The sequence below is a fragment of the Apilactobacillus apinorum genome (assembly GCF_001281175.1).
GTDB lineage: Bacteria > Bacillota > Bacilli > Lactobacillales > Lactobacillaceae > Apilactobacillus > Apilactobacillus apinorum.
This window is the reverse complement of the sequence record NZ_KQ440396.1, coordinates 57,672-173,014: the sequence shown is the minus strand read 5'-3', so window position 1 is coordinate 173,014 and position 115,343 is coordinate 57,672. Positions and strand designations below refer to the sequence as shown.

Here is a 115,343-nt window from a genome sequence, read left to right as displayed (position 1 = left end):
ATGCTGAGTTTAAGAAAGTATATTTGGATGAAAAAAAGAAATTTTGTCAAAGAATAGTTGAAGATGATGATTTTGCTAAAAAATATGGTGATTTAGGTTTGGTATATGGAAGCCAATGGCGTAAGTGGAAAACCACTACCGGAGATACTATAGATCAAATTCAAAACGTAATCGATGAGATTAAGCGCAATCCAGATTCCAGAAGATTAATCGTTTCAGCGTGGAATCCTGAAGATATCCCATTTGTAGCACTACCACCATGTCATACAATGTTCCAATTTTATGTAACTGATGGTAAGTTGAGCTGTCAATTATACCAACGTTCAGGTGATATCTTCCTAGGTGTTCCATTTAATATTGCTAGTTATGCATTATTGACTTCATTAATTGCTAAAGAATGTGGATTAGAACCTGGTGAATTTATCCATACCCTAGGGGATGCACACATTTACTCTAACCACGTAAATCAAATTGAAGAACAATTACAAAGGGAACCATACGAATCACCAAAACTTTGGTTGAATCCTGATAAAAGTAGTATTTTTGATTATGATATGGACGATATTAAAGTAATTGATTACAATCATCACGATCCTATTAAAGCACCTGTTGCTGTATAAAATTAAAAAGGGGTAAAAATTATGATTTCTTTTCTTTGGGCTGAATCAAACAATCACATTATTGGGTTAAATGGGGATTTACCATGGCATTTGCCTGCAGATATGAAGTATTTTAAGGAAACTACTACCCATCAGATTATTATGGCTGGTAGAACCACTTATGAAAGTTTTAAAAGACCTTTACCTAATAGACTAAACACTGTATTAACAAGCCATGATAAGTCAGAATATCCTGATGATGTTGTAGTTTTTAATGAATTAAGTGAATTCTTAGAATTTGCTAAAAAATTTAGTGACAAAGAAATATTTGTCGTTGGTGGTGCTAAAATATTTAGTGAACTAACCGAATATGTTGATAGACTATATAAAACGGTAATTGATTATGATTTTGATGGCGATACAAAAATGTCAGAAATAAATTATAATGACTTTAATTTAGTTTCAACTAAAGAAGGAATCTTAGACGATAAAAATATTTATCCATACCGATTCGAAGTTTATGAACGAAAATAAAAAAGAGGTTACGGATTAGTCCTAACCTCTTTTTATGGGGGATTTTATTTTGAAAAGAATATTAAAAGGGTTACTCTTTTTATTACTAATAGTATGTGTTTTAGGAATTAGTTTTACTGTGATGTCAGAAAAACTCAACCCAAATAATTCGCACGTTAATTTATCTAAAAATGCAAAGGTTAATATTGTTGCATTGGGTGATTCTCTTACACAGGGAGTTGGAGATCCTAAAAAATCAGGTGGATATGTTTCTAGAATAAAGGAACAATTACAAAAACGTGGCTATAAGAATGTTGAAAGCTACAACTATGGTATAGCTGGTCAAAGAAGTGACCAGATAAATGCAAGAATTAAACAAAATAAAAATGGACTTACTAATAAACTTAGAAAAGCCAACGTGATTGTATTAACAGTTGGTGGCAATGATTTGCTTCAAAGTTTACAGAAAAATGCTTTAATTGGTAGTGAGTATCAATTTGAAAGAAATATGGATGGTGCCATTAAAAAATATCAAAATAACTTACAGACTTTTTTAAGTCACGTGAGAAGGATTAATGCCACCGCTCCAATTTATGTTTATGGGATTTATAATCCGGTATACGTTTATTTCCCAAATGTTACTAATATAAGTCAATATGTAGATAAATTTAATGTCATTACAAGTAATAAAGTTAAACAATATCGAAGAATGCATTTTGTTGATATTCATGAACTAACGTATGGTCAATTCAAAACAAAAGAACAAAGATTGAAACTAGAAAATAGCAATAAAAGTATCTCAATCAATCCATTTAACTTAATTGAATTAGATGGTTCTCAAGGAGAAATTAATAATTATATTTCTCCAACTGATCATTTTCATCCCAACGATAAAGGATATAATTTTATGACTAGTCAGTTGTTAAGGGCAATGGAAAAGAATAAGGATATTAAATAAGAGGTTATCTGTAATGGAAAAGAAGAAAGAAAAAAAGTTATTTAAATATTTATTTATTTTATTAGCTTTGTTAATCATTGGCAGCGCAGGTTATGTATGGGTTCAAATGCATAGTGCTGTGGTTAACCCACAAACAGGTAAGGTTAGCAAAAAAAATACTCCAATATCAGTTCAATTAAATAAAAAGCAAGTTAATGCACTTTCTAGTTATTACCTTAAAAAGTTTGAAAAGAAAAACAAGAACATGGATTATAAGTTCTGGTTGGGAAATCAAGCTTATGTCTACGGAAAAATAACTATCTTAGGCTCTAAGGTTGGATATTTATTGATCTTAGATCCACATTTATTAAGCAATGGGGATATTGAATTATCGGCAAGTAAATTAGAAGTGGGTAAGCTTGATATACCAGCTAATTTTGTGATTGGGTATGTTGGAAAGCATTACAAAATTCCTAAATGGGTTGAATTAGATAGTCATAATAGTAGAATCATATTACACGTGAATAAGCTTGGCGGTAAAAACGAATTATCTTATCAAGCACAAAAAATTGATATGAATGGTGATGGAGATTTTCATTTTAAAGTTTTAATTCCTAACCAATAAAAGGAGAAATAATGAATAGTTTTTATCATTTTTTAATGACAGAAAGAAATCCAAAAAGTACTGATGCAATTGCACAATTCGCCAACAATGCTTTTTATGATCAATCATTTCCTAAACAATCTAATGAGTATGAAGAAATATCTGAGTATTTAGAGGAAAATGCTTCTTACCTACCAAGTATGACAATATTTGATGAAGCATGGGAAAACTATAAAAACAACAAACATTAAAATGAACCTACATTTAGGTTCATTTTTTGGTTATTAATATAGTACAATTAAAATATATAGAATAGGAGCGGATATATATGATTCAATGGTTTCCAGGACATATGGCAAAAGCCATTAGACAATTTGAGGAAAATATACATTTAGTTGATATAGTTTTCGAATTGGTTGATGCAAGATGCCCATACAGTTCAATTAACCCTGAAGTAGCTAGAATTAGTCAAGATAAGCCTAGATTAATGATTTTAACAAAATCAGATTTAGCAAATCCTAATATTACAAATCAATGGTTATCATACTTTAGAGCACAAGGCTATGCTGCAATCGCAATTGACTCTAAGAAAAATACAACTGGAAAATATATTACTAAGGTTGTTAAAGAACTTTTGGCTGATAAGATTGATGAAGCACAAAAAAAGGGTTTTGATAAAAAGGTAATTCGAGCTATTTGTGTAGGTGTACCTAATGTTGGTAAATCAACTTTACTAAATCAAATTGTCAAAAGGCGTGCAGCCCAAGTTGGAAATAGAGCAGGTGTTACTAAGGGTCAACAATGGTTACGTTCAAGTGATGAACTGGAACTATTAGACACTCCAGGAATACTTTGGCCAAAATTTCAAAATGATGAAATCGCTAATAAGTTAGCTCTATCTGGTGCAATTAAAGATAGTATTTATCATAGTGATGATGTAGGATTATTTGCTCTTCACTTCTTTAGAGAATTTAATAGTGACGAATTGATTAATAGATACCATTTAAATGAAGATGATATGGAGTTATCAGATGTTGATTTATTGTTAAAGATAACTGAAAAATTAGGGATGCATGATGACTATGAACGAGCATCCATGAGAATAATTTTAGACGCTAGAAAAGGAAAAATTGGTAGATTTACCTTAGACACTGTTAGTGATTTAAATAACGAAGAGGTCGAATAGAAAAGATGACTGAATCAATTAATGAAATAAAAGAGCTGTTAAAGCAAGTTAACGATTTAAATTCAGATTTAATACTTAAATATAGTCAAGATAGTCGAATTGGTGTGCAAAAATTAATTACTCAAACTAAAAATAGAATTAAAAAGTTTGATGATCAAAAGACTGCATTTCAAGAAAGATTAAAATTTGAAAGAGACTTTTGGTCCAAAGGCATTGAAATTGTTGCTGGTGTTGATGAGGTTGGAAGAGGCCCGTTAGCTGGTCCTGTTGTAACATGTGCAGTTGTTTTACCTGAAGATTTTAGTATTTATGAAGTAAACGATTCTAAACAACTTTCTGAAAAAAAGAGATACGAACTTGCTAGCAAGATAAAAGACAAGGCTTTAGATTACAGTTACGGAATCGCAGATAATAAGTTAATAGATGATATTAATATTTACGAAGCAACAAGAGTAGCTATGAAACAAGCAGTAATGGGATTAAAGAAGACCCCAGATGAGCTTATAGTAGATGCTATGCAGATTCCTGTAGACATTGATCAGTTAAGATTGATAAAAGGGGATGCAAAAAGTGCAAGTGTTTCTGCTGCTAGTATTTTAGCTAAGACATATCGTGATGACTTGATGAAACAATATGACAAGGAATATCCCGAATATGATTTTGCTAACAATGCGGGGTATGGAACTAAAAAGCATTTAGATGCACTTTACAAATATGGTGCTACACCAATTCACCGAAGAACTTTTAAACCTGTAACAGACCTAATTAATTAAAATTTACGTATATACCTTTAGTTAATAGGAGGTATATATTGAAATGAATACAAGAATATTATTATTAAAGATTAAGTTATGTGCAGGGATTGGAATAAAATCTGAATATCGTTTCTATCAGTGGATGATTGACAGGTATAAAATTATTCCAGATAACATTAATATTTCAGCAGAAGAGATTGCGGAAATACTAATGTTAAATAAAAATAATTCAAAAACGTTTATTAATTCATATAATAGTGATAAATTAAATAGTGTACTGAATCATCATATTAATCATGTTAAGTGGCTTACCATTCTGGATGATATTTATCCGGAATGCTTAAAAGAATCATACATGCCACCAATCGTATTATTTTACTTTGGTGATTTAGAATTATTAAAAACTAAAAATTTAGCAATAGTTGGTTCCAGAAATAACACTGAGTATTCTGTCAGAATTATAAAATCAATAATGCCTGATTTAGTGAATCATCATATTACCATTATTTCTGGACTGGCCAAAGGTGTTGATAGGTTAGCACATCTAGCTGCAATTTCATGCGGCGGTCGAACTATTGCGGTAATTGGAACTGGATTGGATAAATATTATCCAAAGGAAAACGAAGAATTGCAACGGACTATCGCTAAAAAAGATTTATTGATTAGTGAATATCCGGTTGGAGTTACTCCAGCAAAACATCATTTTCCTGAAAGAAATCGAATTATTGCTGGATTGGCTAGTTCGATATTAGTAACAGAAGCTAAGTATCGATCGGGAAGCTTAATTACTGCGAATTTAGCGTTACAAAATAATAGAAATATATTGTCAGTTCCGGGAAGAATTGATAGTGTACTTTCGGTAGGTTGTAATGAACTAATTTCAGCTGGAGCTAAGCCAGTTTTAACTTCCAAGGATATTTTAGAAGAATATTATTATTAATATTTGCCTTTGGGAGAATCGAAAATAAATTTTAATGAGGGATGCAGATGGCGACTACTACAAAATCAACCACAAAAAAGAAGAAACAGTCGACTAAAAAGAAGTTAGTTATTGTCGAATCTCCAACAAAGGCAAAAACTATTCAAAAGTATTTAGGTAGAACATATCGTGTAATTGCAAGTAAGGGACATGTTAGAGATTTGCCTAAAAGTAAAATGGGAGTAGATGTGGAAAATGAATTCGAACCACACTACATCTCTATTCGTGGTAAGGGAGACACAATTAAGGAACTAAAGGCTGAAGCTAAAAAGGCCAAAAATGTTTACCTTGCATCTGACCCGGATAGAGAAGGAGAATCTATAGCATGGCACATATCTCATCTTCTTGGTTTAAAAGAAGATGATAAGAATAGAGTTGCTTTCCATGAAATCACTAAGGATGCCGTAAAAGAAGCATTTAAGAACCCTCGTGAAATTGATATGAACTTGGTTGATGCACAACAAGCTCGACGTGTCTTAGATAGACTTGTTGGTTATTCTATTTCACCATTACTATGGAAAAAAGTGAAAAAAGGTCTTAGTGCAGGAAGAGTTCAATCAATTGCTCTTTGGTTAATTATTCAAAGAGAACGTGAAATTAAAAAGTTTGTTCCAACAGAGTATTGGACAATCGATGCTGATATGAAGAAAGGTAAAGATGCCTTTAAAGCAAGTTTTTATGGAGTTGACGGCAAGAAAACTGAAATCAATAGTAATGATGAAGTGCAAGCTGTTTTAGCGAAGTTTGACAATAAGAAACCTTTTAACATTACAAGCGTTGTAAAGAAAGAACGTAAGAGACAACCACAACCACCTTTTACAACTAGTACAATGCAACAAGATGCCAATGTTAAGTTGAACTTTAAGACCGGAAAAACAATGATGGCCGCACAACAACTTTATGAAGGAATCAATATTGGTAAAGAGGGTAATCAAGGTTTGATTACTTATATGAGAACTGATTCCACAAGAATTTCAGCTTTAGCTAAACATGAAGCATCTGAATTTATACATGATGAGTATGGTGCAGAATATGCTGCAACCAAACCAGTAAAGGGTAAGTTGCCAGAAGGTGCTCAAGATGCCCATGAAGCCATCAGACCAACATCAGTTAAAAGAACGCCTGCTAAATTAAAGCCATTTTTAACCAACGATCAATACAAATTATATAATTTGATTTGGTCTAGATTTATGGCTAGTCAAATGACACCGGCTATTATGGATACTATGAATGTTGATATGGAACAAAACGGTGTTAATTTCAGAGCTAATGGTTCTAAGCTTAAATTTGATGGGTTCTTAAAGGTATATAACAAGGGAAAAGAAAAGGATAATATCTTGCCTGATCTTGTTAAGGGCGATTCAATTACTATGAGTAAGAATAACCCTGATCAACATTTTACCCAACCGCCTGCTAGATACAGTGAAGCTAAGTTAATTAGAACGCTGGAAGAAAATGGTGTTGGTAGACCTTCTACTTACGCACCAACATTGAGTACCATTCAAAAAAGATACTATGTAAAGCTCGTTGGTAGACGTTTTGAACCAACAGAACTTGGTGAAATCGTAAATAATATTATTGAAGAATATTTCCCAGATATTATTAATGTTGACTTTACTGCTGATTTAGAAAATAATTTGGATGAAATCGAAGAATCTAAGCAAAATTGGGTTAAGGTAGTTGATAAGTACTTCAGACCATTTGAAAAAGAAGTTAAAAACGCTGAAAAGAACATGGAAGATGTACAAATTAAAGACGAACCTGCAGGATACAATTGTGAAATTTGTGGTGCCCCAATGGTAATTAAGATGGGTAAATATGGTAAATTTTACGCTTGTTCCAGATTCCCAGATTGTCGTAATACTCAAGCCATTGTTAAGAAAATCGACGTTACTTGTCCTAAGTGTAAGAAAGGTGACGTTATTGAAAGAAAATCCAAGAAGAATCGTATATTCTATGGATGTTCTAGATATCCTGAATGTGACTTCGTTACATGGGATAAACCTGTCGGTAGGGATTGCCCTAAAGATGGTAACTTCTTAGTTGAAAAGAAAATTAAGGGTGGAACACAAGTTGTTTGTCCTAATGGAGACTATGAGGAAGCAGTTCAAAAATAAAACAATAGCCCCTAAAATATTTTGTATTTTAAGGGCTATTATTGTAATTATGATGAAGAGTGATAATAATGCAAAAGAATAATGACATTGAATTAATTAATTGGTTCATGGATTATCTGCTTGATGAAAGACAGTACTCTAGTAATACGGCGATGGCTTATAAATCAGATATTTTAGATTTTAAAGAGAGTTTGTCAGATGAAAATAGAAATTTGCATCAAGCTGATGATTTAGACGTTAGTAACTATTTAACAATTCTGAAAAAGAAAAACGAAAGTAGAAATACCATCATTAGAAAAATTTCGTCATTGAGATCTTTTTATAAGTTTTTGATCAGAAATAATGAATTAGAAGAAAATCCATTTGATGATGTGAATCTAAAAAAACATCCTAATCATTTACCAAGATTCTTTTATGAAAAAGAGTTGTATGAACTTTTTAAGTCCGCAAAGAGTGGTGAAAATAGTCAGTTAGCACTCCGCAATTACGCCATTATCGAATTATTATATGATACTGGGATGCGTGTTAGTGAATGCGTTAATCTTTCCTATAGGGATATTGATTTTGATAACAGAATCATAAATGTAATTGGTAAAGGTAACAAACAAAGATATTTACCTTTTGGGAAGTATTTAATTAAGGCGTTAGATGAGTATAAAAAGGGATGCCGAAACGAAATCATGAATAAATATCAAAAGACTCATGATTTTGTTTTTATTAATCAATATGGAGATCAGTTAACTAGTAGAGGAATTGAATATATTTTAGATGATATTGTTAAACGAACTTCTTTAACAACCAATATCCATCCTCATATGTTAAGACATACGTTTGCCACTCAAATGTTGAATAATGGAGCTGATTTAAGAACAGTTCAAGAATTGTTAGGACATAGTAGTTTATCAACAACACAAATTTATACTCACGTTACCAATGAGCATTTGTTAAGGGATTACAATAAATTTTTCCCACGTTCGTAGTATATTAGTTGATTTATGAAAGCGCTTTATTGTAGAATTAACTTATAAATTCGTTAGGGGTGATAACATGATAAAAACGATTAGTAATGACTATTTAACAGTTAACATTAATACACTTGGAGCAGAAGTTACTCGTGTTTTAAGTAATGAAGGTGTCGACTATATTTGGAATGGTGATGAAAAGTATTGGAAACGTCATGCACCCATTTTATTTCCAATTGTTGGTAGATTAATGAATGACGAATATACTTATAAAGGTAAAACGTATCATATGGGACAACATGGTTTCGCTCGTGACATGGAATTTAATGTAGTTGATGAAAAAACGTCATCCATTACATTTGAATTAAAAGCTAATAGTGAAACTAAAGAATTGTATCCTTTTGATTTTAGACTAGAAGTTAATTACGAATTAGTGGATCATAAGCTAAAGACTAATTTACATGTCTTTAATGAAGGACAAGAAGAAATGCTTTTCTCAATTGGTGCCCATCCTGCATTCAACGTTCCACTTAATGGTGCTGGAAATTATAATGATTATAAAGTTGAACTAGCAAATAAAAAATCATATGACGAAATTTTCTTTAAAGCACCTTATGCTGATTTTGATAGTATAAAGAGTATTAATCTAACAGAACCGGTTTATTTATCACATGAAATGTTTTATGATGACGCAAAAGTTTTAAAAATAAACGATGCGGAAATAACTAGTATGTTAAGTAGTGATAAAACTGAACATGGTGTTTCAATGACAGCTTATACCACTGAATACGGTGGTATCTGGTCTAGTAAAGATGCTCCATTTGTCTGTTTGGAACCGTGGTGGGGGATAACAGATAGCATTAATAGTGATGGCAAATTAGAAAATAAAGTCGGTATTAACCGAATTGACAAGAAAACTGATTTTGAAGCAAAATTTGATTTGTTATTTTTCTAAAAAAAAGAACCTTTGAATAAAATTCAAAGGTCTTTTTTTTATCTATTTTGTTTACCAGAGTTACGTTTTCTTAACTCTTCATGACTGACATTGTTTTCTTTAGATTTAATATCTTCATTACTTGATTCGATATCTTCTTCTTCAACCTCAGTTAGAATTTTCTTGTCTGCTTCCTCAGCTTGTTTAGCAGCTTGAGCTGCAATTTCAGCTTTCATCTTTGGACGGTAAAGATTAATAATAAATGTTTGTAGACATGCAAACAATCCACTAATAAAGAAGTAAATTCCTAATCCAGCAGGAGCAGAGAAGGTAAATGTTGCAATTAGGATTGGTGTGAAGTATGAAACCATCTTCATTTGTTTTTTCTGATCTTCTGGAAGACCTTTGGTCATTAAGTATCCTTGAACAACATATGCAAGGAAAGATAGAACTACAAGAATTAAGCTTCGATCACCAAGTTTAACACCTAAGAAAATAGTGTGTGAAACTTCTGGTGAGAAACGAATGCCGTTATATAAAGCAATGTAGACAGGCATTTGAATTAGTAAAGGAAGACAACCAATTCCACCAGCGACGTTGATGTCATTTTCTTTATATAAATTCATCATTTCTTGTTGAATTTTAACTTGTTCTTCTTGTGATGTAGCTTCTTTTTGTCTTTTTTGAATTTCTTTCATCTTTGGTTTGATGAAATTCATTTTTTCTTGCATTAATGTTGATTTCTTAGTTTGGTTAATCATAGCAGGAAGTAAAATCATTCTAACTATAATTGTTAGAATGATAATTGCTAATCCATATCCGCCAACAAACTTAGCGATGAAATCAAGGATGTGTTGTCCAGGTAAAGCTAAGTATTGATAAGTTAGCCCATATGGCTTTCCATTTGAGTCAACACGGACACATCCGGATAGGACAAGTGCCAATGCCCCAATTATTGATAAGGCACTAAACTTTTTAATTTTTTTCATTTTAAAAAACCTTTCATGTAAATTCACTTACAATAATAACAGAATTAAATATATTTAAAATATACAACTTAATTATTTTATCATAAAACCTTTTACTTTTAGATTATCGATATTTTTTATTTTAATATTATCGACACGACCATATGGCGTAGGTGAATTTTTAATGATACTAACAAATTCATCTATTATTGAATGGTTTCCAGAAACATTAATTAAAACATCTCCATTGATTAAATTAGTGACAAACCCATCTAAACTTAATTTATCTGCTTCTCTTTTAGTGGAATATCTGAATCCAACTCCTTGGACTTTACCACTCACAATTATTTCTATTGATTTGTTGTCATTCATAAGATTACCTCAATGTTTATTTATTAATGTATATAGTAACATATATGTTTTATTACTATATTATGCTAAAATAATAGTAAAGATAATTTTTTAAAGGGGCATTAAACCTGGAATGGAACAAATTATTTCTGCTAAAAATGAACGAGTAAAAAAATGGGCTAAACTTAAAACTAAAAAAGGAAGAACCACTTTCAATCAATATATATTAGAAAGTTGGCACCTTGTTTCAGAAGCTATTAATGCAAAACAACCAGTTGATGTTATCTTAACAACTGATAAACAATATGACCTACATCAAGAAGATATTGATACTTTTTCAGGTGAAGTAATTGAAATTAGCGAAGATGTTGCTAAGACATTAGGATCTACATCAACACCTCAAGGAATCTTTGGAATTGTTAATCTAGAGAGTAATTTAGAAGTATCTAATATTGATTATTCTGGTGCTTGGCTATTGTTGGATCAAATCCAGGATCCTGGTAATATTGGAACAATGGTTAGAACTGCTGATGCTGCTGGATTTAAAGGGGTTGTATTTGGAACAGGAACATCTAGTCAATTCAACCCAAAAGTATTGCGTTCTATGCAAGGAAGTCAATTCCATGTGAACATCTTCGAAGGTGATTTAAACGATTGGATTAGTAAATTTAAAGATAATCATGTCCCAGTCTATGGAACTGAACTAAATCCGAAAGCAGTTGGATATTTAGATGTTAATCCTACTGAGAACGTTGCACTCATAATGGGGAATGAAGGTAATGGAATGCAAGATGAATTACTTGACCAAACCGATAAAAATATATATATTCCTATCAAAGGAAGAGCCGAATCACTAAACGTTGCAATTGCAGCTGGAATTTTAATGTTTCACTTAAACAAATAACTAATACTGTTGATGAAAGGAGAGATATAAATGAAGAATGACGCATGGCAGCATGATAAAGAGTATTTAAGCTATGTATCTGATTTGCTAAACAATCCAGAAGTGAAAAGACTGGATAATTATATACAACACCATTCATCAACAAGACTACAACATTGTATCAACGTATCTTATGAAAGTTATTTAGTTGCAAAAAAAATGAACTTAGACGTAAAATCAATATCTCGTGGCGGATTATTACATGATTTGTTTTACTATAATTGGCGTACTAGTAAGTTTAATCTAGGTTCACATGCTTACATGCATCCTAGAATTGCACTAAGAAATGCTGAAAAGATAACCAATTTAAATGATAAAGAAAAAGACATTATTACCAAGCATATGTGGGGATTAACATTGAGTAAACCTAAATGTGCTGAAAGTGTAATCGTCGCCTTGGTAGATGATTATGATGCTGTACGTGAATACTTCAGTCCGAAGTATCGATCACTTAAGAACAAAATAAAAAGAAATGCTTTATAGGATTGGAGGTATATTTAAAAATGCAAAGAAGTTCAGATTTGAAAACAACTATTGATTTTCATTTGTGCCCTAAATTTGAAAGAACCTTTCAAATGTTAGGAAAAAAGTGGAATGGATTGATTATTGAAACACTATTAGTTAACGGTCCACAACGTTTTAAATGTATAGCTCAAGTCGTTTCAAAATGTAGTGATCGTGTATTGGTTGAAAGACTAAAAGAACTTGAAGAAAATGGAATCATTACTAGAAAAACATTCTGTGATTCCTCATTAATTCAATATGAATTAACAGAAAAAGGGATGGCATTGGGACCAATTATGGAACAAATTCATGAATGGTCTGATGAATGGACTGATTAGTTCAAATAAGCTTGACCAAAGGCTGAAATTAAGCTATTATTTAGTTAAATGTGTTGAAGAAAAAGTAGTAAGCTGATTCATTAGATTAACAGAAAGATTACATTATGTTGAGAGTAATCACACCATCAGCTGAATTCGTTTTCTGAACTGATATTGGGAGTTAATTAATAACGAAAAATAATCCGGTAGTCCACCGTTATGGAACTTAAGTGTATGAATAGTTGTATATTATTATTCATAAACTAGGGTGGTACCGCGAAGCTTCGTCCCTTTGGGATGAGGCTTTTTTTGTTGAAATGAGAGGAGAATTTTATGTCTTTAGAAGATGATTTAACAAAGTTGCGTGATGACGGAATTAAGCAAATTCAAGAAGCAACTGATGTTAACGAAATAACAAAAGAAATAAGAGTAAATCTACTTGGTAAAAAAGGACCTATTACTCAAGCGTTGAGAGGAATTAAGGACCTACCTGTAGAAAAAAGACCAGAAGTTGGTAGCTATGCAAACCAAATCAGAGATGATATTCAAAATGCATTAGATACTAAGCTTGTTGAATTAGAAGAAAAAGCTTTAGAAGCACAATTATCAGCTGAAAAAATTGACGTTACTTTACCAAGTACACCTGTAACCAAGGGACACCCTCATGTTATTCAATCAATTATTGATGATATTTGTGACATGTTCATTGGTATGGGATATGAAGTTAAGAGTGGTCCAGAAGTAGAAGAAGACAAGTATAACTTTGAAATGATGAATCTTCCTAAAGATCATCCCGCAAGAGATATGCAAGATACTTTCTACATTACAAAAGAAATTTTAATGAGAACGCAAACTTCTCCAATGCAAGCTAGAACTTTAGAAAAACACGATTTTTCTAAGGGCCCTCTAAAAATGATTTCACCAGGGGTCGTATATCGTAGAGATACTGATGACCCAACTCACTCACACCAATTCCATCAAGTTGAAGGAATTGTAATTGATAAAAATATTACAATGGGTGATTTAAAAGGAACACTTGAATATTTATTACATCAACTATTCGGTGATAAATATGATATTAGATTAAGACCAAGTTATTTCCCATTTACTGAACCTTCAGTTGAAGCTGATGTTACTTGTTTCAAATGTGATGGTAAGGGTTGTGACGTATGTAAGCACTCTGGTTGGATTGAAGTCTTAGGTGCTGGAATGGTTCACCCTAACGTATTAAAGATGGCTGGTGTTGATGCGGACGTTTATGGTGGATTCGCATTTGGATTAGGACCAGACCGTTTTGCAATGTTGAAATATGGCGTAGAAGACATTCGTGATTTTTATTTGAACGATGTAAGATTCTTATCGCAATTTAATTAAGGAGAGATACTAATGAAAATTTCATACGATTGGCTAAAGGAATATATCGATTTAGATGTATCAGCTGATGACTTAGCAGAAAAAATCGAACGTTCATCTGTAGAAGTTGATTCAGTAATCAAACCTAGCGAAGGACTTAAGAAAATCGTTGTAGGAAAGATTGTTGGAATGGAAGACCATCCTGACTCAGATCATTTACATGTCTGCCAAGTAGATGTTGGTGAAGATGAACCAGTTCAAATTGTTTGTGGAGCACCTAATGCACAAGTTGGTAAAAACGTAATTGCTGCTTTATCTGGAGCAAGAGTCGCAGACAATATGAAGATTAAGAAATCAAAAATGCGAGGAATTCAATCAAACGGAATGTTATGTGCATTGGACGAAATTGGATATCCTAAAGACGTTGTACCAAAAGAATGGGCAGATGGAATTTACTTCTTACCTGAAGATGCAACATTAGGTGATGATGTATTTAAATACTTAGGTATGGATGATGCCTTAATTGATTTAGATGTAACACCTAATCGTGGTGATATGTTAAGTATTTACGGAACTGTTAGAGATTTAGCTGCTATTTACAATAAACCATTTAAATTTGATATTGATAAAGTAACAGAAACTTCAGATAAAAAGACCAGTGATCAAATTAACAGCAAAATTGATAATGAGATTGCATGGAGTTATTTGAATCAAGTAGTGAATAATGTTGAAGTTAAGCCAAGTCCTATTTGGATGCAAGTAAGATTGTGGAATGCCGGAATTAAACCAGTAAACAACATTGTTGATATCACAAACTATAGCATGTTGAAATTTGGTCAACCTATGCATGCTTATGATTTAGATAAATTATCTGGAAGCATCGAAGTGCGCTATGCTCGTGATGATGAAAAGATTACTACTTTAGATGAAAATGAAGTGGAATTAGACAGCAATGATATCGTTGTTTCAGATGATAATGGTGCAATTGCAATGGCTGGTGTAATGGGAGGACTAGATTCTTCAATCACTACAGATACCAAAAATGTTGTTTTTGAATGTGCTATTTTTGATCCAATTAAGGTTAGAAAAATGGCTAGAAAGCATGTAATTCATACTGACGCTTCTCAACGTTTTGAAAGAGGCGTTGACCCAATGGGACTTGAAAATGTACTTTCATCAGCTTCAGAAATGGCAAGAATTATTGCTAACGGTGAAGTAGCAAGTGATACATTGGTAGGTAGCAAGTATGATGCTAAAAAAGTCGAAATCGATATTACTTCTGAAAGAATAAATCACGTTTTAGGAACTAGTCTTTCTATTGATGATATTACAGATATCTTTAAGAGACTTGGTTTCGAAGTAGAAGTATCAAATGATAATATGCACGTTGTTGTGCCAACAAGACGTGGTGACATTCATATTCAAGCAGACTTAATTGAAGAAGTAGCAAGAATTTATGGATATGATAATTTACCAAGTACTTTACCAACAACCACGATGACAACCGGTGGATTAAATGAAGAACAATCATTAATTAGAAAATCTGGAAAATTACTTGAAGGATTTGGATTAACTCATGCTATTTCATACGCATTAACAACTTCTGATAAAGCCAAAATGTTTATGATGGATTCATCTGAAGAAACAGATTTAAGTTATCCAATGAGTAGCGATCACACTACTTTAAGAATGAACTTAGTTTCTGGATTGTTAGATGATATCGCATATAATCAAGCTAGAAAAGTTGAAAACGTTGCACTTTATGAACAAGGTCGTGTATTCTACAAAAAGGATGACAAGCAAGTTAGACCAGACGAAATTGAACATATTGCTGGTGCAATTTCTGGTTCAATGAATGAAGTGTCATGGAATCAACCAGAACAAAAAGTTGATTTTTATCAAATTAAAGGAATTGTTGAAGAATACTTATCAACAATTGGTTTTGACGGACAAATTACCTATAAAGCAAATAGTGAATATGATGAAATGCATCCTGGAAGAACAGCTGATGTGTTTGTACATGGGCACTATGTTGGTTTTGTGGGACAAGTACATCCAAAGGTTGCAAAAGAATTTAAAATTAATGACACATATGTCTTTGATCTAAATCTTCAAACAATCATTGATTTACCAAAACAAGAACAAAGTTATGAACTAGTATCAAAATACCCATCAATCAAGAGAGATATCGCAATGTTAATCGACAAAGATATTGAAAATGACGATATTGTTGATGTCATCGTTAAACGTGGTGGAGCATATCTTACTGATGTTAAGCTATTTGATTTATATGAAGGTGAACATGTTCCTGATGATAAAAAATCATTAGCATATTCATTAACATTCCAAAACAAGCATGATACATTAGTTGACGAAGACGTTAATAGTGCTATGGAAAAAGTACAAAGAAATCTTGAAAAAGAATTCAATGTCGAAATTCGTTAGAATCTAGATGGGGGAATTATTTTGAGCGAAGATAAAAAGACAAATGATTTCGAAAAGAAGCATTCAAATCTAGGTAAAAAGATTTCACTAAGTATCATTGCGATTTTGGTTGTACTTGGTACATGTATTTTTATAGTAGGTCACCAGTACGTAAAAGAATCTTTAAAACCACTTAATCCTAAAAATAATGATTTGATTCAAGTGCAAATTCCTTTGGGTGCTTCTGATAAGAAAATTGGTTCAATATTACAAGATAGCAAGATTGTTAAAAGTGGATTGGTTTTCGATTATTTTGTTAATAGTCATAATTATGCTGACTTGAAAGCAGGATATTATGAACTATCTCCTTCAATGAGTTTACAAACAATTGCTGATAGATTAACCAAGGGTGGTTCTGATCAACCACTACAAGGAATATATGGACGCATGTTAGTTCGTGAAGGTGATACAATTAGCGAAATTGCTAAAACTGTTCAACAACGTAGTCGTTTCTCAAGTGATGATTTCTTGAAATTAATTAGCGATAAAACATACTTGAAAGAATTAAAAGCAAAGTACCCACAACTACTAGGATCTGCCTTTAAATCTAAAAATAAAAAGTATATTTTGGAAGGATATTTATATCCAGCCACTTATAATTCGCAAAATAATGTGTCATTAAAACAAATTGTTAATCAAATGATTGCAAAGACAAATCAAGAAGTAAGTCCATATTATAAAGAAATAAAGAAACAAAATTTAACAGTTGATGAAGCACTTACACTAGCTTCCTTCATTGAAGTTAATCATGTTGGAAAAATTGATAGACAAAAAATAGCCGGAGTATTGTATAATCGATTGAACAGTAATTTACCACTTGATGTAAAGTCAGCAGTTAAGTATGCTAATGGTAAATCATCGATTCAGGTGCTTACTAAAAAAGATTATGATAGTACTTCTGCTTATAATCTTTATCAATATACTGGGATGGGACCAGGTCCAATTAGTAATCCAACTACAAAATCTTTAGTAGCTGTTTTACATCCAAGAGATATGGTAAAGTCTTATTTTGCATATAGTGTAAATACTAGTAATAAAAAAGTTAAATATTATAATACTGATGTAAGTACTAATTTGTTGTTTGATAATGATAGTGTTATGAGATAAATCGTTTTATGGAGAGAATATTATGGTAGAAAAGAAAAAGCGTCCCGTTGTTATTGGAGTTACAGGTGGTTCAGGTAGTGGTAAGACCACAGTTAGTCGTGCCATTTTTAATCAATTATTAGGTCATTCAATTATGATTTTGCAACAAGATTCTTATTACAAGGATCAATCTCATAAGACTATGGCTGAAAGAGAAGAAACTAACTATGATCATCCATTAGCCTTTGATAGTGATTTATTGTTAGAACATTTGAATAAGCTTTTAAATTATGAATCAATCGAAAAACCTGTTTATGACTACACTCAATTGAATCGTAGCACTGAAACAGTGACACAAGAACCAAGAGATGTTATTATTCTTGAAGGAATTCTAATTTTAGATGATAAGCGTTTGAGAGACTTAATGGACATTAAAGTGTTCGTTGATACTGATGACGACATTAGAATCTTAAGAAGAATTCAAAGGGATACTAAGGAACGTGGTCGTACTTTGGATGAAGTTATACAACAATACCTTGAAACAGTTAGACCTATGTATAATCAATTCGTTGAACCAAGTAAACGATATGCTGATATTATCGTTCCTGAAGGTGGAAAGAACCAAGTTGCTATTGATTTATTAACTACAAAAATTCAATCAATTTTAGTAAAACATGGGAATAATAAAGTTATAGATAATATTGATACAACAATTTAGTTAAAAGGAGATTTACAAGATGGCAAAAGATGAAACATTTCCTATGACAGCTGAAGGTAAAAAGAACCTAGAAGCTGAATTAGAAGATTTAAGATTAAATCAACGTCCTCAAATCATTGAAAGAATTAAAATCGCTAGAAGTTATGGTGATTTATCAGAAAATTCTGAATATGAAGCAGCTAAAAACGAACAAAGTATGTTAGAAAGCGAAATTGCTAAAGTAGAGCATATGCTTCAATATGCTGATGTTGTAGATAGCAGCGAATTAGAAGATGATGTTGTTAACGTTGGTAAAGAAGTCACATTTAAAGAACTTCCAGATGAAGAACCTGAAACTTATCAAATTGTTGGATCTGCTGAATCAGACCCATTATCAGGTAAGATTTCAAACGACTCACCAATTGCTAAAGCTTTATTGGGACACAAAGTAAATGAAGAAGTTATCATTTCAATCCCAGCTGGTGATATGAAAGTTAAAATCATTGAAGTTAAATAAATAAAAAAGAGAATCGATTACGATTCTCTTTTTTTATGCATTAATATTGATATTATTATTAAAATAATGAGGGTGATTAAGCTGATGATAATGCCTAGGTTTAATCCATTAGGGTAGAATGATAATACTAATTTGTGTTTACCAGGCGTTAAATGGTCAACTCCTATAAATTGATTATTAATTTTTCTAATTTGATATTTTTTACCGTCAATACTTAAATGCCATCCATTGGAATATGGGATTGACGTTGAAATAGAATTATTATGTTTTGTAGTAGTTATTTCAGCCTTAAATGTATTATTTTTGAAGCTGATATGATTATTTTGACTTCTAATATATTTAGTCTGATTTAGATACTTTCTAAAATCAAGATTGACTAATTTGAAGTTGCCAGTATAAATTTGGTTGGTGTTAAGTTTAATCTTAATTTGATTACGTTTATTGTTAGGGAGACTTACCACAAAATTACTATCAAACTTATCCGGTAAATATAAATCTTCGTTATTTACTGTAATCGAAGCGTTAGTTTGGTTCATATTCGATGGAATCAAAAGATATGGAACTTTATTCTTTTGTTCTTTGTAATTAACAGTAATAGTAGCTTCTTTTAATAAGTTGTTCTTTTTGATTACTTGGTTATTAATTGAATTAACCTTATTTATGTTTTGTGAAGCAATAGAATAATTATTTATATCACTGAATACATCTTGATTGGTAGTTGATATATTTTTAACCATTTGATTTTGATAATCAATGGGATCAACTGCATTAATTTTGTTAAAGACTTTGCTACTAGTACTGTAAATAGTAGGTAAATTACTGTTGGATTTAAAGGTTTGAAAAACATCGATTCTTTGAAGCTCGTGCTTTAATATATCATTTCTATTACTGGTTTTTTGAATCATAGAGTATTGATGTTTAAGCGTTGATGTATTAATGAAATATTTAAAATTTAATATTGAGTCAGTAACTAACGTTCCGTTGGAATAATCAATTGATCCAGATGTATAAGCACTTCCAATATTGTTATTAAAATCAGTAGTATTTTTTTGAATAGTAGAAGAAAAAGCGGAGCCACCGAAGAAGTTTGTTTCAATAGTATCATCTCTGGTCCTGTAAAAGTCTTTGCTGATTCTATAAAATGATGAATCTGATTTCTGAATAGCTTCGACGTGTGAGTTTAACAAGGAAGTATATCTAATATAGTCATCATTTGAAACATAAGAAATACCATTTAATGATGTGAACATATTCATTCCCATATCACCAATCGTGATTATTAACAAACAAATAAAGTAATATATACTGCGCTTGTTTGATAGATGGATAATTAAGAAACTAATAGCGATAAAGGATAATGAAATGATATATTTGGTAATATTCATATAATTGAATTTATTAATTTCAATAGCTGTATATACAAATGCAGGGATGATTAATAATGCAGAAACTATAATTGTTTTTGATTTAATCTCATTGCCTAAATTATTTAAGCCAAGTGCAGCAATATAGATGATCCAAAAACAAAATATGAATGAGAATCTGTAAGGATACCAAATTGGAAACTGGAACGCATGCCATATTAAGTCAAGCGGTTGGAAAAACATCGATACTAATAAAAATACTGTTACTATTAGTACTGCAATTTTATGTTTTAACCTAATGCCTGAAATACCAAAAAAGGCTAAAAATCCGATAATTGCAATGGAACCTACGAATATATTAGGATATCCACTTGGCATTTGTGAGAAGTTAAAACTTCCATTAAATAGCTTTGTTACCATGAATAGTGGATTATATTCGATATTTGGTTTCATATTCAAAAGGGTATATGATGCTTTACCGCTTTTAAGCTCAATTAAATTAGGGATTAAGATAAATGATGATAATAATATAGAAATGATTACTGATACAGTAATTTTACTAAGTTTAATTAAGGTTACTTTAAAATTAATATGTTTTATATATAGAGAGAATATTACATAAACAGCAATAAATATACTAATCATGTAAGCAATATAATAATTAATGACGATAATGCCAAAATAGGAAATGATAAATAAAGATGGTTTTTGGTTATTTAATATTCGATCAATCCCCATTAGTATTAGTGGCAGTAGGATAACTCCGTCAAGCCACATGATATTAAGCTGGTTGGCAATCATCCATCCATTCATAGAATATGCGATAGATAAAGAAATAATTAAAAGATTGTTTTTAATTTTTTGATTTTTTAAGAAGATTGAAAACGTCAAACCACTTAGTGCATATTTAATTACTGTAATTAGTAAAATGGCAGCATTTATAAATTTAGCTGGAAAGATAAGCAGGATTAAATTGATAGTACTCATTAAATAGTATGCCCAAATTCCAATCATTTCACCGCCATATCCATTTGAAAATGAATAAAAAATATCACTAAAATTGTGATTTAATAGGGTTCTACGAAAATAAGCAAAAAAATCTATATACTGTTGTCCTAAATCTACCGTAAGAATACTACTATTACCGAAGGGAAACATATTGCGATATGCAAAGTAAAATGTAATAATTGTAAATGGTATAAAGAAGCTTAGGAGATATAAGTAGTGTTTTTGACAGAATAATTTTAATTTATTAATCATAATGAGCACATCCTTGTTTCGATACTAACTAACTAATAGTATACAATAAACATATTAAAATAACGTTAAACAGATAAGATATAAGGAGTTAGATTGTTTTGAATAGTTTTTTACAAAAAATATTCCATCATAGGGATCGTGGAGCTGATACGAAAGTTCCATTTAGATTAAATATAATATTAACTGTTGTTGGGGTATTATTTGCAATCCTAGTAATCCAATTGGCTTACTTGCAAGTAGTTAATGGAAACCAATATAAAGCAGAAGTTAGTCGTTCAGACAATTCAGTTAAACTTGGAAATGTTCAAAGAGGGATGATATACGACTCTACTGGGCGTGTCTTAGTTGGAAATAAAGCACACCAAGCTATTCAATACACTAAGGGATTGAGTGTTACTAGTGCTACTTTATATAAAATTGCCAACAAGTTAGGAGAATATTTAAGTGTTGATTACTCAACCTTAACGCCTAGACAAGAAGCAGAATTTTATTTATCTAATCCTGATAACTTGCAAAAAGTTATTGATAGTATGACATTTGCAAAAGGAACTTCTACCAGTGATCAATATATTCAAGAATTGGCAAAAGTAATAAAAGAAAAGCTATACAGTACTGATAAGAAAACTCGTAATGCAGCGGCAATTTTTCAAAAAATGAGTGGATCATATCAATTATCTACCACATATATTAAATCTTCAGGAGTCACTACAAAGGAATTAGCCGAAGTAGGTGAACATCTATCAGAAATGCCTGGAGTTCAAATTGGTGATAGTTGGACTAGAGAATATCCAAATGGGGATGCAATTCAAAGCATTGTTGGAACTGTTTCCTCAGAACGAGTTGGATTGCCAAGTGATCGTATCAATACACTGTTAGCGGAAGGCTATTCTAGAAATGACAGTGTTGGACAAAGTTATTTGGAAGCTAAATATGAATCAACTTTACGCGGTTCTAAATCACAAACTTTAATTAAAAGTGGTAGTCTTGATAAAGCTATTAAGCAATATGGTGGTCAAAAAGGTGATAACTTACAATTAACCATCAATTCTGAATTCGAGAAGAAAATTCAAAGCTTAGTGGAAAATGCTGATAGAAATACTGGTAATTCAACTGGAGCATATGCAGTCGTCATGAATCCTAATAATGGTGCTATTATTGGTTTAGCAGGTGTTAGTCGTAATCCTGAAACTGGTAAGTTGACACCAAATGCTTTAGGGACAATTAATAGTTCAATTGTAATGGGGTCAGTTGTAAAAGGTGCAATGGTATCCGGCGCGTTAATGGATAAGGTAATTACACCAACTAATTCTACTTTGACTGATAAGCCAATTATTACTGGTGGAATTAAAAAAGCATCATGGTTTAACCAAGATGGAAATCATGATATTTCTTTAGATGCATCTACAGCACTTGAAGTGTCATCAAACTCATATATGATGCAATTGGCAATGAAAGAAGCTAAGTTTAATTACTATTCTGGAGCCCCACTTACAATGAATCCTAATGTATTTAACATTATGCGTGGATACTTTAATCAATTTGGATTAGGAGTTTTAACTGGTATTGATTTACCGGGTGAAACAAAGGGGATTCAAGGTCCTGGTGGATCAGCTAACATTGGTAAAGCGCTTGATTTATCTTATGGAAATTATGATGCGTATACTCCAATTCAAGTAGCACAATATATTTCTACTATTGCGAATGGTGGATATAGAATTGAACCACATATTGTGCAAAGTATTCGTGAATCTAATAAAGATGGTAAATTAGGTAGAGTTAAATATACGGTTACACCAACAGTATTGAATAAAGTTGATATGACTGATGCTCAAAGAAAAGTTGTAACAGATGGTTTTTATAAAGTAGTTCATGGAACAAATGAATACAGAACTGGTATCACTTTAAATACTGTTAGACCATCAATTTCAGCAAAGACTGGTACTGCCCAAACTTTCTACTCTAGTGGTAAAAAGGGTTCAAAACCAGTGGAAACAGTTACTTTAAGTTTAGGTTCATTCTCACCATCAAAGAATCCACAAGTAGTTGTAGTTGTGGCAATTCCTAACTTACCAAGTAACGCAGAAAGTAATAATGTTAATTTGGCCGAACAAATTTATCAAGCATATTGGAAGTACGTTCAATCAGATAGCGGCTTAAAATAATGCTGTTAAGTAATTTTGCTTAACAATATTTATATAAACTCTGGTCAAATCAAATAAAAAATGATAATATATTAAGAGTTGAAAGTTGTTTATATAAAATTAAAATACAACTAACTTGGAGGTGTAACTAATATGCGAGTACACATTACTATGGAATGTACAGAATGTCACGAACGTAATTACTTATCAACTAAGAGTCGTCGTAACAACCCTGATCGTTTGGAACTAAAGAAATACTGTCCACGCGAAAGAAAAGTTACATTACATCGTGAAACAAAATAAGGATTCGGGTTTTATAAAAAAGGCCCAATCCTTTTTTTATACTCTGGGAAGTGTTTATATTGAATAAAAAAGATGTAAGAACACAAATTATAGAAGAAATTAGAAAATCAAGAACACAAGAAAATTATAAAGATTTATACAATAAACTGTTCGAGTCAGCAGAATGGCAAAAGGCTGGTTCAGTTGGAGTCACATTTAGTACAGAAATTGAAATTGATACAATGCCAATTATTGAAAGGGCTAAACTTGAGGCGAAAACAATATTTATGCCTAAGGTTATTTCTTCAACGGAAATGGAATTTAAATTGCTTAATGACTTAACCAAGATGAAGAAAAGTAAATTTGGTATAATGGAACCAGAAAATGGACTAGTTGGAAAGATTAATGATATTGATTTGTTGATTGTTCCAGGACTAGCTTTTGATGTATCAAGCGGTAATAGACTTGGCTTTGGTGGAGGATATTACGATAGGGTATTAAAAGATTATTCTGGTGATACTGTCTCTTTATCTGATAGTATAAGCACGTTTAAAAAATCAATATGGGAAGTAGATGATTTTGATCAAAAAATTGCAAGAATTATATACTGATTTACAAAACACAAGATTTTATAGAAAAATAGATGCGTCACCTTATATTTCAGAAATGTTGTTAGTTCTAATTGTGTTTGTATACATGTTTGGAATTCTCACTAACAGTAGTGATGCAATCATTAACGGTGGTGCAATGTACAAACCACTAGTTGTAATTTATAACCAGTGGTGGAGATTTATTACCCCAATTTTTATTCACTTATCTATCTTCCATATTTTGATGAATGGAATTAGTTTGTATTATATTGGAATTCAATTGGAAAAGATTTTTGGACATCTAAGATTTTTCGCGATTTTCATGATATCAGGAATTTTTGGTAATATTGCTAGCTTCGCTTTTTCAACATCAGCAAGTGCAGGTGCTAGTACAGCAATCTTTGGATTGATTGGAGCATTTTTGATGTTGGGTGAAACTTTTCATGATAATATGTATGTAAGAAGAATGTCGCAAAGCTTTTTATTCTTACTAGTTTTAAATATTGGATTTGACTTATTATCTCCAGATGTTGATTTATCAGGACATATTGGCGGTTTGATTGCAGGATTTTTGATTCCATATGTAGTTGGATTGCCATCAGGATATAAGGTACCAATGGTAAAACGATTGATAGCACTATTAGTTCTAATTATTTTTGCGATTATTTGTTTAAAAACTGTTTAAATTTTAAATTAATTAGTGCAATTTTCGTTAGGATGTGGGAAAATGAAGACGTTGTACGATGTTCAACAATTATTAAAAAAGTTTGGAATTTATGTTTATGTTGGAAAAAGAAAATGGGATATTGAAGTGATGGCACTTGAATTAGATCATTTACATGATGCTGGATTAGTATCTAAAGATGAATTCATTCAGGCTAAGATAGTCTTAAAACATGAACATGCTATTGAAGAAAATAAATAACAAACAATTTTTAGGAGGAAACTAAAATGGTACGTAAGTTAATCGGAATCGATTTAGGAGGTACAACAACTAAGTTGGCTTTCTTAACTGATAGCGGTGAAGTTTTAGACAAGTGGGCTATTACCACTGATGTAAGCGCTAACGGTGAAAAAATTGTTCCAAATATCATTAACTCTATCACTAAAAAGATGGAGGACTCTGATCATAAAATTGATGATTTTATCGGGATTGGAATGGGAACCCCAGGTTCTGTAAATAGAGAAGATGGAACAGTTATTGGTGCATACAACCTTAACTGGAAAACAACTCAACATATCAAAGATCAAATTGAAAAATCATTAGGATTACCATTTGCTCTAGATAACGATGCAAACGTTGCTTCACTTGGTGAATACTGGAAGGGTGCCGGAAGTAAGGACTCTGATGTTGTTTTTGTAACACTTGGAACGGGTGTTGGTGGTGGAGTTATCGTTAACGGTGAACTAGCACATGGTGTAAACGGTGGTGCTGGAGAAATCGGTCACATTACTGTAGAACCAGGTGGATTCGAATGTACTTGTGGAAAGAAAGGTTGTTTGGAACAATATGCTTCAGCTACTGGAGTTGTTAAAGTTGCAAAACATCTTTCAGCAGAATTCACTGGTCAATCAAGATTAAAAGAAATGATTAACAGTGGCGAAGAAGTTACTTCAAAAGTAGTTTTCTTCTTAGCTGATAATGGTGATATTTTTGCTAACCAAGTAGTAGATAAGGTATGTTACTATTTAGGTTTAGCTTTAGCCAATGTTGGTAACACATTAAATCCTGATAACATTGTTATCGGTGGTGGTGTTTCTAATGCAGGTAACACTTTACTACAACCAACTACTAAGTATTTCCAAGAAAATGCATTTAGACCTGTTAGAGATTCTACTAAGATTCGTTTAGCTCAACTAGGAAACGACGCTGGGGTAATTGGTGCAGGATCATTAGCATTAAGAAATATTAATAAATAATATAAATAGGGGCGTTGTTATAAATGTTTTCATCCATGATTTTAATCATTATCATATTGGCTGCTATTCTTGTATATAACTTAATTACAAGAATTAGAGCTAATAGAGTTGCTACCTTTGTTGATGAAGATCAATTCAAAGAAGGCGGTCATCGAGGTCAAATCGTTGATTTAAGAGAAAATCGAGATTTCGAATCTGGACATATTCTTGGTGCAAGAAGTATTCCTTATTCAACAATTAAGATGTTCTATAAAAACATTCGTAAAGATATGCCCGTATACCTATATGACCAAGGTAAAACTTTAAGTATAAGAACTGCTATTTTACTTGGTAAAAATGGTTACAAGGATATTTACATTTTGAAATCTGGTTTCAGAAATTGGAATGGAAGAACAAAGAAGTAAAATAAAAAACACTTTGCATTTAGCAAAGTGTTTTTTTGTTTCTAGTTTAAATGAGCAGAACGTTGTTTACGAACAACTCTTCTTCTGTTTTCTTCTAATTTGTCAGCATGACCTTCAACTGGGTCAACAACTTTTTTCTTGAATGAGAATAAAGCTCCCGCAACGGCACTTGATGTTGCTAAAGCACCAACGAAAAATCCTTTTGCAAACTTTTTCATTACAAAGCCTCCTATTGAATTATTGATATACATCTATATTATGCTTTTTTTTAGTGCAATTATCCAGTCTTTATTATATTTTAATTCAATATTTTATATGCTAAACTAAGATAAGCAGAAATGGTGGGATATAGAATGCATAAAGTATTAGTAATTGTTGGGCCAACAGCAGTTGGAAAAACCAGCTTATCAATTAAACTAGCTAAAAAATTAAATGGTGAAGTAATTTCTGGTGATTCAATGCAAGTTTATAGAAAACTTGATATTGGTACGGCAAAGATAACTAATGATGAAATGGATGGAATTCCACATCACTTAATCGATATTTTAGATGTCAATGAAGAATATTCTGCTGCTGAATTTGTTAAATCTGCCAATTCTTTGATAGAAGAAATTACTAAAAGGAATAAATTACCTATTATTGTTGGAGGTACGGGCTTTTATATTCAAGCTTTATTAGATGGCTTAGTGTTAGGCGGAGAATTTGATAGTGACCAAGCTTACCGAGATAAATTGCATCAATTTTCAATTGATAATGGTAGTAAAGTGTTGTGGGATAAATTAAATGATATTGATCCCAAAGCTGCTGATAAAATTCCCAAAAGTAATGAAAGGAGAATCATTAGAGCGCTTGAAGTCTATCATCACACAGGTGAATTGTTTTCTGAACAGAATAATAAAGAAGTTACATTGGACTCATATGTAATCGCACTGAATACTGATCGACAAGTTTTATATGATCGAATTAATCAAAGAGTTGATTTGATGATTGAAAATGGATTAATTGATGAGGCTAAATGGTTATGGAACCAACCTAATGATGATTTACCAGCGCTTAAAGGAATTGGCTACAGAGAATTTTCCGGATACTTTGATAATCAAAAAGATTTAAATAGCGTGGTGGATTCGATTAAGCAAGATTCGAGACACTATGCGAAAAGACAGCTAACGTGGTTTAGAAATAAAATGAATGTAACGTGGTATGACACAATTTCTAACATGGATAGTGAGAAAAAGATAGAAAAAGATGTTTCAAACTGGCTAAATAAATAAAAATATAAATAATATGTAAGAAGTTATGACATAACGTATTGACATTAGCTTAAATAATGTTATTATTATGTTGTTAGAAGGAGTTAGATATGAAAGAAAAAGATTTAAGACGTTCGCTTTCAGTTCTTCCGATTGGAACCGTTATGAAGTTAACGAGCTTGACCGCTAGACAAATTAGATATTACGAAGAACAAGGATTGGTTTTTCCTGAAAGAAATGACGGGAACCGTCGTATGTATTCTTTGAATGATATCGATGTAATTCTTGAAATTAAGGATTATTTAGATGAAGGTTTGAATATTTCTAAAATTCAAGATATATACAAAAAGCGTAAAGAAACTAACGAACAAAATGGTACTTCTAAGGAATTATCTGATCAAGAAGCGCGCAAGATTTTATCTGACGAACTTTTAAACATCGGAGGATTAAATTCCAAAGATGCTGAAAATAATTCTTTTTAACTAATTTAATGTTGAATACGTTAGGAGTAGGTATATATGGCTACAAAGCATGATTATTCAAAAGACGATATTCGTCGAATTGTTAAAGAACAAGATGTTAAGTTTTTACGTTTAATGTTCACTGATGTTTTAGGAACATTAAAAAATGTTGAAGTTCCAATTAGTCAACTAGATGATCTATTAAATGACAAGATTATGTTTGATGGATCTTCTATTGAAGGATTCGTAAGAATCGAAGAAAGTGATATGTATTTGCATCCTGATTTAACTACATGGATGATTTTCCCATGGAGTACTGAACGTGGAAGAATTGCTCGTGTGATTTGTGAAGTTTACAAACCAACTGGTGAACCTTTTGAAGGAGACCCTAGAAATAACTTAATTCGTGTTCTAAAAGACATGAAAGAAGCTGGTTTCACTTCATTTAATATTGGTCCTGAACCTGAATTTTTCCTATTTAAGATGGATGAAAACGGCAAACCAACAATTAACCTAAACGACCAAGGTAGCTATTTTGATATGGCACCACTTGATTTAGGTGGAAATTGTCGTCGCGAAATCGTTCTTACTCTTGAAGAAATGGGATTTGACGTAGAAGCAGCTCACCATGAAGTTGCTCCTGGTCAACATGAAATTGATTTCCAATACGCAGATGCATTAAATGCTGCTGACAATATTCAAACATTTAAATTAGTTGTTAAAACAATTGCTAGAAAATATGGACTATATGCTACTTTCATGCCAAAACCTTTAAGTGGTATCAATGGTTCGGGAATGCACTTAAACATGTCATTATTTAACGATGATGGTGATGTATTCTACGATGAAAATGGTGAATTAAAGTTATCTGAAACTGCTTACCATTTCCTTGGTGGATTAATTAGACATGCTAAGAGTTATACTGCAATTTGTAACCCACTAGTTAACTCATACAAACGTTTAGTTCCTGGTTACGAAGCTCCAGTATACGTTGCTTGGTCAGGTTCAAACAGATCTCCATTAATTCGAGTACCAAATGCTAGAGGTTTGGCTACTAGACTAGAGCTTCGTAGTGCAGATGCTTCTGCTAACCCATACTTAGCTATTGCTTCTGTTCTGGAAGCTGGACTAGATGGATTGAAAGATGGCATCGTTCCTCCTAAGAGTGTAGATAGAAATATTTACAGAATGGATGAAGATGAAAGAGAAGAAAATGAAATTGTTAACTTACCAGATGATTTATTAGACGCATTAGATGAATTATCATCTGATGAAACGATGAAGAAAGCATTGGGAACTAAGATCTTTAACAGTTACTTAGCTGCTAAACATCTTGAATATGATGCTTATAGAGCCCAAGTGTCTGATTGGGAACGTAACCAATACATGGAAAAATACTAATAACTAACGAAAAAAGTCGGAATTTTTAATTCCGGCTTTTTTGTTTTCAATAAGATATTGAAATGATAAAATCTTATAAGAGGTGTTGGAATTGTTAAACTTAGAAAAAATGATGCAACAATCAATAACTAGATTTAATTACATGGGACAAAAGCGAGAGTTGTTGATTAATGGTAATAACAAGAAGCAAAAAATATTTATTAAAATTGATACCGGTTTATCTAATTTAGCTACCGATTCAAAAAGATTTTCTGTTTATACATACGAGCAAGGTCAAATAGATCCTAATAGTTATAAGATTGCTTTACTTGATGATTTTGTGGAAATATTAAGTTTTACATTGCTATATGCCAATATTTGTAATTGGCCTGATGTAATTATCGATAGCCAAAAAGATATCGATAAGATTGCTAATTTGAAACCGGATTCTGATTTTAATCAGGTCTACTTATCAATCAAAAAAATGATGTTTAATGCTTTTTATAACCACTCAAAAAATGATTTTAAGTTCTTTTGGAAAATGCTTCTAAAGTTTATTTTAGTAGACTTTAATGCCAATGCAGATGAGTTAGTTAAAAGATTCGAAGAATTTACCGATATAAGATAGTTAATATTATTTTCTGAAAATCATATTGACACGTTGTTTATAATTAGATATAATATTTTTTGTTGATTATTGATGTCGCGATAGCTCAGCTGGATAGAGCAACGGTCTTCTAAACCGTAGGTCGAGAGTTCGAATCTCTCTCGCGACATTAGAATAAATTGTTGGAGGCATATCTTTTAGATATGTCTTTTTTCTTGACTAAAACTTTAAAACTATGTATACTTACTTTGTTGTATTTGTGGACTTTCACAGCTACAACCGCACGAAATGAGTATTAAGTCTCTATTGAGCGCTTACTTTCGGCGAGTCTAAGCATATTATTCAAGGAGGTGCACATTATGTACGCAATTATCGTAACAGGCGGAAAGCAATACAAAGTTGCTGAAGGTGAAGCAATCTACGTTGAAAAGCTAAACGCAAACGAAGGTGAAAAGGTTACTTTTGACCAAGTTGTTTTCGTTGGTGGTGACTCAGCTAAGGTTGGTACTCCACTTGTAGACGGTGCTTCAGTTGAAGGTACTGTTGAAAAGCAAGGCCGTGGTAAGAAGATTACTATTCTTCGTTACAAGCCTAAGAAGGGTTCTCGTTCTAAGAAGGGTCATAGACAACCATATACTAAGGTTATTATTGACTCAATCAAAGCTTAATAAGGGAAAATCAGATGATATTAGCAAGTATTAATCATGATAAGGATGATCGAATTACTGGATTCAGTATTACAGGTCATGCTGATTCAGGTGAGTACGGTAAAGATATTGTATGTGCTGCCGTTTCAGTTCTTTCCATTTCAACTGTAAATGGTATTGACGGTGTCGCACATGTCACTCCTATTATTAAGAGTAACGATGTCGACGGTGGTTACATGGAAGTGTCTATACCGGAAGCTAATTCAGATGAAGATGAAATTGCTGCACAAGCAATTTTACTAACATTTCAAAATGGAATGCTAGATATTTCTCAAAGTTATGCTGATTATATTAAATTAGATATTATTAAAGATTAAATTGTACGGAGGTGTAATTCCTATGTTAGAAATGAATTTACAATTCTTCTCTCACCATAAAGGGGGAGGTTCAACAGCCAATGGTCGTGACTCTGCTGGTCGTCGTCTAGGTACAAAGGCTGCTGATGGTTCAAAAGTTACTACTGGTTCAATCATTTACCGTCAACGTGGTACTCACATTTACCCAGGTAAAAACGTTAAGCGTGCCGGTGATGATACTTTATTTGCTCTAGTTGATGGTGTTGTACGTTTTGAACGTATGGGCCGTAGCAAGCGCCAAGTTTCAGTATACCCAGTATCTGAAGCAGTTGCTAAGTAATTAGTGAATAATGTATAAAAAGCCTGATTTAAATTCAGGCTTTTTTTATTACCAAAGACTTATTTAATTAAATTTTACATGATACAATATATATAACAGTTAGAATTGCAATCATATGATTGTGATTACAAGTAATTAATATTATTAGGAGGAGTTTTAATTATGGCAACTATTTCAACTGCCCAATTTAAAACAGGATTAACAATCGAAGTTGATAACGCTATCTGGCGTATCATTAACTTCCAACACGTAAAACCAGGTAAGGGTGGTGCGTTCGTTCGTACTAAACTTAAGAACCTAAGAACCGGTGCTGTTCAAGATAAGACATTCCGTGCTGGTGCTAAGATGGAACAAGCACAAATCGATACTAGCAACATGCAATACTTATATGAAGATGGTGCTGGTTACGTATTTATGGATATGGAATCATACGAACAAATTACTGTTCCTGGTGACAAGATCCAAGATGCATTGAACTACCTACAAGAAAACATGGATGTAAGTATCGTTCAATACCAAAATGAAGTTATCGGTATCGAAGTGCCAAACACTGTTACTTTAGAAGTTTCAGAAACAGAACCAAGTATTAAAGGTAACACAGCTTCTGGTGGAAGCAAACCTGCTACTATGACTACTGGTTTAATTGTACAAGTACCATTCTTCGTTAATGCTGGTGACAAACTAGTTATTAATACTAGTGATGCATCATACATTTCAAGAGCTTAATAGATAATTATTAATCTGTTTTTATCGATTGGAGGGAAATTCTATGGCAGAACAAACTGATGTTTCTTTAATTAAAGCTAGTTCCGAACTAGGAGATATTAAGATATCACCTAACGTATTAGAAATTATTGCTAGTATTGCATCCGTTCAAGTTAACGGTGTAAAACGTATGCGAGGTTCATTAGCAACTAGTGTCAACGAATTATTTGGACGTAAAGAATTTGGTAAAGGTATTAAATTAAACTTTAAGGATGATAAACTTATCGTTGATGTTTATGTGTACTTAAACTACGGAGTTTCCGTTCCTAAAGTTGCCTTAGAAATTCAAGAACAAGTTAAACAACAACTTCTATTTATGACAGAACTTGATTTAGGTGAAGTTAACGTTCATGTAGAAGGTATTGTTCCCGAAAGAATTGATAAAAAAACTGAATCTAATAATTTATTGAATAGCAACAGTAGCGATAAGGGTGAAAAATAGTGGAATTTACAAGACATAAAATAAGAGAGTATGCATTTCAAACATTGTTTGCTATTAATGCGAATGATACAACCGATAAAGAATTATTCTTCCATGCTATCTCAAGAACAAATGAAGATGAAAATATTCCTGAATACTACAATACGTTAGTTGATGGAGTCATTGAAAATAAGGATAGTTTGGATAATAGTATCATCTCATATCTTGTTTCCGGTTGGTCAATTAATAGAATCGCTAAAACTGATTTAGCTATTCTAAGACTTGCGTTTTTCGAAATTAATTACGTTGATGATGTTCCTGCTAAGGTAGCTATCAACGAAGCATTAGAATTAACAAAGAAATATAGTGATGATCACTCTAGAAAATTTGTTAATGGTGTTTTATCAAATACCATTGCATAAAAAAGGATTTGCAAATTTTGCAAATCCTTTTTTAATACATAAAGTCTTTTCAGTATGCTAAAATAAAGATGAAATTAATTCTTTGGAGGTTTTTTACGATGGACAACATTATTGATGGAAAAGCATTAGCAAAAAAAGTTAATCAAGAAACTGCATCTATGGTTGAAGAGTTACATAGTAAGGAAATTGATCCATGTTTAGCTGTAATACTAGTTGGTGATGACCAAGCTAGTCATAGATATGTTCGTAGCAAGCATAAAAAGGCACAACAACTAGGAATTAAGTCAATCGTAAAAGAATTGCCTAAAGAAACAACAGAGAAAGAACTATTAAACATTTTAGACGAATATAATAATAGTGAAGAAATTGATGCGATTTTAATCCAATCACCACTTCCAAAACATATTAATGAAAAATTCGTTATGAGCCAAATCAATCCGAATAAAGACGTTGATGGTTTTCAAGTTATTAATTCTGGAAAACTATTTTTAAATGATCAAAGCAATTATCCTGTTGCATGTACACCAAAGGGTGTTATGACAATGTTTGATGAATACAATATTGAACTAAAAGGGAAAAAAGCGGTTGTGATTGGTAGAAGTATAATTGTTGGTAGACCAATGGCCGCATTATTAATTAATGCCGGGGCAGAAGTCACAGTCCTTAATCATTATGTCGATAACATGAAAGAATATACATGTGATGCTGATATCGTTGTTTCAGCAACCGGGAAATTACATACATTAACCGCAGATGATGTTAAAGAAGGCGTTGTAGTAATTGATGTTGGTCAAAACGTTGATGAAAACAATAAATTAGTGGGTGATGTGGATTATGATTCAATTAAAGAAAAAGCATCATACATAACACCAGTACCAGGTGGAGTTGGTCCAATGACCATCGCTACTTTGATGAGACAAACAGTTGAGTTAGCTAAATGGAGTGATATTAATGGATAATGATTATCTTACGGTAACAGATTTAACAAATTATATAAAAAAGAAATTTGATCGAGATCCTTATCTAGGTAAGGTTTATTTGACTGGTGAAATTTCTAACTTCAGACTAAGACCAGTGCATCAATATTTTAGTTTGAAAGATGATAACGCTAAAATTAGCGCAATTATGTTTAAATCTGCTTTTAGTAAGATTAAATTCAAACCTGAAGAAGGAATGAAAGTCTTAGTAACCGGAAGAATATCACTATATGAAGCAACTGGGAATTATCAGATTTATATTGAAAGTATGGAACCAGATGGTGTTGGTGCATTATATCAAGCCTATGAACAATTAAAAAAGAAATTGTCAGCTGAAGGATTGTTTAATGCTCCTAAAAGAACTCTTGAAAAATATCCGAAGAAAATCGCTGTTGTAACCTCTCCTAGTGGAGCTGTTATTAGAGACATTATTACAACAGCTAGAAGAAGATATCCAATTGCTCAAATTGTATTGTATCCTGCGGTAGTTCAAGGAACCGCCGCCGCTGAAGATATTGTAAGACAAATCAAAAGAGTTAATCAAAAAGGCGATTATGACACTCTTATTATTGGTCGTGGTGGTGGATCTATTGAAGATTTATGGCCATTCAATGAAGAAATAGTTGCTAGAGAAATCGCAAATAGTAATATCCCAGTTATTTCATCAGTAGGTCACGAAACAGACACAACAATTGCTGATTTAGTTGCCGATGTTAGAGCGGCTACACCAACAGCAGCTGCTGAGTTAGCTGTTCCTGTTTTGACAGATGTTATTACTGATATCAAAAATAATGAAATTAGAATTGTTAATGCTTATAAAAATAAGATTATTCAGTTACAACAAAGATTAAACAAGATTACTAGTTCATATATTTTTAAACAACCAGAAAGATTGTATGATTCTTATGTTCAAAGAATTGATATGTTAAATGAGAGATTAAATAATGCTCTTCAACAAAGTATTAATTCTGCAGACAAGAGAATTAATGATTTAATTTATAACTTAAAAATCAATTCTCCTAAAAATAGGATTAATGAACAAAAACAGATTTTAAAAGTTGAACAAAAGCAATTATTAAGAAATATATCGTTGCTTTTGGAAAATAAGGATAATAAGGTTAAACAATTGATTAGTTCTTTAGATCACTTAAGTCCACTAAAAGTTATGTCTAGAGGATTCAGTTACACTACCGATAGTAATGGTAACGTCATTAAGAAGATTTCAGATGTAAAAAAAGATGATGAAATCCAACTTAAATTAATTGATGGAACTGCTAAAGCAACCGTAAATGAAATTACAAAGGAGAGTAAATAATGGCTGAAAAAGTAAGTTTTGAAGAAAATATGAAAAATCTAGAAATGATTGTTTCTGAATTAGAACAAGGAGATATTCCTTTAGAAAAAGCACTTAGTGAATTTCAAAAAGGGGTAAAACTAAGCGCTGAGCTACAAGATACTTTAAAGAATGCTGAAAAAACATTAGCAAAAGAAATAACTGACGATGATAAAGAAGTTGCTTTTGAAGAGTCAGAAAGTGACGAAAAGTAATGAACGATTCAGCTCTTTTGAATAATTTTGTTAATGAGTATAAAAATAGAATTGAATTAACAATTGAAAAGGAAGTTTTGAAGGATGTTAGCCAAAGTGACCTGTCAGAGTCAATGCTATATTCATTAAAAGCTGGTGGAAAGAGATTACGCCCGCTATTAACTTTAGCTGTTTTAAAAACTTTCAATCATAAGATAGGTGAAGATGAATTAAAAGTTTCCAGTGCACTGGAACTTCTCCATACATATTCTCTAATCCATGATGATTTACCCGCTATGGATAATGACGATTTAAGACGTGGAAAAGCAACTAATCACGTTGTATATGGTGAAGGGTTGGCTACTTTAGCTGGTGATGCTTTGCTTACTTTAGCATTTCAATGGTTAACTGATAATAATTTAACGGATGCCAAAAAAGTGCAATTAGTGTTAGAACTATCTAAAAAGGCAGGACCTGCAGGGATGGTTGCTGGACAAGCTATTGATATTCTTAATGAGAATAAACCATTAACACTTGATCAAATTAAGCACTTACATGAGCAAAAGACCGGTGATTTAATCAGATACGCTTTAATTGCCGGTGGAATTATGTCTGATTGTGAAAGTGAAGTTATTCATCTTTTGGATGATTTTGGTGCGGATTATGGACTAGCGTTCCAAATTTATGACGATATTTTAGATGTTACTTCTAACACAGAAGATTTAGGAAAGCCGGTCCACCAAGATAGCGTAAAAAACACTTATACTAACCAACTAGGTTTGGATAAGTCATATGAATATTTAGAAGACACATTAGATCATAGCAAAATGATTCTAAAGAAGATTAGTGATTTAAATGGTATTGATGTTTCATTGCTAATGTCTTTTCTAGATTATTTTAATATCGAAAAATAGGGGTAATTTAGCAATGCAAAAAGAAAGAGTAGATGTTCTACTGGTACAACAAGGCCTTTTTGATACTAGAGAAAAAGCTAAGAGAGCTGTAATGGCAGGTGAAGTACTAGGAAAAAATGAAGAACGTTTAGATAAACCAGGTGTTAAAATTCCAATTGATACAAAACTACATCTTAAAGGAAAACCAATGCCATACGTTAGTAGAGGTGGGTTAAAGCTTGAGAAAGCTCTAAAAGTTTTCAATTTGGATGTTAAAGGAAAAACAGTTCTTGATATTGGGTCATCAACTGGTGGATTTACTGACGTAATGTTGCAAAATGGAGCTAGGATTAGCTACGCTTTGGATGTTGGAAGTAACCAATTAGTATGGAAATTAAGAGAAGACCCAAGAGTCGTTGTAATGGAACATACTAATTTTAGATATTCCAAACTTGAAGATTTCAAAGATGGTCAACCAGAATTTGCGTCCATTGATGTATCATTTATTTCACTTCACTTGATTTTACCTGTCTTAAAAGATATTCTAATTGAAAATGGTCACGTAGCAGCACTAATAAAACCACAATTTGAAGCAGGCAGAGATAAGATTGGTAAGCATGGAATTGTTAGAGATCCTAAGGTACATGCAGAAGTATTAGATGATATTATCAAATTTGCTGTAAAGAGTGGTTATTCTGTTGAAGGACTTGATTTCTCACCTATTACTGGTGGAGAAGGAAATATCGAATTCTTAGTTGATTTAAAGTCTGTTGACAATCCATCAATTAATCCAGACATTTCAATTGAACAAACAATTAAAAATGCCGAAGAATTAAAGTAACGAAAGGGAGTCTTCTAATTGCTTGAACACTTATCAATTCATGATTTTGCGATTATCGACCATTTAGAAATTGATTTTTCAAATGGGATGACTGTTCTTACAGGGGAAACTGGTGCAGGTAAGTCAATCATTATTGACGCTGTCGGTTTATTAGCTGGTGGAAGAGGATCACAAAACTTTATTAGAACTGGAAGCAACAAGCTTCTTATACAAGGTCTTTTTGTATTTCCAGAAGATGGATTAACATATCAAGTTTTAGATGATATGGGAATCGAACACAGTGATAACAGTGTGATTTTACAACGTGAAATCTATCGCAATGGTCGAAATATTTGTCGTGTCAATGGAATGATTGTTAATACAGCGATGTTAAAAAAGGTTGGAGAGACCATTGTTGATATTCATGGTCAAAATGAACATCAAGAGTTAATGCAACCCGAAAAGCATGTTCACTTGCTGGATGAATTTGGTAAGAAAGAAATTAAAGACTTGTTGATCCAATACCAAGAAACGTTTGATCATTATCAAACGCTAAAAGCATCAATTAACGAAAAAAGAAGTAATGAAAAAGAATGGTCACAAAGACTAGATATGCTTGAATTTCAAGAAAACGAAATTAGTAATGCTAATTTGCAAATTGGTGAAGAAGAAGAACTTGTTAGTCAAAGAGATCATTTATTAAATTACCAAAAAATCGTAGATGCACTTAACTTAAGTTTTAGTGCAATCAACGGTGATGATAATATTAATCCATTAGATATTATTGGTGAAGCTAAGAACTCAATGGAATCAATTGAAGAAGTTGATCCTCAATTTAGAGAAATATCAGATAATATTAAGAATGCATTTTACTTATTACAAGATGCTTCTGATAATATTTCTGATCAACTAGATTTACAAGAGTTTGATCAAGGTAAGCTGGAAGAAATAGAAGAAAGATTGAACACTATTTACGTTTTAAAACGTAAATATGGAGATTCAATTGAGCAGGTATTAAATCATTACCAAAACGTTGTTAAAGAACTTTCAACAATGCAAGCTGATCAAAGTACTGGAGAAAATCTTAATGAGCAGTATGAATCAACTTTAAATCAATTGACAACACTGGCTGATGAGTTAAACGTTAAAAGACATAAAGTCGCAACTAAACTGGAAAAATCAGTCCATGATCAACTATCTGACTTATATATGGCAAAGACAGAGTTCAAGGTTAATTTTGAAAAATTACCAATTGGTGAATTTCACTCTTATGGGAACGAAAGAGTTGAATTTTACATGAGAACTAATCCAGGCGAAGCAATGTTACCACTAGCCAAAATTGCTTCAGGTGGTGAACTTTCAAGAATTATGTTAGCTCTAAAGACTCTATTTACAAGTGTTCAAGGGGTAACATCAATTATCTTTGATGAAGTTGACACCGGTGTTTCAGGTAGAGTTGCTCAAGCGATTGCCGAAAAGATTAGTAAGATTGCTCAAAAGTCTCAAGTTTTATGTATTACCCATTTACCTCAAGTGGCAGCGATGTCTGATCATCACTACTTTATTGAAAAGAAAATTGAAAAAGATAGAACTATGACCAGTATAGTTAAATTATCAGTTCAAAAAAGGGTTCAGGAGTTGGCAAGAATGTTATCGGGAACAACAGTTACAGATTTAACATTACAACATGCTAATGAATTATTGAAATTGGCTGATGAAACAAAAAAATAGTTTGAAAAATTCGTAAAAATAGACCATAATAGAAGTATTATAAATTTTTGAGGGGTTTTAGAATGGCTAAAAGAGGAATGTTAATTGTTCTTTCAGGTCCTTCCGGTGTAGGTAAAGGAACTGTTAGAAAAGCCTTATTTAATGAAGAAGATGTAGACTTCAAATACTCAATTTCTATGACTACTAGAAAGCCTCGCGAAGGCGAAGTAAATGGAAAAGATTATTTCTTTGTTACTAAAGAAGAATTTGAAGATCACATTAAGAATGGTGAAATGCTTGAATATGCTAAGTATGTTGATAATTACTATGGCACACCATTGAACTATGTTAATCAAACTTTAGATGAAGGACATGACGTCTTTTTAGAAATTGAAGTAAATGGTGCAATGCAAGTTAGAGCAAATTGCCCAGAAGCAGTTTTCGTATTTCTTACCCCACCAGATTTAGTGGTATTAAAAAATCGTTTAATTGGCCGTGGAACTGATGACATGGATGTAATTGACAAACGAATTCAAACCGCTGTTTCAGAAATCAAAATGATGAGAAATTATGATTATGCTGTATTGAACGATAAAGTTGAAAATGCAGTTGATCGAATTAAAACTATTGTAAATAGTGAAAGACTTAAAGTGAACCGTGTTATGCCGGATTACTTATCAATGTTAGGAGAAGAAGATTAATGTTATTATACCCATCTGTAGATAAACTACTTGAAAGAGTTGATTCAAGATATTCTTTAATTATGTTAGCAAGTAAACGTGCACATGATATTGATGCAGGTTCACCATTACTTTTGAATGAATACAAATCAAGAAAAACTATTGGTAAGGCTTTTGAAGAAATTGCTGATGGTAAAGTTGAATTAACTAGAGATAAAAAATAATTAATTGAAACCTTTGCAGCAGTGCAAAGGTTTTTATTTTGTTTTTTTGTTACAATATACTTATTAGAAACTATGAAAAAATAGGAGGTTACAAGATGAAAAACATGAAAATTGCTCTTTATGTTACAGGTAGCATTGCTGCATACAAATCACTAACGTTAGCAAGACTATTAATAAAAAATGGTGCAGATGTTCGAGTTGTAATGAGTAATGGTGCTCAAAAATTTGTAACTCCACTTGCATTCCAAACTTTAACTAAAAATAATGTATTTATTGATACATTTGATGAACCTAACCCTAAAGAAATTACTCATATTGATATTGCTACATGGTCAGATCTAACTATTCTCGCTCCCGCAACAGCAAATACAATCGCTAAAATGGCTAATGGGATTGCTGATGATGTTGTATCAACAACGTTACTAGCTACTCCGACCAAAAAAATCGTTGTACCAGCAATGAATAATAACATGTGGGATAACTGTTCAACGCAACGTAACATTAAGCAATTAGAAGATGATGGAATTTATATCCTATATCCAACTTATGGTTTTTTGGCTGAAGGTTATGCAGCTAAAGGTAGAATGATTGAGCCTGAAGAAATTATTCAAAAAGTACAACAAATTGTTGCACAAACTGAAATATTATCCGGAAAAAAGATTTTAGTTACAGCGGGCGGAACTAGTGAACCAATTGACCCCGTTAGATATATTACTAATAGATCTTCAGGAAAAATGGGTTATGCAATTGCTGAGGCGTGTGCTAATGCTGGTGCAAAAGTAAAATTAATCACTGCTTCAGACATGAAGATATCGCATCCAAATATTGAAATTGAACCAGTGATAACATCTAACGATATGTTGGAAGCTGTAAAAGGCAGTTTTGATAGTACTGATGTTTTAATAATGGCGGCTGCTGTTTCTGATTATAAATCTGAAATTGTAAGTGACCAAAAGATTAAGAAGAACGGTGACTATTTAGAACTTAGACTAAAGAAAACACCGGATATTTTAAAAGAAATATCTAAACAAAAAAACAATCAATTCATCGTCGGATTTGCTGCAGAAACACAAGACTTGATAGCAAATGCAACTAAAAAATTAGAATCTAAAAAATTAGATTTATTGCTAGCTAATGATGTTAGTAACGATAAAATCGGTTTTAATAGCGATGATAATCAAATTTCATTTATTGATAAAAATGGCGTCTTTGAAAAAACAAATATTGAATCAAAAGCTTCTATTTCAAGTAAGTTAGTTAAAATCTTAAGCGAAAGATTAGATTAAAGTGGAGGGGGAATTAGCTTGAATTTAGCAAAAGTAATTGTTGATGTACCAACTATGCAAACTAATGACCCATATACTTATTTAATACCGGATGAATTATCAGATAAAATCCAAAATGGAATGAGAGTGATAGTTCCTTTTGGTGCAGGTGGTAGAAAAATCCAAGGAATCGTTGCTGATATTGATCATAATGGCGATTTTGATGGTGAATTAAAGGAAATTGATGGACTGTTAGATTTAGACTCAGCATTAAATGATGAATTACTATCAATGTCTAAATGGATGGCTAAAAAGACCTACTCGTTTCAAATTAGCTGTATTTTAACGATGCTACCAAGTGTTATGAGAGCTAAATACGAAAAAGAACTAATCATCAATGATAAGCAAGACGTAGATGACGAAGTGTTGTCGTTGTTTGATGGAGCTAATTCGATTGATTTTAAGGTTGAAGATATTGATTCAACAATTCTAAGAAAAATCATTCAATATCGAAAAGAAGATAAATTAACCGTTAGATATAAAGTTAATGATAAAGCTAAGGCTAAAAAGGTTTATGCTGTTAAACCAATTATTAATTCAAACCAAGCCCAAGATGAGCTAGATAAACTTAGAAAAAATTCAAAAAATTTAGCTAAATTATTAGACTATATTATTAATAATAATGAAGTGACGATTACTCAAAGAAAATTAGTAAATGATTTTAATATTCCTGAATCAACAATCAAATCAGGAATTGAAAAAGGTTGGTTAACTAGATTTTGGCAAGAAGAATATAGAAATCCATATGAACAAGAAGTTAAGCCTAATTATCCTTTGAAGCTTAATGGTGATCAGCAAAAAGCTGTAGATTCAATCAGTGAAGCAACAAATAATGAACAAAGTGACGTCTTTTTATTAGAAGGGGTTACTGGTTCAGGTAAAACTGAAGTTTATCTACAAGCTATTCAAAAAGCACTAGAGAATGGAAAAACAGCTTTGATGTTGGTTCCTGAAATATCTTTAACACCGCAAATGGTTAAGCGTGTTAAAGGAAGATTTGGTAACAAGGTTGCAATGCTACATAGTGGTCTTTCAAGCGGTGAAAAATATGATGAATGGCGTCGAATCAATAATGGTGAAGCAGATGTGGTGGTAGGAGTTAGATCCGCCATTTTTGCTCCATTAAATAATATTGGAATCATTATCATGGATGAAGAACATGAAGCAAGTTATAAACAAGATGATGCGCCTAGATATCACACTAGGGATGTTGCAAAATGGCGTTGTGATTATCATAACTGTCCATTGGTGTTGGGAAGTGCTACGCCAAGTTTAGAATCAAGAGCTAGGGCTACTAAAGGGGTTTATAAGTTACTTTCATTACCGAAAAGAATTAATAATCAATCTCTTCCAGAGGTAAGAATCATTGATATGAAGGAAGAAATTAAAACCACCGGGGATGAAGATTTCTCTCAAGAACTTTTAGCAGCGATTAATAATCGACTACAGAAGAATGAACAAATCGTATTGATGTTAAATAGACGTGGGTATTCGTCTTTTGTAATGTGTAGAAGTTGTGGTTTTGTATTACACTGTCCTAATTGTGATATTTCTTTAACTTTACACATGGATAGTAGAACCATGAAATGTCATTATTGTGGCCATGAAGAACCAATTCCTAACAAGTGTAAAAACTGTGGTAGTAAAAAAATCCGTTACTATGGTACGGGTACTCAAAAGGTACAAGAGAAATTACAAAACTTGGTTCCCAATGCTAGAATTTTAAGAATGGATGTTGATACAACTAGAAGAAAAGGTGCCCATGAAAAAATTCTGCAAAAATTTGGTAACCATGATGCTGATATCTTATTAGGAACTCAAATGATTGCAAAAGGTTTAGATTTTCCAAATGTAACATTGGTTGGTGTTTTAAATGCTGATACTTCTCTAGATTTACCTGATTTCAGATCTAGTGAAAGAACCTTTAACTTATTAACCCAAGTAAGTGGACGCGCAGGAAGAGCTGATAAAGAAGGATTAGTATATATTCAAACATTTAATCCAGATCACTATGCAATCAGATTGGCTCAAAAGCAAGACTACGAATTGTTTTATCGTAAGGAAATGTCAGTAAGGCATCAAACTAATTATCCGCCTTATTTCTTTACCGTTAAAATTACAGCTTCAGATGTAAACGAAGCTAAAGCTGCAGCTAAAATGTTTGAAATTCAAAAGATTCTAAAAGCCAAGTTAAGTGATCAAGCATTAATGTTAGGACCATCACCTAGCTCTATTTTAAAATTAAAAAATAAATATTATTATCAAATAATTATTAAATATAAAAACGAGCCAAATTTAAGTGAATGCTTAAATTATATTTTGAACCATTATCAAAAAGATGCTCAAAAAGGATTGTATGTAAATATTGATCCAGATCCATTGAATTTTATGTAAGGATGTCGATAGTTAATGAAAACAGTTGTATTTATGGGAACCCCTTCATTTGCGGTCCCAATTTTAAACGGAATAAATGATAGTGATGAATATCAAATTAAAGCGGTAGTAACTCAACCAGACCGACCTTTTGGTAGAAAAAGAGTTTTAAAACCATCACCTGTTAAGGAAGCGGCCCTTGAACTAGGAATTGAAGTTTTACAACCAGAAAAAATAAGTGGTAGCGAAGAAATGACTAAAATTATTGAAATCGCGCCAGATTATATTATTACCGCTGCTTTTGGACAATTTTTGCCGGAAAAATTATTAAATGCTGCTAAAATTGCGGCGGTTAATGTCCACGGTTCATTATTGCCAAAATATCGAGGCGGAGCACCAGTACAATATTCATTAATTAATGGAGATAAAGAAACAGGAATCTCTATTATGTATATGGTTAAAAAAATGGATGCTGGGGATGTTTTAAGTCAACAACCATTAAAGATTGAATCAGATGATGATACCCAATCATTATTTGATAAATTAAGTATTATTGGTAAAGACTTATTATTAGAAACGTTGCCTAAAGTAGCCAACGATAGTATTACTCCTGTTCCTCAAAATGAAGATGAAGTAGTATTTTCTCCAAATATTACTCGAGAACAACAAGAATTAGACTTTAATAAATCAGCCTTTTTAGTTGATAGAAAAGTCAGAGCATTAAGACCTTCTCCTAATGCATTTGCAATTTTAAATGGCGTTAGAACTAAATTTTGGGAAACTAAGCCAACTGATGAAAAGACTGATTTACAACCAGGTAGTGTTGTAGAGAAAACTAAAAAGACATTAAAAATTGCCTGTGGGAATCAATCAGTCTTAGAAATATTAGAACTTCAACCATCTGGTAAACCAAAGCAAGAAATCAATGCTTTCTTAAATGGAGCAGGACAACCAATTAAACAAGGGGATATGGTGATCACCAATGCCAACAAGTAATCCAAGACTATTAGCTGTTAAAACACTTAGCAAGATATCTAATGGTGCATATTCAAACCTACAATTGAATCAAGTAATTGAAAATAGTGATTTATCTTCAAAGGATATTGGACTGCTAACAAACATTGTCTATGGGGTAATTCAGCATAGATTAACGTTGGAATATTATCTAAATCATTTCTTGAAAAATGCTGATAGGGTTGATGATTGGGTTAAGGAACTATTATACTCGGCCATTTATCAAATGGAATATCTAGATAGAGTTCCTGATAGAGCAGTTTTTAATGAATCAATTAAGATTGCTAAAAAGATGGGACATGATGGAATTAGAAGACTTGTTACAGGAGTATTGCATCAAATTCAAAGAAATGGCCTTCCAGATTTTAATGAAATTAAAGATCCAATTGAAAAGCTTTCCATTGAGTATAGTGTTTCTGAATGGATTATTAACGAGCTAATAGATCAGCTAGGAAAAGATAAAGCTCTATCAATTTTAGCAAGCATTAACGAACCCTCTAAACAATCAGTTCGTTTTAATTCTAAATTAATAACTAAGCAAGAATTAGTTAAAAAATTAATTGATGAAGGTTATGAGGTTGAAGATAGTAAATTAGTGAAGTCAGGATTGATTTTATCTAAGAAGTCTGCAAGTTATAGCCAAACTTTCAAAGATGGTGAAATGACAATTCAAGACGAGAGCGCCATGCTTCCGGTTGAATCAATGGACATTAATTCAAGCGATAATATATTAGATGCCTGTTCTGCTCCAGGTGGAAAAACAACCCAAATTGCTGAACATTTAAACGTTAATGATGGTGGACATGTGACGGCTTTGGACCTACATGATAGTAGATTAAGACAAGTTAAAAAGAACGCTAAACGACTATCCGTGAGCGATGTTTTATCAACTAAAGCATGTGATGCTAGAAAGTTAGATGACTTTTATGAAGACGGTTCATTTGATCAAATTTTAATTGATGCACCATGTTCTGGAATTGGTTTAATTCGTCGTAAACCAGAAATTAGATATGAAAAGACAATTAACGATGTTAATAAACTAGCATCGATTCAAATTGATATCTTAAATTCTGCCGCAAAGAAATTAAAAGTTGGTGGAAAGTTGGTTTACAGCACTTGTACAATCTTAAATCAAGAAAATTCAGATGTGATTGATAAGTTTTTATCTGAAAATAGTAATTTTAAAAAAGTACCAGTTGCATCTAAAATGGATGTAAAATTAAGTGATGATTATTTGAGAATTTTTCCTGATGATTTTAACTCAGATGGATTCTTTGTATGTAATTTAGTTAAAACTGGAGGTGAATGATGATGGAAGTTGCTGCAAATTCAGTTATTGGTAAGCAAAGAACAAGTAATGAAGATTACATTGGTTATTTTTATAACAGTCAAAATGCTATGATTGCTATTTTAGCTGATGGTGTTGGTGGAAGTAATGGTGGTGATATTGCTGCCTCCATGGCAGTTGATTATATTGGTAATCAATTTGAAAATTATAAAATAAAATCGATAAGCGAAACCAAAGAATGGCTTAGTGAGATTATTAAGAACATTAATAGTCAAATTATTGAAATTGGTTTGCATGATGAAACTTTAAGCAATATGGCTACAACCATTGTAGTTGCATTGTTTTTTGGCAATCAATTTATGCTAACTCATTTGGGGGATAGTCGATGTTACTTACTTAGAAATGAAAAATTGCAGCAACTTACTATTGATCATTCATATGTTAATTTTTTAGTTGAAAAAGGTGAACTTAATCCCGAAGAAGCAGCTAGTTCAGAAATGAAGAACGTAATCGTTAAGGGATTAGGTGTATCTTCTAACGCTGAGGTTGATATTTCTACGATTCAAATAAAACCAAACGATGAGCTATTAATATGTAGTGATGGACTAACTAAAATGATTGATAACAATGAGATTCAGTCAATATTACAAAAAAGGATTTCTACGAAACAAAAGTTAGACACGCTTATTGACAACGCTAATGATAATGGTGGATTGGATAATATATCAGCAATTGTAATTAATAATTTGTTAGGAAGTGATCATCTATGAAAAAAGGATTTATTCTAAGTGATCGCTACGAAATTATTGATAAAATTGGTGAAGGTGGGATGGTAAATGTTTATTTATCAAAAGACCTTAAAGAAAATCGATTAGTTACTATTAAAATTATTAGACTTGATTTCCAAGGCAGTCAGAAAGCAAAACGTCATTTTAAGTTTGAAAAATTAGCTATTAATAAACTAAACAGCGATCATATTGTTCAAGTTTATGATTTAGACCGTTCTGATGATATCCAATATTTAGTAACGGAATATGTTGAAGGATATGACTTAAAACGATACATTCAAGAGCATAATCCTATTTCTACTACTGAGGTTATTTCCATTATGAGTCAGTTAATAGATGCTGTGAATGAAGCCCATCAACATGGTATTATTCATCGTGATTTAAAACCACAAAACGTGTTAATTGATAAAAATGGAGTGGTTAAGGTTACTGATTTCGGAATTGCTTTAATTGAAAATCAGATTCCGTTTACGCAAACAAATGCAGTTGTTGGATCGATACATTATATTTCTCCTGAACAGGCATTAGGAAAAAAAGCAACCAAGCAATCGGATATCTATTCTTTAGGAATTATATTGTATGAATTATTAACAGGAAAAGTTCCGTTTGACGGGGAATCTCCATTAAATATTGCAATGAAGCATACGGATGAAGATATTCCGTCTGTGATTGAGCAAAATCATAATGTAAGTCAAGCCTTGGAAAATGTTGTTATTAAAGCGACAGCTAAAAAACTAGATGATCGATATAACAATGTTTTAGAAATGAAAAATGATTTACTTACTTCAATGAATAAAGATAGAATTGATGAACCCAAGTTGCATTTTATATCGCCAAAAAGAGAAATTGATAATGGCGAAACAAAAGTGCTGAACTTAAACGATTTAAAAAAATATAAAGACGATGATTATCAAGAAGATAATAGTAACAACAATCATATGATGTTGAAACAACTATCGTTAATCTTAGTTCTTTTGATATTTTTATCTGGAATATTTCTTTTCTTTAACTACACTTTCTTTACTAGGGTATCTGTTCCTAATGTCGAGAATTTAACTTTAAATCAGGCCAAAAAAGAGCTTAAAGACTCACATCTATTAGTAAGCAAAGTTAAATATGTTTATGATAGCGAAGTTAAAGCTAATCATGTTATTTCAACTAATCCAGGAACTGGAACAAAAATGATCAATCATTCAAGTATCGCACTAACTGTTAGTAGTGGATATAAAAAGGTAAAGGTTGATAATTATGTTGGAGAGTCGATTGATATAGCTGCTGGTAGATTAGCTAAATTAGGTTTTCATGTTCAACAATCTTATCGATACTCTACTGAATTTAAGTCTGGAACTGTTTTACAACAAAGTATTCAACCACGGACTGTGGCTAACCCACAAAAAGATATTATCACTTTAACTGTTTCCATTAATACCAAGACATTTAAAATGGCTAATTTAATTGGTATGACAGAAGCAGAAGTTAAACGATATGTTAAACAAAATAATTTAAATGCTAAGTATTTTTATGAAAAAAGTAGTAGTCAAAAAGCAGGACGAGTTTATCAACAAAATCCTACGACGGGACTAGAAACTAAGTATGGTGATAATATTGAAATTTGGATTTCTAAAGGAATTCAAAATAGTAAAAATCTAAGCCATAGCGTTGACGTTACTTTAACGATACCATTTAAGGATAATGGAAACGGTAAAAATAAAATAACCATTTTTGCTAATCAAAACGGTGAAGATGAAAAGGTTTATCGAACCTTTTATATTAAACAAAGTACAAAAATAACAATTCCATATAGCTTGAAGGCACATCAACATGCTAAATATAAAGTATATAGGGATGGCCAGTTGATAATGAAGTAATGAATTGTATAATAATAATAGAAATGTTGTTGAGGTGATATATTGGCTGAAGGAAAAATTTTCCAATCCCTAAGTGGATTTTATGATATTATTAGTGACGGAAAGATATACAGAACAAGGGCTAGAGGTAATTTTAGAAAGAAGGGCATTACTCCTTTAGTAGGTGATAATGTTGAATTTGAATCTACTACTCCGAAAGAAGGATACTTATTGAAGATTTTTGATCGCAAAAATTCTTTGGTAAGACCACCCATTTCTAACATTGATCAAGCTGTGGTAGTAACATCAGCTGTTCAGCCTGATTTTTCCTACAATCTACTAGATCGTCAATTAGTAGCTGTAGAAATCAATAAGATTACTCCAATTATCTATTTCACTAAGACTGATTTATTAGATGATCAACAATTTGATTATTTCAAAGATGTAAAATCTGTTTATGAAAATGCTGGATATAAAGTTATCTTACCTAGTAATCAAGGTGATAATAATAAATCTGTTGAAGAAATCAAGAGCTTGTTTGCACATAAAGAAACTGTATTTATGGGTCAAACCGGTGCTGGAAAGTCTACGCTTCTAAATAAAATTTCTCCAGATTTAAATCTAGCTACTGGCGAAATCTCAGCTGCATTAAATAGAGGTAAACATACTACTAGAAAAGTTAGTTTTATTGAAATAAATAACGGTTTGGTTGCAGATACCCCAGGTTTCTCATCATATGAAGCATTTGACATTAAACCAGAAGAATTACGAGATTACTTCCCTGAATTTAGGGAAAATGCTAACAAATGTAAATTCCGAGGTTGTGTTCATATAAATGAACCGGGATGTGCGATTAAATCGATGTTGGAAAATGATGAGCTTTCCCATGAACGTTATCATGATTACGTTCAGTTGTATGACATTTTAAAAAATAAAAAACCAATTTATAACAAAAAGAAATGAGGAATTATAGATGATTAAGGTAGCACCATCAATTTTAAGCGCAGATTATTTAAATTTAGAAAGAGACATTGCTAAGGTTGAAGCAGATGCAGAACTATTACATATTGATGTAATGGATGGTTCATTTGTACCTGCTATTTCTTATGGACCTAACTGGGTTTCACAAATCAAAAAAATCTCAAATCTTGTTTTGGATGTTCATTTAATGGTTGTAAATCCAGAAAGATTTGTTGATGAATTTGCAGATAAAGGTGCGGATATTATTGGTGTTCACGTTGAAGCCACTCCACATATTCATCGTGCTCTACAAATGATCAAAAACAAAGGTGTAAAGGCTGAAGTTGTTATCAATCCAGGTACACCTGTTGAAGCAATTAAACCTGTTTTATACATGGTTGACCAAGTTCTAGTGATGACTGTTAACCCAGGTTTTGGTGGTCAAAAGTTCCTAGATGAAACTGTTAAGAAGATTAAGCAATTAGATGATATTAAAAAAGCCGAAGGTTATGACTTCGACATTGAAATTGATGGTGGAGTTAATAACGAAACTGTAAAGGCTGCTGCTGAAGCAGGTGCCACAGTTGCTGTTGCAGGTTCTTATGTATTTGGTGCTGATAATCCAGCCGAAAGAATCCAAACTATGAAAGAAGCTACTAAATAGTTATGAAAACAATCAATTTATTACTCTGCGGACCAACTGACTTATGGCCAGATGAAATGAATAGTATGGAAATCGATGGGGAATGGATTGGAGTTGATCGCGGTAACCTATGGCTAATTGAGAAGGGTAAAACTCCAATTATAGCTATTGGAGACTTCGATTCAATGAGTTCTGATGAACAAAAGATTGTTTCAAGTCACGTTAGCGATATAAGAACTTTTGATCCACATAAAGATTATACTGATACGCAATTAGCTCTTACGATTGCTGATCAAGAGTTAAATGCAGATATAATTAATATTTATGGTGCAACGGGTGGTAGAATTGATCACTTTATTTCTAATTTCTTGATGGCTACAGAACCTAAGTACAAAAGTATAGTTCATAAAATAAGAATTATTGATAAGCAAAATACAATTACTTATTACACACCTGGTGACGGAAAGGTAGTGAAAGAGGATAATAAACATTATCTTGCTTTTATTCCTTTGAACCAGATGAATTTATCAATCTACGATGCTGAATACACATTGGACAATCATTTTGTCCCAAGAGCTTTTGCATATTCTAGTAATCAATTTGTTACCAATGAATGTAACTTTTGGTTTGATGAGGGAATATTATGTGTAATTCAAAGCAAAGATCAAAAATAAAAAGAGGTGACCTTAAATGGTCATCTCTTTTTTGTATAAAAAAAGCTCAACTGTAAGTAAGTTGAGCTTAAATATAATTAGGCACGAGTAACTTTACCTGATTTTAGAGTACGGGCACTAACCCAAACTTTTTTAGGCTTTCCATCTACAAGGATACGAACCTTTTGTAGATTTGGCTTCCAGCTACGACGTGAAGAATTCAAAGCGTGTGAACGCTTGTTACCAAAATGAGTTCTTTTACCATTGATAAAATCTTTAGCCATTGGAAATTCCTCCTTTTTAATGATTTCTAATCAAAAGCGTTGCTTTTATTACATCTCACCTTAATAATTTAGCATATTAAAGCCCAATTTGCAATGGTTTTCTTTCAAGTGAATATACTTGACAGTCTCAAACATTAATTATAACAATACTTTAGCTTTTATTTAACATGTGGTAATATTATATTACGAATATATTAAGAAATCTATCTTTTAAGGAGGCTATCGTTATGGCCGTAAAAATGAAAACAGAATATGGATTAATTGATATTGATAATAATGTCATTTCAACCGTTGTCGGTGGTGCTGCTACAGATAATTACGGTGTAGTAGGGATGGCAAGTAAGAATCAAATTAGAGATAATTTCAATGAAATACTAAAAAAAGATAATTATTCACGTGGTGTAGTTGTTACTCAACATGATAATGATGTTGCAATTGAAGTTAACATTATCGTTAGCTACGGTACTAAAATTTCTGAAGTATGTAAAAATGTTCAATCAAAGGTTAAGTATAATTTAGAAACAATGCTGGGTATTACCGCAAGTTCCGTGAATGTAGTCGTTCAAGGAGTAAGAGTTTTAGATTAAAAGGAGGTTCATTTTAGTGTCTATTTCAAATATAAATAGTTCTAAATTTGATCAAATGGTTCAAGCCGCTGCTACAACCCTTAATAGTAATGCAGAGTTTATTAATTCTTTAAACGTATTTCCTGTTCCCGATGGTGATACAGGAACTAATATGAGCATGTCTTTCCAAAGTGGAGCTGATTATGTAAGTAAAGATACTAGCGAATCTGTAGGGAAATTAGCACAATCATTAGCTAAGGGATTGTTAATGGGAGCACGTGGTAACTCAGGTGTTATTTTGTCACAAATTTTTAGAGGATTCTCTAAATCAGTTGAAAACAAGGATGTTCTGAATGGAAAGGACATCGTAGAAGCTTTCCAAAATAGTGAAAAAACAGCTTATGGTTCAGTGATGAAGCCTACAGAAGGTACTATTTTAACTGTAATTAGAGGCATCTCTGAAGCTGGACAAAAATCTGATGTAAACGATTTAGCTAAATTATTTGATTCTTTATATGATGCAGCTGAAAAAGCACTTCAATCCACACCCGACTTGCTACCTGTTTTAAAACAAGTGGGAGTTGTCGATTCTGGTGGTCAAGGCTTGGTATTTGTAATTAAAGCTTTTGCTGATGTTTTAAATGGTCGAGAAATTGAAACCAGTCATCAACCAAATACTGGTGAAATGGATCAAATGATTGATGCAAGTCATGAACAAAGTCACGAAAGTGCTCAAGGTAAATTGAATCCAGATGACATAGTATACGGTTACTGTACCCAAATCATGGTCAGAATTGGTCGTGGTAAAGAAGTTGAATACGATTTTGATTATGACAAGTTTTATGAACATCTAGCTGGTATAGGTGACTCACTATTAGTTGTTAATGATGATGAAATTGTTAAGGTTCATGTTCATACTGAACAGCCAGGAGAAGTTATCTCATGGGGACAAAAATTCGGTGATTTAGCTAATGTTAAAATCGATAATATGCGTCTTCAACAAGAAACAATCATTGAAAATGATGATAATAAGGCAGAGGATACTAAGCAAGAACCTAAAGATATTGCAATAATTGCAGTAGCTTCTGGTGATGGAATAGGTGAGTTATTTACTAGTTTAGGGGTTACCGATGTTATTAAGGGTGGTCAAACTATGAATCCTAGTACCCAAGATATCTTGGATGCAATCAATAATAGTAACGCCAAAAATGCATTAATTATTCCTAACAATGGTAATATCTTTATGGCAGCTCAACAAGCTGCTGATGTTGCTGAAATTCCAGTCGAAATTGTTCATGCTAAAACAATTCAACAAGGATTAACTTCAATGTTATCCTTCAATCCTGATGCTAGTTTACAAGATAATGTATCTGAAATGGAAGATATGTTAAATACTGTAATTAGTGGGGATGTAACACACGCTGTTAGAGATACAGAAATTGATGGTGTTAAAATTAATAAAGATGACTTTATGGGAATTATCGATGGAAAGATTCAAATTGTTAAAACAGATTTAACTGAAACTGCTATTGAAATGATTAAAGAAATGATCGATGAAGACAGTGAAGTAGTAACAATTATCTATGGTGACGGTATCACTGAAGATGAAGCTAATGATTTATCTGAGAAAGTTGAAGCTATTGACGATGAATTAGAAGTTGAAGTTCATGAAGGTGGTCAACCGGTTTACCCATACCTAATTTCCGTCGAATAAATTTATCGGACATAGTTCCGATTTTTTTATTTTAATAATATTTTGAGATGAGGTGATATGTTGAAAGATTTATATGACTCGGTTTCAGTCCTAAAGGGTGTAGGACCAAAAAAAGTCGAAGCACTTGAAGAATTAGGAATCAGAAGTATTTATGATTTATTAACCTATTACCCATTTAGATATGATGATTTTCAAGTTAAGGATTTGACTCAAATTGTCGATCAAGAAAAAGTAACTCTAAAAGGAAAGATTGCTGCTGATCCAGTGATTGCTCATTTTGGTCGTAAAAGAAATATCTTAAATATAAGACTATTGGTTGATAATGATGTTATAAAGGTTACTTTTTTCAATCAACCTTGGTTAAAGAAACAATTACCAGTTGGTAAAGAAGTATTAATTCATGGCCGTTTTGATAAAGCCAAGGCTTCGCTTGCTGGAATCAAAATATTATCTTCAGTTGATAATAATGAAATGAATGCAATTTATCCTGCTAACAAGCATATTCGCCAAAAAACAATTAGTGATTTAGTTAAGTTGGCCTTTGATGAATATAAAGATGCGATTGATGACATTATTCCAGATAAAATTATTGATAAATACAAATTAGAAAAGCAGGTTAAAGTAATTCATGACATGCATTTCCCCACTAATAATCAAGATGCAATGCTTGCAAGAAGAACAGCTAAATTCAATGAATTTTTTCTTTTTCAAATGCAATTACAATCTCTTAAGATGGCAGAACAAAAAGATAAGGGAATTGAAATTAATTATTCTGATAGTGACATGGAAAAGTTTATTGAAGAATTACCTTTTAAACTTACTGGTGCACAATTAAGAGTTGTTAAGGAAATTTATGCTGATTTAAAGTCTAATCGACAAATGAATAGACTATTGCAGGGGGATGTTGGTTCAGGTAAAACAATTATTGCGGCATTATCTATTCTTGCGACAATTGATGGTGGCTATCAAGCAGCATTGATGGCACCAACTGAAATTTTGGCTGAACAGCATGCCAACAAATTAGCTAAGTTGTTTGAAAACACTAAGGTGAATGTTGCTTTGTTAACTGGTGATACAAAGGCAGCGGCTAAGAAAGAGTTATTACCAAGAATTGCTTCTGGAGAAATTAACCTGGTTATTGGTACGCATGCGTTAATCCAAGATACCGTGATTTATAATAACTTAGGCCTTGCAATCATTGATGAACAACATCGTTTTGGTGTTAACCAAAGAAAAATTCTTCGTGAAAAAAATGATGGAACGAATGTTTTAGCAATGACTGCGACACCAATTCCTAGAACGTTGGCAATTACATCTTACGGTGAAATGGACGTTTCAATAATTGATGAATTACCTAATGGACGCCAACCGGTTAAAACCGCATGGATTAAAGAAGGTCAGTTTAAAAATTCGATTCCATTTATTAAGGAAAGACTAAATAGTGGTGAACAAATTTATGTAGTAACTCCTTTAGTGGAAGAGTCAGAAGCAGTTGATATGAAAAATGCTGTTAATATATATGAAAACTTTCAGAAGTTATTTGAGCCTGATTTCAAAGTCGGTTTACTTCATGGTAGAATGAAAGATGAAGAAAAAAATTCTACCATGGAAAGTTTTGAAAATAACGAGTTTCAAATCCTAGTCTCAACAACCGTTATCGAAGTTGGGGTTGATGTAAGCAACGCAACAATGATGATTGTATTTAACGCAGATCATTTTGGATTAGCACAGCTTCATCAACTTCGAGGAAGAGTCGGTAGAGGAAGCAGCCAATCATATTGCTTATTGGTTTCTGATCCAAAAACTGAAACTGGTGTTAAGCGAATGAATGTAATGGTACAAAGTAATGATGGCTTTGTTATTTCCCAAAAAGATTTGGAATTACGTGGCCCAGGTGATATTATGGGAAAAGCGCAGTCTGGATTGCCTGAGTTTAAAGTTGGTGATCCTGTTGCTGATTTAAAGATGTTAAGCATCGCTCAGCAAGAGGCAATTTTAGTAGTAAATACTAATAATTGGCAAAATGACCCAGAATATAGTAAATTATATAGTTACGTTCAACAAAAAAATAATAATAAAATGTTTGACTAAGAAGGAGTTTTATAAGATGAAAATTGCGATTGATGCTATGGGTGGAGACAATGCACCGTTAGAAGTTGTTAAAGGGGTAGAAATGGCTAGAGATCAATATCCTGATATTGAATTTAAGCTATTTGGTCAAATTGATAAGGTTAAGCCTTTAATTCAAAATGACGAAAGAATTGAATTAATTCAATCTGACGAAGTTATTGAAATGGGTGAAGAACCTGTTAAGGCAGTAATGAAAAAGAAAAACTCTAGTTTAGATATGGCTGCTCAAGCTGTTAAAGATAAAGAAGCCGACGCATTCTTTTCAGCCGGTAATACTGGTGCAATTTTAGCTGCTGGTTTATTCATTATCGGTAGAATTAAAGGAATCAATCGTCCAGGTTTAGCAACTACTTTACCAATTGTTAATGATGAATATCATGATAACTTTGTAATGCTAGATGTAGGTGCAAACGCTGAATCTAAACTATTTAACCTTTATCAATATGCTTTTATGGGTAAATATTATGCAGAAAACGTTAGAAATATTAAAAACCCACGTATTGGATTATTAAATAACGGTACTGAAGCTGATAAAGGTGATGCTTTACATAAGGCAGCAAACGAATTATTAGCTAACGATAAGAACTTAAACTTCATTGGTAACGTTGAATCAAGAGAACTATTAAATGGTGCTGCCGATGTTGTTGTTACTGATGGATTTACTGGAAATGCCGCTCTAAAGGCTATTGAAGGTACTGCATTATCACTTCTTACTTTGATTAAAGGCGAAATCATGTCAGGTGGTCTTAAGTCAAAAGTTGGTGCCCTAATGCTTAAGCCAACATTTAAGAAGATTGGTAAAGAAATGGATTACTCACAATACGGTGGAGCTGTTTTAATGGGTACTAAAGCACCTGTTGTTAAGGCTCATGGTAGTAGTGAAGCAGTAACCATTAAAAACACTATTTTCCAAATCAAGACAATGATTGATTCAAAAACAATTGATAACGTTGTTGAATATTTTGATAAGCATGCTGATGATATGCAACAAATCAAACAAAACGCGAAAAACAACTAAATATCTGTTATAATTAATTATATTATTTACGATTTGAAGGAGATAAGTTATGACAAAAGAAGAAGTATTTAATAAAATTGCTGATTTAGTAGCTGAACAATTTGGAATTGATAGAACTACCATCAAGAGTGACTTAAACTTTCAAAATGATTTAGATGCTGATTCAATTGATTTCGTTGAATTTGTATTGTCTCTAGAAAGTGCATTTGGTACTGATATTTCAGATGAAGATGCTGAAAATATTAAAACTATTGATGAAGCCGTAGACTACGTTATGTCTAACGCTGATAACAAATAATTAAAAAGGCGATTACTCAATAGTAATCGTCTTTTGTTGTATTAATAACTGGAGGAGTTAGTTTGGAAAAAGAGTTTGATGATTTATTAGAAAAAAAGTTTAATATAAAATTTAAAGATGAATCATTATTGGACGAAGCTTTTACACAAGCTTCATATGTTAATGAACATCCAGGTAAGAATCTAAAATTTTATGAACGAATTGAATTTTTAGGTGATGCGGTTTACGAATTAGTCGTATCAGAATATATTTACAAGAGATTTCCTAATTTACCACAGGGTAGACTTACAAGACTAAGAGCAGCTATGGTTAATGAACAAAGCTTCAGTAGTTTTGCTAGAGAATGTCACTTCGATAAATATATTAGACTTGGTAAGGGTGAAGAAAAAGCACAAGCAAGAAGCCGTGATTCTTTGCTTTGTGATATTTTTGAATCTTTCATTGGTGCAGTTTACTTAGACCAAGGCATGGAACCAGTAGTTAAGTTTTGTCATCAAGTAATTTTTCCTAAATTAGACGAAGGATGGTTTGATGAATTCTTTGATCACAAAACAGAATTACAAGAATTGGCACAAGCAAATGGACCAGTGGAAATAGTTTACAACTTACTCGATGAAAATGGACCTGAAAATGATCGTCGCTTTAAAGTTTCAGTTACAATCGATGGTGTTGAAAAAGGTGTTGGTGAAGGCCATTCAAAAAAGAATGCTGAACAAGGCGCTGCTAAAAAAGCGATTAATAAACTTACAGAATAAAATAGGATGGAGAAAATACATTGAAGTTAAAATCATTGGAAATTGCTGGATTTAAGTCCTTTGCAAATAAAACAACAATAAGTTTCACCGATGGTTTAACTGCAATCGTAGGACCTAATGGTAGTGGTAAAAGTAACGTAATTGAGGCAATTAGATGGGTTTTAGGTGAACAGTCATCTAAAACTTTGCGTGGTACTAAAATGTCTGATGTTATTTTTTCAGGTTCAAGTACACATAATCCAGTAAATCGTGCAGAAGTTAAATTAACTCTAGATAATTCAGATCAATACATCAATAGTCCTTATTCAGAAATAATTATTACTAGAAGACTATATCGTTCCGGTGAAAGTCAATACTTAATTAATAACTCAGAATGTAGACTAAAGGATATTAATAATCTCTTTATGGATACAGGGATGGGACTTGGTTCTTTCTCCATTATTTCTCAAGGAAGCGTTGAAGATATCTTTAACAGCAAACCCGAAGATAGAAGATCAATTATCGAAACTGCGGCAGGGGTTTATAAATATAAGCAACAAAAGCATGATGCCAACCTTAAGTTACAACAAACACATGAAAATTTAGACCGTGTTGAAGATATTATTTTCGAACTAAAAGATCGTAATGATCAATTAAAAGAACAAAGTTCTACGGCAGTTAAATACCTTGATTTAAAAAAGGAATTAAAGCAGTATGATATTTCCAGAATTGCGCTCGAATTAAATAGTTTGGGAGTCGAATTCAATGCGACTGAAAAGATTATTGAGGAAGAAGAACAGAATGCTAAAAATATTAGTAATGATTTAGATGTTTTAAGCAATCAGAAAAAATCACTTAATACTCAATTATCAGAATTGTTGTCGAAAAAAGAGCAACAACAAGATTCATTGCTAACTTACACTAAAAAAATCGAACAACTTTCAGGACAACAAAATCTTTCTAAGCAAGAAATTGAATTTAAGAAGAGTAGTCTAGTTGAACATAAAGATTCCTTAGAAAAGTTAAAGGCACAATTAAGCAATTTAGAAAAAAAAGAAAAAGAAATTAATGCTGAAATTGAAAAAGTGAATAGCGAAATTGCTATCATCAATGAAAAATTAAGTTCTCTTGATGAAGAAAATATTAATAAATCAATATCAGATAAAAGAGAAGAATATGAGTCTCTTCGTGGTGAATACGTTGCAATTATGCAAAAGATTGCTAATGTTAATAACGAAAGGACGTATTTAGAAAAGACACAAAAACAAGCTGATGCTCAAAGCGATACAAACAGACAAAAGATTGCTGGAATCAATGATGAGATTAATCAATTAGAAGATAATTTGTCATCTTTAGATCATGAATATCAAATTAATTTAGCTAAGTATGAAGATAGCAAAAAAATCGTTGATAAGTATCATAAGGAACAAGTTCAACTAAAAACTGATGCAGCAAGAATTCAAGATGATTGGTACAAAGCACTTGAAAGAAATCAAAGCATTAAGATTAAATACAATAGTTTAAACAATCTACAAAATGATCACAGTAATTTCTTTAAGGGTGCTCAAAGTGTTTTAAATAATAAAAATCAATTATCTGGAGTTTTAGGTTCAGTATCTGACTTTATTAAGGTTCCATCCGAATATACTAAAGCTATTGAAACAGCTCTTGGTAATCAACTACAACAAATTGTTGTTGCGAATAATCAAGCAGCTCGAAATGCGGTTAAGTTTTTAAATGATAATCGATTAGGTCGTGCTACGTTCTTACCAATTAATGAGATTAGCAGAAGAAATGTTAACAATAACGTTCTGGCTGCCTGTCAGCAAAATAATGGATTTGTCGGTATTGGTAACCAATTAGTTTCAATCGATCCTAAATTAGATGCAGTTACTGCACATCTTCTAGGAAATTTGATTGTTACTAAAGATTTAAGTTCTGCCACCCAACTTAGCAATCAAATTAGACATTCTAACCGAATTGTGACTTTGAATGGTGAGGTTGTTAATGCTGGTGGATCTATTACTGGTGGTACTAATAAGAAACAATTTGATGGTGTTTTAACGCAAAAGAATAATTTAGTTGAATTAGAAAAAGAATTCTCTAAGGGTAAAGAAATCGCTGAAGGACTTGAAAAACAATTAAACGAAGCGCAAGCCAAACTTCAATCGATAAACGATGAAATGGAACAATACTATCAACAACAAAGGGATGCTGCTGGACTAGTTGATATTAGCAAGAATAAGGTTAGTTTTGCTAAGGACACTCTTGAAAGAAAACAACGTGAACTAAAAGCGGTTAAATTATCAATTGGTGGTCTCTTTGAAGATGATATCGAAGAAAAGAAAAAGCAAAATGAAAAACTAAAAGAACAATTGAACTTAGATTTATTAAATAATCAATCTCAATCTCGTGATGTCTCTGAAAAGATTGAAACGCTTGAAAAAATGAAAGAGTCTAACGTTTCTGAAATTCAAAGCACTAGAGAAAAATTAATTGTTCAAAAAGAAAAGCTTTCTAATTTCAGGGATCAAAAAGCTAATTTAATTGAAGATTTCGATAGACTTGGTTCTGAAATTGATGATGAAAAAGATATCATTGACGAATTGAATGAAGCAATTAGTAACAATATGCTATCAGCTAACCAAGATGGTGAAATTAAGAAAGTTAATGAAAACATTCAAAAAACTCAAGACGATTTGGAAAAGTGTAAGTCTGAGATTGATGAACATCAAGAAAGCATTAAAGAAATTGAAGAAAAGGTTGATAAATTAAGTAAAGATTCTATTAGTCAACAAAATTACTTAAATAAGCAAGTTAATAAATTTGATCAATTAAAAGGTCAACTTGTTAATTTAAAACAACAATTAGTTGGAAAGTATGAAGTAGACATAAAGGATATTGATGACATTGTTATTGATGATAGTGTTGAAAATATCAAGAATAGAATTGCTCAATTAAAACGAGAAATTGATAGTTTAGGGATCGTTAATGTTTCAGCAATCGATGAATACAAGGAAGTATCTAAACGTTATGAATTTTTAGTGCAACAATCTGATGATCTTAAAAATTCAAGTCAACAATTAACTGATACTATGAATAAAATCGATGTAACTGTTGAGAAGAAATTCTCAGAAACATTTGAAGCAATCGCTTATCAGTTCTCAAAAGTCTATAATGAAATTTTTGGTGGTGGAAAAGCTAAATTAGTTTTAACTGATCCAAATGATCTTTTGACAACTGGAATTGAGATTATGGCACAGCCACCTGGTAAAAAGTACAGACATATGTCATTATTGTCTGGTGGAGAAAAAGCATTAACTGCAATTGCATTACTTTTCGCTGTGCTTAAGGTTAAACCAGTTCCATTTAGTATCTTGGATGAAGCAGAATCTGCTTTAGATGCTGAAAATGTTGATAGATATGCTCATTACATGACAAAATTAGATGATGGAACCCAGTTTATTGTTATTACGCATAGAAAAGAAACAATGGTTTATGCAAATACATTGTACGGTGTAACGATGCAAAACTCTGGAGTTTCTAAAGTGGTTACTGCAAATCTAAACAAGTACAATGCATCGGAGGAATAACCAATGGGATTATTTGATGTTTTTAAGAAAAAAAGTAATGATGAACAAAATATTAAAGATACAACTAATGACGCGAATGAAAATCAAGATGTTGTAAAAGAAGATGAAGTCAGTTCTGATGAATCCAAATTAGTTGATATCGAAACAAGTGATGACAACGATGTCTCACAAGAAAAGTTTACTGACGGGTTGGAAAAATCTAGAACTACATTTGGTGACCGTTTAAACCAATTATTTGCTAATTTTAGAAGTGTTGATGAAGAATTTTTTGAAGATTTAGAAGACACTTTAATTGAATCAGATGTTGGCTTTGAAATGGCGGTTAATTTAACTGATCAATTAAGAGATGAAGTTAAGTTACAAAATGCTAAAAGTAGGGATGAAGTTCAAAATGTTATTATTCAAAGGATGATTAACATTTATGATGAAAACGGTGATGATGAAAATCCAGACATTCATTTCGCAAGTGAAGGTCCTACTGTTATTCTTTTTGTCGGTGTTAATGGAGTTGGAAAGACAACTACTATTGGTAAGATGGCTAATATGTACAAAAATGCTGGTAAAAAGGTATTACTTGCAGCTGCAGATACATTTAGAGCCGGAGCTATTCAGCAACTAGATGAATGGGCTAAAAGAGATGGTGTCGACATTGTGAAAAAAGAAGAACAAAGTGACCCATCAGCCGTTGTTTATGAAGCTGTTCATAAGGCTAAAGATGAAAATTATGATATTTTATTCGTGGATACAGCGGGTAGACTTCAAAATAAGGTTAACTTAATGAATGAACTAGCTAAGATGAAAAAAGTGTTAACTAGAGAAATTCCTGATGCACCTCATGAAGTACTATTAGTCTTAGATTCAACTACTGGTCAAAACGCACTTAGTCAAGCTAAGTTATTCAAGGAAACTACCGCTGTTTCTGGAATTGTTTTAACTAAGTTAGATGGAACTGCTAAAGGTGGTATTGTTCTAGCAATTAGAAACGAATTACACCTACCAGTTAAATATGTTGGATTGGGTGAAAAAGTTACTGATTTGAGAAAATTTGATGCTAATGATTTTATTTATGGATTATTTAAAGGATTAATTAAGTAGTCCTTCGAAAGGATTGATTTAATGGAAATCGAAAAAAATTATCGGATTAATTCTTTATTTGAATTCTATAGACCTTTATTAACTAGTAAACAGGATAGCTATATTCAACTTTATTATGCTGATGACTATTCTTTAGGAGAAATCTCTGAGGAGTTTAATGTTAGCCGTCAAGCGGTTTATGATAATATAAGACGGACAGAAGTTATTCTGGAAAAATATGAAGATCAATTACATCTATATGCTGATTTTCAAAAGAGAAATCAACAGACTGATTCAATCAGAAATTATGTTAGAAAAGCATATAGTGATGACGCAAAATTAAATCAACTTGTTGATGAATTAGAAAATACAGAAGAAAAATGAAAGTGGTGAAATAAATGGCATTTGAAGGATTAACAGAACGACTTCAAAAAGCAATGCGTAATTTACGTGGAAAGGGTAAAGTTTCAGAAGCTGACCTAAGAGAAACAATGCGTGAAATTAGATTAGCGCTTTTAGAAGCCGATGTTAACTTCACTGTTGTGAGAAATTTCGTTAAACGTGTACAAGAACGTTCACGTGGAGCTGAAGTTTTAGAAGGATTAAACCCAGCACAACAAATTGTTAAGATTGTTAATGAAGAATTAACAAAAACAATGGGGGAAGAAGCTGTTCCTCTTAATAAATCTGATAAAATTCCAACTGTGATTATGATGGCCGGTCTTCAAGGGGCAGGTAAAACCACTACAGTTGGTAAATTAGCATTAAAACTTCAAAAAGAAGAAAATGCACGACCACTTCTAATTGCAGCCGATGTTTACCGTCCTGCTGCCATTGATCAATTAGAAACTGTGGGAAAACAAATTAATGTTCCAGTTTTCCAACAAGGAACAGATGTTAATCCAGTTGAAATCGTAAAAAATGGGATGGCTAAAGCTCAAGAAGAACATAATGACTATGTTTTAATTGATACAGCTGGTCGTCTACAAATTGACGAAAAATTAATGTATGAGTTAAAAGAAATTAAAGCACTAACTAATCCAGATGAAATCTTATTAGTTGTCGATGCAATGACTGGTCAAAACGCTGTTAACACTGCAGAAGGATTTAATGAAGCTTTAGATATTACCGGGGTAGTACTAACTAAGTTAGATGGTGATACTCGAGGTGGGGCAGCTCTTTCTATCAGAGAAGTAACTCAAAAGCCAATTAAATTTATTGGTCAAGGTGAAAAGATGGAAGCTCTAGATGTATTCCATCCAGATAGAATGGCATCTCGTATTCTTGGAATGGGAGATATTCTTTCATTAATCGAAAAAACACAAAACGATTATGATGAAAAACAAGCTAAGCAATTAGCTGAAAAAATGCAAAATAATACTTTTGGATTTGAAGATTTCCTTGACCAATTGGAACAAATTCAAAAGATGGGTCCTTTGGATGAAATTATGAAAATGATTCCAGGGATGGCTAATAATCCAGCTTTAAAGAATGTTAATATGGACCCTAAGGATCTAGAACATATTAAAGCAATTATTTATTCAATGACTTACGAGGAACGTAACAACCCTGACTTATTAAATCCTTCTAGAAGAAGAAGAATTTCAAGAGGTTGTGGCCGTCCAATTCAAGAAGTTAACCGAATGATTAAACAATTCAACCAAATGAAAGACATGATGAATAAGATGTCTAACGGTAACATGTCAGGAATGGAACAAATGATGGGTAATATGGGTGGAATGCCAAATATGCCTGGGATGCCTGGTATGGGCGGCGGAATTGGTGGTAAATTGTCTGAAATGGCAATGAAACGAATGAGCCGTAAGATTAGCAAAAAGATGAATAAGAATAGACGTAAGCGAAACAAAAAGCGTTAATTTCTTCACTTTTAGCAAAAAAATGATGGTGTAAAGAAAAAAACCTTTACAAGCATCCAAATAACTGTTATATTTAATATCGTTAAAAGAAATACAGGAGGTGTTTATTAATGTCTGTTAAAATTCGTTTGAAGAGAATGGGTTCAAAGAAACGTCCTTTCTACCGTGTCGTAGTTGCTGATTCACGTAGCCCTCGTGATGGTCGTTTTATCCAAACTGTTGGTACTTACAACCCATTAACTGAACCAAGCACTGTTAAACTTGAAGAAGATGATATCTTCGAATGGTTAAACAAGGGTGCTCAACCTTCAGATACTGTTCGTAACTTACTATCTGAAGCTGGTATCATGAAGAAGTACCATGAAGCAAAATACTCAAAGAAATAAAGTGATAGCTAGTTATGACTAATTTTGATGAGCTGATTAAAAAAATCGTAAAACCACTGGTGGAAAATCCAGAGGATGTTGCTATTGAACATAGTGAATCTGATCGTTTTTATGAATATCATCTAATTACTAATTCTGCTGACGTTGGTAGAATTATTGGTAAAAAGGGCCATGTAGCGCAAACAATTCGTACGATTGTTTATAGTGCTCGTGTTTCAGGTGAAAAACGCGTTAGATTAATTATTGATGATAGTAAAAATAAAAACTCTTAAATGAAACCTTGGTGTTTTGTTTAAGAGTTTTTTAACATAAAAAGGGGAATTGCAATGGATTTTTATAATATTGGTAAAATTGTAAATACTCAAGGACTACGTGGTGAAGTAAGAGTTATGTCAATTACTGACTTCCCGGAAAAACGTTTTCAAGTTGGTAATGAGGTTTATGCATTTTTAAATGAAGATAAAAGTGAAAAACTTGAAATAGATGGTGTAAGAAGTCATAAAAACTTTATCTTGCTTCATTTTAAAGGTAAGCCAACTATTAACGATGTTGAATATTTAAAGCCATCAATTCTAAAAATTGCTGAAGATCAGCTTGATAATGACGATTTAAATCCGGGTGAATATTATTATCACCAAATTATTGGTCTAAATGTTATTGATACTGATGGAAATAGTATTGGGACTGTTAAGGAAATATTATCACCAGGGGCTAATGACGTGTGGGTGGTAAAACGTGATAACAAATCTGATTTATTATTACCTAAGATTGATTCAGTTATCTTAGATGTTAATTTAGATGATAGTGTTATTACTGTTGAAATTCCTGGAGGACTTGATGATGAAGATTGATGTCTTAAGTCTTTTTCCTGATATGTTTGAGGGGCCATTAGGTGATTCAATCTTAGGAAAAGCCAAAGATAAAGGTGCTTTAGATATTGAAATAACCAACTTTAGAGACTATTCAACTAATAAGCATGGAAATGTGGATGATTATCCTTTTGGTGGTGGTGCAGGTATGTTATTACAAGCACAACCAATTTTTGATGCCTTAGAAGCCACACAAAATAAAGCACTAGAAAGTGGTTTATCAAAGGGAAGAATTATTCTTTTAGATCCTGCTGGAAAAAAGTTCGACCAAAACGAAGCTGAACAATTAGCAAAAGAAGACCATTTGACTTTTATTTGTGGTCATTATGAAGGATATGATGAAAGAATTAAGTCATTGGTTACTGATGAGTATTCTTTAGGTGACTTTGTTCTTACTGGTGGAGAATTACCTGCAATGGTAATGATTGATGCCACTGCTAGACTATTAGACAATGTTTTAGGAAATGATGAATCAGCACCAGGAGATTCTTTTTCTAGTGGACTTTTAGAGTATCCACAGTATACACGTCCTGCTGATTTTAGAGGTATGAAAGTTCCTGATGTATTAACTAGTGGTAATCATCAAAAAATTGAAGAATGGCGACAAAAAGAGTCATTAAGAAAGACCTATAAGCGTCGTCCGGACTTAATTGATTATAGTAAATTAACTGATTTACAGAAAAAATTATTAGCGGAAGTAAAAATAGAGGAAGAATAATAGTCCTTTACAATCTATAACGGTTATGATATTATTCTAATTGACTATTTTTATAGTTAAATAAAACGGTATTCCGCTGTTGCTTTGGAAGACATGAATGCTAGTTGGAAGGATGTTATTTTTTATGCGTCAAAACGAATTAATCTCAAAGATTAACGCGGAACAACTTAAGAGTGATGTTCCAGAATTTAGAGCCGGAGATACTGTTAAAGTATCTGTTAAGGTTGTTGAAGGTAGCAACGAACGTATCCAAGTATTTGAAGGTGTTGTTATCAAACGTCACGGTTCAGGTATTCAAGCTACTTACACTGTTAGAAAGATCACTTCAGGTGTAGGTGTTGAACGTATCTTCCCACTTCACTCACCACGTGTTGCTAAATTAGAAGTAACTCGTCGCGGTGCTGTTCGTCGTGCTAAGCTATACTACCTACGTGAACGTCACGGTAAGGCTGCTCGTATTAAAGAAGCACGTCGTCGTTAAGATAAACTTTATATCTAAACAAAAGCAGGTATTGAATTTAATTTCATACCTGTTTTTTTGTATAAAAAAAGAGTGCTAATAAGCACTCTTTTTAATTATAGATTTTCATCGGTATTATAGTTTAATTTTGAGAAGTCTGTTGAAGATGCAATTAATTCGTAAGCAAGGTCTTGGTAACTCTTCATCGCTAATTCAGCACATTCATTACTAATTTTAGTTGTGTATTCACTTAATTCGTGATGATCTAAATCAGCAGATTTAAGATCAACTTGATTGATTTTTTGTTGGAATGAGATATTTAATCTTTCTTGAACATCACCAACAACATCAACAAAATGGTTATAGTGCGGATCTAGTAAAACACCCACTAATTTAAAAATCCAATATGCAGATTTAGGATCATATGTCATATCACCGATTTTATATTCCTTTGGTGTATCATTGATTCCTGCAAAGAAAGGTACAAAGACACTTTGTGCAGCCACACCCATTGATAACCAATGAATTCCGCTTACTTCAACTGGTAAGTTGGGTCTAATTTGTAAAACATGTGATTCTTGTGCTTTAGCTAAACTAATAGGTCTGTATCTCTTGCGTGATTCAATTGGACCTTTTCCAACAGGATCAAATTCTGTTCCTTCGTAATGTGATGCTAAGAAGTCTTTTGCATCTTGAACGGATATTAATTTAGATGGCTTTCTAACGAAAGGCAGGTCATAATCTTCTGGATCTTGAGTGATTTCTGGATTAAACATTCTTTGACCATACCATACACGTGGATTGTTGTAGTATAAATCAGATTCACTTCTAGTACCAAATATTTCTCTGAAGTTAAATGTACCGTCATTAGACTTATTTAGCTGGTTATCGTTAACAAATGTAAGAATATCTTCTGACCAGGCGAAGTTTTCGTTATCGTTAAAGTCAATTTCTTGAATTGCTAAACGATTTGAAACAACGGCATAAGAATCATCAGGAATTCTCATTGCCACCCAATGATGACCTGAACCAATTTCAAAGTACCATACTTCATCTGCATCTGAGAATAGGATTCCGTTACTTTCAGCAGCACCATGAGTACTTACAATTTCACCAAGACGATTAACAGCATCCCTTGCTGAATCAGCATAGGGTAAAACAACGGTAACAATAGACGCTTCTGAGATTCCTTCTTCAAGTAAAGGATCATATCCTAATACATAACTATTAGAATAAGCACTTTCTGTTGCACTCATTGCAACACCTTTTTCATTAATACCTTCTTCTTCAAATAAACCTTCTTTATCGGTCCATTCAGGAGTTGCAGTGTATTTATATCTAACTTTAGGTAAAGTGCAAGAGAAGCCGTTTTCTTTGGCTTTAAATTGTTGTTCTTCTTTATATTCTTTATGTGGGTGAACAATAAAATGTTTTGGCCAAGTGGCTTTACAATCTTCATTTCTACCAATCATAGTGGAACCATCTACAGATGCTTTTTTACCAACTAAAATACTAGTACAAGCATCATATTCTGGAAACTTAGGCATTATTACACTTCCTCTTTTTTTATGTATTTAATTTATTGTACATTAACTAGGTTAAAAATTGAACTATATAGGCATTTAAAGTATAATCAGACTAAAATACAGAGTTAGGAGAATGATTATGCCATTAGTACATATTGATTTAATTGAAGGAAGAAACGAAGAACAACTAAAAGGACTTGTAGCTGATGTAACTGCTGCAATTGTTAAAAATACTGGTGCTCCAGCTGAACATGTTCATATCGTATTGAACGAAATGAAGAAGAATAACTACAGTGTTGCTGGAAAATTAAAGAGTGACGAAGCTTAATTAGATTAAGGAATAATTATGAAGAACGAACAATATATAATGTCGATAGACGAGGGTACTACTAGTGTTCGTGCGATGATCTTTAATCATGAAGGCAATGTTGTTAGTAAGGCTCAAAAAGAAATCACGCAACATTTTCCTCATTCAGGATGGGTTGAGCATGATGCTCAAGAAATTTGGGACGCGGTGCAAACTGTAATATCAGAGTCTTTAATTCAATCAAAGATTCCACCATATAAGGTACGAGGAATCGGAATAACCAATCAGCGTGAAACTACAGTTATGTGGGATCGAGTAACCGGTGAACCAATTCATAATGCTATTGTTTGGCAGTCGAAACAGACAAGTAAAATTGCTAATGAATTAAAAGAATCGGGTTATACAAATTTAATCCATCAAAAGACCGGATTAGTTATTGATTCATATTTTTCAGCGACCAAGATAAAGTGGTTGTTGGATAATGTTTCGGGAGCAAGAGATAAAGCTAACAGTGGTGACTTACTATTTGGAACGATTGATACTTGGATTTTATGGAAGCTAACAGGTGGACATGTACATGCTACTGATGTTTCAAATGCCAGTAGAACAATGCTTTATAACATTCATGATTTAAAGTGGGACGAAGAAATTCTAAATATTTTAGACATTCCAAAGGAAATCCTACCAGAAGTAAAATCATCATCTGAAATATATGGATACACTGCGGGATATACCTTTTACGGAGTACAAATTCCAATTTCAGGGATTGCGGGAGATCAACAAGCTGCATTATTTGGTCAACTTTGTTTAGAAGCAGGAAGTATAAAAAATACCTATGGAACTGGTTCGTTTATCGTCATGAATACGGGTGATAAGCCAGTAATATCTGATAATGGTCTATTAACGACAATTGCATATGGAATCAACGGTGAAATTAATTACGCTTTAGAAGGAAGTGTATTTGTCGCAGGCTCTGCCATTCAGTGGTTAAGAGATGGACTACGACTAATAAATGACGCTAAAGAAACTGAAGATTTAGCATTAGCTGCTACAAGTGATCATGATGTTTATGTAGTTCCAGCTTTTACCGGATTAGGAGCTCCATATTGGGATCAAGATAGCCGTGGTGCTATTTTTGGGTTAACCCGTGGGACTTCGAAAGAGGACTTAGTAAAAGCAACATTAGATTCATTAGCTTTTCAGACTAAGGATGTTGTTAATACTATGGTAGAAGAAACACAGTTAGATCTTAAGCATCTAAAAGTAGATGGTGGGGCTGCACAAAACAATTATTTAATGCAATTTCAAGCAGATATATTAAATACGTCAATTGAAAGATCGTATATCGCTGAAACTACAGCATTAGGAGCAGCATACTTATCTGGTTTAGCAGTTGGATTTTGGAAAGACATAGCAGAGATAAATCAACTAAAGCCCAATCAAAGTCTATTTAAGCCAAAAATGAACGAAGAAGATCGTCATAAGTACTATGAAGGATGGCAATTAGCTGTTAAAAGTACACAGATGTTTCATCCAGATAAATAAAAAGACTTGATAAAATATCAAGTCTTTTTTATATTTCAAAATATTTTTCTAGATATCTAGCTAAGCCATTTTGATCATTATCATATTCAGTGATGTCATCAGCTAATGCTTTAATCTTAGGTTGACCATTTTTCATAGCAACACCTAATCCAGCATATTTCAGCATAGTTTCATCATTAAATTCATCACCAAAGGCGATAATGTTATCTTGGCTAATGCCATAATAATCAGATAGTACTTCTAAACCAGTCTTTTTAGAAATGTCCTTAGCAGCTAATTCTACAATAGAATCAGGACCCCCCCAAGGAGAAATTTGTAATGTATCACCGTAATTATCATTAATGTAATCCACAAATTTACTCATTTTATCAGGGCTAATTTGTAATGTTAAACAGACAGGATCTTCCGTTAAGTTTTCTTCTGTTATAAATTCTTCAGGAGCTAAATGAGTTGGGAAAAATCCAATTTCATCATCAGCTTCACGATTAGCTAAAAATAGTTGTTTTCCCTCAACGGCCATTAAGTTAATACCTAATTCGTCAGCATGGTTTAAGATATCAAAAACGACATCTTTTTCAATGTTATATTCGTATGCATGATTCCACTTTGCTAATGGGTTATAACCAAGACTTCCGTTAAAGCTAATTAGCGGATTGTCTAAGCCGATTTCGTTATAGATATCTGTAACTAAACGAGGGGGACGACCTGTTACAATATTGACAACATGTCCTAAATCCATTACCTTATTTAGAGTATTAACAGTTTTTTGTGAAACTTCGGAATTATTGTTTAAAGTAGTTCCATCTAAATCAATTGCGATAAGTTTCTTATCCATATAGTTGTTTCACCTCACGTAAAAAAATATAATAGTAATATGTTAACTAATAAAAAATTGTAAGTCAATGTAAAAAGGAGTATCCAAGTGGAATTACCAGCAGATTTTAAAAATAAATATCAAAAATTAATGGGTGATGATGCAGACTCCTTTTTTAAGAGTTTGGATCAAGAAACTAACCCAGGATATCGAGTTAATCCATTAAAAGAATATGTCGTAACAGAAAATGCCGAAGACGCAATTGATTATTGCCAATATGGCTATTATGGGGATGTTAATGGAAAAAGTGTCGAACATCAAAGTGGTGCCATTTATTCTCAAGAACCCAGTGCAATGTATGTAGGAGAAGTTGCTGATATTACCCCCGGTGATTATGTTCTAGATTTATGTGCCTCTCCTGGTGGAAAGACCACCCACGTTGCTAGTTACATGCAAAATCAAGGCTTATTAGTCACTAATGAAATTGATTATAAACGAGCTAAAGTATTAGTTGAAAACGTTGAACGATTTGGAATTCGCAATGCCTTAATTTTAAACGAAAACCCTAATAATCTAGCTAAACACTTTCCTAGATTCTTTGATAAAATTCTGATTGATGCACCATGTTCTGGTGAAGGAATGTTTAGAAAGAATAATGATGCTATTAAATATTGGAATGCTGAATATCCAGTGGAATGCGCAATTAGACAAAAAGAAATCATTGAACAAGCAGTTAAGATGCTTAAACCAGGCGGTAAAATCATTTATTCAACTTGTACCTTTGCTCCAGAAGAAGATGAACAAATTGTTGAATGGATGCATGATGAATTTGACTTCACAATTGAACCAATCCGCAAATATGAAGGGATGGTTGATGGAAAGCCTGATTGGGCAAATGGCAATCAAGATTTAACTAATACAGTTAGATTATTCCCTAATCATTTTAAAGGAGAAGGCCACTTTATTTCTAAGCTATCCAGTAATGACAATGGTAGTGCTAAAAAGATCAAACACCGATTACAAGGAAACTTAACTCAAGATGATAAGAAGTTATGGGATGAATTCAAACAGACTAATCTAGTTAATTTTGATCCCAAACATTTAATCCTGTTTGGAGACCAATTATATAGTTTTGATAATACTTTACCTGACCTAAAGGGATTAAAGGTAATGAGACCAGGATTGCATCTAGGAACTATTAAAAAGAAACGTTTTGAACCTAGCTATGCACTTGCTTTGGCATTACATTCAGATGAAGTAGTTAATCGATTAGAGATAACGGAAGATGATTGGAAACAATATGTCCATGGCGATACGATTAGTTGTGATCAAAGTTTAAGCAAGGGATGGTACCAACTAATTTATAAAAAACAACCAGTAGCATTTGGAAAAGTTGTTAATGGAACGGTAAAGAATTTCTTCCCTAAAGGTTTAAGATTTAATATTTAAATAAAGATGTTAAGAGGAGTGCAATAAGTACTTCTCTTTTTTATTTATTGGTTACAAGTAAAAAGTTACTTTAACTTAAAAAATAAAAAAGAAAAAGCAAGCAAAAACCGCTTGCTAATTAATAGGGAATGTTTCGTTGGTTAATATAATTTTGAAGTTGCGGATCTACAAGCATTTTGACCTGCTTTAAATCTTCAATATTATTGCATCCTAGCATTGTCATAATATTTATTAGTCCGTCTTTAAAATCGTTAATAAACTTGATGGTTTCGTCTTCGCCATTTTTGATTAGTGAATATAAGATAGGGGCGGCCATACCGATTGCATCTGCTCCTAGAGCGATTGCCTTTGCAGCATCTAGAGGTGTTCTAATACCACCTGAAGCAATTATTGTTACATCGTTAGAAACTTTAGCTTTTTTAACTTCTAGAAGTGATTCAACAGTAGTTTGACCCCAGTCAGAAAGGTAAGTTAGTTCTTGTTCTTTACGACGGTAATTTTCAATTTTACTAAAATTAGTACCACCTTTGCCACTAATATTTATATTCTTAATCCCGTTGTTAATCAATTGTTGGATTGTTTCGTAACTCATACCAAAACCAACTTCCTTAACGATTACAGGAACTTCTAAATTTTGATTAATGTCTTTAATATTATCAATCCAGTTAAACTCACGATCTCCTTCTGGCATGATGATTTCTTGAGGAGTATTGATATGAATTTCCAATGCATTAGAATCCATCATATCGATTGCTTTCTTAGCGTTTTTTAAGTCAACTGAAGCACCAATATTAGAAAAAATGATTCCATTTGGATTCGTTTCTCTAACAATACTAAACGAGTCAGATAAGCTGGAATCCTTTAAAGCAACACTTTGAGAACCAGTAGCCATTGCAATACCGGTTTCTTTCGCAATTTTAGCAAGACTTTGGTTTAATTTTTTAGTGTATTCACTACCACCAGTCATTGCCTCAATATAGAAGGGTAAGTCTAATTTAATTTTATCAATATGACTGTTTAGATTAACTTCATTTAGATTTATTTCTGGAATTCCTTGATGAATAAATCGTAAATGATCGAACCCCGCATGGCTTTGTGGATCATAAAATTTGATTGCTAGAGATACGTGTTCATCTTTTCTGTGTGATTGTCTATTAACCATATTTACTCCTTTTCAGCAATGTTTAAATGTAATGGAATAATATTATTTCTTCTCCATTCATTTTCAATCAATTTAATGGAATCATTTTCTTCAATAATTGCGATTCCACAATCACCACCACCGGCACCTGATGATTTTCCTGCTCCATTATATGACTCCACAATTTCACAAAGATTAGAAAGTTGATTTGTTTCTATATCAACTCCGGTTGAGGTAGATAGAGATTTAATGATTTTACGGTTTTCTCTTATTTGTTGTTTTATTACTTCAATGTCTTTCTTTTCAAATCCATCAATCATTTTTAAAATGCATTTTTTGCTGGATTCAATAAATTGATTATATGTCCCAGCGTTAGAATCTTTTTTCACCTGATCTAACAAATTATGAGTAGAAGCGGGTGTTCCTGTCCATCCAATTAATAGTTTTAAGTCAGAAGGTGGGGTTAGTGGAGATATAAATAAATCCGGCCAAGATGTATTTATTATTTCTAATATTGATAGAGAACTGTTTTTGAGCCATTCTTTATCAAAAGAGCTATATGAAATCCATCCACCAAAGCTACTAGCTGCAACATCACCAAGAGATCCGTTCCCTTGCACCTTTAAGTGAGCAATTGCAGATAACTTAAAAATTTGTAGTGGGGATAAGTTTAAATCATAAAATTTATTAATTGCTTTTACAATAACAACAGTAACAGCAGCAGATGATCCAAGGCCATATTTTTTTCCATCAGTACTGTTTAAAGTACTATTTAATTCTATATCAAATAATTTTTTATTAATATTCAATTCTGAAATGTAATCATTCATAACCTTCATTGCTGAGATAACATATGCAAAAGATTCATCATCATCCAATAGATGTAGTGAATCATTTTCTATATTCCATTTGATTGGATTGTCATATTGATCAGAATTGATTTGGCCATATTTACTTTCTGATTCTTTTATTGTTGCAGTTATGTATTGATCAACCGCAGCAATAATAGCGGGAGTGCCACTTTCTACAACGGCATATTCACCAGCAATATATAATTTTCCTGGTGCTTTTACTGAAATCATTGAAATTAGTCCTTTCAAATTAATTTAACTTTTTCTCCAGGACCGGATACTTTGATTTGGTCTTGTGAAAATTGATTTGATAAATTATCGACAATTGCTTTGATATTTTTCTTTTGACAAATTATTTTAACGTTAGGCCCCGCATCCATAGTGTAGTAACATTCGATGCCTTTATCTCTAAGCCCTTTTACCATTTCGATAACAAGTAAGCTATCTTTATTTAAATATAAGTATGAAGGATTAGCACTTAAAGTTAAAGAATGCATTCTCATGGCGTTAAGTTCAGCAGTTTGTCCTAATGTTGAGAAATCTCCGTTTGTAATGGCATTTTGAATTGTTTCAAAATCTTCATTAGTTTGTTTTATCCAACTATCGTAAAAAGGGGAGGTTTCATAAGAAATCTTCATGCCTAATCTACTACTTATCTTTTTGGGACTATTATTTAGAACGATAGCAATCATGTTTATGTCCATTTTTACCGGATCTTCAATGCTATATCCATATGAAGTTTGGTCATCAGTACCTTTATTCCAGGCAGCAAATCCTCCAAAAATAGACCTTGTTGCTGAACCCGACCCACGTCTTGCTAACATTGATAGTTCTTTATCTGACAGGTCTAATCCTGCAGCTTTGCTTCCCGCTGTTGCGAGAGCGGCATAAGCCGAAGCAGATGAAGCTAACCCAGCTGAATTTGGCACATGGTTTATTGATTCGACTTTTGCGAATAAGTTAATTCCAGACTTATGTCTAATAATGTCTAAAAATTTGCTGATTTTTTCATCGTTAACTATTTCACTGTTAATTGTAATCATATCTTGTTGAAGGGTAGAGTCAAATATTACTGATGTATCTGTATAAAATTCATCTAGAGTTAAAGAAATACTACTATTCGCAGGAATGATTAATTCTTCATTTTCTTTTCCCCAATATTTAACTAACGCAATATTGGTATGTGCTCTAGCTGTGTATTTTTGTCCTATATTTTCCATCTTATCCTCCATAATGATTTTAATTAAAAGGTTGAATCCATGTTTCCAATGCTCCAGCTTTTAATAGGGCATTTTCAATTGTTTTAGCATCATTCATATCTTTAGCTAGTGCAATGATACAACCACCTAATCCGCTACCGGTTAATTTTGTTCCTAAAGAGCCATTACGATTGGCGATTTCAACTAATTCATCTATTTTATCATTGCTTACTTTTAGATTTTTTAGTTCTTTTTGATTTTCAGACATTAAAAGTCCTAGTTCGCATGGATTATCATTCTCAATATCGTGCTTAGCTTTTGTAACTAGCTCACCGATATGTTTAATAGATCCCATTGTTTCTTTATTCTTATGTGTTAATTGTTGCTTAACATAGTTTATAGCAATATCTGTTCTTCCTTTGATTCCTGAATCTGCTATAACTAGGACAGCGTTTAGATTGAAATCAATTTCATTTAAGACACGATTACGAATAAACCAAACTGGATTGTCTGATCCAGCAGTAGCAGTATCTAATCCGGATGGATTACCATGAGTGATAGTTTCTTCAATATTGCTTAATTCTAGTAATGTGTCCTTATCTAAAGGTTTATTGAAATAATTATATAAGGATTTAACAATCGCTACTGATGTCGCAGCTGAAGAACCCATTCCTCTTTCTGATGGAATGGAACTTTCAATTGTCATTTCAAAACAAGAAGCTTCTTTATTTAACTTATGCAAAGTATCATTGATTAAATTTTTGATTCCTAATAAATCATTAGGAATATTATTTATATCGCCAACGTAATATTTGCTATTTACGAATATACCGCTATTTTTTTCAACAATTTTAACGTTTAAGTCTATTTTGGGTATAGGAAGGGCAATTGCAGGTTGACCATATACAACACTGTGTTCACCCATTAAAATTATTTTAGCGTGACTATGTCCGATTGCTTGATTTGTCAATGTTATCGCTCACTTTCTCTTGATTTTAATATTATCATAAAAGTGACAGAATAAAAATAACTTAAATTTAGTAGATTATGGTTTTAAATTAATAGATATAACGGTATGAAATGTAGTATCATTAAGTTAAGTATTTTTTGAAAGATTGGTGAACTAATTATGAGTAAAACCATTTTTTCAGTGGTGGATATTGAAACTACCGGTAGTAGTCAATCTAACGATACAAATCGAATTATTCAATTTAGTTGTACGTTCATTCAAAATGCTAAAATAATTGGATCATTCAATTCGTTTATTAATCCAGAAATTAACATTCCAACTGAAATTACAAAACTAACAGGAATATCAAATCAAACAGTCGTTAACGCACCAACATTTGCGGAAGTAGCTAATAAAATATATGAGCTACTAGAAGGTACAATTTTTGTTGCGCATAACGTCAATTTTGATTTTCCATTTTTAAATTTAGAATTTCAAAGAGTAAACCATAAAGAACTACATAATAAAGCAATCGATACAGTAACCTTAAGTCAATTGTTATTACCTACAGAACCAAGTTATAAATTAACAGATTTAAGTAAAAGTCTTAATATTGTCCATGAACATCCACACTCATCAAGTAGTGATGCTCTAGCAACTGCTAAAATATTAATTATTTTATTACACCAATTAGATAATTTACCCAAAAAGACAATCAAACAAATCTTAGATATAAATCCTTCGTTACCAATGAATACTTTGGATTTATTTAAATATGTATACAGTAACAAGAAGAATGAAGATAATCCTAAAATGATTAATATCAAGGATTTGAAAATAAGAAAAATTAAATACAAATCTTCTTCTTCATTTGAAGAACTAAAGTATCCTAATAACAAGCGAAAAAAAGAAAAAATGTTTAAGGGAATTGTTGAATTCAATGAAACAGAAAACAAACTAATGAATTCAATTTATGGTAATTATCATTCACAAAATGACAGTACTAATACAATTATTGAAACTAGTGGTGATTTTAATTATGACTTTAGTTATTTATTTCCATTAAGTTACTTACTAACGAATAACCAAAAAATTGTAGTAGCTGCTGATAAAGAGTTTCTTTCTAACTCATCAATCGTCCAACAAGTTAATAAATTAAATAAAATAATTCCAAATGACGTTAGAAGTTTGATTGTTAGATCTGTTTCAGACTACATCGACATCGACAAATTTTCTGATAGTCTAAAAGTTAAAAGTAATTCTAAAAACACACAATTTTTGAAGTGTAAGATTTTAATTTGGCTAACGTTCACTAAAACTGGTGATATTAGGGAATTAAAACTAGATAAAGATAACAATCAAAATTATTTCTTGAACGTTGTTAGTGATGAGCAAAATCATGGATACTATATAAAGAAATTATCTAATGATTTTAAAAACGCAAACGTTGTTTTAGTTTCTCATGAATATTTATTAAGCAACTATAGTGATTTATCTGAAGATAATCCATATTTAGTTATTAAGGATGCCAGAAAGTTAAATAAACATGCATTAGATGAATATCGCGTCGATTTTAAATTTAGTGATAATAAAATTATTTCTAATCATCTTACTAACTTGTTATATCAAAGTCATAATAGAAATGTGTACGATATTTTTACTAAATCAAAGAAGCACTATAGCTTAATTAAAAAAATAGAAAATCTATTTACTAAAAACTGTACGCAAATCGAAGAACTTCAAGATGAGTTCTTGTACTATTTTTATTCTAAATCTAAGCTAGAGAAAATCGTTGATGGTTTTATATTGAAACCAGATACAGAAAAATTAGAAGAATTTATAAAAAGTAAAAAGAGTTTATTTAATTTAATTTCTAGAAACAACCAAATTATTTTAGATATTGCTGATGATTTAAAAAGATCGATTAATCATTTTACTGGACAAGATAAAGCAATTCTTTATGCTTTTTTTGATCAAATCAATGAATTTAGTAAATTTATTGAAAACAATGTTTATAGGTTATTTAAGCTTATGTCTTATAACCAAGAAAGAACTTTTGCCTTTGTAACTAATGACGACAAAGATATCAATAATGGAAGATTTATTGGTGGATTCATTAGAAATACGAATATCTTATCTAATGGTTTGTATCAAAAGTTTAAAAATATTGTTTTTATGGATAGTTCCATATATTCATCAAAGAGATCACAATATTTCTATGATGAACTAGAATTGAACCGTAGCAATACTAGAATGATTAAGTTTGAAGACGAATTAGATCTAAGTGATTCGGTTAATTTGATTTTGGATGAATCTTTACAAATTCCAATGAAAGTTAATAAGTTAATGAAATATAATAATGGTAATTCGTTTATTCTTACAAACTCTAAAAAAAGGTCAAAAGACATTCTAAAATCTTTACGTGATACAGATGTATATGACGAAAATGTGATTTTAATTCAAGATTTTATTGGTAATAATGATAAGATAGTTAAGAAAATCGTCAATGATTCTAAAAATATAATCATTGGTAATAATGAATTAATGGATTTAATTTGCCAAAAGGGAAAGAAAATTGATAACTTAGTTATAGATTCATTCCCACTAAATGAATTTGATGATGTATATCTACAAGCTCAATATGATTTGATTAATAGTCAGCATGGTAATCCAAACGATGGATTATCAATTCCTTTAAGCATATTAAGTATTAAAGATGCAATTAAGGATGTAATAAAGACATCCAATCGTAAGGCACTCATCTATTTCAGGGATAAAGAAGTCATTGATGGACCTTATGGTAATAATTTAATTGATTTATTGCCTAATCATATAAAACCAGAATATTTAGAAAAAAGAAAAATTATTGAAAAATTTAAGAAGAATTAGTGAGGTGATACAATGGATTATTCTTTATCAAAAAAATTTAATTATTTTAGACTTATTAAATGGTTAATTGCAATCATTATTCTTTTAATCATAATGATGATTGGTCTATTATTGTGGGCAAGATTGCCAATTTCTACAGCTAAAAGTCAAGCAACTGATTTGGCCGAAAAAAAGGCCGGAATAACAAAAGTAGATAGATTCTACATGTCTGATTTAAATAGAACATATTACACCATTCAAGGAACTAATAAAGAGAAGCAAAACGTTTTAGCCATAATTGAAAAGAAAACAGGTAACATTAACATTGTTAAGACTTCTGACGGAATTTCTTCTGATAAGGCTAAAAATATCACAAATGAGAAGCAATCAATTGGTAAACTGATAAGTGTTGCTCCAACAATGTTTAATGGTAAACCAGCATGGGCGGTTAGTTACTTTAACAACAAAAATGGGTTAACTTATTCCGTTGTTGATTTTAAAACAGGTAAAATAATAAGATTTATAGATAATGTATAGAAGGGGTGTTTTTTATGGATAAATTTGCTAAGTCACTTTTGCAATCTGGTAACACAACCATTTCCAATATACTTTTAAAAAACTATCCCAAACTAGGTATGAATAGTGATCAATTAGTATTGTACCTACAAATTAAGAGAAGCATTGATATGGGCAGTTATTTCCCAGATATTAATGAATTAACTGATTCAACTGGAATGTCTAGTGCAAAAATTTATCAAATACTTCACGAATTAATTCAAAATAAATTAATGAAGATAAAGACATTAACTGATAAAAGAGGCCAGTCATTCGATATATATGACTTCTCTTTAATGTACGATAAATTATCAGAATTAAATCAAAATATTGAGGATGAACATTTCGATAATAAAGATGTTAATGTCGAAACAAAAGAATCAGATAGAAAAGAAACCTTTAATAAAATTGAATCAGAATTTGGTCGTCCACTTTCTCCAATTGAAATAGAAACGATTAACCAATGGATTAATGATGATCATTACGATACAAAAATGATTCAGTTAGCTCTCCGCGAATCAGTATTGAATCAAGTTTATAGCTTAAAGTATATTGATAGAATACTAGTTAATTGGGAGAAAGCTAATATTAAAACTCCTGCTGACGTTGAAAAAAATAGACATGAGCGTGAAATTAGAAGAAATAAAAACAATAGCGTTTCTACTAATAATAACGATAAACCAGAAATACCAATCTTTAAAATAGATAAATAAAAAAGAGCCTAGAATTAAATTCTAGGCTCTTTTTATTAATGATTTTGTTGACTACTACTTTGATTACTATTGTTTTGAGTGTTTGTAGTTTGGTTATTATTGTTGTTAGTTTGAGAAGTTTGTTGATTGGATTCATTGTTATTAGAACCAGATCCTGAACCGGATCCTGAACTTTGAGTTGCGTTGTTCTTATCTTTTTGTGAATCCTTATCATCATCTTCATTGTCTTTGTTAGTCTTGGAATCTTTTGTAGCTTTCTTTGTACTATCTAAGACAGTTGATAAACTAGCACCTTTATAACCTGTGGTTTTATCAGGTTGAATTGCGGAATACCCATTCTTGTAGTATTCAGTTTGTCCACCAGATTTAACTGCTGTAACACCACTAGGTTTTGTCCAATCAGTATTAGACTTTCCTTGAGAAATGTATTGCATTTCATATTTGTAAATCAATTGTGCAATATTAGTTTGTGCGGCGGAAATGTAATTTCCTGTTTCATATGGTTTATCATAACCAGTCCAAACCGATAGGGCATAATTTTGGGTGTACCCAGTGAACCATGAATCCATTGCTGCATAAGCAGGGAGAACACCATTGTAAGTGTTGTCAGGGTATTGAGTAGTACCAGTCTTACCAGCTTGATATAAACCAGGAATATATGCTGCTGTTCCTGAACCGTTAGCTGAGTTCATGACACCTTTTAGCATTGATGTCATCATAAATGCTGTTGCAGGACTCATAACTTGAGTACCTTCGGATGTAAAGTCATGAGAAACTTTATCTGGAGTAACAACACGACTGATTAGGTAAGGTTTGTGGTAAACACCATTATTAGCGAATGCAGAGTATGCAGCTGCTTCTTGTTCAGTAGAAATATATAAACCAATACCATTTTGAAGTGATAGGTCACTACTAAATGTCATTCCTAATGAGTTTAAGAAACTAGTTGCTTTGCTGACACCAACATTTTCAAGAGTTCTAATAGCGGGAATATTTCTAGATTCAACTAGTGCTTTATGCATTGAAATTGTACCTTGATACTTATTATCAAAATCTTTTAGAGAGATACTTGTTCCTCCATAGGTATATGGAGTGTCATGAACTAATTGATAAGTAGGGTAGTTTAGATACTCAATAGCTGGACCGTAATCCATTAAAGGCTTAGCAGTTGAACCACTAGAACGATCAGTTTGTACGGCTCTATTCAAACCAAATTGAATATCACTCTTTCTACTTCCAATCATAGCGTTAACGGCACCAGTTTTAGGATTTACTAGGGTAGCACCAATTTGCATTGTGCTATTAGGGAATCCAACAGCAGCATCGTTATTTGCTAAATCGTATAGTTTCTTTTGAGCTGATAAATCAAGGTTAGTATAAACTTTTAATCCTGATTGAGTATTGTATCCTTCAGCTTTTAGTTCTTGGATTACTTGTTTTAGATAAGCATCAATGTATTTTTCATTAACAGAACTGAAGCTACTGCTTTTATGACTGCTTACTAATCCTGTTTTTACACTAGTTTTCTTAGCAGCGTTGGCTTGGCTTTGTGTAATTGCACCATATGATGCCATCGCATTTAGAACTTCGTCTCTTCTTTGTTGAGCATATTTTGGATAAATATATGGATTATAGTAACTTGGTGATTGTGGCATTCCTGCTAGTAAAGCAGTTTGGGCAAGTGTTAATTTACTTAATGATTTTCCAAAGTAATATTCAGAAGCTGTTTCCATACCATAAACATTGTTACCCATGTAAACCTTATTAATATAGAATTCAAGGATTTGTTGTTTTGAATATGTTTTTTCAACTTTTAAAGCTAACCATGCTTCTTGAGCCTTACGCTTAAATGTTCTATCTGAAGCTGCCGTTGAAAAGACAGATAACTTAACTAATTGTTGAGTTAATGTTGAACCACCTTGTAGATTTAAGCTTCCAGACGTAATGTTTGATAAGGAAGCACCTAAAATTCTGATAGGGTCGACCCCATGATGTTTATAGAAACGTCGATCTTCAATAGAAACAATCGCGTTTTTTAATTCAGATGGGATTTTATTAGATTTTATATAATCTCTATCTTGAACACCAAGTCTTGAAATAACATGGCCTTTATTATCATAGATTTTTGTTGAATTATCACTGGAAAGTGATTGATAGGAAATATCAGGAGCAGTTGACGCATAGAAAACGAAAACGATACTACCTAATACAATTAATAGAGATATAAAACCAAGTCCACCAACGATAACTTTCTTAATCCAGCTAGCACGTTTGGAAGATTTATATTTCTTTTGATTTCTTTGTACTCTACTTCCGAGGTTTGGGTTGTTCTGAGACATGTAATATTCTCCTTTACGGTTTAGATTAATTCATCTACAACACTTAAATAAGGAATTGTAGGGTTAATTGAATAATTAATTTTATAACCAAGTTCCTCAATTATATCCTTTTTTATTGACTTTTTACCACCATTAAATTGATTATCCCAGTAAGTAAATAGGTCAGAAGCCTTAAATAGATATACTTCATCACTTGATATAAATTTTATAATTGCAAAACAGATACCACCATTTTCGACGCATTTTTTCATGTGATTAATTTGATGTTCATGAAAATTAGCTAATGGAAATGATGTTTTATTTTTGGTTTCTTTGGCATCAAAATCAATATACTTACCTTTGTAGACTCCATTATAATCCGTTGTCGAAGCTCTTCTGAAATATGCTTCTTTGATTGTAGCAGCACTTCGTTTTGGATAGTCAACTTTGACAATTTGAACTGGAGTTGGTTTTTTATGTATAACAGCAACGTTTTTTGCTAAATAGAATTCATTGCTTCTATTTAATTCTTCTTCCAAAGTCATCCCACGTCCACCATATGAGGTAGGTTTTACGTATTTATTCTTTGGAACATTATTATTACTGTTAGCATTAAAGGATTTTCCATTTGGATATTTAATTACCATTGCAACCACCTTTCAGCAAACAATACATTATTAACATCATAAATATTAATGATATTATACCATTAGTGATAAAAAGATAGTAATTAGAAGGGAGGGCATCTTATGTCTCGTGTATGGATAACTGGATATAGAAGCTACGAACTTGGCGTATTTGGGAATAAAGATCCTAAGGAATTAGTTATTAAAAGTGTGATTGAAAATAATATAAAACAAGAAGTTATTGATGGAGCGGATTGGATCATTACCGGAGGACAAATGGGAGTAGAGCAATGGACAGCAGAAGTTGCCAATGAATTAAAAGAAGAACTTCCTGGAGAGTTTCAATTATCAGTAATGCTTCCTTTTAAGGAGTTTGGTAATCAATGGAATGAACAAAATCAAGCCAGACTATCAACAATATTAAGTAATGTTGATTTTTCAGCGAGCGTTTCAAATGATCCTTACAAGTCACCGATGCAATTGCGCGCTTATCAAGAATTTATGCTTACCCATACAGACAAGGCAATACTAATCTATGATGTTGACAATCCAGGTAAAACACAATATGATTATGAGCAGATTAAAAGATTTTCAGAACAAAATGATTATGAATATCGTTTAGTTGATTTTGATGAATTACAAGAAGCGGCAAATGAATACCAAAATAATTTAAATAATTCAGATGATTAATTGAAAATATTTGAAATTCTGGTAGAATTATATTTGTTTGAGATTATTTATGAATATGAGGTGTGAATAATGAACAACATTCAATTTACCCCTAAAGACATCTTAGAAAGAGCATTTACTCAAAAGATGAGAGGGTACGATCCAAACGAAGTTGATACTTTTTTGGACGGAATTATTAAAGATTACCAAGCTTTTGATAGCGAATTAACTAATCTAAAAAATGAAAACGATCAACTAAAGATGGAAATCCAAAGATTAAAACAATCTGGTGGCTCATTCAATGAACCAAGAGTTGCTCCATCAGGATACTTTGATGATTCAAATTCAACACCATCAAGTCAAGATACATTAGGAAGAACACGTATTGAAAATGAATTATTAAAACGTGTTTCAAATCTTGAACAACGTGTATTTGGTTCAACTGAAGGACCAAGTAGCATTGATAGATTTTAATTAATTAACAACTGGTGTACATTCTGAGTAATCGCGGTCAACTTTTGTTGGCTGAGGAAAGTCCACTCTCGCACAGGCTGCGATGCTTGTAGTGTTCGTGCTCGGTGAAAAAATAAGCCGGGGGACTACTTTGTAGTAACGGCGGAGAAAATAGCTAAGGTTTTACTATGCTTCAGTACTCCTGAAAGTGCCACAGAGACGATACAATATTGGAAACGGTATTGGTGGAACGCGGTAAACCCCACGAGCGGGAAACCCAAACTTTGGTAGGGGAGCTTCACACACGGAAATTGAACTAAGTGTGGGGGAGAATTTAATTCTCAGATAGATGATTACTACTTTATATTTTAAGGCCTGACTTAAATATAAAGCACAAAACATGGCTTACAGGAATGTACACCAATCAGGAAAGGGTGGAAGTTTTCTTCCTCCCTTTTTTTATTGAAATATTTTTGATTCGTGAAAAGGAAGAATTAAATGAATAAATTTAAATTAATGGCCACTTGTGCCGCCGGAATTGAAGCACTTGTAGGTAAAGAACTACGTAATTTAGGATATGAAGTTCAAGTAGAAAATGGACGTGTTAGATTCGAAGGAACCGCTGAAGATATAATCAACACAAATTTATGGTTAAGAACCGCTGATAGAATTGAAATAATCGTTGGAGAATTTGATGCAAAAACTTTTGAAGATCTATTTCAAAATGTAAAAGCATTGCCATGGGACGAATTACTTCCAATGGATGCTAATTTCCCAATGAATGGAAGATCTCATAATTCTATATTACACAGTGTTCCTGACGTGCAAGCTATTGCTAAAAAAGCTGTTGTAAATAAACTAAATGAAACTTACCATCGTCGTACTAGATTACCTGAAACTGGAGAATTATATAAACTAGAAACAAGAATTAATAAAGACCATGTTATCGTTACTCTAGATACAACCGGTGAAAGTTTATTCAAACGTGGATATCGTGTCGCTAAAGGACCGGCTCCAATTAAAGAAAACATGGCAGCAGCACTAATTCTTTTAACTAGTTGGTATCCTGATATGCCATTTTTAGATCCAATGTGTGGTTCTGGAACTATTCCAATTGAAGCTGCTATGATTGCTAGAAATATTGCACCTGGATTCAATAGAGAGTTCTCATGCGAAAAATGGGAATGGATGGATAAGAAGATGATTGAAGATGTTCGTAATAAAGCTGATGAGCAAGCTGATTATGATAAAGAAATTGATATCATGGCATCTGATGTAGATGGAAATATGATTGAGATAGCGAAGGTAAATGCTCAGGAAGTAGGTCTTTTACATGACATTCAATTCAAACAATTATCCGTTTTAGATTTCAAGACTGATAAAATTAACGGTGTTGTAGTTTCTAATCCACCATATGGTGAACGTTTAAGTGATAAACAAGAAGTTAGAAAGTTATATAAAGGGTTAGGTAGAATATTTAAACCTATGACTAGTTGGTCTAAATATTTCTTAACTTCAGATTTAGAATTCGAAAAATTTTATGGCCAACCAGCAACAAAAACTAGAAAATTATTTAACGGTAACTTGAGAACCGATTACTTCCAATTTTGGGGTAAAAAGATAAGAAAATAAAGGATGTTATATATTGACTCAAAGCATTGCAATAATTGGTGGCGGAATAGTTGGATCAACTGCTGCGTATTATCTCAGTGAATTTAATAAAAAAGATGATTTAGACATTACAGTGTTTGATTATGGAGTTGGTCAAGCTACTAAAGCTGCTGCTGGAATAATTTCTCCTTGGTTATCAAAGAGAAGAAACAAATCTTGGTATGAATTATCCAAAGATGGTGCAACACTTTTAAGCTCTATCGCTGAAAAAACAAATATGTCTAAAGGTATTTACAATCAATGTGGAACTATCATTACTAGAAATAAATTAGAAGATATCTCAAATCTATACGATTTAGCAATTGAACGAAGTAATGATACTGATACAATTGGTGAAATATATAAGTTAACACCCGATGAGGTTAAAAGACATATTCCAATTATAGATTCTAATATTCCAGGGTTATTAGTAACCGGTGGGGCAAGAATCAAAGGTGATAAGTATACTGACCATTTGTTAAAAATCGCTAAAAATAATGGTGTTTCTGTAGTAAATAAAGAAATTACTATTAATGAAAAAACTAATGTAGTCTGTGATGGTGAAGAAATTCAGTTTGATAAAATCATTTTAGCTACTGGGGCATGGACAAAAAATGTTTTAGCAGAATTACCTCTAGAAGTAGACGTAAGACCTCAAAAGGGACAATTAATCGAATTATCAATCAATCATATAAATATGTCTGATGAAGACATGCCAGTTTTAATGCCTGAAGGAGAATCTGACTTTATTCCATTAGGTAATGGACGTTTGATTGTTGGTGCTAGTCATGAAAACGATAAGGATTTCGATCTAAACCCAGACTCTGACGTAATAGATGACCTATTGAACAGTGCAACATCATTATTACCATCCCTTTCTGCTGAAAATCTAATTCGCGTTAAAATTGGGACTAGAGCTTATACTAGTGACTTTGCTCCATTTTTTGGTGAAATTCCTGGATACGAAAAAATCCTAGTCGGTAGTGGACTAGGATCATCAGGTTTAACTACAGGACCGTTAGTAGGAAAGATTTTAGCTGAAATGGCAACAGACAACCTATCAACAGATATCGATAAATATAGAAAGCCAATAGAAAATTATATTAAACTAATAAAATAAATGAAGGGCCTGCGTCGCAAGATTGTGGGCACCTTCATTTTTTGTATCCTCAATCCAATTATTAATAACTAAACTATATTTACTTTGTTCATTTAAAATTTTATCAACGTAATCTTGAAAATGTTTAGCATATTGTTTTTCTAAACTTTCATGAACGATTTTACTATCCGTATAATAAACAACAATATCATCGGATTTAATTAGTTTTTCTAGTTGTTTAAATCCCAACAAGCAAGCTTCAAATTCAGCTTCATGATTATTTTTTGACTCTAATTTAAGCTTATATTGATATTGTTGGTTTTCATGAACAATTAATATTCCGCAAGAACTGTTTCCGGAATTGTTCATAGTGGCTGCATCAGTGTATAATTTAAACATAATCATAAATTCTCCAAAGGAAGGTTTTATTTAATGATAACCCAAAAACGAACATTTTTATACCAACCGGAACCACTACATACGGTAATCGACTGGACCTGGACGTTCGCATTGTTATTTATCGCGATAATTTTCTGGCTAGAAGTAACTGTTATACAGTGGATTACCATCTTTTTCTTTTTAGTTTTTTGTTTATTTACATTATTTCAAATTATATTTAGAAAAATAACAGTAGTAGATGACAGAATCATTATTAGCAGACTATTAAATCCAAAATGGCTAGATGTCAAAATTTCTGATATTGACTCTGTTAATTTCACTAAGCATCGTGCTACTATAGTAGTTAATAATAGGAAATTTGACTTATTATTACCATCTAATTCTGTAATTGAATTAAGTAATTTAATTAATAAATAATTAACTAGGAGATGTTCTTACCATGAAAACAGATATTGAAATTTCACAATCAGCCGATTTAGTTAACATTAATGATATTGCTTCACAATTAAACATTGGAATCAACGAATACGAACCATACGGTAAATATAAAGCAAAATTAAATTTACCTTTTAAGGGTGAAAAAAATGGAAAACTAATTTTAGTTACTTCCATTAATCCAACTGCTGCAGGAGAAGGTAAGACAACTTTAACAATTGGATTAGGAGACGCATTCCATCGTATTAATCAATCATGTGCAATTGCACTAAGAGAACCATCATTAGGACCTGTCATGGGAATTAAGGGTGGAGCTACAGGTGGTGGATATTCACAAGTAGCACCAATGGAAGATATTAACTTGTTCTTTACAGGTGATTTTCCAGCGATTACTGAAGCACATGATACTTTATCAGCATTAATTGATAATCATATTCATCATGGTAACAAACTAAATATTGATCCTAGAACTATTACATGGAAACGTGTCGTAGATATTAATGACCGTGAACTTAGAAAGGTTGTTATTGGATTAGGTGGTAGAACATCGGGTGTTCCTAGAGAAGACGGTTTTGACATTACAGTTGCTAGCGAAATTATGGCTGTTTTATGTCTAAGTGAAAATTTAGCAGATTTAAAAAACAAATTAGGTAAAATTTTAATTGGATACAACTATGATAGAGAACCTGTAACAGTAAATGATTTAGGTGTTACGGGTGCGTTAGCATTATTATTAAAAGATGCTATTAAACCTAACTTAGTTCAAACACTAGAACATACACCAGCATTTATTCATGGTGGTCCTTTTGCTAATATTGCACATGGTTGTAACAGTATTCTTGCAACTAAAGCTGCAATGCAACATGCTGATTATGCAATTACTGAAGCTGGATTTGGTGCTGATTTAGGTGGAGAAAAATTCTTAGATATCACTTCAAAGAAATTGGGACATCGTCCAGATGCAATTGTAATCGTTGCAACTGTGAGAGCATTAAAGTTAAACGGTGGAGTTAACAAAAACGATCTCGACGAAGAAAACGTTGATGCTTTACTATCAGGTGCTAAGAACTTAGGTAGACATATTGCTAACATGAAGCAATATAACAAACCTGTAGTTGTTGCAATTAACGAATTTTCAAGCGATACAGAAAAAGAAATTAATGCATTGAATGACTACATTACCAAACAAGGTGTAAAGCCATTTAATACAACCGTTTGGGAAAACGGCGGGGCAGGTGCTACTGATTTAGCAAATGAATTAGTTGCACTTTGTGAAAATAACGATGAATTCAAACCATTATACGAAGATGATGATGAATTTATGGTGAAGTTAGAATCTATTGTTACTAAGATTTATCATGGTAAGAATGTTGTTTTAAGTGCGAAAGCAAAACGTCAATTAAAAACAATGGAAAAATATGGTTGGGATAAATTACCAATCTGTGTAGCCAAAACACAATATTCATTTTCTGATGATGCAAAACAATTAGGTGCACCTGAAGATTTCACTATCAACGTTAGTGAACTTCAACCTAAATTAGGTGCTGGTTTCATTGTTGCATTAACCGGAAAAATACTTACAATGCCGGGTCTTCCATCTCATCCAGCTGCCTTAAACATGGACATTGATAATGATGGAAAGATTACTGGATTGTTTTAGGAGTTAAAGCATGCCGATTTTGTATATTATATTAAGTGTTATCGCTTTGGTAGGAATTGATCAAATTATTAAAATTTGGATTTCTGCGAATATTTTAGAAAATACAGCTAGAACATTCATCCCTGGAGTATTATCTATTGCAAACATTCACAACAGTGGTGCTGCTTGGAGTATTTTGCAGGGACAACAATGGTTATTTTCAATCATTACATTTGTTGCTGTCGTTGCGGTTATCTACTTTATGATAAAATTAAAAGATAGAAAATTATATGTAATTAGTTTAACAATTTTATTGTCAGGAATTATTGGTAATTTTATTAATCGATTATTTGATGGATATGTAGTTGACATGTTCCAAGTTGATTTTATTAATTTCCCAATTTTTAATTTTGCAGACATTTGTATCACTTTTGGAATTGTTATTCTATTCATTGCAATATTAAGAGATGGTGATTTAGATTAGTAATACAGTAACTTATACAGTAACAGAGTCTAGCGTTAGACTAGATAAGTCTCTTACTGATAACGTTGAGGATTTAAGCCGAGCAAGAGCAAAATCATTAATTGAAGATGGACTTGTCCTTGTTAACGGTGAGAAGAAAAAACCTAAATATGATGTAAAAATTGATGATCAAATAACAGTTGAGATACCTGAACCGGAAACAATGAATGTTGAACCAGAAGATATTCCTTTAGATATTGTTTACGAAGATGATGATGTTTTAGTAGTGAATAAGCCTCAGGGAATGGTAGTTCATCCCTCAGCTGGTCATCCCAATCATACTTTAGTAAATGCGCTATTATTTCATAGCCCATTATCAACAATTAATGGTACATATAGACCTGGAATCGTTCATCGAATTGATAAGGATACCTCTGGTTTATTGATGATTGCTAAGAATAATTATGCTCATGAAAGTCTCTCACAACAATTGAAAGATAAGTCTAACATTCGTGAATACATTGCATTAGTCCATGGAAATATAAAAGAAAATAGTGGAGTAATTAATGCACCGATTGGTAGATCAAAAAAAGATCGAAAGAAACAAGGGATTGTTGATGACGGTAAGAACGCAGTAACCCATTTTAAAGTCTTAGAAAGATTTGGTGGAGAATATACATTAGTATCTTGCATTTTAGAAACTGGTAGAACCCATCAAATTAGAGTGCATATGAAATACATTGGTCATCCGCTAGTAGGCGATCCGTTATACGGACCTAAAAACACCATCAAAGGAAACGGCCAATTTTTACATGCTAAAAAGTTAGGTTTCGTTCATCCAGTAACCAATGAACAACTTGTTTTTGAAACACCATTACCTGAAATTTTTGAACAAACAATCAATAAATTAAGAAATAAATATAAGATTAAATAGGAGGAACTGTATTGAGTAAAGTAGTTGTAGATAAAATGGCAATGCAAAGAGCATTAACCAGAATTACTTATGAAATTATCGAAAAGAATAAAGGGGTAAATAACCTAGTTTTAGTTGGTATTAAAACTCGTGGAATTTATCTTGCTAAACGTATCGCTAATCGTTTACAAAAATTAGAAAACAAAGAAGTTCCTGTAGTTGGAATTGATGTTACTAAGTATCGTGATGACATCCAACACACTAATAATGAACCAGAAGTCCTATCTGATAATGAAGTTTCATTGAAAGATAAAAACATCATCTTAGTAGATGACGTATTATTTACTGGTAGAACTATCAATGCAGCTTTATCAGCGATTGCTGAATTGGGAAGACCTAATAACATTCGTTTAGCTGTTTTGGTTGACCGTGGTCATCGTGAATTACCAATTAGAGCTGATTTTGTTGGTAAAAACATTCCAACTTCTAAACAAGAAATCATTCAAGTTCAAGTAGATGAAATTGATGATCAAGATTCAGTAGAAATTGATGAAAAGTAACTCTTAAATAATTCATTTAAGGAGACATTGTTATGACCACTAGATATTTAATATTAGAAGATGGAACATCATATAAGGGAAAAGGCTTTGGTGCAGAAGCTACCACCACTGGTGAAATTATTGTAAATTCTAATATGTTAGGCTATCAAGAAGTTATAACAAATCAAATTTACCATAATCAAATCATCGTTTTCACCCAACCATCAATTGGTAATACTGGGATTAATCACAAAAGTTTTGAAGCAATTGTAACTAATACTAAGGGTGTTGTGGTAAAGGAATATTCTAATGTTTCTACTAATCGATTAGGGAACCTTAATTTAGATCTTTTCTTAAAACAACATAACATCCCAGGAATTGCTGGAATTGATACCCGTGAATTAACCCGTAGACTAAATAAAAAGCCAACAATGAAGGCAAGTATTGTTGATATTGATGACGAACATGCTTTTGATCAATTACATGCAACTGTTTTAACCAATCAACAAGTTAAGCAAGTTTCTACAACATCACCATTTCCAAACACTGGTGATGGTAACAATATTGTACTAATTGATTTTGGGCTAAAATACGGTATTTTAAGAAAGTTAGCAGACCTTGACTGTAATGTTATCGTCATGCCTTGGGATACTTCTAGCAAGGCCATTTTTGACCTAGATCCTGATGGAGTAGTTTTATCTACTGGACCAGGATCACCTTTAGACTTACCTAGTTCTGTTTTAGACATGATTAAGGATGTTCAAAAGGAAATTCCAATGTTCTCAATGGGATTAGGTCATGAATTATTTGCATTGGCCAATGGTGCTAATGTCTATAAACTAGATGGTGAACACCACGGTAGCAATCATCCCATTCGACAAATTATTACTAATCAAATTATTTATGCTTCACAAAGTGAGGGATACGCTGTTGATCCTAAGTCCATTATTCATGACCAATTATTAATCACATACGTTGATTTAGTTAATGGAACTGTACAAGGGATTAGACATCGTGATTATCCAGCTTTTTCAGTACAATTTTCTCCAGATGGAGGTCCTGGACCACAGGATAGTGCGGATACATTTGAAGAATTTCTAGAAAACGTTAGCTCACAAAGGAGATAACATATGATCGATAATGAAATAAAAAAGGTATTAATTCTAGGTGGGGGACCTTCTAAAATTGGTAGTGAAACTGAGCTAGATGCATCAGCATTTCAAATGATGGTAGCCTTAAAAAAGTTAGGTATTTCAGTACTAGTGATGGATAATAATCCATTTTCATTAACTCTTTCTGAAGTTCAACCCGCTAATATTTTTATCAAAGAAATTAATGTCAAAAACGTAATTGATGTTTTAAATAAAGAACAACCAGACGCTCTTATTCCGATTACAGGAGGACTAAGGGCTGTTCATGTTGCTCAGGAATTAATTAATCAAGGTATTTTAGAAGATTTAAATGTGAAAGTATTGGGTATTTCCAAGGAATCATTAAAGGTTCTAAATAGTCCTGATAAAATGAAAGCCGCAATTAATAGTGTTTCTGAACCAGCCGTTCCTTCCAAAATAATTAGAAGTGAATCTGAAGCTTTTGCGGTGGTTAGAGATATTGGTTTCCCCGTTAACATCAAAAAAGTTAACCAAAGAGAAAGCACTGAAAGAATCATTTGTAACAATGCTGAAGACTTATCCGATTTACTTGAAGATGAATTTAAGGATGACAGCGTATGCGTAATTGAAAAGAGCATTGTTGGATACAAACAAGTTGAAACAGTAGGGGTTAGAGATCAAACTAACACTAAAATTTTAATTGCTGGTTTGGAAAATATTGATGCTGTTGGAGTCCATTCTGGTGATTCAATGATTATCACCCCGGTTCAGACATTAAATGATATTGAATACCAAAATATCAGAACAGCAACATTCAAAATTATGGATTACTTAAACATAATCGGAGCATGTCATATTCAATTTGCTCTAGATACAAACGATGGTTCGAACTATTACGTAACTAAAATCAATCCAATCATTAATAGTAGTACTGCATTAGCTGCACGTTCTACAGGATATCCATTGGTTTATGTATGTACGAACTTATTGTTAGGCAATTCATTAAACGAAATTAAATTGCACAATAACTATCATCATTTAACCCCAATTATGGAGCCAACATTAGACCATGTTGTTGTTAAAATGCCAGTATGGCCTTTTGATAATATTCGAGAAGCAGATCAGCATTTAGGTACAAAAATGAAATCTGTGGGTTCTACCATTGGTGTGGGAAGAACTGTTGAAGAAGCGTTACTAAAAGCGCTTAGAAGTTCACAGTTTTCACCTAGAGATGTATTACCAAGTATGAAAGAAATTAGTAATGATGAATTGATTAGTCAATTAATTCATCCTAAATCTGATCGTTTACTAGTGTTAATCGAAGCACTTAGACGTGGTTATCAAATTGATGAATTAGAAGAATTAACAAAGATTAACCAATTCTATTTCTATAAATTAAAGGCATTGTTGGATGTTGAAGAGTTAATCATTAAAGAACCAATGAAACTCAGTACTATCGAAGTAGCACATGACTTTGGCTTTGGTGATGGTATGATGGCTGAAACTTGGCAAGAACCAATTGAATCAGTTAGAGCTTTATATCATGCTGAAAATGAATATCCAACTTATAAAACAATTGAACCTTCAGCTGGTGAATTTGATCAAAATATTAGATCGTTTTACAGTAGTTATGAAGTTGAAAACGAATCCCATCGAGAATCTGAAAAGACAGCTTTGGTAATTGGACGTGGGGGAAATAAACTCGGACCAAATACTGCGGCTGATTATTATACAGCTGAGATGCTAATTCAACTTCATAAAATTGGTTACAAGACAATTGTAATGAATAATAATCCCAATGCTTTATCATTGAGCCCTCAAATCAGTGATAAACAATACATTGAACCAATTCAATTAGGAGCAATTCTTAATATAATTGAACTGGAAAAACCGGTTAGGGTATTTATTCCTGGAAATCGTCATTTCTTATTAAAACAATTGAAACAATACACCAATTTAAATGTTCAAGTGCTTCCACCTGATCAAGAAACAGGGGTTGTTTTACCGAAAGATGTTACTTATGCATTGAACTTCTTTGTTACTAAAGAAGACAGTTACTTCATATCTACTGAAAAGCTTATTAGCAATAATAAGAGTGATTTAGATTATGTAACTGCCTATGAAACACCATATGTTTTAGACGAAAGTACTTTAGAACAAGATATTCAGTTATCTAAAGAGCATATCGCGAGTTCTAATTGGATTGGTTTAGTCCAAATCTTGTTTAATCAAAATAAGAATGGTGAATCAGAATATGTTGGAATTAGACCACTAAGACTTACTGAAACAATTTTCCTAAGCAGGGCGACAGGAATTAATTGGGTACGCGCCCTTGTCAGATTCTATACTAAGAAGTTAGATATAGACGCCCTTATGGCTTCTATGCCTGATATTTCAAATATAACTACTCAGATGCAAGCAACCTTCCCATTTAAACAATTAAACGTCAAAGTTGATCATGCTAATAGTTCCCAAGAAGTCGGAGCTAAAATTAAATTTAAAATTAACGATTAAAAAATACCCTTTTCATATTAATTGAAAAGGGTATTTTTATTTAATTATTTGATATATCCATCTTTAGTAATTGTCGCATTTTGCTTAAATGATGTACTTTCAGAATCAGTTTCAATAACACCTTTAAATTTATTACTGTTAACCTTCTTTAAGTTATATATCTTAATATTAACTTGTTCTTCATCATATTTGATGTTAAACGTGATTTCTCCGCTGTTATTTTGATATGTTCCAACATCATCACTGTAATTATTAGGATTCTTGTAGATTCCATTTAAATCTGATTTATCTTCAGCAATTAATACTTGATTATGTTTGTTAAAGAATAAATATGTAACGTTTGAATCTCCACTTTCTAGTTTCCAAATTACTTTACTTTTCTGATCAGCCTTAACTAGTAAGTTAGCATTATTATTGGTAAATTGATAAAATTTTCCATTATCAATTGTATTTCTAATTCCTAAACCAATTAAAACAATCACTATAAAAGCAAACAGATAAACTTTTCTGCTTTGTTTAAATATCTTCATAATAACTCTCCAATTCCATAATATGTTTGAATTCTATCATATGAAACTTAAAATTCTGATTATTTTGACTTGTAATTTTCATAAAAAATAAAAAGGGCGCTTTACACTGCAAGTTAATGTATAACTATACACATGAATATAAAAACTTGCAGCACAGAGCGCCCTATATTTGTATCTATTTACGCTTTAATACATCAACCGATATTCCCAGCAATTTATTGGCATAAAGGTAATTATCTTTAGTACATTTTTCATTTGAAGTGAGTAGGTGGAACTTTTGTCCCGAATCCCTTGAAAATAAGTTAGTATCGATTAAACCGTTCTTCATGTAGAATCGATATCTAGCATCACGTTGCTCAGAATTAGGGAAATTACCAATAGTGGATTCACATTCTAATATAAATCCATCCTTAAATTCTTTATTTAAAGCATTAATAACCAGTTTCCCAAGTCCTTGACCACGAATACTTGAATCGATAGCAAAGTAGAAAATAAACGCTTTAGTATTCATATCTACTAAATAGATAATACCAGCTTTGTTATCATTATATTTAATTAAATACATCTTTATACGATGATCAGAATTAGACATTTGAACTAAATCATTAAATGGCGTTTTTTCGTATTCTGGAAATGAAGCATCATATAAGTTCATCCAATAGTTTGATTCATCGATATTGCTAATTTCAGAAAAAGAAATCATAAATAAATCCTTTCAATATTTTATATAAGTTTAACATATTATGTAAGAAATCAATAATTAAGACAATGAACTAAAAGTGCTATTTTTTCTTATTTTATATCTACTTCGCATAATATATATTATGTAAAGTAGATAAATAAAATTAAACAGAGACATATTTCACATATTCCCCCTTTATATATTTGCAATTAATTAATAGTAAAAATAAAAAAGCATCCAAATTAATGAATGCTTTTAATTATTGATTAAGTTCACTAACAATATCTTGTTCGAACTTACGAGGATTTTTTAATGGTGAATATCTTTTAATAAATTCGCCATTCTTATTAATTAAAAATTTAGTATAGTTAAACTTTATACGGCCTTTACCTGAAGCATTTTTCAAGTAAGTAAATAATGGTAATTCATCTTTACCGTTAACTTTCGCTTGTTTGCTCATTGGGAAAGTTACACCGTAGTGTAATTGGCAATATTCACTGGTCTTTTGATCATCTTTTAACTCCATATGGAATTGATTTGATGGAACGCCAATGATAACAAAATTATCATCTTTATATTTATCGTATAAGTATTGTAGATCTTTTAATTGTCCTGCAAGACCACACTTACTTGCTGTATTAACAACAAGTACTACCTTACCTTTTAAATCATTAAAATCAATGTTTGATCCATTCATTTCAGTTAACTTAAAATCGTAAAAATTTTTAATCATATAACTTCACTCTCAATCGAATTTATTATTTCCAACGAGACTTAATTAGTTTTTGCATGATTGGGTTACCTAGAACAACAACAAGTAATACCATTTGAATTGGTGTTGTAATAACTTGTTTTACTAGTCTAGTCATGATAAATACTTTAAAACTGTATCCTGATGTTAATGGTGATAAAGTTAAGAATAAAGTATTCATAAATGTGTTTACCAATAAGGTAATAATTAATTGAGCTACAATTGCTTTCCATGGACTGAATTTTTCATTTTTGTATAAAAATAGTCCAAAGATAAATGCTGCAGTCATTGCTGATAGAGTAAAACCTGGTAAGTACATTTGTCCACTCAATAGTGTAAACATTACATCACAGACCCCTGCTACTACTGCTGAAATGATTGGTCCATACATGGATGCCATTACAGCTGTAACTAGGAATGAGAAAGTAAATACAACGATTGGAGTGTGTATTCCAAATTTTCCTAATACATATGACAATGCCATTAAAATAGCAATTGTTGATGCGTCCCTAACGTTAATACGTGGAACTCTAAATAAAGTTGAAGCATTCATAAAAACAAGACATCTCCTAGTGGAGCTGCCACTAAATCATTATAAAAACGATATTATAAAAACGTTGTGGCGAATGCGGGATATACATCGCAACCGTAGTTTTCGTCTAGCGTTCACATTCCGTTCCACTAGCACTTTACGCATATAACCCTACTCCTAAATTTTTTTGCAAAATAACTTGCAACATCTATATTATCATTTATAAAAGCATAAAACAACTAACGTTTTATACTTTTGTTCAATTAATGTTTGTGTTTTGATGAATAATAACCCTAAAATTCTAATTAAGTCCGTTTATTTGATGTAAAATATTAACTTATTTGGTTTCTGTATCAATCATCCAGGCTAATGCTAATGATTTATTTCCTAAATGAGTTCCAATAACTGGACCAAAATAACTTTCTTCAATCTTCATATCAGGATAAATAGACTGAATACTTTCTTTCCATTCGTGTCCAGCTTCAGGATCATTTCCATTAATAACGATGGCTTTTACTGGATAATCGACTTTATCAATTGCTTCTTTAAATAGTTCTTCAGTTCTCTTTAATGCTTTTTTACGAGAACGAACTTTTTCAAAAGCTACAATTTCGTTTGATTGCTTATCAAATGTTAGAAGCGGTTTAATCTTTAACAAACTACCTAAAAACGCAGAAGCATTTGACAGTCTTCCACCTCTAACTAAGTTTTGCAAATCATCTACAACAAAAATTTCATCAATGGTATCTCTAACCATATCTAAGTGTTCAATAACTTCTTCAATTGATTTACCTGCTTCAACCTGTTTAGCAGCTTCAATTACCAAGTTCCCCATTAATTTTACTGTAATTTTTGAATTGTAAGGAATTACTTTAATATTTTCAATAGTCGGTGCTAACGCGGATAGTGAATTAAAGAACCCAGAAATAGTACTTGCTAAATGAATACTGATAACTGCATCGTATCCCTCTTCAGCTAGACTATTGTACATATTGATTAATTCTCCCATAGCAGGTTGAGAAGTACTTGGGAATGATTGCGAATTCTTCAATTTTTCATAGAATTCCTCGGTTGAGATATTTACCCCTTCTTCATAACTCTTACCATCAATCATGACAGGCATTGGAATAATATGAATGCCATATTTTCCTTGCTCTTCTTTTGATAAGTAAGAAGTACTATCTGTTACGATTGCAATTTTCATTATTTATCATCCTTTTAATCTTAATACGATCTTTTAATTTATATAAAAATTATAACATTAAACCAGTTTTATATCATGAGAACTCTGTTATTTTTGCTAAGTATAGCTTATTTAAGTTATACTATATTATAAGATTTTTAACGAAAGAGAGATGATAAAATGTCATTTGATGGTTCATTCACACATGCTATGGTCGCTGAATTAAATAACCTAGTTGCTGGTGGTCGAATTTCAAAAATTAATCAACCTTATGATAATGAAGTCGTTATCACAATTAGATCTAACCACGAAAATTATCCTATTTTAATTTCTGCGAACCCTAACTATGCACGTGTACAAGTTTCAAGAACTTCATATGTTAATCCCAAGGTTCCAACTAATTTTACAATGACATTGAGAAAACATCTAAGCGGATCAATTTTAAAAAAAGTTACTCAAATTGATAATGATCGAGTAATGGTTTTTCATTTTACAACACGCAATGAAATTGGTGATCTCAAAGAAATGATGTTAGTTGTAGAAATTATGGCTCGTCATAGTAATATTATTTTAGTAGATACTCAAGATGATATGCGTATTATTGACGCTATTAAACGCATTGGTGCTGATAAGAATAGATATAGAACCATTTTACCAGGAGATACCTACATCACTCCTCCAAACCAAAATATGATTAATCCATTTAGTGATGACTTTGACTTTAACATAGTGGAAACATTGCTTTCTAACTATCCTAACCAAGAAGTTTTGGCTACTGAATTTCGTAAAACATTCCAAGGATTAGGAAAGGATACATCACTATTTTTAGCAAAAATGATGCATGTTAGTACAAATCATAGAGATGGATTCAGTGAATTCTTTTCATTTTTTGATAATCCAAATCCTACACTTATTGAACATAATGGATCAGCAATTTTTACAGTTTATCCTTTTGAAGAAGAAGATACAAACTTTAACTCTTTAAGTGAACTTCTTGATCATTTTTATGAAACAAAAGCTAGATTAGATCGCGTTAAGCAACAAGGTAGTGTTTTAATCAAAGTGGCTAAATCTGAACTTAAGAAAAACAAAACTAAAAAGAAAAAGTTGGAAAAGACTTTAGAAAACACGAAATACGCTGATGATTATAGAGTTAAAGGAGAAATTTTAACGACCTATCTACATGAAATTAAAAAAGGGATGACTAAAATTACCCTTCCTAACTTTTATGATAATGGTAATCCGATTGAAATTAGTATTTCTAACCAAATTTCTCCATCAGAAAATGCACAAAAGTATTTCAAAAGATATCAAAAAGAAAAGAATGCTGTATCTTATGTTACTGATCAACTTGAAAAGACGATTAATGAAATCAATTATTTTGATAACATCTTATCCCAAATTGAACTTGCTAATCCATCTGACTTAGACGACATAAAAGTTGAGTTTGAAAATGAAGGTTATTTAAAACATCATAATAATCATTCAAACAAAAAAGGTACCAATACGAAAATTAGTAAGCCTGAAGAATTTATTACTGATGAAGGTGTTCATATTCTTGTTGGTAAAAACAATTTGCAAAACGATAAATTAACAATGAAAGATGCTGATAAACGTGACACTTGGTTGCATACTCAAAAGATTCATGGATCACATGTTATTATTAAAGACTTTGATCCGGATGATAAAACGATTGAAGACGCGGCTATGCTTGCAGCATATTTCTCTAAAGCACGTGATTCAGCAACCGTTCCAGTTGACTATGTTCAAGTTAAAAAAATTAGAAAACCTAACGGGGCAAAACCTGGTTTCGTTATATATGAAGGTCAACAAACCGTTTATGTCACTCCTAGCAAAGAATTCGTTGATAACTTAAGAAAGAACAAATAAAAAAAGATTGCCTATTGGCAATCTTTTTTATTATCTAGCCCATTTTGTATCTTTAAATTGTTGACGACCACCTAATTCTTCAATTTGTGCTCGTAATGGGTTCTTTTTATAGAAATCTTGGTGATAATCTTCAGCTGGATAGAAAGGCTTTGCATCTTCAATTGAAGTAACAATTGGATCATCAAACATGCCACTTTCAGCTAAAGCTTTTTTAGAAGCTTCTGCCACTTCTCTTTGTTCTTCGCTATTTACGAAGATTACTGGACGATAACTGTCACCACGGTCTTGGAATTGACCAGCAGCATCAGTTGGATCAGTTTGTCTCCAGTAAATTTCAACAAGTTCTTTGTATGAAATAATTTCTGGATCAAATGTGATTTCAACCGCTTCAGTATGACCAGTAGTATGGCTACATACTTGTTCGTATGTTGGGTTTTCTACGTGTCCTCCGGTATAACCTGAGATTACACTTTCGATTCCTGGTTGTTGATCAAATGGTTCAACCATACACCAGAAACAACCACCCGCAAAAATTGCTGTTTCTTTACTCATTATAAAATCCCCCTTTTATTTAAATTCAGCTGCGTATTTACCGTAGCCTTCTTCTTCTAATTTATCAACTGGAATAAATCTTAATGAAGCTGAGTTAATGCAGTATCTCAATCCACCCTTATCTTGTGGTCCATCTGGGAAAACATGTCCTAAATGTGAGTTTGCTTCACTACTTCTAACTTCATTTCTAATCATTCCGTGAGAAGTATCTAGATTGCTCTTAATACTGCTTTGTTCGATTGGTTTAGTGAATGCTGGCCATCCACAACCAGAATTGTATTTATCTTTTGATGTAAACAATGGTTCACCTGAAACAATATCTACATATAATCCATCTTCAAAGAAATCATCGAATTCATTTGTAAATGGTCTTTCAGTACCAGCGTTTTGAGTAACTTCATATTGTTCGTCTGTTAAACGACTTCTTAATTCTTCTTCACTGTATTTTTTCATAATTAACAGCTCCTTTGCTTAATTATGACATATCAAATGCTGATATATCGTACACGACATATCTATAATGATAACGAATATTGAAAATATTGCAACTCATTAGCACAATATATTATTCAGCATCCTTACCCCAATATGCATTACCGGCAAGTGCCATTATGATGTAATAAATGTACTTTCCTACGTTTGCAAAATTAAATTGACTAAATGCCTTAGCTAATTGAATAAAGTCGTATAATAGCCAGAATTTCCATTGTGTTGAAATCTTCATGGCATTCATAATATTTGCGATTAATGAGATTCCAAATACAAAACTAGTTAATACATATAGGACAGAATCAGATGAATTTAGTTGACCGTATCCAATGTAATTGATACCAAAACTAAATAACAATGATAATAGAGATAAAATAACAAAAAGTATTTTTCCCTTAGCAGTATTCATTAAGTTTGATTTCTTAAATTTATCAGAATTAGTCCATGTCTTAATTGCCCAGATCTGAATAATAAAACTAATTGGATAAGTTAAAATTGCACCATGATTACCTAGTAAGTAATCAATAATACAACCCAAGATAATCTCAGGTACCCCTATCCAATTCCCCCAATTACTAAATCTACCAACCAATCTAGTAGACATAATAGACATACAAGCATCAAATGCACTAATTAAACCAAACGGAACAAAGATTGCCCAATGTCCCCAATGAGTCACATCATTAAGTGATTCAAATAGATATCCTGATAGAAATGCACAAATAAATATAATTACAATTCCTAATAAATCCATTACTCTTGAAGTTGCTAAATTTCTAAATACTTTTACCATTTTGAAAATCTCCTATTGTTTTTATTTGAGACAGCCGTATTCCGGATGCAACGCTGTCAGATATTTTATATAAATAAAAAGCACACCTCTAGGATGTGCTTTTTACCGTCCTAATATTTAATCTAAAACATCAGTTAATTGAGGAACAACTTGTTTCTTTCTTGATACAACACCTGGTAAGGCGATTGTATCATCTGAAATAGTTTGGTTAAATGCTTTTTCAACAGCATCTTTAGGTTCACCATATACAATGGCTTCTGAGTTGCTGTCTAAAACATTAGTAGCAATAACTAAGAATAAATCATATCCTTCAGCCTTTGCTTCTTCTTCCATAGCTTTTAGTAAATCAGCTTTACGTTTTAAGACGTCGTTAACATCAACAGTGTTAATTTGGTCAATACGAACGGCTTTGCCACCCATAGTGAATGACTTAGCATCACCGTCAATTAGATCTTTATCAGATCTAGCATCAACGTTAGTACCAGCTTTTAGCATCTTGATACCGTATTCTTCGTAATCAACATTAGCAATTTTAGCTAAGGCTTCAACTGCTTTCTTATCAACATCTGTAGTTGTTGGTGATTTTAGTAATAATGTATCAGAAATGATTGCTGATAACATTAAACCTGCTAACTTTTCAGGAATTTCAACATTTTTTTCATTGAATATTTCGAAAATTACAGTACTTACACAACCAACAGGTTCTGCACGATAAAATACTGGTTTTTCAGTATTAAAGTCTGCAATTCTATGATGATCAACAACATGAGTTACAGTTAATTTATCGATATCTGAAACACTTTGTTGAGGTTCATTGTGATCCACTAGCATAACAGATTCAACTTCTGATGAAGCTTCACTAATTACACGTGGCGCATCTTGTTTGAAGTAGTCTAAAACAAACTTAGTTTCTTCATTAGGAGTACCTAAAGCTACTGCTTCAACGTCGTAACCTAATTTGTTTTGTAAATATGCATATTCGATAGCTGCACAAATTGCATCAGTATCTGGACTTTGGTGTCCGAAAACTAATTCTTTAGCCATGATAAAACTTCCTTTATCTTTTTAGTAGTTGTCCTTTAATCTTGATAGATAGTCTCTTTCATCTAAGAAAGCATTGAATTCTTCTAGGAATGAACCTACACGAGGAATCATCTTCTTGTTTGATCTGTAGACGAATGCTAAATCAAAATTAATGTTTGGATTCAAACGGGCAACCCATGTATTATTATCTTCCAATTTTTTAACATCTTTGTCAATCATAAATGAACTTGGAAGTGCAGTATTTAATCCAGTGCTAACTGCAAAACGTAAAATTTGTTCTGGAGTTGAGAAACAAGCACCACTCTTAGGATTATCTAACAATTGATCCTTGTATTCTGTTTTTAGAATTGAATCTAAGAAGTAATCTTCTGGATAAGTAACCCATGGTCTATCCAATGTATCCTTAAACTTAATCTTATCTTTTCCAGCAAATTTTTCATTATGGTGAATGTACATTAAATCATCACTCATAATCTTTTGTGCTTCATATGGCTTCCAGTTCTTAATTGATGAATCTGGTAAGTACATAATTGCTAAATCAATACGGTTGTTTTCTAAACTTTCCCAAATTTCCTTACGAGTTAACATTCTTAAGTTAATCTTTAATTCAGGATTCTTTTTGTACAATTCAGCGATGAACTTTTCAAATACTTTAACTTGAATAGATGATAAAACCCCAATGTTAATATCACCAGTTGAAGCACTGTTTGATTGTTCAATTTCGTCAGCAGTTTGGTTTAAGATTTCATAAATGTCTTTTGTAGACTTTAGCATGATGTTACCAGCTGATGATAACTTCAATTTCTTACCAATTGAATAAAATAATGGTGCCCCAACAGTCTTTTCAAGCTTTTTAATTTGTTGAGTAAGAGCTGGTTGAGTAATCCCCAAAATTTGTGCTGCTTGAGTGTAATTCATAGTTTCTGCTAATTGCAAAAAGTATGAAAGTGTTTTTGAAGAGAAAATATTTTCTTGCTTAGTTTTTTTCATTTTTTACCCCTGTTTATCCATAAAATTATCATATAATAAATTCTTCATTAAGATATAATAACCTAATCATCATAAAATAACAATAAATTTTATGCTTTTTATAACAATTATTCTATAGATAATATTACTTAATGTTTGCCACTACTTCAGGATGCAAAACCATCATTTTTAATGGTTGTCCTTCAGCATCAACATCTAATAATGCAGATCCATTTGATTGTCTGTCATTAATTGGGTGTTCAGAAGGCATAATGTCATGAGTACGACGTCTATCAGTAACAACTTGGATTGGATTGTAACTGTCGTTAGATTCTTCAAGTTTAACTAAATCTACTAATTCATGTGGATTCTTCTTAAGTGGTTTTAGAACTTGAACTCCTCTACGTGCACGACTAGCCAATGGAACTTCACTAACCTTCATATTCTTGTAGAATCCACGTTGGGTAATCATCCCCACGACATCATCTTCTCTAACCAATGCAACATTAGCGACAAATTCATCATCCCTAATATCCATTGATCTAACACCAGTTGAACGAGCACCTGAATAAGATACTTCATCTAATTCAAAGCATGTTGCTAATCCCACATTTGAAGCAATAAACACTAATGGATTATCATCTTGTTTTTCTACATATTCCACATTTAATACATAAGCACTATCATCTTTTAGCTTTTCATAAACAGCAGGTCTAGAACGATAATTACGTCCTGGTGCTAATTTATCAAATTCGGTTTGTTTGATATAACCGTCACTAGTCGAAATAACAAACTTACCAGTTTCTTTAAGCGTCTTAAATGACATGACCTTAATAATTGCTTCATCATCACTTAAACCAATTGTTTGAGAAATATGTTCACCAGTTTCCTTCCACTTCGCATCAGTGATTTCATAAACTGGACGGTAAATTAAGTTACCTTTATTAGTAAACATGAATAAATGTTGTAATGTGGTTAATTCTTCTAAAAAGATTGGATAGTCATCTTCTTTTAGACCATCATCATCAACATCTGAAGCTTTGTATGAACGAACACTACTACGTTTTAGATAGCCATCATGACTAACCATCACAACAACATCTTCTTCTGGAACAGTAATTGTCTTACTGATCTTTAGTTCTTCCACTTCAGCTTCAATCTTAGTCAAACGATTATTACCATATGCTTTTTTAATTGCCTTAAATTCATTAGTAAGAACACGATTCAATTCACTATCATCGTTTAAGATCTTATTGAATTCTAAAATATCAGCAGTTAATTTGGCCTTTTCAGTTTCTAGTTCAACCACATCTGTATTAGTTAAACGGTATAGTTGTAACTTAACGATTGCATCTGCTTGTTTTTCAGAGAAATCGAATTTAGTAATCAAGTTATTACATGCATCTTTACGATTATCACTAGCTCTAATTGTCTTAATTACATCATCTAGGATAGATAAAGCTTTAATTAAGCCATCAACAATATGTTGTCTAGCCATTGCTTTATCTAAATCGTATTGAGTACGTTTAGAAACCACTAATCTTTGATAATCAAGATATGAGTCCAAGATTTCCTTTAAAGATAATCTTTCTGGACGCATTTTGTTGATTGCAACAACGTTAAAGTGATAGTTAATTTGTAAGTCGGTATTCTTAAATAGGTAATTTAAGATTCCGGTAGCATCTACATCTCGTTTTAATTCGATAGCAATAGATAAACCATTACGATCACTTTCATCTCTAACTTCAGCAATACCATCAATTTTCTTATTGATTCTGATTTCATCAATTTGTTTTACCAATTGAAGCTTATTCACTTCATATGGTAATTCACTTACCCTAATTAAAGTTTTATTACCACGTAGTTCTTCAACACTAGTCTTAGAACGAATAATAATCTTTCCACGACCAGTTTCATATGCTTTTTTAATACCATCTAGGCCTTGTACGATTCCTCCGGTTGGGAAGTCAGGACCCTTAATGAATTCCATTAATTCTTCTAATGAAGCATCTGGATGTTTTTGCAAGTGCATTAAAGCATCTAATACTTCTGTTAGGTTGTGAGGTGGAATTTCAGTTGCATATCCTGAAGAAATACCAGTTGCACCGTTTACCAATAAGTTAGGGAAACGTGATGGAAGTACAGTTGGTTCATTTTCAGTGTCATCAAAGTTTGGCACCCAATCAACTGTATCTTTATCAATATCTCTTAGCATTTCTGATGCAATTTTACTCAATCTAGCTTCGGTATAACGCATCGCCGCAGCAGGATCTCCATCCATTGAACCATTGTTACCGTGCATTTCGATTAATGGTTCTCTGATTTTCCACTCTTGACTCATTCTTACCAATGCTTCGTAGATGGAACTATCACCATGGGGATGGAAATTACCCATAACATTACCAACTGACTTAGCTGACTTTCTGAAACCTTTATCAAAGGTGTTTCCATCTTTGTTCATCGCATATAGAATTCTTCGTTGAACAGGCTTTAGTCCGTCACGAACATCTGGTAACGCTCTTTCTTGAATGATTGATTTAGAGTATCTACTAAATCTTTCACTCATGATTTGTTCAAGCGTTAATTTTTCAATCACTGAATGATTAGCCACTTTGTTTCCTCCTATCTATTCAATTTCTGTTTCTTTAGCTGTATCTAGAATACTGCCGTCTTCTTCTAGTGTGAATTTAACGTTTTCTTCGATCCATTCACGTCTTGGTTCAACCTTATCACCCATAAGAGTAGTTACACGCTTTTCAGCAAGTGCAGCATCATCAATTTGAACTTGAATTAAAGTTCTGTTATCTGGGTCCATAGTAGTTTCCCATAATTGATCAGCGTTCATTTCACCAAGCCCTTTAAATCTTTGTAAAGCAGGATGTTGGCCAAACGCTTTTAACTTGTCGGTTAATTCGTCGTTAGTCCAAGCATAATCAACTTGGTTCTTCTTACCAGACTTTTGTTGAATCTTATATAAAGGTGGAAGTGCAATGTACACTCTACCTTGTTCAACCATTGGACGCATGTACTTGTAGAAGAATGTTAATAACAGAATTTGAATATGGGCACCATCATCATCGGCATCGGTCATGATAATGACTTTATCATAGTTGGCGTCTTCAATATTAAAGTCAGCACCAACACCAGCACCAATTGTATAAATCATGGTACTTATTTCTTCGTTCTTCAAGATATCATCTAGTTTTGCTCTTTCAGTATTTAAAACTTTACCACGTAATGGCAAAATTGCTTGATGCTTACGGTCTCGTCCTTGCTTTGCAGAACCACCCGCAGAATCCCCTTCGACTAGGAATAGTTCATTTTTAGAAACATCTTTAGATTGCGCTGGTGTTAATTTACCAGATAGTAATCTTTCCTTCTTGTGTTTCTTCTTACCATTACGACTTTCATCACGAGCTTTACGTGCAGCTTCTCTAGCCTTACGCGCTCTTAATGACTTATGAACTAATTCTTGAGCGAAATCATTGTTTTCTAATAGGAAGTAACCTAATTGTTCAGAAACAATATTATCAACAATAGAACGAACTTCTGGACTACCTAGTTTTTCTTTAGTTTGACCTTCGAATTGTAGCATTTCTTCAGGAACTTTAATTGAAATCACTGCAGATAGACCTTCTCTAACATCAGTTCCATCTAAGTTCTTTTCTTTATCCTTTAATAGCTTTACTCTACGAGCGAAATCATTAAATGACTTAGTCCAAGCACTTCTAAATCCAGATTCATGTGTTCCACCATCTTTAGTTCTAACGTTATTAACGAATGAAAGTGTATTTTCTGTATAACCGTCATTATATTGAGCAGCTACTTCAACTTCAACACCATCTTTTGATCCATCAAAATACATGATGTTACCAAGAGTATGCTTGTCTTCGTTCAAGTATTGAACAAACTCTTTAATTCCATCTTTAAAATGGAATTCTTCGCTACGTTCTTGTCCCACTCGTTCGTCAGTTAAAGTAATTTTAATTCCGTTCAATAAGAATGCTGATTCTCTTAAACGTTGTCTTAAAATATCGTAGTTATAAATAGTGGTTGTAAAAATACTACTATCAGGCTTGAAAGTGACAGTAGTTCCACTATGTTCATTTGTTTTACCTATTTTCTTAAGAGTGCCAATTGGTTGACCACCATTTTCGAAATCTTCTTCATATTTGTAACCATCTCTAACAATAGTTACACTTAAACTGTTTGAAAGTGCATTAACAACACTGGAACCTACCCCGTGCAAACCACCAGAGGTCTTGTATCCACCATTTTCTGTAAACTTACCACCAGCATGTAATACAGTTAGGATTACTTCTGGAGTGGGTTTACCAGATGAATGCATTCCTACAGGCATTCCACGTCCGTGATCCACCACTGTAATACTATTATCATTATGTATAGTAACGTTAATTTCGTCACCATAACCGGCTAATGCTTCATCGACCGCATTATCCACAATTTCGTATACCAAATGATGTAATCCCTTACTATCGGTAGACCCGATGTACATACCAGGACGTTTTCTAACTGCTTCCAATCCTTTAAGGACTTGAATGGAGTCATCATTATAGTTTTCTGACTTATTAGCCATCATTACGCACTCCCTTTCATACAATATAATATATTACATTATTTAAAAACGTTTTGAAAGGGCTTTAATTTAGGAATTATGATACCAGGTTGTCTAAATTAGTAAAAATGGTAAAATTAATAGATAGTTATTTTTGGGGAGGAACGTTTTTTGAAACTTATAATATTATTAATAGTGGCTTACTTATTAGGGGCACTTCCTAGTGGAATCTGGGTTGGAAAGTTATTTTTCAATAAAGATATCACTAAATTAGGTTCTGGAAATATGGGAACCACAAATACATTTAGAGAATTAGGAAAGACTGCCGGAGCAGTTGTAATGATTCTAGATATTCTAAAAGGAACAATCGCTACATTACTTCCAGCATTCTTTAATATTTCACACGTATCACCTATTATATTCGGTTTATTTGCCGTGTTAGGTCATACTTTCTCAGTTTTTGCTCACTTTAAAGGTGGTAAAGCTGTTGCAACAAGTGCAGGGATGTTATTAGCAATTCACCCTATTTTATTCTTATGTGCATTCGCTTTTGAAATTATTTTTACTTACTTAACAAGTATGGTGAGTCTTGCTAGCATGATTTCATTCCCACTTATTACCATCTTAATATTAATGGATGGTGACTATTGGTTAGGGTTAATCGGAATTATCTTAACTGTCTTTATCTTTGTAAGACATCGCAGCAACATTACAAGAATTAAAAATGGAAATGAAAACTTAGTTCCTTTTGGTCTTGTGTATAAACGTCGTAATAAATAGACAAAATAAAAAGAGCTGTCAATGACAGCTCTTTTTTATTTTGTGTTTTTAGCATCTAATCGTTTCAAATGTTCTACTTTATCTTTTGATAATATTGGGAATGAAATCGTAAATATTGATCCATATCCTGCAGAACTTTCAACATTAATTTGCCCATTATATGCTTCTACTAAACGTTTAGCGATTGATAATCCAAGTCCATTTCCACCTTGATTACGGCTTCTAGCCTTATCTACACGGTAGAAACGATTAAATATCTTATTGATACTTTCTTGACTTAATCCTTCACCAAAATCTTGAACGGCAATATCTACGTAACGATACTTTCTAGAAAGAGAAATATGAATTTCTTTTCGTTGTTTAGAATACTTAACCGCGTTATCCAATAGGATAATTAAGATTTGTTCTAAATGATTTCGATAGATTTGTACAATTGTTTCTTCATCAATATCATCATCTAAGATAAACTCATAATCTGGATGGATCATCTTAAAATCATTGTATTGTTGATGAACAACGTCTTGTACGTCAGTAGTCTTATTACCATAGTTTATTTCGACTTGTTCAGCTCTTGATAAATCTAACATTTCTTGAACTAAACTCTTCATTCTATTAATTTCATAAATAGATGATTTGATTGATTCATCCAAAACTTCTGGATCGTCTTTCCCCCATCTAGAAAGCATATCTAAATGTCCTTGAATTACGGCAACTGGGGTTCTTAGTTCATGTGACACATCTTCAACGAATTGTTGTTGTTGATCAATGTATCTTTGCATAGTGTCAATCATATCATTGAATAAATCACCTAAATCGGTTAGCTCATCATTTTGAGTTAACTTAGGCACACGACTATCCGTTTCTGGAGATTCCTTAACACTATGAATTGTGTTAGAAATAATGCGAATTGGTCGAAGCATATACGATGATAAAAAGTATGACAATGCAGCTGAGAAGAAGATACCAATTATAAGAATAACAAACAAAATTCCAGCTAATTTATTGATATATAAATTGTAATCTGACATGGAATCAACCACTCTTAAATACCCAATTAGTGAATGCATCTTATCAGATGAATAAATTGGTGAATCTAAAACTAAAACCGTTTTACCATCACTTTTTGTGATTACAGATTTTCTTGATTCTACAGGCTGAAATTTATAAATCTTTTTTGGTGACTTCTTTGATGAAAAGATTGGTTCTGATTGATTATTGTATACACTAACAACGATATCTTTACTGAATAAATTAGTGTAAATAGAATCAGAATATACATTCATTGCCATTCCATTATTAGGATTAGCATCCTTTAAATTATTGTTAGGACTTAAAACGTCATTAACTTTTTCGAAATCTAAAGGTTGATTAACATGACTTAATCTACTAGAGATTGTTACATCTGATTCAACTGTACGTGCGTTTTCTTGATGCAAAAGAACATCAGAAAATCGATTATAGATTAAAAAAGAAAAAATTGATAGGATAACAAAAATTATAATTGCTGAACCAATTGACCATTTCCACTTTAGAGAAAACCATCTTCGATTACTACTTACTGTCTTTGATACTTTATCATCATTGAGGGGTATCATGATCTCATCACGTAACCGGTTCCTCTAACAGTTTGGATATAGCTCTTTTGATCTGGTCTATCAATTTTGTTTCTTAGGTAACGAACGTAAACATCAACAACGTTTGTTTCTGCACTTGAATCGTAACCCCATACCTTAGTTAATAAAACATCTCTAGCTAATACAACATTAACGTTTTCCATTAATGTTAATAGTAGTTCATATTCACGTTTAGTTAAATCAATGATGTCATCGCCACGTTTAACAATGCGACTTTCCTTTTCTACTGTAATATCCTTAAAGTAAACTACTTTTTGGTCTTCAGCGCTTTCGTCACCTTCGATATCAATACGACGAAGTAAAGCTCTAACACGTGCTAATAATTCTTCAATAGCAAATGGCTTAACAATGTAGTCGTCAGCACCGTGATCAAAACCAGAAACACGGTCAATAACAGAATCTCTGGCAGTCATCATAATGATAGGAGTAGTTTTCTTTTCACGAAGTCTTCTAGCAACTTCCATACCGTTTAACTTAGGTAACATTAAGTCTAAAAGAATAACGTCATAATCGTTATTAAGAGCTTCTTCTAGCCCTTCACGACCGTCTAAAGCTACTTCAGTATCATAACCTTCATGCTTTAATTCTAACTCTACAAATCTAGCTAAGCTTTTTTCGTCTTCAATTATTAAAATTCGGCTCATTTAAGTACACCTCTCCATTTATTTTAGAAAATCTTAACTTACTTTGTATATTTTATCACAATTTTTCTCATAATAGAAGAGCATAATCCGAATATTATTATTAAAAACTCACCAAAATGACTCTATTGTCGGATAAAATAAAAAATCGATTTGTTTAATTGATTATAGTTTAATATAAAACTAATAATAAATAAATAATTTTATATTTAAAATAAAAAAGCTATCAGAACCCATGGTGTTCTGATAGCTTTTATTTAATTAGTTGTTTTCATTAACAACTTGTTTTCCATCATAGTATCCACAACTAGGACATACAATGTGAGGTTTACGTAATTCTCCACAGTTTGGGCAAGCACTCAAACTTGGGTTAGCCAACTTAATGTGACCACGACGCATACCCTTCTTAGCTTTTGAAGTTCTTCTTGCTGGTACAGCCAATGCAAAAACCCCCTTTTTATTATAAAATATCCACTAGTGAAAAAATTTTTAAGTCTTGCAACTAGTTATCACTATCGTTAAAGAAATTCTCTAACTTAGCAAGACGTGGATCTACTTTTTTATCATTTGCCTCTTGTTCAGCGAAATCATCTTCTGAAATTACCGCCCAGTCATTACCTTCAGGCATTTCATTACTTTCAATTTCATCCGGAGACAAAATGTGCATTGGAATTTGTAGAATGATGTTATCGGCTACAGATTGATCAAAATCAATTAAGCCATCATCATCTACTAGAAAAGCAACATCATCTTCTCTTTCACGCTCTTTAAGTCTAGCTTGTGTATCTACATAAACTTCATCAATTGTGAAGTTTAATGGTAAATCAACCGGCTTTAAAGAACGAGAAGATGGTACAACTACCTTTCCTGTTACATGAGCGTTAACAATCACATCACCTTTTTCATAAAAGACATGTGCTTCAACATGAATATCATCATCTGCAGAAATAACATACTTGCTATATCTACTCATGATATCATCTGATAAATTAATGTCTTCACTAGTTGATAGTGGTTGATTCTTGTATTCGGAAAGTTCTTTTACGAACCATTTCATGTCTATTCCTCCTAATGCAACAGCGTTTATTATACATATTAAGACGTTAGTTTGTCAAGGTCATTTCCTTGATACCATCCCTTTTATTAATAAATAATTGGGTGTTTCCCTACATCTTGTTTTCTATTATTAATACTTTCGTAAATTTTACCAGCATTTACATCAAATTTTAGTTCATTTTCGGATAAATGCTTATCAATTTTAGTAATAATAGGTAATTTTATATCTTTTTTTATATGATTTAAATAACCATTACCAAATTTATTAAAAGCTAATATACGGGCATATTGGCTGCCTAAATCATCATCTTTTTTCCAATTTAATAATGTGTATACACATAATCTTCTAAGACGTGAATAGGTATATCTTTTCGATTTAATTAAAGAAATAAACTCATCAAAAGTATTTGCTTGATAAATAAATTTCTTAAATCGATATTCAAGGCCCTCATTCATTTGATAAATATTTTCCAGCTCATCAATTGAACTGGTTGTAACCTTATACTTTAGTAATGGCCAAAAATCATTCCATGAGCATATTTGATTAAATACTGTTTTATCATATCCAGTTGGTAGGAAATCAGTAGTTTCATCAATTCGATTTGTTTCAATAGCATCCCTAATTGAAGAAGCGCTTGCAATTTTTATATCGTGGTTTAAATCCTTATCATGATGATTTGAACCATTACGTAAAATTGGTACTAACTTCATATGGTGTTCCATCTTATTATTAGCAATTGCGTAATTTAAAGCTAACACATCATTAGGATCACTAATATCCTTACCAGTTATCCCACCAATGGCTTCTCTAATTAAACTAGCGTAAGACTTTTTGTAGTCATTATTTATGAAATTGGAGTTACTTAAGTCTTTTTTAGCTAGTTCTTCAAAGTCTAATTCTGGATGTTCACTACCAAATGCTAACCATTCGCAGTGGAATTTAGATAAAATTTCTACGGCTTTTTTAGCAAATATATCTGCTGCTTGAACCGCCGCTTGAACCGGCAATTCAATAACTATATCAGCACCATTATTCAAAGCAATTTCAGCTCTTTGCCATTTGTCAATTATCGCTGGTTGTCCTCTTTGAACCCAGTTACCAGACATGACGATAATTACTATATCAGCACCAGTCGTTTGTTTAGCTTGTTGAATCTGATATTTATGACCATTATGAAATGGATTATATTCAGCTATTATTCCGACTGCCTTCATAGTAACTATCCCTTCTTACATTTAAAGAACCATCTAGTTGTATCTTCACTAATCTCATCGTGACCAAAATTAGCAGATACCTCAATTGAACTAAAGCCAACTTTTTTCAATAGATCTAAATATGTTTGTAACTCATACGTTCTTTCGAAATGAGTTTCACTAAACTGGTCATAGGCATCAATATCTTCATTGTATGTGAAAAATACTAAATCATGTTCAACTGAATGATCAAATTCACCAATGTATGATTGCCATTGAAAAGCATTTTCATCATCATGATAGTTATACATATAACCAGGATACACAACATCGGTTTGATATGGTGTAATCACGTCAAATAAAAATGTTCCATTGTCACTTAAATGATTTAAAACATTTTCAAATGTAGTTTGTAATGTTTCTAAATCTGGTAAATAGCATA

Annotated in this window: 118 protein-coding genes, 1 tRNA gene, 1 other RNA gene, 1 pseudogene, 1 riboswitch and 2 other annotated features (2 of these 124 cut by a window edge); of the genes and pseudogenes, 89 read left to right on the top strand and 32 right to left on the bottom strand. The window is 32.2% G+C overall.

Features of this window, described 5'->3' with window-relative positions; genetic code table 11:
- From RZ74_RS03570 to RZ74_RS03520, 11 genes are all read left to right on the top strand, one after another.
- Nucleotides 1-620, top strand: partial view of a thymidylate synthase gene (locus tag RZ74_RS03570; protein WP_053950083.1) — the 3' portion only. Its footprint begins 331 nt before the window's first position; only the last 620 of its 951 coding nucleotides appear in the window; the start codon falls outside the window, past its left edge; the stop codon is at nucleotides 618-620.
- Nucleotides 621-641: 21 nt separating this feature from the next.
- Nucleotides 642-1,133, top strand: a complete 492-nt coding sequence (locus tag RZ74_RS03565; protein ID WP_053950082.1) for a dihydrofolate reductase — start codon at nucleotides 642-644, stop codon at nucleotides 1,131-1,133.
- A gap of 49 nt (nucleotides 1,134-1,182) precedes the next feature.
- Nucleotides 1,183-2,070 (top strand): SGNH/GDSL hydrolase family protein, encoded by an 888-nt coding sequence (locus RZ74_RS03560; protein ID WP_053950081.1) that lies wholly within the window; start codon nucleotides 1,183-1,185, stop codon nucleotides 2,068-2,070.
- 13 nt (nucleotides 2,071-2,083) lie between these two features.
- A complete protein-coding gene (locus RZ74_RS03555) occupies nucleotides 2,084-2,674 on the top strand; it encodes a YpmS family protein (RefSeq protein ID WP_053950080.1) in 591 nt (196 codons plus the stop codon).
- 11 nt (nucleotides 2,675-2,685) lie between these two features.
- The gene (locus RZ74_RS03550; protein WP_053950079.1) at nucleotides 2,686-2,904 is read left to right on the top strand and encodes a YozE family protein; all 219 of its coding nucleotides are present in this window, start codon (nucleotides 2,686-2,688) and stop codon (nucleotides 2,902-2,904) included.
- A gap of 77 nt (nucleotides 2,905-2,981) precedes the next feature.
- Entirely contained in the window at nucleotides 2,982-3,839 is an 858-nt protein-coding gene (gene ylqF / locus RZ74_RS03545; protein ID WP_053950078.1) for a ribosome biogenesis GTPase YlqF, read from the top strand.
- A gap of 5 nt (nucleotides 3,840-3,844) precedes the next feature.
- Nucleotides 3,845-4,612 carry a ribonuclease HII gene (locus RZ74_RS03540; protein WP_053950077.1) on the top strand — a complete coding sequence of 256 codons (768 nt, stop codon included), beginning with the start codon at nucleotides 3,845-3,847 and terminating at the stop codon, nucleotides 4,610-4,612.
- Between the two features lie 43 nt (nucleotides 4,613-4,655).
- Complete coding sequence (gene dprA / locus RZ74_RS03535; RefSeq protein ID WP_053950076.1) at nucleotides 4,656-5,534, top strand: DNA-processing protein DprA; 879 nt, start codon at nucleotides 4,656-4,658, stop codon at nucleotides 5,532-5,534.
- Nucleotides 5,535-5,581: 47 nt separating this feature from the next.
- Complete coding sequence (gene topA, locus RZ74_RS03530; RefSeq protein WP_053950075.1) at nucleotides 5,582-7,690, top strand: type I DNA topoisomerase; 2,109 nt, start codon at nucleotides 5,582-5,584, stop codon at nucleotides 7,688-7,690.
- A 68-nt stretch (nucleotides 7,691-7,758) separates the two neighbouring features.
- Nucleotides 7,759-8,670 (top strand): tyrosine recombinase XerC, encoded by a 912-nt coding sequence (xerC, locus tag RZ74_RS03525; protein WP_053950074.1) that lies wholly within the window; start codon nucleotides 7,759-7,761, stop codon nucleotides 8,668-8,670.
- Between the two features lie 67 nt (nucleotides 8,671-8,737).
- On the top strand, nucleotides 8,738-9,607 hold the full coding sequence (locus RZ74_RS03520; RefSeq protein ID WP_237756924.1) for an aldose 1-epimerase family protein: 870 nt from the start codon (nucleotides 8,738-8,740) through the stop codon (nucleotides 9,605-9,607).
- Nucleotides 9,608-9,645: 38 nt separating this feature from the next.
- Here RZ74_RS03520 and yidC read toward each other — a convergent pair whose 3' ends face one another.
- A complete protein-coding gene (gene yidC / locus RZ74_RS03515; protein ID WP_053950073.1) occupies nucleotides 9,646-10,575 on the bottom strand; it encodes a membrane protein insertase YidC in 930 nt (309 codons plus the stop codon).
- A 72-nt stretch (nucleotides 10,576-10,647) separates the two neighbouring features.
- Nucleotides 10,648-10,926, bottom strand: a complete 279-nt coding sequence (locus tag RZ74_RS03510; RefSeq protein WP_053950072.1) for an acylphosphatase — start codon at nucleotides 10,924-10,926, stop codon at nucleotides 10,648-10,650.
- A 112-nt stretch (nucleotides 10,927-11,038) separates the two neighbouring features.
- Between RZ74_RS03510 and RZ74_RS03505 the strand changes: the two genes are divergently transcribed.
- The 8 genes from RZ74_RS03505 to greA all read left to right on the top strand — a co-directional run bounded on the left by RZ74_RS03505 (nucleotide 11,039) and on the right by greA (nucleotide 18,806).
- A complete protein-coding gene (locus RZ74_RS03505; protein ID WP_053950071.1) occupies nucleotides 11,039-11,809 on the top strand; it encodes a TrmH family RNA methyltransferase in 771 nt (256 codons plus the stop codon).
- A 30-nt stretch (nucleotides 11,810-11,839) separates the two neighbouring features.
- Complete coding sequence (locus RZ74_RS03500; RefSeq protein WP_053950070.1) at nucleotides 11,840-12,331, top strand: HDIG domain-containing metalloprotein; 492 nt, start codon at nucleotides 11,840-11,842, stop codon at nucleotides 12,329-12,331.
- Between the two features lie 20 nt (nucleotides 12,332-12,351).
- The gene (locus tag RZ74_RS03495) at nucleotides 12,352-12,690 is read left to right on the top strand and encodes a winged helix-turn-helix transcriptional regulator (RefSeq protein ID WP_053950069.1); all 339 of its coding nucleotides are present in this window, start codon (nucleotides 12,352-12,354) and stop codon (nucleotides 12,688-12,690) included.
- 44 nt (nucleotides 12,691-12,734) lie between these two features.
- Nucleotides 12,735-12,964, top strand: a binding site (T-box leader).
- A gap of 38 nt (nucleotides 12,965-13,002) precedes the next feature.
- Nucleotides 13,003-14,043 carry a phenylalanine--tRNA ligase subunit alpha gene (gene pheS / locus RZ74_RS03490; protein WP_053950068.1) on the top strand — a complete coding sequence of 347 codons (1,041 nt, stop codon included), beginning with the start codon at nucleotides 13,003-13,005 and terminating at the stop codon, nucleotides 14,041-14,043.
- Between the two features lie 12 nt (nucleotides 14,044-14,055).
- On the top strand, nucleotides 14,056-16,467 hold the full coding sequence (pheT, locus tag RZ74_RS03485; protein WP_053950067.1) for a phenylalanine--tRNA ligase subunit beta: 2,412 nt from the start codon (nucleotides 14,056-14,058) through the stop codon (nucleotides 16,465-16,467).
- 21 nt (nucleotides 16,468-16,488) lie between these two features.
- Complete coding sequence (mltG, locus tag RZ74_RS03480) at nucleotides 16,489-17,613, top strand: endolytic transglycosylase MltG (RefSeq protein WP_053950066.1); 1,125 nt, start codon at nucleotides 16,489-16,491, stop codon at nucleotides 17,611-17,613.
- Between the two features lie 22 nt (nucleotides 17,614-17,635).
- On the top strand, nucleotides 17,636-18,310 hold the full coding sequence (gene udk / locus RZ74_RS03475) for a uridine kinase (RefSeq protein ID WP_053950065.1): 675 nt from the start codon (nucleotides 17,636-17,638) through the stop codon (nucleotides 18,308-18,310).
- A 19-nt stretch (nucleotides 18,311-18,329) separates the two neighbouring features.
- A complete protein-coding gene (gene greA, locus RZ74_RS03470; RefSeq protein WP_053950064.1) occupies nucleotides 18,330-18,806 on the top strand; it encodes a transcription elongation factor GreA in 477 nt (158 codons plus the stop codon).
- A 17-nt stretch (nucleotides 18,807-18,823) separates the two neighbouring features.
- On the opposite strand, the gene RZ74_RS03465 is transcribed toward greA, so the two are convergent.
- On the bottom strand, nucleotides 18,824-21,430 hold the full coding sequence (locus RZ74_RS03465; protein ID WP_053950063.1) for a YfhO family protein: 2,607 nt from the start codon (nucleotides 21,428-21,430) through the stop codon (nucleotides 18,824-18,826).
- A 98-nt stretch (nucleotides 21,431-21,528) separates the two neighbouring features.
- Between RZ74_RS03465 and RZ74_RS03460 the strand changes: the two genes are divergently transcribed.
- From RZ74_RS03460 to RZ74_RS03430, 7 genes are all read left to right on the top strand, one after another.
- The gene (locus tag RZ74_RS03460) at nucleotides 21,529-23,592 is read left to right on the top strand and encodes a peptidoglycan D,D-transpeptidase FtsI family protein (protein WP_053950062.1); all 2,064 of its coding nucleotides are present in this window, start codon (nucleotides 21,529-21,531) and stop codon (nucleotides 23,590-23,592) included.
- 132 nt (nucleotides 23,593-23,724) lie between these two features.
- Nucleotides 23,725-23,874: a 50S ribosomal protein L33 gene (gene rpmG, locus RZ74_RS03455; RefSeq protein WP_053950061.1), complete on the top strand. Its 150-nt coding sequence runs from the start codon at nucleotides 23,725-23,727 to the stop codon at nucleotides 23,872-23,874.
- 59 nt (nucleotides 23,875-23,933) lie between these two features.
- Nucleotides 23,934-24,464, top strand: a complete 531-nt coding sequence (locus RZ74_RS03450) for a 5-formyltetrahydrofolate cyclo-ligase (protein ID WP_053950060.1) — start codon at nucleotides 23,934-23,936, stop codon at nucleotides 24,462-24,464.
- On the top strand, nucleotides 24,433-25,128 hold the full coding sequence (locus tag RZ74_RS03445) for a rhomboid family intramembrane serine protease (protein WP_237756923.1): 696 nt from the start codon (nucleotides 24,433-24,435) through the stop codon (nucleotides 25,126-25,128). Before RZ74_RS03450 ends, RZ74_RS03445 begins: the two co-directional genes overlap by 32 nt.
- Before the next feature lie 42 nt (nucleotides 25,129-25,170).
- Nucleotides 25,171-25,368 (top strand): YqgQ family protein, encoded by a 198-nt coding sequence (locus RZ74_RS03440; protein ID WP_053950059.1) that lies wholly within the window; start codon nucleotides 25,171-25,173, stop codon nucleotides 25,366-25,368.
- Between the two features lie 26 nt (nucleotides 25,369-25,394).
- Nucleotides 25,395-26,363, top strand: a complete 969-nt coding sequence (locus RZ74_RS03435) for an ROK family glucokinase (protein WP_053950058.1) — start codon at nucleotides 25,395-25,397, stop codon at nucleotides 26,361-26,363.
- 23 nt (nucleotides 26,364-26,386) lie between these two features.
- On the top strand, nucleotides 26,387-26,767 hold the full coding sequence (locus RZ74_RS03430; protein WP_053950057.1) for a rhodanese-like domain-containing protein: 381 nt from the start codon (nucleotides 26,387-26,389) through the stop codon (nucleotides 26,765-26,767).
- A gap of 41 nt (nucleotides 26,768-26,808) precedes the next feature.
- Here the strand turns inward: RZ74_RS03430 and RZ74_RS06870 are convergent, their stop codons facing one another.
- Nucleotides 26,809-26,985 (bottom strand): DUF3042 family protein, encoded by a 177-nt coding sequence (locus RZ74_RS06870; protein WP_083437155.1) that lies wholly within the window; start codon nucleotides 26,983-26,985, stop codon nucleotides 26,809-26,811.
- A 135-nt stretch (nucleotides 26,986-27,120) separates the two neighbouring features.
- Between RZ74_RS06870 and miaA the strand changes: the two genes are divergently transcribed.
- The 28 genes from miaA to RZ74_RS03290 all read left to right on the top strand — a co-directional run bounded on the left by miaA (nucleotide 27,121) and on the right by RZ74_RS03290 (nucleotide 51,159).
- Nucleotides 27,121-28,038, top strand: a complete 918-nt coding sequence (miaA, locus tag RZ74_RS03425) for a tRNA (adenosine(37)-N6)-dimethylallyltransferase MiaA (RefSeq protein ID WP_053950056.1) — start codon at nucleotides 27,121-27,123, stop codon at nucleotides 28,036-28,038.
- Nucleotides 28,039-28,127: 89 nt separating this feature from the next.
- Nucleotides 28,128-28,499, top strand: a complete 372-nt coding sequence (locus tag RZ74_RS03420) for a MerR family transcriptional regulator (RefSeq protein WP_053950055.1) — start codon at nucleotides 28,128-28,130, stop codon at nucleotides 28,497-28,499.
- 36 nt (nucleotides 28,500-28,535) lie between these two features.
- Nucleotides 28,536-29,879 carry a type I glutamate--ammonia ligase gene (gene glnA / locus RZ74_RS03415; protein ID WP_053950054.1) on the top strand — a complete coding sequence of 448 codons (1,344 nt, stop codon included), beginning with the start codon at nucleotides 28,536-28,538 and terminating at the stop codon, nucleotides 29,877-29,879.
- A gap of 91 nt (nucleotides 29,880-29,970) precedes the next feature.
- Nucleotides 29,971-30,486 carry a hypothetical protein gene (locus RZ74_RS03410; RefSeq protein WP_053950053.1) on the top strand — a complete coding sequence of 172 codons (516 nt, stop codon included), beginning with the start codon at nucleotides 29,971-29,973 and terminating at the stop codon, nucleotides 30,484-30,486.
- A gap of 74 nt (nucleotides 30,487-30,560) precedes the next feature.
- Nucleotides 30,561-30,634: transfer RNA gene (locus RZ74_RS03405), tRNA-Arg, on the top strand.
- 98 nt (nucleotides 30,635-30,732) lie between these two features.
- Nucleotides 30,733-30,806: a sequence feature (ribosomal protein L21 leader region), on the top strand.
- An 18-nt stretch (nucleotides 30,807-30,824) separates the two neighbouring features.
- Nucleotides 30,825-31,133: a 50S ribosomal protein L21 gene (gene rplU / locus RZ74_RS03400; protein ID WP_053950052.1), complete on the top strand. Its 309-nt coding sequence runs from the start codon at nucleotides 30,825-30,827 to the stop codon at nucleotides 31,131-31,133.
- Between the two features lie 14 nt (nucleotides 31,134-31,147).
- On the top strand, nucleotides 31,148-31,489 hold the full coding sequence (locus RZ74_RS03395; protein ID WP_053950051.1) for a ribosomal-processing cysteine protease Prp: 342 nt from the start codon (nucleotides 31,148-31,150) through the stop codon (nucleotides 31,487-31,489).
- Between the two features lie 22 nt (nucleotides 31,490-31,511).
- Nucleotides 31,512-31,808, top strand: a complete 297-nt coding sequence (gene rpmA / locus RZ74_RS03390; protein WP_034531059.1) for a 50S ribosomal protein L27 — start codon at nucleotides 31,512-31,514, stop codon at nucleotides 31,806-31,808.
- A gap of 162 nt (nucleotides 31,809-31,970) precedes the next feature.
- Entirely contained in the window at nucleotides 31,971-32,534 is a 564-nt protein-coding gene (gene efp, locus RZ74_RS03385; RefSeq protein ID WP_053950050.1) for an elongation factor P, read from the top strand.
- 43 nt (nucleotides 32,535-32,577) lie between these two features.
- On the top strand, nucleotides 32,578-33,015 hold the full coding sequence (locus RZ74_RS03380; protein ID WP_053950049.1) for an Asp23/Gls24 family envelope stress response protein: 438 nt from the start codon (nucleotides 32,578-32,580) through the stop codon (nucleotides 33,013-33,015).
- Nucleotides 33,015-33,416, top strand: coding sequence for a transcription antitermination factor NusB (gene nusB / locus RZ74_RS03375; protein WP_053950048.1), 402 nt, complete (start codon nucleotides 33,015-33,017; stop codon nucleotides 33,414-33,416). Before RZ74_RS03380 ends, nusB begins: the two co-directional genes overlap by 1 nt.
- A 98-nt stretch (nucleotides 33,417-33,514) precedes the next feature.
- Nucleotides 33,515-34,375, top strand: coding sequence for a bifunctional 5,10-methylenetetrahydrofolate dehydrogenase/5,10-methenyltetrahydrofolate cyclohydrolase (locus RZ74_RS03370; RefSeq protein ID WP_053950047.1), 861 nt, complete (start codon nucleotides 33,515-33,517; stop codon nucleotides 34,373-34,375).
- The gene (xseA, locus tag RZ74_RS03365) at nucleotides 34,368-35,708 is read left to right on the top strand and encodes an exodeoxyribonuclease VII large subunit (RefSeq protein ID WP_053950046.1); all 1,341 of its coding nucleotides are present in this window, start codon (nucleotides 34,368-34,370) and stop codon (nucleotides 35,706-35,708) included. The genes RZ74_RS03370 and xseA overlap by 8 nt, the downstream gene beginning before the upstream one ends.
- Nucleotides 35,708-35,941 (top strand): exodeoxyribonuclease VII small subunit, encoded by a 234-nt coding sequence (locus tag RZ74_RS03360; RefSeq protein ID WP_053950045.1) that lies wholly within the window; start codon nucleotides 35,708-35,710, stop codon nucleotides 35,939-35,941. The genes xseA and RZ74_RS03360 overlap by 1 nt, the downstream gene beginning before the upstream one ends.
- Nucleotides 35,941-36,834, top strand: a complete 894-nt coding sequence (locus tag RZ74_RS03355) for a polyprenyl synthetase family protein (protein WP_053950044.1) — start codon at nucleotides 35,941-35,943, stop codon at nucleotides 36,832-36,834. The genes RZ74_RS03360 and RZ74_RS03355 overlap by 1 nt, the downstream gene beginning before the upstream one ends.
- 13 nt (nucleotides 36,835-36,847) lie before the next feature.
- Nucleotides 36,848-37,654 (top strand): TlyA family RNA methyltransferase, encoded by an 807-nt coding sequence (locus RZ74_RS03350; protein ID WP_053950043.1) that lies wholly within the window; start codon nucleotides 36,848-36,850, stop codon nucleotides 37,652-37,654.
- A gap of 18 nt (nucleotides 37,655-37,672) precedes the next feature.
- The gene (recN, locus tag RZ74_RS03345) at nucleotides 37,673-39,364 is read left to right on the top strand and encodes a DNA repair protein RecN (RefSeq protein WP_053950042.1); all 1,692 of its coding nucleotides are present in this window, start codon (nucleotides 37,673-37,675) and stop codon (nucleotides 39,362-39,364) included.
- A 62-nt stretch (nucleotides 39,365-39,426) separates the two neighbouring features.
- Nucleotides 39,427-40,044, top strand: a complete 618-nt coding sequence (gene gmk / locus RZ74_RS03340) for a guanylate kinase (RefSeq protein ID WP_053950041.1) — start codon at nucleotides 39,427-39,429, stop codon at nucleotides 40,042-40,044.
- The gene (rpoZ, locus tag RZ74_RS03335; RefSeq protein ID WP_053950040.1) at nucleotides 40,044-40,247 is read left to right on the top strand and encodes a DNA-directed RNA polymerase subunit omega; all 204 of its coding nucleotides are present in this window, start codon (nucleotides 40,044-40,046) and stop codon (nucleotides 40,245-40,247) included. Before gmk ends, rpoZ begins: the two co-directional genes overlap by 1 nt.
- 95 nt (nucleotides 40,248-40,342) lie before the next feature.
- On the top strand, nucleotides 40,343-41,533 hold the full coding sequence (gene coaBC / locus RZ74_RS03330; protein ID WP_053950039.1) for a bifunctional phosphopantothenoylcysteine decarboxylase/phosphopantothenate--cysteine ligase CoaBC: 1,191 nt from the start codon (nucleotides 40,343-40,345) through the stop codon (nucleotides 41,531-41,533).
- Nucleotides 41,534-41,551: 18 nt separating this feature from the next.
- Nucleotides 41,552-43,966: a primosomal protein N' gene (gene priA / locus RZ74_RS03325; RefSeq protein ID WP_083437154.1), complete on the top strand. Its 2,415-nt coding sequence runs from the start codon at nucleotides 41,552-41,554 to the stop codon at nucleotides 43,964-43,966.
- Nucleotides 43,967-43,981: 15 nt separating this feature from the next.
- Nucleotides 43,982-44,941, top strand: a complete 960-nt coding sequence (gene fmt, locus RZ74_RS03320; RefSeq protein WP_053950038.1) for a methionyl-tRNA formyltransferase — start codon at nucleotides 43,982-43,984, stop codon at nucleotides 44,939-44,941.
- Complete coding sequence (gene rsmB / locus RZ74_RS03315; RefSeq protein WP_053950037.1) at nucleotides 44,928-46,268, top strand: 16S rRNA (cytosine(967)-C(5))-methyltransferase RsmB; 1,341 nt, start codon at nucleotides 44,928-44,930, stop codon at nucleotides 46,266-46,268. The genes fmt and rsmB overlap by 14 nt, the downstream gene beginning before the upstream one ends.
- Nucleotides 46,265-47,017 (top strand): Stp1/IreP family PP2C-type Ser/Thr phosphatase, encoded by a 753-nt coding sequence (locus RZ74_RS03310; RefSeq protein ID WP_083437153.1) that lies wholly within the window; start codon nucleotides 46,265-46,267, stop codon nucleotides 47,015-47,017. The genes rsmB and RZ74_RS03310 overlap by 4 nt, the downstream gene beginning before the upstream one ends.
- Nucleotides 47,014-48,903, top strand: coding sequence for a Stk1 family PASTA domain-containing Ser/Thr kinase (gene pknB, locus RZ74_RS03305; protein ID WP_053950035.1), 1,890 nt, complete (start codon nucleotides 47,014-47,016; stop codon nucleotides 48,901-48,903). Before RZ74_RS03310 ends, pknB begins: the two co-directional genes overlap by 4 nt.
- Nucleotides 48,904-48,945: 42 nt before the next feature.
- A complete protein-coding gene (gene rsgA / locus RZ74_RS03300; protein WP_053950034.1) occupies nucleotides 48,946-49,845 on the top strand; it encodes a ribosome small subunit-dependent GTPase A in 900 nt (299 codons plus the stop codon).
- A 10-nt stretch (nucleotides 49,846-49,855) separates the two neighbouring features.
- Entirely contained in the window at nucleotides 49,856-50,506 is a 651-nt protein-coding gene (rpe, locus tag RZ74_RS03295) for a ribulose-phosphate 3-epimerase (RefSeq protein WP_053950033.1), read from the top strand.
- Nucleotides 50,507-50,508: 2 nt separating this feature from the next.
- Nucleotides 50,509-51,159, top strand: coding sequence for a thiamine diphosphokinase (locus tag RZ74_RS03290; protein ID WP_053950032.1), 651 nt, complete (start codon nucleotides 50,509-50,511; stop codon nucleotides 51,157-51,159).
- Between the two features lie 77 nt (nucleotides 51,160-51,236).
- Here RZ74_RS03290 and rpmB read toward each other — a convergent pair whose 3' ends face one another.
- Nucleotides 51,237-51,422, bottom strand: coding sequence for a 50S ribosomal protein L28 (gene rpmB, locus RZ74_RS03285; protein ID WP_053950031.1), 186 nt, complete (start codon nucleotides 51,420-51,422; stop codon nucleotides 51,237-51,239).
- Between the two features lie 227 nt (nucleotides 51,423-51,649).
- Here rpmB and RZ74_RS03280 point away from each other — a divergent pair, with 227 nt between their 5' ends.
- The 15 genes and pseudogenes from RZ74_RS03280 to rplS all read left to right on the top strand — a co-directional run bounded on the left by RZ74_RS03280 (nucleotide 51,650) and on the right by rplS (nucleotide 66,880).
- Complete coding sequence (locus tag RZ74_RS03280) at nucleotides 51,650-52,009, top strand: Asp23/Gls24 family envelope stress response protein (protein ID WP_053950030.1); 360 nt, start codon at nucleotides 51,650-51,652, stop codon at nucleotides 52,007-52,009.
- Nucleotides 52,010-52,025: 16 nt separating this feature from the next.
- Complete coding sequence (locus RZ74_RS03275) at nucleotides 52,026-53,702, top strand: DAK2 domain-containing protein (RefSeq protein WP_053950029.1); 1,677 nt, start codon at nucleotides 52,026-52,028, stop codon at nucleotides 53,700-53,702.
- Nucleotides 53,703-53,759: 57 nt separating this feature from the next.
- Entirely contained in the window at nucleotides 53,760-55,793 is a 2,034-nt protein-coding gene (recG, locus tag RZ74_RS03270; RefSeq protein ID WP_053950028.1) for an ATP-dependent DNA helicase RecG, read from the top strand.
- Between the two features lie 16 nt (nucleotides 55,794-55,809).
- Nucleotides 55,810-56,850, top strand: a complete 1,041-nt coding sequence (gene plsX / locus RZ74_RS03265; protein WP_053950027.1) for a phosphate acyltransferase PlsX — start codon at nucleotides 55,810-55,812, stop codon at nucleotides 56,848-56,850.
- A 49-nt stretch (nucleotides 56,851-56,899) separates the two neighbouring features.
- A complete protein-coding gene (acpP, locus tag RZ74_RS03260; protein ID WP_053950026.1) occupies nucleotides 56,900-57,148 on the top strand; it encodes an acyl carrier protein in 249 nt (82 codons plus the stop codon).
- 62 nt (nucleotides 57,149-57,210) lie between these two features.
- Nucleotides 57,211-57,903: a ribonuclease III gene (gene rnc, locus RZ74_RS03255; protein ID WP_053950025.1), complete on the top strand. Its 693-nt coding sequence runs from the start codon at nucleotides 57,211-57,213 to the stop codon at nucleotides 57,901-57,903.
- A 20-nt stretch (nucleotides 57,904-57,923) separates the two neighbouring features.
- Complete coding sequence (gene smc, locus RZ74_RS03250; protein WP_053950024.1) at nucleotides 57,924-61,475, top strand: chromosome segregation protein SMC; 3,552 nt, start codon at nucleotides 57,924-57,926, stop codon at nucleotides 61,473-61,475.
- A gap of 180 nt (nucleotides 61,476-61,655) precedes the next feature.
- Nucleotides 61,656-62,570 (top strand): annotated as a pseudogene (gene ftsY / locus RZ74_RS03245) (signal recognition particle-docking protein FtsY); the annotation flags it as partial.
- A 21-nt stretch (nucleotides 62,571-62,591) separates the two neighbouring features.
- Nucleotides 62,592-62,933 (top strand): putative DNA-binding protein, encoded by a 342-nt coding sequence (locus tag RZ74_RS03240; RefSeq protein WP_053950023.1) that lies wholly within the window; start codon nucleotides 62,592-62,594, stop codon nucleotides 62,931-62,933.
- A 14-nt stretch (nucleotides 62,934-62,947) separates the two neighbouring features.
- The gene (gene ffh / locus RZ74_RS03235) at nucleotides 62,948-64,426 is read left to right on the top strand and encodes a signal recognition particle protein (RefSeq protein WP_053950022.1); all 1,479 of its coding nucleotides are present in this window, start codon (nucleotides 62,948-62,950) and stop codon (nucleotides 64,424-64,426) included.
- Nucleotides 64,427-64,536: 110 nt separating this feature from the next.
- A complete protein-coding gene (rpsP, locus tag RZ74_RS03230) occupies nucleotides 64,537-64,812 on the top strand; it encodes a 30S ribosomal protein S16 (protein WP_053950021.1) in 276 nt (91 codons plus the stop codon).
- A 14-nt stretch (nucleotides 64,813-64,826) separates the two neighbouring features.
- Entirely contained in the window at nucleotides 64,827-65,084 is a 258-nt protein-coding gene (locus tag RZ74_RS03225) for a KH domain-containing protein (RefSeq protein ID WP_053950020.1), read from the top strand.
- Nucleotides 65,085-65,138: 54 nt separating this feature from the next.
- Nucleotides 65,139-65,663 (top strand): ribosome maturation factor RimM, encoded by a 525-nt coding sequence (gene rimM / locus RZ74_RS03220; RefSeq protein WP_053950019.1) that lies wholly within the window; start codon nucleotides 65,139-65,141, stop codon nucleotides 65,661-65,663.
- A complete protein-coding gene (gene trmD / locus RZ74_RS03215) occupies nucleotides 65,653-66,399 on the top strand; it encodes a tRNA (guanosine(37)-N1)-methyltransferase TrmD (RefSeq protein WP_053950018.1) in 747 nt (248 codons plus the stop codon). Before rimM ends, trmD begins: the two co-directional genes overlap by 11 nt.
- Before the next feature lie 124 nt (nucleotides 66,400-66,523).
- Nucleotides 66,524-66,880 carry a 50S ribosomal protein L19 gene (rplS, locus tag RZ74_RS03210; protein WP_053950017.1) on the top strand — a complete coding sequence of 119 codons (357 nt, stop codon included), beginning with the start codon at nucleotides 66,524-66,526 and terminating at the stop codon, nucleotides 66,878-66,880.
- Nucleotides 66,881-66,975: 95 nt separating this feature from the next.
- On the opposite strand, the gene RZ74_RS03205 is transcribed toward rplS, so the two are convergent.
- Nucleotides 66,976-68,406 (bottom strand): C69 family dipeptidase, encoded by a 1,431-nt coding sequence (locus RZ74_RS03205; RefSeq protein ID WP_053950016.1) that lies wholly within the window; start codon nucleotides 68,404-68,406, stop codon nucleotides 66,976-66,978.
- A 118-nt stretch (nucleotides 68,407-68,524) separates the two neighbouring features.
- Here RZ74_RS03205 and RZ74_RS03200 point away from each other — a divergent pair, with 118 nt between their 5' ends.
- Both RZ74_RS03200 and glpK read left to right on the top strand, forming a co-directional pair.
- Nucleotides 68,525-68,713, top strand: coding sequence for a 2-hydroxymuconate tautomerase (locus RZ74_RS03200; RefSeq protein WP_053950015.1), 189 nt, complete (start codon nucleotides 68,525-68,527; stop codon nucleotides 68,711-68,713).
- An 18-nt stretch (nucleotides 68,714-68,731) separates the two neighbouring features.
- Nucleotides 68,732-70,237 (top strand): glycerol kinase GlpK, encoded by a 1,506-nt coding sequence (gene glpK / locus RZ74_RS03195; RefSeq protein ID WP_053950014.1) that lies wholly within the window; start codon nucleotides 68,732-68,734, stop codon nucleotides 70,235-70,237.
- 28 nt (nucleotides 70,238-70,265) lie between these two features.
- Here the strand turns inward: glpK and RZ74_RS03190 are convergent, their stop codons facing one another.
- A complete protein-coding gene (locus RZ74_RS03190; RefSeq protein ID WP_053950013.1) occupies nucleotides 70,266-71,072 on the bottom strand; it encodes a Cof-type HAD-IIB family hydrolase in 807 nt (268 codons plus the stop codon).
- Nucleotides 71,073-71,159: 87 nt separating this feature from the next.
- Here RZ74_RS03190 and RZ74_RS03185 point away from each other — a divergent pair, with 87 nt between their 5' ends.
- Nucleotides 71,160-72,500 (top strand): RsmF rRNA methyltransferase first C-terminal domain-containing protein, encoded by a 1,341-nt coding sequence (locus RZ74_RS03185; RefSeq protein ID WP_053950012.1) that lies wholly within the window; start codon nucleotides 71,160-71,162, stop codon nucleotides 72,498-72,500.
- 118 nt (nucleotides 72,501-72,618) lie between these two features.
- Here RZ74_RS03185 and fni read toward each other — a convergent pair whose 3' ends face one another.
- Genes fni through mvk form a run of 4 tightly spaced genes read right to left on the bottom strand, consistent with a single transcriptional unit; the run spans nucleotide 72,619 to nucleotide 76,661 of the window.
- A complete protein-coding gene (gene fni / locus RZ74_RS03180; protein ID WP_053950011.1) occupies nucleotides 72,619-73,662 on the bottom strand; it encodes a type 2 isopentenyl-diphosphate Delta-isomerase in 1,044 nt (347 codons plus the stop codon).
- A gap of 2 nt (nucleotides 73,663-73,664) precedes the next feature.
- Nucleotides 73,665-74,723, bottom strand: a complete 1,059-nt coding sequence (locus RZ74_RS03175) for a phosphomevalonate kinase (protein ID WP_053950649.1) — start codon at nucleotides 74,721-74,723, stop codon at nucleotides 73,665-73,667.
- Between the two features lie 14 nt (nucleotides 74,724-74,737).
- Entirely contained in the window at nucleotides 74,738-75,712 is a 975-nt protein-coding gene (gene mvaD, locus RZ74_RS03170) for a diphosphomevalonate decarboxylase (RefSeq protein ID WP_053950010.1), read from the bottom strand.
- Between the two features lie 19 nt (nucleotides 75,713-75,731).
- Nucleotides 75,732-76,661, bottom strand: a complete 930-nt coding sequence (mvk, locus tag RZ74_RS03165) for a mevalonate kinase (protein ID WP_053950009.1) — start codon at nucleotides 76,659-76,661, stop codon at nucleotides 75,732-75,734.
- A 159-nt stretch (nucleotides 76,662-76,820) separates the two neighbouring features.
- Between mvk and RZ74_RS03160 the strand changes: the two genes are divergently transcribed.
- Genes RZ74_RS03160 through RZ74_RS03150 form a run of 3 tightly spaced genes read left to right on the top strand, consistent with a single transcriptional unit; the run spans nucleotide 76,821 to nucleotide 80,776 of the window.
- Nucleotides 76,821-79,529, top strand: a complete 2,709-nt coding sequence (locus RZ74_RS03160; RefSeq protein ID WP_053950008.1) for an exonuclease domain-containing protein — start codon at nucleotides 76,821-76,823, stop codon at nucleotides 79,527-79,529.
- Nucleotides 79,530-79,541: 12 nt separating this feature from the next.
- Nucleotides 79,542-80,045 carry a cell wall elongation regulator TseB-like domain-containing protein gene (locus tag RZ74_RS03155; RefSeq protein WP_053950007.1) on the top strand — a complete coding sequence of 168 codons (504 nt, stop codon included), beginning with the start codon at nucleotides 79,542-79,544 and terminating at the stop codon, nucleotides 80,043-80,045.
- A gap of 14 nt (nucleotides 80,046-80,059) precedes the next feature.
- On the top strand, nucleotides 80,060-80,776 hold the full coding sequence (locus RZ74_RS03150; RefSeq protein WP_053950006.1) for a DnaD domain-containing protein: 717 nt from the start codon (nucleotides 80,060-80,062) through the stop codon (nucleotides 80,774-80,776).
- A 35-nt stretch (nucleotides 80,777-80,811) separates the two neighbouring features.
- On the opposite strand, the gene RZ74_RS03145 is transcribed toward RZ74_RS03150, so the two are convergent.
- A complete protein-coding gene (locus RZ74_RS03145; RefSeq protein ID WP_053950005.1) occupies nucleotides 80,812-83,115 on the bottom strand; it encodes a PBP1A family penicillin-binding protein in 2,304 nt (767 codons plus the stop codon).
- Between the two features lie 20 nt (nucleotides 83,116-83,135).
- A complete protein-coding gene (recU, locus tag RZ74_RS03140; protein WP_053950004.1) occupies nucleotides 83,136-83,741 on the bottom strand; it encodes a Holliday junction resolvase RecU in 606 nt (201 codons plus the stop codon).
- 102 nt (nucleotides 83,742-83,843) lie between these two features.
- On the opposite strand from recU, the gene RZ74_RS03135 reads away from it, so the two are divergent.
- From RZ74_RS03135 to RZ74_RS03120, 5 genes are all read left to right on the top strand, one after another.
- On the top strand, nucleotides 83,844-84,410 hold the full coding sequence (locus RZ74_RS03135) for an SLOG family protein (RefSeq protein WP_053950003.1): 567 nt from the start codon (nucleotides 83,844-83,846) through the stop codon (nucleotides 84,408-84,410).
- Between the two features lie 69 nt (nucleotides 84,411-84,479).
- Entirely contained in the window at nucleotides 84,480-84,863 is a 384-nt protein-coding gene (gpsB, locus tag RZ74_RS03130) for a cell division regulator GpsB (RefSeq protein ID WP_053950002.1), read from the top strand.
- 19 nt (nucleotides 84,864-84,882) lie between these two features.
- Nucleotides 84,883-85,255: RNase P RNA component class B (gene rnpB / locus RZ74_RS06865), an RNA gene on the top strand.
- A gap of 85 nt (nucleotides 85,256-85,340) precedes the next feature.
- Nucleotides 85,341-86,474, top strand: coding sequence for a THUMP domain-containing class I SAM-dependent RNA methyltransferase (locus RZ74_RS03125; protein ID WP_053950001.1), 1,134 nt, complete (start codon nucleotides 85,341-85,343; stop codon nucleotides 86,472-86,474).
- Between the two features lie 13 nt (nucleotides 86,475-86,487).
- The gene (locus RZ74_RS03120) at nucleotides 86,488-87,612 is read left to right on the top strand and encodes an NAD(P)/FAD-dependent oxidoreductase (protein ID WP_053950000.1); all 1,125 of its coding nucleotides are present in this window, start codon (nucleotides 86,488-86,490) and stop codon (nucleotides 87,610-87,612) included.
- On the opposite strand, the gene RZ74_RS03115 is transcribed toward RZ74_RS03120, so the two are convergent.
- Complete coding sequence (locus tag RZ74_RS03115; RefSeq protein WP_053949999.1) at nucleotides 87,601-87,990, bottom strand: ribonuclease HI family protein; 390 nt, start codon at nucleotides 87,988-87,990, stop codon at nucleotides 87,601-87,603. The two genes, RZ74_RS03120 and RZ74_RS03115, sit on opposite strands and share 12 nt — an antisense overlap.
- Before the next feature lie 33 nt (nucleotides 87,991-88,023).
- On the opposite strand from RZ74_RS03115, the gene RZ74_RS07050 reads away from it, so the two are divergent.
- From RZ74_RS07050 to RZ74_RS03080, 7 genes are read left to right on the top strand one after another with little or no spacing between them, the layout of a single operon-like run.
- Entirely contained in the window at nucleotides 88,024-88,407 is a 384-nt protein-coding gene (locus RZ74_RS07050) for an EbsA family protein (protein WP_053949998.1), read from the top strand.
- 22 nt (nucleotides 88,408-88,429) lie between these two features.
- Nucleotides 88,430-90,085: a formate--tetrahydrofolate ligase gene (locus RZ74_RS03105; RefSeq protein ID WP_053949997.1), complete on the top strand. Its 1,656-nt coding sequence runs from the start codon at nucleotides 88,430-88,432 to the stop codon at nucleotides 90,083-90,085.
- Nucleotides 90,086-90,095: 10 nt separating this feature from the next.
- Entirely contained in the window at nucleotides 90,096-90,548 is a 453-nt protein-coding gene (lspA, locus tag RZ74_RS03100) for a signal peptidase II (protein ID WP_053949996.1), read from the top strand.
- Nucleotides 90,544-91,461 (top strand): RluA family pseudouridine synthase, encoded by a 918-nt coding sequence (locus RZ74_RS03095; protein WP_053949995.1) that lies wholly within the window; start codon nucleotides 90,544-90,546, stop codon nucleotides 91,459-91,461. The genes lspA and RZ74_RS03095 overlap by 5 nt, the downstream gene beginning before the upstream one ends.
- 11 nt (nucleotides 91,462-91,472) lie before the next feature.
- Nucleotides 91,473-92,000, top strand: a complete 528-nt coding sequence (gene pyrR / locus RZ74_RS03090; protein WP_053949994.1) for a bifunctional pyr operon transcriptional regulator/uracil phosphoribosyltransferase PyrR — start codon at nucleotides 91,473-91,475, stop codon at nucleotides 91,998-92,000.
- Nucleotides 92,001-92,032: 32 nt separating this feature from the next.
- Entirely contained in the window at nucleotides 92,033-93,106 is a 1,074-nt protein-coding gene (locus tag RZ74_RS03085; RefSeq protein WP_053949993.1) for a carbamoyl phosphate synthase small subunit, read from the top strand.
- 3 nt (nucleotides 93,107-93,109) lie between these two features.
- A complete protein-coding gene (locus RZ74_RS03080; RefSeq protein ID WP_053949992.1) occupies nucleotides 93,110-95,605 on the top strand; it encodes a carbamoyl phosphate synthase preATP-grasp domain-containing protein in 2,496 nt (831 codons plus the stop codon).
- 44 nt (nucleotides 95,606-95,649) lie between these two features.
- Here RZ74_RS03080 and RZ74_RS03075 read toward each other — a convergent pair whose 3' ends face one another.
- The 5 genes from RZ74_RS03075 to RZ74_RS03055 all read right to left on the bottom strand — a co-directional run bounded on the left by RZ74_RS03075 (nucleotide 95,650) and on the right by RZ74_RS03055 (nucleotide 99,304).
- A complete protein-coding gene (locus RZ74_RS03075) occupies nucleotides 95,650-96,135 on the bottom strand; it encodes a hypothetical protein (protein WP_053949991.1) in 486 nt (161 codons plus the stop codon).
- Between the two features lie 175 nt (nucleotides 96,136-96,310).
- Entirely contained in the window at nucleotides 96,311-96,838 is a 528-nt protein-coding gene (locus RZ74_RS03070) for a GNAT family N-acetyltransferase (RefSeq protein WP_053949990.1), read from the bottom strand.
- Between the two features lie 238 nt (nucleotides 96,839-97,076).
- Nucleotides 97,077-97,547 carry a glutathione peroxidase gene (locus tag RZ74_RS03065; RefSeq protein ID WP_148562088.1) on the bottom strand — a complete coding sequence of 157 codons (471 nt, stop codon included), beginning with the start codon at nucleotides 97,545-97,547 and terminating at the stop codon, nucleotides 97,077-97,079.
- A gap of 28 nt (nucleotides 97,548-97,575) precedes the next feature.
- Complete coding sequence (locus tag RZ74_RS03060; RefSeq protein WP_053949988.1) at nucleotides 97,576-98,121, bottom strand: folate family ECF transporter S component; 546 nt, start codon at nucleotides 98,119-98,121, stop codon at nucleotides 97,576-97,578.
- A gap of 65 nt (nucleotides 98,122-98,186) precedes the next feature.
- Nucleotides 98,187-98,281, bottom strand: a riboswitch (THF riboswitch).
- A 156-nt stretch (nucleotides 98,282-98,437) separates the two neighbouring features.
- Nucleotides 98,438-99,304 (bottom strand): DegV family protein, encoded by an 867-nt coding sequence (locus tag RZ74_RS03055; RefSeq protein WP_053949987.1) that lies wholly within the window; start codon nucleotides 99,302-99,304, stop codon nucleotides 98,438-98,440.
- Between the two features lie 159 nt (nucleotides 99,305-99,463).
- On the opposite strand from RZ74_RS03055, the gene RZ74_RS03050 reads away from it, so the two are divergent.
- Nucleotides 99,464-101,173: an NFACT RNA binding domain-containing protein gene (locus RZ74_RS03050; protein WP_053949986.1), complete on the top strand. Its 1,710-nt coding sequence runs from the start codon at nucleotides 99,464-99,466 to the stop codon at nucleotides 101,171-101,173.
- A gap of 30 nt (nucleotides 101,174-101,203) precedes the next feature.
- Here RZ74_RS03050 and msrA read toward each other — a convergent pair whose 3' ends face one another.
- The 7 genes from msrA to parE all read right to left on the bottom strand — a co-directional run bounded on the left by msrA (nucleotide 101,204) and on the right by parE (nucleotide 109,617).
- A complete protein-coding gene (gene msrA / locus RZ74_RS03045; protein ID WP_053949985.1) occupies nucleotides 101,204-101,725 on the bottom strand; it encodes a peptide-methionine (S)-S-oxide reductase MsrA in 522 nt (173 codons plus the stop codon).
- 15 nt (nucleotides 101,726-101,740) lie between these two features.
- On the bottom strand, nucleotides 101,741-102,178 hold the full coding sequence (msrB, locus tag RZ74_RS03040) for a peptide-methionine (R)-S-oxide reductase MsrB (RefSeq protein WP_053949984.1): 438 nt from the start codon (nucleotides 102,176-102,178) through the stop codon (nucleotides 101,741-101,743).
- A 112-nt stretch (nucleotides 102,179-102,290) separates the two neighbouring features.
- Nucleotides 102,291-103,007, bottom strand: coding sequence for a nicotinamide mononucleotide transporter (locus tag RZ74_RS03035; protein ID WP_053949983.1), 717 nt, complete (start codon nucleotides 103,005-103,007; stop codon nucleotides 102,291-102,293).
- A gap of 117 nt (nucleotides 103,008-103,124) precedes the next feature.
- Complete coding sequence (locus tag RZ74_RS03030; RefSeq protein ID WP_053949982.1) at nucleotides 103,125-104,051, bottom strand: manganese-dependent inorganic pyrophosphatase; 927 nt, start codon at nucleotides 104,049-104,051, stop codon at nucleotides 103,125-103,127.
- 21 nt (nucleotides 104,052-104,072) lie between these two features.
- Complete coding sequence (locus RZ74_RS03025; protein WP_053949981.1) at nucleotides 104,073-105,041, bottom strand: LysR family transcriptional regulator; 969 nt, start codon at nucleotides 105,039-105,041, stop codon at nucleotides 104,073-104,075.
- A 124-nt stretch (nucleotides 105,042-105,165) separates the two neighbouring features.
- The gene (gene parC, locus RZ74_RS03020) at nucleotides 105,166-107,631 is read right to left on the bottom strand and encodes a DNA topoisomerase IV subunit A (RefSeq protein WP_083437151.1); all 2,466 of its coding nucleotides are present in this window, start codon (nucleotides 107,629-107,631) and stop codon (nucleotides 105,166-105,168) included.
- A 15-nt stretch (nucleotides 107,632-107,646) separates the two neighbouring features.
- On the bottom strand, nucleotides 107,647-109,617 hold the full coding sequence (gene parE, locus RZ74_RS03015) for a DNA topoisomerase IV subunit B (RefSeq protein ID WP_053949980.1): 1,971 nt from the start codon (nucleotides 109,615-109,617) through the stop codon (nucleotides 107,647-107,649).
- A gap of 150 nt (nucleotides 109,618-109,767) precedes the next feature.
- Between parE and plsY the strand changes: the two genes are divergently transcribed.
- Nucleotides 109,768-110,376 carry a glycerol-3-phosphate 1-O-acyltransferase PlsY gene (plsY, locus tag RZ74_RS03010; RefSeq protein ID WP_053949979.1) on the top strand — a complete coding sequence of 203 codons (609 nt, stop codon included), beginning with the start codon at nucleotides 109,768-109,770 and terminating at the stop codon, nucleotides 110,374-110,376.
- A gap of 35 nt (nucleotides 110,377-110,411) precedes the next feature.
- Here plsY and RZ74_RS03005 read toward each other — a convergent pair whose 3' ends face one another.
- The 6 genes from RZ74_RS03005 to RZ74_RS02980 all read right to left on the bottom strand — a co-directional run.
- Nucleotides 110,412-111,971, bottom strand: coding sequence for a HAMP domain-containing sensor histidine kinase (locus tag RZ74_RS03005; RefSeq protein WP_053949978.1), 1,560 nt, complete (start codon nucleotides 111,969-111,971; stop codon nucleotides 110,412-110,414).
- A complete protein-coding gene (locus RZ74_RS03000; protein ID WP_053949977.1) occupies nucleotides 111,968-112,654 on the bottom strand; it encodes a response regulator transcription factor in 687 nt (228 codons plus the stop codon). Before RZ74_RS03000 ends, RZ74_RS03005 begins: the two co-directional genes overlap by 4 nt.
- Before the next feature lie 258 nt (nucleotides 112,655-112,912).
- On the bottom strand, nucleotides 112,913-113,092 hold the full coding sequence (gene rpmF, locus RZ74_RS02995) for a 50S ribosomal protein L32 (protein WP_053949976.1): 180 nt from the start codon (nucleotides 113,090-113,092) through the stop codon (nucleotides 112,913-112,915).
- 61 nt (nucleotides 113,093-113,153) lie between these two features.
- On the bottom strand, nucleotides 113,154-113,708 hold the full coding sequence (locus tag RZ74_RS02990) for a YceD family protein (protein ID WP_053949975.1): 555 nt from the start codon (nucleotides 113,706-113,708) through the stop codon (nucleotides 113,154-113,156).
- 86 nt (nucleotides 113,709-113,794) lie between these two features.
- Nucleotides 113,795-114,922 (bottom strand): nucleotidyltransferase, encoded by a 1,128-nt coding sequence (locus RZ74_RS02985; RefSeq protein ID WP_053949974.1) that lies wholly within the window; start codon nucleotides 114,920-114,922, stop codon nucleotides 113,795-113,797.
- A 5-nt stretch (nucleotides 114,923-114,927) separates the two neighbouring features.
- On the bottom strand, nucleotides 114,928-115,343 hold the 3' portion of the coding sequence (locus tag RZ74_RS02980; protein WP_053949973.1) for a class I SAM-dependent DNA methyltransferase. The gene runs 319 nt beyond the window's last position; 416 of the gene's 735 nt are visible here — the last part of the coding sequence; its start codon lies beyond the right edge, outside the window; its stop codon occupies nucleotides 114,928-114,930.

Bases quoted from the DNA above. Each gene is read 5' to 3' on its own strand.
- RZ74_RS03565 (WP_053950082.1), top strand. From the start codon at position 642: ATGATTTCTTTTCTTTGGGCTGAATCAAACAATCACATTATTGGGTTA.
- RZ74_RS03555 (WP_053950080.1), top strand. From the start codon at position 2,084: ATGGAAAAGAAGAAAGAAAAAAAGTTATTTAAATATTTATTTATTTTA.
- RZ74_RS03550 (WP_053950079.1), top strand. From the start codon at position 2,686: ATGAATAGTTTTTATCATTTTTTAATGACAGAAAGAAATCCAAAAAGT.
- ylqF (WP_053950078.1), top strand. From the start codon at position 2,982: ATGATTCAATGGTTTCCAGGACATATGGCAAAAGCCATTAGACAATTT.
- RZ74_RS03540 (WP_053950077.1), top strand. From the start codon at position 3,845: ATGACTGAATCAATTAATGAAATAAAAGAGCTGTTAAAGCAAGTTAAC.
- dprA (WP_053950076.1), top strand. From the start codon at position 4,656: ATGAATACAAGAATATTATTATTAAAGATTAAGTTATGTGCAGGGATT.
- topA (WP_053950075.1), top strand. From the start codon at position 5,582: ATGGCGACTACTACAAAATCAACCACAAAAAAGAAGAAACAGTCGACT.
- xerC (WP_053950074.1), top strand. From the start codon at position 7,759: ATGCAAAAGAATAATGACATTGAATTAATTAATTGGTTCATGGATTAT.
- RZ74_RS03520 (WP_237756924.1), top strand. From the start codon at position 8,738: ATGATAAAAACGATTAGTAATGACTATTTAACAGTTAACATTAATACA.
- yidC (WP_053950073.1), bottom strand. From the start codon at position 10,575: ATGAAAAAAATTAAAAAGTTTAGTGCCTTATCAATAATTGGGGCATTG.
- RZ74_RS03510 (WP_053950072.1), bottom strand. From the start codon at position 10,926: ATGAATGACAACAAATCAATAGAAATAATTGTGAGTGGTAAAGTCCAA.
- RZ74_RS03505 (WP_053950071.1), top strand. From the start codon at position 11,039: ATGGAACAAATTATTTCTGCTAAAAATGAACGAGTAAAAAAATGGGCT.
- RZ74_RS03500 (WP_053950070.1), top strand. From the start codon at position 11,840: ATGAAGAATGACGCATGGCAGCATGATAAAGAGTATTTAAGCTATGTA.
- RZ74_RS03495 (WP_053950069.1), top strand. From the start codon at position 12,352: ATGCAAAGAAGTTCAGATTTGAAAACAACTATTGATTTTCATTTGTGC.
- pheS (WP_053950068.1), top strand. From the start codon at position 13,003: ATGTCTTTAGAAGATGATTTAACAAAGTTGCGTGATGACGGAATTAAG.
- pheT (WP_053950067.1), top strand. From the start codon at position 14,056: ATGAAAATTTCATACGATTGGCTAAAGGAATATATCGATTTAGATGTA.
- udk (WP_053950065.1), top strand. From the start codon at position 17,636: ATGGTAGAAAAGAAAAAGCGTCCCGTTGTTATTGGAGTTACAGGTGGT.
- greA (WP_053950064.1), top strand. From the start codon at position 18,330: ATGGCAAAAGATGAAACATTTCCTATGACAGCTGAAGGTAAAAAGAAC.
- RZ74_RS03465 (WP_053950063.1), bottom strand. From the start codon at position 21,430: ATGATTAATAAATTAAAATTATTCTGTCAAAAACACTACTTATATCTC.
- rpmG (WP_053950061.1), top strand. From the start codon at position 23,725: ATGCGAGTACACATTACTATGGAATGTACAGAATGTCACGAACGTAAT.
- RZ74_RS03440 (WP_053950059.1), top strand. From the start codon at position 25,171: ATGAAGACGTTGTACGATGTTCAACAATTATTAAAAAAGTTTGGAATT.
- RZ74_RS03435 (WP_053950058.1), top strand. From the start codon at position 25,395: ATGGTACGTAAGTTAATCGGAATCGATTTAGGAGGTACAACAACTAAG.
- RZ74_RS03430 (WP_053950057.1), top strand. From the start codon at position 26,387: ATGTTTTCATCCATGATTTTAATCATTATCATATTGGCTGCTATTCTT.
- RZ74_RS06870 (WP_083437155.1), bottom strand. From the start codon at position 26,985: ATGAAAAAGTTTGCAAAAGGATTTTTCGTTGGTGCTTTAGCAACATCA.
- miaA (WP_053950056.1), top strand. From the start codon at position 27,121: ATGCATAAAGTATTAGTAATTGTTGGGCCAACAGCAGTTGGAAAAACC.
- RZ74_RS03420 (WP_053950055.1), top strand. From the start codon at position 28,128: ATGAAAGAAAAAGATTTAAGACGTTCGCTTTCAGTTCTTCCGATTGGA.
- glnA (WP_053950054.1), top strand. From the start codon at position 28,536: ATGGCTACAAAGCATGATTATTCAAAAGACGATATTCGTCGAATTGTT.
- rplU (WP_053950052.1), top strand. From the start codon at position 30,825: ATGTACGCAATTATCGTAACAGGCGGAAAGCAATACAAAGTTGCTGAA.
- RZ74_RS03395 (WP_053950051.1), top strand. From the start codon at position 31,148: ATGATATTAGCAAGTATTAATCATGATAAGGATGATCGAATTACTGGA.
- rpmA (WP_034531059.1), top strand. From the start codon at position 31,512: ATGTTAGAAATGAATTTACAATTCTTCTCTCACCATAAAGGGGGAGGT.
- efp (WP_053950050.1), top strand. From the start codon at position 31,971: ATGGCAACTATTTCAACTGCCCAATTTAAAACAGGATTAACAATCGAA.
- RZ74_RS03380 (WP_053950049.1), top strand. From the start codon at position 32,578: ATGGCAGAACAAACTGATGTTTCTTTAATTAAAGCTAGTTCCGAACTA.
- RZ74_RS03370 (WP_053950047.1), top strand. From the start codon at position 33,515: ATGGACAACATTATTGATGGAAAAGCATTAGCAAAAAAAGTTAATCAA.
- xseA (WP_053950046.1), top strand. From the start codon at position 34,368: ATGGATAATGATTATCTTACGGTAACAGATTTAACAAATTATATAAAA.
- RZ74_RS03360 (WP_053950045.1), top strand. From the start codon at position 35,708: ATGGCTGAAAAAGTAAGTTTTGAAGAAAATATGAAAAATCTAGAAATG.
- RZ74_RS03355 (WP_053950044.1), top strand. From the start codon at position 35,941: ATGAACGATTCAGCTCTTTTGAATAATTTTGTTAATGAGTATAAAAAT.
- RZ74_RS03350 (WP_053950043.1), top strand. From the start codon at position 36,848: ATGCAAAAAGAAAGAGTAGATGTTCTACTGGTACAACAAGGCCTTTTT.
- gmk (WP_053950041.1), top strand. From the start codon at position 39,427: ATGGCTAAAAGAGGAATGTTAATTGTTCTTTCAGGTCCTTCCGGTGTA.
- rpoZ (WP_053950040.1), top strand. From the start codon at position 40,044: ATGTTATTATACCCATCTGTAGATAAACTACTTGAAAGAGTTGATTCA.
- coaBC (WP_053950039.1), top strand. From the start codon at position 40,343: ATGAAAAACATGAAAATTGCTCTTTATGTTACAGGTAGCATTGCTGCA.
- fmt (WP_053950038.1), top strand. From the start codon at position 43,982: ATGAAAACAGTTGTATTTATGGGAACCCCTTCATTTGCGGTCCCAATT.
- rsmB (WP_053950037.1), top strand. From the start codon at position 44,928: ATGCCAACAAGTAATCCAAGACTATTAGCTGTTAAAACACTTAGCAAG.
- RZ74_RS03310 (WP_083437153.1), top strand. From the start codon at position 46,265: ATGATGATGGAAGTTGCTGCAAATTCAGTTATTGGTAAGCAAAGAACA.
- pknB (WP_053950035.1), top strand. From the start codon at position 47,014: ATGAAAAAAGGATTTATTCTAAGTGATCGCTACGAAATTATTGATAAA.
- rpe (WP_053950033.1), top strand. From the start codon at position 49,856: ATGATTAAGGTAGCACCATCAATTTTAAGCGCAGATTATTTAAATTTA.
- RZ74_RS03290 (WP_053950032.1), top strand. From the start codon at position 50,509: ATGAAAACAATCAATTTATTACTCTGCGGACCAACTGACTTATGGCCA.
- rpmB (WP_053950031.1), bottom strand. From the start codon at position 51,422: ATGGCTAAAGATTTTATCAATGGTAAAAGAACTCATTTTGGTAACAAG.
- RZ74_RS03280 (WP_053950030.1), top strand. From the start codon at position 51,650: ATGGCCGTAAAAATGAAAACAGAATATGGATTAATTGATATTGATAAT.
- recG (WP_053950028.1), top strand. From the start codon at position 53,760: ATGTTGAAAGATTTATATGACTCGGTTTCAGTCCTAAAGGGTGTAGGA.
- plsX (WP_053950027.1), top strand. From the start codon at position 55,810: ATGAAAATTGCGATTGATGCTATGGGTGGAGACAATGCACCGTTAGAA.
- acpP (WP_053950026.1), top strand. From the start codon at position 56,900: ATGACAAAAGAAGAAGTATTTAATAAAATTGCTGATTTAGTAGCTGAA.
- RZ74_RS03240 (WP_053950023.1), top strand. From the start codon at position 62,592: ATGGAAATCGAAAAAAATTATCGGATTAATTCTTTATTTGAATTCTAT.
- ffh (WP_053950022.1), top strand. From the start codon at position 62,948: ATGGCATTTGAAGGATTAACAGAACGACTTCAAAAAGCAATGCGTAAT.
- rpsP (WP_053950021.1), top strand. From the start codon at position 64,537: ATGTCTGTTAAAATTCGTTTGAAGAGAATGGGTTCAAAGAAACGTCCT.
- RZ74_RS03225 (WP_053950020.1), top strand. From the start codon at position 64,827: ATGACTAATTTTGATGAGCTGATTAAAAAAATCGTAAAACCACTGGTG.
- rimM (WP_053950019.1), top strand. From the start codon at position 65,139: ATGGATTTTTATAATATTGGTAAAATTGTAAATACTCAAGGACTACGT.
- trmD (WP_053950018.1), top strand. From the start codon at position 65,653: ATGAAGATTGATGTCTTAAGTCTTTTTCCTGATATGTTTGAGGGGCCA.
- rplS (WP_053950017.1), top strand. From the start codon at position 66,524: ATGCGTCAAAACGAATTAATCTCAAAGATTAACGCGGAACAACTTAAG.
- RZ74_RS03205 (WP_053950016.1), bottom strand. From the start codon at position 68,406: ATGCCTAAGTTTCCAGAATATGATGCTTGTACTAGTATTTTAGTTGGT.
- RZ74_RS03200 (WP_053950015.1), top strand. From the start codon at position 68,525: ATGCCATTAGTACATATTGATTTAATTGAAGGAAGAAACGAAGAACAA.
- glpK (WP_053950014.1), top strand. From the start codon at position 68,732: ATGAAGAACGAACAATATATAATGTCGATAGACGAGGGTACTACTAGT.
- RZ74_RS03190 (WP_053950013.1), bottom strand. From the start codon at position 71,072: ATGGATAAGAAACTTATCGCAATTGATTTAGATGGAACTACTTTAAAC.
- fni (WP_053950011.1), bottom strand. From the start codon at position 73,662: ATGGTTAATAGACAATCACACAGAAAAGATGAACACGTATCTCTAGCA.
- RZ74_RS03175 (WP_053950649.1), bottom strand. From the start codon at position 74,723: ATGATTTCAGTAAAAGCACCAGGAAAATTATATATTGCTGGTGAATAT.
- mvaD (WP_053950010.1), bottom strand. From the start codon at position 75,712: ATGGAAAATATAGGACAAAAATACACAGCTAGAGCACATACCAATATT.
- RZ74_RS03160 (WP_053950008.1), top strand. From the start codon at position 76,821: ATGAGTAAAACCATTTTTTCAGTGGTGGATATTGAAACTACCGGTAGT.
- RZ74_RS03155 (WP_053950007.1), top strand. From the start codon at position 79,542: ATGGATTATTCTTTATCAAAAAAATTTAATTATTTTAGACTTATTAAA.
- RZ74_RS03150 (WP_053950006.1), top strand. From the start codon at position 80,060: ATGGATAAATTTGCTAAGTCACTTTTGCAATCTGGTAACACAACCATT.
- RZ74_RS03145 (WP_053950005.1), bottom strand. From the start codon at position 83,115: ATGTCTCAGAACAACCCAAACCTCGGAAGTAGAGTACAAAGAAATCAA.
- recU (WP_053950004.1), bottom strand. From the start codon at position 83,741: ATGGTAATTAAATATCCAAATGGAAAATCCTTTAATGCTAACAGTAAT.
- RZ74_RS03135 (WP_053950003.1), top strand. From the start codon at position 83,844: ATGTCTCGTGTATGGATAACTGGATATAGAAGCTACGAACTTGGCGTA.
- gpsB (WP_053950002.1), top strand. From the start codon at position 84,480: ATGAACAACATTCAATTTACCCCTAAAGACATCTTAGAAAGAGCATTT.
- RZ74_RS03125 (WP_053950001.1), top strand. From the start codon at position 85,341: ATGAATAAATTTAAATTAATGGCCACTTGTGCCGCCGGAATTGAAGCA.
- RZ74_RS03115 (WP_053949999.1), bottom strand. From the start codon at position 87,990: ATGTTTAAATTATACACTGATGCAGCCACTATGAACAATTCCGGAAAC.
- RZ74_RS07050 (WP_053949998.1), top strand. From the start codon at position 88,024: ATGATAACCCAAAAACGAACATTTTTATACCAACCGGAACCACTACAT.
- RZ74_RS03105 (WP_053949997.1), top strand. From the start codon at position 88,430: ATGAAAACAGATATTGAAATTTCACAATCAGCCGATTTAGTTAACATT.
- lspA (WP_053949996.1), top strand. From the start codon at position 90,096: ATGCCGATTTTGTATATTATATTAAGTGTTATCGCTTTGGTAGGAATT.
- RZ74_RS03085 (WP_053949993.1), top strand. From the start codon at position 92,033: ATGACCACTAGATATTTAATATTAGAAGATGGAACATCATATAAGGGA.
- RZ74_RS03080 (WP_053949992.1), top strand. From the start codon at position 93,110: ATGATCGATAATGAAATAAAAAAGGTATTAATTCTAGGTGGGGGACCT.
- RZ74_RS03075 (WP_053949991.1), bottom strand. From the start codon at position 96,135: ATGAAGATATTTAAACAAAGCAGAAAAGTTTATCTGTTTGCTTTTATA.
- RZ74_RS03070 (WP_053949990.1), bottom strand. From the start codon at position 96,838: ATGATTTCTTTTTCTGAAATTAGCAATATCGATGAATCAAACTATTGG.
- RZ74_RS03060 (WP_053949988.1), bottom strand. From the start codon at position 98,121: ATGAATGCTTCAACTTTATTTAGAGTTCCACGTATTAACGTTAGGGAC.
- RZ74_RS03055 (WP_053949987.1), bottom strand. From the start codon at position 99,304: ATGAAAATTGCAATCGTAACAGATAGTACTTCTTACTTATCAAAAGAA.
- RZ74_RS03050 (WP_053949986.1), top strand. From the start codon at position 99,464: ATGTCATTTGATGGTTCATTCACACATGCTATGGTCGCTGAATTAAAT.
- msrA (WP_053949985.1), bottom strand. From the start codon at position 101,725: ATGAGTAAAGAAACAGCAATTTTTGCGGGTGGTTGTTTCTGGTGTATG.
- msrB (WP_053949984.1), bottom strand. From the start codon at position 102,178: ATGAAAAAATACAGTGAAGAAGAATTAAGAAGTCGTTTAACAGACGAA.
- RZ74_RS03035 (WP_053949983.1), bottom strand. From the start codon at position 103,007: ATGGTAAAAGTATTTAGAAATTTAGCAACTTCAAGAGTAATGGATTTA.
- RZ74_RS03030 (WP_053949982.1), bottom strand. From the start codon at position 104,051: ATGGCTAAAGAATTAGTTTTCGGACACCAAAGTCCAGATACTGATGCA.
- RZ74_RS03025 (WP_053949981.1), bottom strand. From the start codon at position 105,041: ATGAAAAAAACTAAGCAAGAAAATATTTTCTCTTCAAAAACACTTTCA.
- parE (WP_053949980.1), bottom strand. From the start codon at position 109,617: ATGGCTAATAAGTCAGAAAACTATAATGATGACTCCATTCAAGTCCTT.
- RZ74_RS03005 (WP_053949978.1), bottom strand. From the start codon at position 111,971: ATGATACCCCTCAATGATGATAAAGTATCAAAGACAGTAAGTAGTAAT.
- RZ74_RS03000 (WP_053949977.1), bottom strand. From the start codon at position 112,654: ATGAGCCGAATTTTAATAATTGAAGACGAAAAAAGCTTAGCTAGATTT.
- RZ74_RS02990 (WP_053949975.1), bottom strand. From the start codon at position 113,708: ATGAAATGGTTCGTAAAAGAACTTTCCGAATACAAGAATCAACCACTA.
- RZ74_RS02985 (WP_053949974.1), bottom strand. From the start codon at position 114,922: ATGAAGGCAGTCGGAATAATAGCTGAATATAATCCATTTCATAATGGT.